The organism is Pseudomonas sp. TREG-RG-20F-10-E-6-01 (assembly GCF_022662455.1).
Classification (GTDB): Bacteria; Pseudomonadota; Gammaproteobacteria; order Pseudomonadales; family Pseudomonadaceae; genus Aquipseudomonas.
The window spans coordinates 396,146-510,805 of record NZ_JAKNQP010000002.1 but is presented as its reverse complement, the minus strand read 5'-3'; the positions used below and the strand labels follow the sequence as shown (position 1 = coordinate 510,805).

Sequence of the window (114,660 nt, the reverse complement as noted above, 5' to 3'; positions counted from 1 at the left end):
TTGGGTTTCGGTTTTGTCGAAATCGGCACCGTGACGCCACGCCCGCAACCGGGCAACCCAAAACCACGGATCTTTCGCCTGCCGGAAGCCGAGGCGATCATCAATCGCATGGGCTTTAACAACCAGGGCGTTGATCATCTGCTTTCACGGGTTCAAGCCGCGAAATACAAGGGCATCCTCGGCATCAATATCGGCAAGAACTTCGACACGCCCGTAGAGCGCGCCGTCGATGATTACCTGATTTGCCTGGACAAGGTCTACGCCCACGCCAGCTACGTCACCGTCAACGTCAGCTCGCCGAATACGCCGGGTCTGCGTAGCCTGCAGTTCGGTGATTCGCTCAAGCAACTGCTCGAAGCCTTGCGTCAGCGCCAGGAAGACCTGGCCATACGTCATGGCAAACGTGTGCCGTTGGCCATCAAGATTGCGCCGGACATGAGCGATGAAGAAACCGTGCTGGTCGCTCAGGCGCTGGTGGATTCGGGCATGGATGCGGTGATCGCCACCAACACCACCCTCAGCCGTGTGGGTGTCGAAGGGCTGGCGCATGGTGATGAAGCGGGTGGGCTGTCGGGCGCGCCGGTGCGCGACAAGAGCACTCACATCGTCAAGGTGCTGGCGGCTGAGTTGGCCGGGCGCTTGCCGATCATCGCCGTGGGCGGCATCACCGAAGGCAAGCACGCGGCCGAGAAGATCGCCGCCGGTGCAAGCCTGGTGCAGCTGTACTCAGGTTTTATCTATAAAGGACCGTCGCTGATTCGCGAGTCGGTGGATGCGATAGCGGCCTTGCCAAAAAGGTAGGCGCCCGGCTTGTTGGCGATGGCAGGCTAAAAAAATACACCTGTGAGTGTGTAGTCCGCATCGCCACCGACCCAATAAAAAGGGCTCCCTAAAGGAGCCCCTGGGCCGAAGCCCGCCGCCCTGATGGGGCGTGCGTGGTTAAGTCGTTACATATTCAAGGTGGTGTGTCGGATTAAGTGCCCTGTGTTAGCCGACGGCGTGAAGTTCGTTGAGTCTGTGGATTCCCGCAGTGCCAGTCATACCGTCCCAGTTGTCGCCGCGTCCTTCTCGCCAGCCGTTGATCCAGGCTTGGCGTACCGACGGTAGAGTAAATGGGCAAAGCTCACGGGATTTGCCATGAACGCCATATTGATATCCGCGTAAAAATGCTCTTTCCAACGGATCACGCTTAAGTCTTCTCATAGGGTGTTTCCCTCACTTGTTGACTGTCTTGATATCCTTCGGCCTCGTCTGAGGCCGGGCAGAGTTTTTCTGCCGTTGGTGGGCTCGCTGCCGGCGTGGCGAGCCAATGTGTCGGCGTCGTTACGGCGCCAACCTGTGTTGAGTTCTAACCAATAGGTCACATGGATTCAATGATCGTTTTGTCATAAGCACGTAACGATAACGATGCTATAGCCATAAGCTGGGATGGCTTTTCGCCCCTTTTGTTGGGCAAAGCCAGCTATGATGTGCCCTGCATAGAGGATGGGTTTAATCCTTTAGTGAGAATGTCCGCCCGCCGCAGTCGGTTATTATTCGACGAAGGGTCGGAATATTTCTTTTTGTTGCAATCAATTATTTCTCTGCCCCGGAAATTCTGGCCCAAAGGCCCGGCAGCCGGGGTGGGACGGCACATTCGTGCCACGCGAGCACTCTTCAAGAAAAGTGCTTGATTAAAAACCGAGCCGGCGATGCGTCGCCTGTTCATTTATTGCTGAAAAGCCTGGAATGCCCCATGTCGGACCGTTTTGAACTCTTCCTCACTTGCCCCAAGGGCCTCGAAGGCCTGCTGATCGAGGAAGCCGTCGGGCTTGGCCTTGAGGACGCACGCGAGCACACCTCGGCCGTGCGCGGCATGGCCGACATGGAAACCGCCTACCGCCTGTGCCTCTGGTCGCGCCTGGCCAACCGCGTATTGCTGGTGCTCAAGCGCTTCCCGATGAAGGACGCTGAAGACCTTTACCATGGCGTGCTGGACATCGAGTGGGCCGACCACATGGTCCCGGATGGCACCCTGGCGGTGGAATTCAGCGGTCACGGCTCGGGCATCGACAACACCCACTTCGGCGCGCTGAAGGTCAAGGATGCGATCGTCGACAAGCTGCGCACCCCGACCGGCGAACGCCCCTCCATCGACAAGATCAACCCGGACCTGCGTATTCACCTGCGCCTGGACCGCGGCGAAGCGATCCTGTCGCTCGACCTATCCGGCCACAGCCTGCACCAGCGCGGTTACCGCCTGCAGCAGGGCGCGGCACCGTTGAAGGAAAACCTGGCGGCGGCGATTTTGATTCGCGCCGGCTGGCCGCGCATTGCGGCCGAAGGCGGCGCGCTGACCGACCCGATGTGTGGCGTGGGTACTTTTCTGGTCGAAGGCGCGATGATCGCCGCCGACATGGCCCCCAACCTCAATCGCGAGCTGTGGGGCTTCACCACGTGGCTCGGCCACGTTCCGGCGCTGTGGAAAAAGCTGCACACCGAAGCGACCGAGCGGGCTGCCATCGGCATGAACAAGCCGCCGTTGTGGGTGCGAGGCTACGAAGCCGACCCACGCTTGATTCAACCCGCGCGCAATAACATCGAGCGCGCCGGCTTGAGCCACTGGATCAAGGTGTACCAGGGCGAAGTCGGCACCTTCGAGCCTCGTCCCGACCAGAATCAAAAAGGTTTGGTCATCTGCAACCCGCCGTACGGCGAGCGTCTGGGTGACGAAGCCAGCCTTTTGTACCTCTACCAGAACCTTGGCGAGCGTCTGCGTCAGGCGTGCATGGGTTGGGAAGCGGCGGTGTTCACCGGCGCGCCGGACCTGGGCAAGCGCATGGGCATTCGCAGCCACAAACAGTATTCGTTCTGGAACGGCGCCTTGCCGTGCAAACTGCTGCTGATCAAGGTCAACCCGGACCAGTTCGTCACCGGCGAGCGCCGCACCCCGGAGCAGCGTCAGGCCGAACGTGAGCAGGCCGCTTACGATCAGGCCCCGACCGAGCCGCAAGAGCGCCAGTACAACAAGAACGGGAACCCGATCAAGCCAGCCCCGGCCCCGGTGGTTGAACAGGCGCGCCTGAGCGAAGGCGGGCAGATGTTCGCCAACCGCCTGCAGAAGAACCTCAAGCAGCTGGGCAAGTGGGCCAAGCGCGAAGGCGTGGATTGCTACCGTGTGTACGACGCCGACATGCCGGAATATTCCATGGCCATCGACCTCTACCACGACTGGGTGCACGTGCAGGAATACGCCGCGCCGAAATCCATCGACCCGGAAAAAGCTTCCGCACGCATGTTCGATGCGCTGGCCGCGATTCCCCAGGCGCTGAACGTCGACAAGAGCCGCGTGGTGGTCAAGCGTCGCGAGCGCCAAAGCGGCACCAAGCAGTACGAGCGCCAGAGCGCCCAGGGCAAGTTCACCGAGGTCAGCGAAGGCGGCGTGAAGCTGCTGGTCAACCTCACCGATTACCTGGACACTGGCCTGTTCCTCGACCACCGCCCGATGCGCATGCGCATCCAGAAGGAAGCGGCCGGCAAGCGCTTCCTCAACCTGTATTGCTATACCGCTACCGCCAGTGTGCACGCGGCCAAGGGCGGCGCGCGCAGCACCACCAGCGTCGACTTGTCCAAGACCTACCTGGACTGGGCACGTCGTAACTTCTCGCTCAACGGTTTTTCCGACAAAAACCGTCTGGAGCAGGGCGACGTGATGGCGTGGCTGGAAGCCAGCCGCGATGAGTTCGACTTGATCTTCATTGATCCGCCGACCTTCTCCAACTCCAAGCGCATGGAAGGCATCTTCGACGTGCAGCGTGACCACGTGCAGTTGCTCGACCTGGCCATGGCGCGCCTGGCACCGGGCGGCGTGTTGTACTTCTCGAACAACTTCCGCAAGTTCGTGCTCGAGGACAACCTCAGCGAACGCTATGCGGTCGAGGAAATCAGCGACAAGACCCTCGACCCGGATTTCGCGCGTAACGCGAAGATCCACCGGGCGTGGAAAATCACCGCGCGCTGATTGCTGCACCAAGTTGGAACAAAAAGCCGCAAGCCTGGCGTATTCCGGGTTTGCGGCTTTTTTGCGCTGGTCAAACAGTGGCCTCATGGCTATAACTGAAGCCCTAGCCAAAGTGACAGCCCCGCACGCTGGCGTTGTGAGTGTTGCCTATGCCGATGCATGCCGTACGCCCCAAAATCCTAGGCTTTATCAGTGAGCAGGCGTCGGCTTGGCTGGTGGCATTGGTGGTGTTATTGGCAGGTTGCGCGCTGACGGTAATTATTGCCTGGGCCGCCGCCGATCTGTATCAGCAACAGGTTCGCCAGCGTTTCCAGTTGCTGGTCAATGAACGCTACACCCGCCTGCAGGAGCGCCTCGAAGACCAGGAGCAACGCCTGGCCAGCCTGCAGCGCTTCTTCGTCAATTCCAGTGATGTGTCCCGCGCCGAGTTCGATGGGTTTGCCCAGCCCTTGCTGTTGCGCGCCCGCGCCTATGCCTGGGCACCGCGGATTTTTCGCGATCAGCGCAAGCCGTTTGAACAGGAGATCTCGCGCCAGCGCGGCGCGCCCTTTGCCATCCGTGAACTGAATTCATCGGGGGAGTTGGCGCCTGCCGCCGAGCGCGATGAATACGTGCCGGTGTTGTATAGCCAAACCCAAAGCCTGCTGGGCTCGCCGCTCGGTTTCGACCTGTTGGCACAGCCGCTTCGGCGCTCGGTCCTTGAACGTGCGCAAGAAAGCGGTACGCCCGCGGTATCCCAGCCGATGCAATTGGTGGGTGTGGAACCGGCCTATGCGGCCGGGGTTTTGCTGGTGGCGCCCGTGCGCAAGCCGGCTGAGGCCGAGCCCAGCGGCTTTGTGATGGCGGTGATCAGCATGCGACAGCTGGTGGCCGACGGTTTGCCCAAGCCGAACCGCGACAACCTGGTGATGCAGATCGTCGATACCTCCGACGCCCAGCAGCGCGTGCTGTATGCCTCGAGCAATGCGGTGGGCGCCAGCGACCTCAGCGCCGCGCGCCGTTTGACCCTCGGCGACCATGTGTATGCCCTCACGTTGCGTGGCAGCCAGGTCTTCGATCAGGCCAACCATTCCTCGATGAGCACCATCCTGACCATGGGCGGGTTGCTCAGCCTGCTGCTCAGTGCCTTGTTGTATGTGGTGGTCAGCCAACGCCAGCGCGCGCTGAAACTGGTGGAACAGCGCACCGAGCAGTTGCGCCTGCGTGAACAGGAATTGCGCGGTGCGCACGGGCAGTTGCGCAGCGTGCTAAATGCGGCCACACAGGTCGCGATCATCGCCACTGATCTGCGCGGGGTGATCAACACGTTTAATGCCGGGGCCGAGCAAATGCTGGGGTACACGTCCGACCAGGTACTGGGGCGCATGACCCTGGAAAGCCTGCACCTGGCCGCTGAGCTCGAAGCGCGCGCCACCCGTTTGAGCGCGGCCATGGGCAAGCGCATCCCGCCAAGCCAGGCGATGCTGGTGGAGAGCCCGGACCACCTGCACCAGGCGCGCGAGTGGACCCTGTTACGCGAAAATGGCAGCCCCTTGACGGTGAACATGCTCGGCACCGTATTGCTGGATGACCATGGCTTGTGGATCGGGCATCTGGCGATTTACCTGGATGTCACCGAGCAGAAACGCGCCTACGAGGCGTTGGCGGCGCGCGATCGTTTGTTGAAAAAACTCAGTGCCCATGTGCCCGGCGGGATCTTCCAGTTCACCCTCGAGCCTCAGGGCAACGGGCGTTTTATCTATGCCAGCGATGGCATGCGCGATATCTATGAAATCGAAACCGGCGTGTTGCAACAGGACGCGGCCAAGGTCTTCGAGCGCATTCATCCCCAGGACGTCGAGCGGGTCCGCCTGTCGATACGCTTGTCGGCGTTGCAGCTGAGCCACTGGCGCGAAGAATACCGCGTGCTGTTGCCACAACGCGGCCTGCGCTGGATTCGCGGCGAAGCCACGCCTGAAGAACTGCCAGGCGGCGGTACGCTGTGGCATGGTTACGTGTCGGATATTTCCGACCTCAAACGGGTGGAGGAAGAGCTGCGGGCACTCTCCATCACCGATTCGCTGACGGGCATTCATAACCGGCGTTATTTCCAGGATCGTCTCAAGGTCGAGATGCTCAGGCTCAACCGCACCAGTGGGGCGCTGTCGTTGATCATGCTGGATATCGACCACTTCAAGCGCATCAACGACCAGTACGGTCACGCGGTAGGCGATGGGGTGTTGCAGGAGGTGTGCAAGCGCATCAGTCAGCGCCTGCGGCGCACGGATGTGTTTTGCCGACTGGGCGGCGAAGAGTTCGTGGTGCTGTGCCCGCACACTGATTGCGAGCAGGCGTACAGCCTGGCGATGGAGTTGTGGCAGTCGTTGCGCAGTGCGCCAATGGAAACGGTGGGCATCGTGACCGCCAGCTTCGGTGTGGCCAGTTGGCGGATCGATGACGGCATTGACGGGCTGCTGCTGCGGGCGGACTCGGCGGTGTATAGGGCCAAGCAGGCGGGCAGGGACCGCGTGGAGGCTGAGCGAATCAGGGCTTGATTGACAGAGTTTTTCAGACGTCGCGCATTCATGTGGGGGCTGGCTTGCCTGCGATTGCAGCGTGTCAGTCAGCGAATCTGATACTGATACACCGCTATCGCAGGCAAGCCCGCTCGCACATTTGATCTGTGTTGCCTTTAGAGCACCGGCGCAGCCGCCGCCAGCTTCGGCTGGCGATACAGGTCCAGCAGCACTTGGTCCAGTACTGATGAGGCGCCCCACGGTTTCGAATCGTTGAGGATCGCCACCACCACCCAGGTGTTGCCGTTGTTGTCACGGCTGAACCCGGCGATGGCACGCACGGTGTTCAGGGTGCCAGTCTTGACGTGGGCTTCGCCGCGCATGGCGGTGGTCTTCAGGCGTTTACGCATAGTGCCGTCGGTGCCGGCAATCGGCAGCGAGCTGATGTATTCCGCCGCGTACGGGCTTTTCCAGGCGGCTTGCAGCATGGCCGCCATCTCGCGGGCGCTGACACGTTCGGCGCGCGACAGGCCGGAGCCGTTTTCCATGACGAGGTGCGGCGCGGTGATGCCTTTCTTCGCCAGCCACTGACGGACCACACGTTGCGCAGCCTTGGCGTCGTCGCCGTCGGCATCGTTGCGAAATTGCGCGCCCAGGCTCAGGAACAGCTGCTGAGCCATGGTGTTGTTACTGTATTTGTTGATGTCGCGGATGATTTCCGCCAGGTCCGGCGAAAAGGCACGGGCGAGTACTTTGGCGTCCTTGGGCACGGGCGCCTGGATGTCGCGGCCCTGGATGGTGCCACCCAATTCCTGCCAGATCGCACGCACAGCGCCGGCGGTGTAGGTGGCGTGGTCGAGCAGCGACAGGTAAGTCTGCGAACTGCAGCCATCGCCCAGTTGGCCGCTGACTGTCACGGTGACACTGCCGTCGGCGGCGGTGACCGGGCTGTAGCGCACGTCGCCGGTGCATTGCTTGGCGTTGGAGACTTTCACCTGGTTGTCGATGCGAATGCTGGCAATCGGCGGCTCGACCGATACGATCACGCGGCCCGAATCATTGCGGGTTACGAAGCGCAGGGCCTTGAGGTTGACCAGCAGGGCGTCGGGCTTGACCAGGAACGGCTTGTTCTCGTCATTGCCGTCGTCATTGAATTCGGGCAATTGCGGCTGGTTGAAGAAGCTGCGGTCGAGCACCAGGTCGCCGGTGACTTGCTGCACGCCATTGGCACGCAGGTCGCGCATCAGCAGCCAGAGTTTTTCCATGTTCAGCTTCGGGTCGCCGCCGCCCTTTAGGTAAAGGTTGCCGTGCAAGACGCCACCGCTGAGCGTGCCGTCGGTGTAGAACTCGGTCTTCCACTGATGGTTGGGGCCGAGCATTTCCAGGGCGGCGTAAGTGGTGACCAGCTTCATGGTGGAGGCCGGGTTCACCGACACGTCGGCGTTGAACACGGTGGGGGTACCGGGGCCGGTGAGGGGCAGCATCACCAGCGACAGCGCGGTATTTTGTAGCTTGGCTTTCTGCAGGGCCTGCGCAACGTTGGGTGGCAGGGTGTTATTGATTGGGGCGGCAGCGGCGGAAAAGGCCAGTGGAAGAAGAACGCTGGCCAATAACACGGAACGAAAAGATTTGATCATAAGGAATAAAACCCTACTGCTGAGAAGGGTGAAAAAGGCGAGGGGTATGGAAGAAAATCCCTCATTGGTCACGAAAGTGTCGGCATTATGCCCCAAGGTGGATCCAGTTGTAGCTGAACGATAGCTGGTATTGCGCGTTTTTTTGCAGACAGATAGCCGCCTGTCCCAGAGAGTCGGGCAATCCTTGCCTTAAACTGCTAAAGTGCCGCCCGTTATTACTTATGAGGATTGTTCCAATGGCGACTAACCGTTCCCAGCGTCTGCGCAAAAAACTGTGCGTTGATGAATTTCAAGAGCTGGGTTTCGAACTGAACCTGGACTTCAACGAAGGCCTGAGTGAAGAAGCTATCGACGCTTTCCTCGAAGCATTCATCAAAGAAGCCATGGAAGCCAACGGTCTGGGCTATGTCGGCGGCGATGACTACGGTCTGGTTTGCCTGCAGAAGCGTGGCTCGGTCTCCGAAGAGCAGCGTGCTGCTGTTGAAGCCTGGCTGAAAACCCGTTCCGAGCTGACCAAGGCTGAAGTCAGCCCGTTGCTGGACGTGTGGTATCCAGAAAAGCCGATCAACGCGGCTAAGTGATACTGAAAAAAACGGCGACCTTCGGGTCGCCGTTTTTTTATGCCTTGCGCCCGTTCAGAATCAGCAGCGTCAACACCCCCGCCACAATCCCCCAGAACGCCGAACCGATGGAAAACAACGTCAAGCCTGACGCGGTGACCATAAAAGTGATCAGCGCCGCTTCGCGTTCCTTCGGCTCATTCATGGCGATGCTCAAGCCATTGATGATCGAGCCAAACAACGCCAGCGCTGCAATCGACAGCACCAGTTCCTTTGGCAATGCGGCGAACAATGCCGCCAAGGTCGCGCCAAATACCCCGGCAATCCCGTAGAACACACCGCACCACACCGCGGCGGTGTAGCGCTTGTTGCGGTCTTCATGGGCATGCGGCCCGGTGCAGATGGCCGCGCTGATTGCCGCCAGGTTGATGCCGTGGGAGCCGAAGGGCGCGAGCACCAGCGAGGCCAGGCCGGTGGCGGTGATCAAAGGCGAGGCGGGCACGGTGTAGCCATCGGCGCGCAGCACGGCGACGCCGGGCATGTTCTGCGAGGTCATTGCCACCACGAACAGCGGAATGCCGATACTGATGGTCGCCGCCAGCGAGAAATGCGGCGTGGTCCACACCGGTATCGCCACTTCGAGGTGAAAACCACTGAAATCCAGCAACCCCATCAGCCCCGACAGCACAGTGCCGAGCACCAGCGCGGCGAGCACCGCATAGCGTGGCGACAGGCGCTTGATGATCAGGTACGTGAAAAACATCCCCAGCACCAGGCCGGTGCGATGCTGCGCGGCGACGAAAATCTCGCTGCCGATCTTGAACAGGATTCCCGCCAGCAAGGCCGCCGCCAGCGACGACGGGATGCGCTTGACCAGTTTTTCGAAACTGCCGGTCAGCCCGCACAGCGTCACCAGCACGGCGCAGGTAATGTAGGCACCAATGGCCTCGCCGTAACTCACGCCGCCCAGGCTGGTAATCAACAGCGCCGCGCCGGGTGTGGACCAGGCAATGGTGATGGGCGTGCGATAGCGCAGGGACAAGCCGATGCTGCACACCGCCATGCCGATGGAGATGGCCCAGATCCACGAAGAAATCTGCGCCGTGGTCAACCCGGCGGCCTGGCCGGCCTGAAACATCAGGACCAGCGAGCTGGTGTAGCCGGTCATCATGGCAATGAAGCCGGCGACGATGGCCGACGCAGAAGTGTCGGCCAACGGGCGCAAAGGCGCTTGGGTGGCGTCGTTCATGGAGAGGTGTTCCTTTTACCTGGGTATTTGTCAGTGAAGGCGCAGATTCAAGCCTAAACTCAAACGTAACTACTCGTTGCGATACAGCCGACGCTGCAAACAGCCGTACAGTGTGTTGGCGCATTGGGTTGTGTACAATGTGCCCTGTTTTTAGGTGATACTTGCCAGCAACCCGCGCTTGCCGTATTACCGTTAATTCGCCGCCGTTCTCCAAACCCGAGTGCCCATGAACGAACAGTTGCAACCTCTCAAGAAACAACCGCGAGCCGGCAAGGCCGGTCGCAGCGGAACCCAGGACGATATCGTTTACGCGCATATCTTCGAGGCCATCCTTGAACAACGCCTGGCGCCCGGAACCAAGTTGAGTGAAGAGGCACTGGGCGAAATCTTCGGCGTCAGCCGCACCATCATTCGCCGCGCGCTCTCGCGTCTGGCCCATGAAGGCGTGGTACTGCTGCGGCCCAATCGTGGTGCGGTGGTGGCGAGCCCGAGTGTAGAAGAAGCGCGTCAGGTATTTTTGGCCCGGCGTCTGGTCGAACGGGCGATCACGGAATTGGCAGTGCAGCACGCCACGGCCGAACAGCTGGCCGAGCTGCGCCAGATGGTCAACGACGAGCGCGACAGCTTTTCCCGCGGCGACCGCGGTGCCGGTATCCGCCTCTCCGGCGAATTCCACCTCAAGCTGGCCGAGGCGGCGAAGAACGCGCCGCTGATCAGCTTCCAGCGCAGCCTGGTGTCGCAAACCTCGTTGATCATCGCCCAGTACGAAAGCGGCAACCGCTCGCACTGTTCCTACGATGAGCACACGCAGCTGATCGATGCGATCGAAGCACGCGATGCAACGTTGGCGGTGAATTTGATGATGCACCACATGGATCACATCGACAGCAAGCTCAACCTCGATGAGGAAAGCGCGTCGGATGATTTGCACGCGGTGTTTTCGCATTTGCTGCAGACGAAAAAGCCGGGACGCTCGTCCGTAAAACTGTAATTTCCCTGACTCACCAGGGCCAGAAATGTGGGAGCGGGCTTGCTCGCGAATGCGGTAGATCAGTCAATGCATCTGGTGACTGACACTCCGTATTCGCGAGCAAGCCCGCTCCCACATTTGTTTCTCGGTGTGCTTTAGATCAGCGTTGATGCACGAGATTGCCGGCCGCATACGTCTGCAACACCGCCCGGTCATCCCCCAGCGTCATCAACACAAACAACGTCTCGGCAATGTTATTGGCCTGCTTCAAGCGATAGCTGAGCAGCGGCGTGGCGTTGTAATCCAGCACCAAAAAGTCCGCGTCAGTGCCTGGCTGCAAGGTGCCGATCTTGTCTTCCAAACGCAGCGCTCGCGCGCCGCCCAAAGTGGCCAGGTACAGCGACTTGAACGGGCTCAACCGCGCGCCCTGCAACTGCATGACCTTGTAGGCTTCGTTCAAGGTTTGCAGCAGCGAGAAGCTGGTGCCGCCGCCCACGTCGGTGCCCAGGCCGACATTCAGCTTGTGCTTCTCGGCCATCGGCAGGTTGAACAAGCCACTGCCGAGGAAGAAGTTCGAGGTCGGGCAGAACGCTACCGCCGAACCCGTTTCGGCGAGGCGCGCGCACTCGTCATCGCACAGGTGCACGCCGTGGGCAAACACCGAGCGCTCACCCAGCAATTTGTAGTGGTCATACACGTCCAGGTAGCCCTTGCGCTCCGGGAACAGCTCTTTCACCCATGCCACTTCCTGCAGGTTTTCACTGATGTGCGTCTGCATGTACAGGTCCGGGTATTCGCCCAGCAATTGCCCGGCCAGCGTCAGTTGCGCCGGGGTGCTGGTCGGGGCAAAACGTGGCGTGACCGCATAGTGCAAACGGCCCTTGCCGTGCCAGCGTTCGATCAGCGCCTTGCTTTCCTGGTAGCCGGATTCGGCGGTGTCGGTCAGATAGTCCGGCGCGTTGCGGTCCATCATCACCTTGCCGGCGATCATGCGCAGGTCGAGTTTCTCGGCCGCTTCAAAAAATGAATTGACTGATTGCGGGTGCACGCTGCCGAACACCAGCGCCGTGGTGGTGCCGTTGCGCAGCAGTTCCTTGATGAAGATATCCGCGACTTCTTCGGCGTGGGCCTTGTCGGCGAACTGGCTTTCGCACGGGAAGGTGTAGGTGTTGAGCCAATCCAGCAACTGCTCGCCATAGGCGCCGACCATGCCGGTTTGCGGCAGGTGGATATGGGTGTCGATCAGGCCCGGCGTGATCAGCGCATCCTGGTAATGGGTGACGTCGATATCGGCGGGCAGCGTCGGCAGCAAATCGCTGGCGTGGCCCAGGGCGCTGATCTGGCCGTTATCGATCACCAGCAGGCCGTCTTCGAAATACTCATAGGACGCTTCGATCCCCACTTCAGCAGGGTCGGCGATGCTGTGCAGGATGGCGGCACGGTAGGCTTTGCGAGTCAAAGGCATGGTGTTCTCAATTTAGAGTGCTTGGCTGCGGCGCGAGGCCGGCAGCAGTTTGGCAATGGGTTCGGCGCTCGCGGTGTGCTGGCCGAAATTGGCGTTATAGGTGGCGATGATTTCGCCGGCGATGGAGATGGCGATCTCCACCGGCAGTTTGCCCTTCACCTCGGTGAGGCCCATCGGGCAGCGCATGCGTTGCAGTTGCGCGGTGTCGAAGCCGCGATCACGCAGGCGGTGTTCGAACTTGACCCGTTTGGTTTTCGAGCCGATCAGGCCGAAGTAGGCAAAGTCATTGCGCTTGAGCAGCGCGGCGGTCAGTTCCAGGTCCAGCGCGTGATTGTGGGTCATGACGATGCAGTAACTGCCCACTGGCAGGTCGGCAATTTCGTCGACCGGCTCCTCGCTGACGATTTTACGCACGCCCTGGGGAATGTCTTCCGGAAACTCCTGGTCGCGGGAATCGATCCAGCGCACCCGGCACGGCAGGCTCGCCAATAGCGGCACCAACGCGCGGCCGACGTGGCCGGCGCCAAACACTGCAATGTGCGCCTGCACCTGGCCCATGGGTTCGAACAGCAGCACAGTCGCACCGCCGCAGCACTGGCCCAGGCTTGCACCAAGGCTGAAGCGCTCCAGATGCGTGTTTTGCTGGCCGCGCACGAGCATGTCGCGGGCGATCTGCATCGCCTTGTATTCCAGGTGCCCGCCACCGATGGTGTCGAAGGTCTGCGCGGCGCTGATCACCATCTTCGAGCCGGCATTGCGCGGCGTGGAGCCGAGCTCTTCGATGATGGTCACCAGCACGCAGGGTTCGCCGCGGTTCTGCAGGTCGGCGAGGGCGCTGATCCAGTTGTTCATAGTCACCTCTTGTGGCGTCTGTCAGGCCGCTATCGGGGGCAAGCCCCCTCCCACATTTTGATTTGTGAACACCATCAAATGTGGGAGCTGGCTTGCCTGCGATGGCAGCGCCTCGGTCTTAGAGCGAAGCCATCTCGGTTTCAGCCTCGACAGCCTTTGCCGCCTGCAACTGCCGCATCTGCTCACACCCCCACAACACCCGCTCGGGTGTGGCCGGTGCATCGATCTTGGGCTGATGGCGATACTCACCCACACTCGCCACGGCATCCTTGATCGCGCACCACGAGGCGATCCCGAGCATGAACGGCGGCTCACCCACAGCCTTGGAATGGAACACCGTGTCCTCCGGGTTCTTGCGGTTTTCCACCAGCTTCACGCGTAAATCCAGGGGCATGTCAGCCACGGCCGGGATCTTGTAGCTGGCCGGGCCGTTGGTCATCAGCTTGCCTTTGTTGTTCCACACCAGCTCTTCCATGGTCAGCCAGCCCATGCCCTGAATAAAGCCGCCTTCCACCTGGCCGATGTCGATGGCCGGGTTCAGCGAGGCGCCCACGTCGTGCAGGATGTCGGTGCGCAACATCTTGTATTCGCCTGTGAGTGTGTCGACGATCACTTCGCAGCAGGCCGCGCCGAACGCGAAGTAATAGAACGGCCGCCCACGCGCCTGGCTGCGGTCGTAGAAGATTTTCGGGGTTTTATAGAAGCCAGTGCTCGACAGCGAGACCTGGGCGAAATACGCCTGCTGGATCAGGCTTTCAAAGGTCAGGATCTGGTCGCGTACCCGCACATGACCATTGTGAAACTCCACATCCGCTTCACTCACGTCGTACTTGCGTGCGGCAAACTCCACCAGGCGCTGCTTGATGGTTTCGGCGGCGTTCTGCGCAGCCTTGCCGTTCAGGTCGGCACCGCTGGAAGCCGCGGTGGGCGAGGTGTTGGGCACCTTGTCGGTGTTGGTGGCGGTGATCTGCACGCGGTCGATGTCGACCTGGAACACTTCGGCCACCACTTGCGCGACCTTGGTGTTCAAGCCCTGGCCCATCTCGGTGCCGCCGTGGTTCAAATGGATGCTGCCGTCGGTGTAGATGTGGATCAGCGCACCGGCCTGGTTCAGGAAGCTGGCGGTAAACGAAATACCGAACTTCACCGGCGTCAGCGCCAGGCCTTTTTTCAGGATCGGGCTGTGGGCGTTGTACAGGCGGATCGCTTCGCGGCGCTCGGCGTATTGGCTGCTGGCTTCAAGCTCGGCGGTCATCTCTTCGAGCATGTTGTGCTCGACGGTCTGGTAGTAGTGGGTGACGTTGCGCTCGGTCTTGCCGTAGTAATTGGCCTTGCGCACCGCCAATGGGTCCAGACCCAGGTGCCGAGCGATGGCGTCCATCACTTCCTCGATGGCGACCATGCCTTGTGGCCCGCCGAAGCCGCGATACGCGGTGTTGGAGGCCGTGTTGGTCTTGCAACGATGGCCATTAACGGTGGCGTCGCCCAGGTAATACGAATTGTCGGCGTGGAACATCGCGCGGTCGACAATCGAGTTTGACAAGTCCGGCGAGCAGCCGCAGTTACCCGCCAGTTCGAGGTTGATCCCGTGCAGGCGACCCGTGTCGTCAAAGCCCACGTCGTATTCGATATAGAAGGGGTGACGCTTGCCGGTCATCAGCATGTCTTCGACGCGCGGCAGGCGCATTTTGGTCGGCTGGCCGGTGAGGCGCGCCACCACCGCGCACAGGCAGGCGGGGCTGGCGGCCTGGGTTTCCTTGCCGCCGAAACCGCCGCCCATGCGGCGCATGTCGACGACGATTTTGTTCATCGACACGTCGAGCACTTCGGCCACTAGCTTCTGCACTTCGGTGGGGTTTTGCGTGGAGCAATAGACGATCATGCCGCCGTCTTCGGTGGGCATCACCGACGAGATCTGGGTTTCCAGGTAGAAGTGTTCCTGGCCGCCGATGTGCAGCGTGCCCTGGATACGGTTTTTCGCCGTGGCCAGTGCACCCGCCGAATCACCGCGTTGGTGAGTGTGGCTGTCGAGCACGAAATGCTTGTTGCGAAAGGCCTCGACCACGTCCAGCACCGGCTCCAGGTCTTCGTATTCGATCACCGCTGCCATGGCCGCTTTGCGTGCGGTTTCCAGGTCGCGCGCGGCCACGGCCAGCACCACCTGGCCAACAAACTGCACCGTGTCGATGGCCAGCAACGGGTCGCCGGGCATCAGCGGGCCGATGTCTTTCAGGCCCGGCACGTCTTCGTGGGTGATCGCGATGCGCACGCCGTCAAAGGCGTAGCAGGGCGCGGTGTCGATGCTGAGGATGCGGGCGTGGGCGCGGTCAGACATGCGCGCATACAGGTGCAGTTGGTTGGGAAATTCCAGGCGGTCATCGATGTACTGCGCCTCGCCGGACACATGCTTGGCGGCGCTGTCATGCTTGACGCTGCGGCCGACTCCGGAGGTCAGGTCCTGGGCGAACAGCTCGGCGAGTTCGGCCTGGGTTTTAACGACGGCGTGATGGTTAGACATAAGCGGTCACCCGAGTCTCGATGTGCGGCGTTTGCAGTTCGATGAAGTATTTGCGCAGCAGGTTCTGCGCGCTGAGCAGACGGTATTCCTTACTGGCGCGGAAGTCCGACAGCGGGGTGAAATCCTCGGCCAGGGCGGCGCAGGCTTTTTCCACCGTGGCGGCGTTCCAGGTGGCGCCCACCAGCACGGCTTCGCAGCTTTTTGCGCGTTTGGGCGTAGCGGCCATGCCCCCGAAGGCGACGCGTGCCTGGTTGATCACGCCGTTCTCGATCTTCAGGTTGAAGGCGGCGCACACCGCAGAAATATCATCGTCCAGGCGCTTGGACACCTTGTAGGCACGGAACAGTGTGTGGCCCTTGGGCACGATGATTTTCTCGATGAACTCGCTGTCCTGACGCGCGGTGACGCGGTAGTCGATGAAGTAGTCTTCCAGCGCCAGGGTGCGGCGCACGTTGCCTTTGCACAGCACGATCTGTGCACCCAGGGCGATCAGCAGCGGCGGCGAATCACCAATCGGCGAGGCGTTGCCGATGTTGCCGCCCAAGGTGCCCTGGTTGCGGATTTGCAGGGAGGCGAAGCGGTGCAGCAGGTCGCCGAAGTCCGGGTATTCGTGGTGCAGCGCGGTGTAACAGTCGGAGAGGGCGGTGGCGGCGCCGATTTCCAGGCGGTCGTCGAAGCGTTCGATGCGCTTCATTTCTTCGATATTGCCGACGTAGATCATCACCGGCAGCGTGCGATGAAACTGCGTGACTTCCAGCGCCAGGTCGGTGCCGCCGGCCAGCAGCCGGGCTTGCGGGTAGGCGTCGTAGAGATCGGCCAGGTCGGCGACGGTCAGCGGCACCAGGCAGCGTTTGTCGCCACTGTTGAGTTCGCCGGTCTGCGTTGGCGCAATGGCTTTGAGGCGCGCGATGGTCTCGGCCTGGCGGCTGTCAAACTGGTCGACGGGTTTGTTGCAGCAGGCCTGTTCGGCGGCGGCCAGGATCGGGCGGTAGCCGGTGCAACGGCACAGGTTGCCGGCCAGCGCTTCGTGGGCTTTTTGGCTGTCGGGGGCGTCGCTGTTCTTTTGCAGGGCAAACAACGACATCACAAAGCCCGGCGTGCAAAAGCCACATTGCGAGCCGTGGCACTCGACCATGGCTTTTTGCACGCTGTGCAGTTGGCCCTGGTGCTTGAGGTCTTCAACGCTGATCAGCTGTTTGCCGTGCAGCGACGACACAAAGGTCAGGCATGAGTTGAGGCTGCGATAACGAATCTGCTCCGCGCCTTGTTCGTCGCGGTGCAACTCGCCGACCACGACGGTGCACGCCCCGCAGTCGCCGCTGGCGCAGCCTTCCTTGGTACCGGGTTTGCCCACGTGCTCACGCAAATAGTTGAGCACGGTCAGGTTGGGGTCCAGGGCGTGCTCACTACGGAGTTCCTGGTTGAGTAAAAACTGGATCACGGAAGGCCTCGCAGACTCATTATTGTTGTTAACCGCTTTGCGCCGAATCTAGTCATGTCTGACTTTTCGGTCAATGATTTTCTGACCAGGAGGTCAAGAAATTGCGGTCACAACACTTTCAATTATGGTCCAGTCTTCTGGAACCGTTGTTTTTGGCGGCTTGTGGGTTTTCATCGCTGCTTATTTCATGCCAAATTCGCCACCGTGGGCGTAGCGCCATCAGCGGGCCAATGCGCTACACTGCCGCGCTTGTACTGATAGAAGATTCTGAAGGGAAAACATGACGTTCAAGGCGCCGGACAGTCTCGCCGAGCAAATTGCTCACCACCTCGCCGAACGTATCATTCGCGGCGATCTCAAGCCTGGGGAGCGGATCCAGGAACAGAAAGTTACGCTGGCGCTCAATGTCAGCCGTGGTTCCGTGCGTGAAGCCTTATTGATCCTCGAGCGCCGCCACCTGATCGCGATCCTGCCGCGCCGTGGCGCCCATGTCACCGAGCTCACCGCGCACAAGGTGCAGAGCCTGTGCACGCTGATGGGCGAGTTGTACATCCTGCTCGGCAACGCGGTGGCCGAGGGCTGGAAGGTGCAGGCCGACATGACGCCGTTCCTGCAGATCCAGCAGCGTCTGGTGAACAGTTTTGAGCGTCAGGACATCCGCGCCTTCGTCGAAGAAAGCTTCAACGTGATGCGCGCCGCGTATCCTTTTGCCAACAACCCGTATTTGCAGGAAACCGTCGAGAACCTGCAGCCGGCGATGAACCGCGCCTATTACCTGGCGCTGGATCAGCGCAAGGCGTCCATGAGCGAGTACCTGGCGCTGTTCGAGCAACTGCTCGCCGCCGTGCTGGCGCGTGACCTGGCGCAGATTCGCCTGGTGCTGTCCGCCTACGGCCAGCGCAGTTGTTCATTGGTCATCGCTGCGTTGGCGGACGCCTAAACGTGCGGCTCAAGTGCATCAAACTGGCGGGGTTCAAATCCTTCGTCGACCCGACCACGGTGAACTTCCCCAGTAACATGGCGGCGGTGGTGGGGCCCAATGGCTGCGGCAAGTCGAACATCATCGACGCCGTTCGCTGGGTGATGGGCGAGAGTTCGGCGAAAAACCTGCGCGGCGAGTCGATGACCGACGTCATCTTCAATGGCTCCACCAGCCGTAAACCGGTGAGCCAGGCCAGCATCGAGCTGGTGTTCGACAACTCCGACGGCACCCTGATCGGCGAATACGCGGCGTACGCGGAAATTTCCATTCGCCGCAAAGTGACGCGCGACAGCCAGAACAGCTACTTCCTCAACGGCACCAAGTGCCGGCGCCGGGACATCACCGACATCTTCCTCGGCACCGGCTTGGGCCCGCGCAGCTACTCGATCATCGAGCAGGGCATGATCTCCAAGCTGATCGAAGCCAAGCCCGAAGACCTGCGTAATTTCATTGAAGAAGCAGCCGGCATCTCCAAGTACAAGGAGCGCCGCCGCGAGACCGAAAACCGTATCCGCCGCACCCACGAAAACCTCGCCCGCCTGACCGACCTGCGCGAAGAGCTGGAGCGCCAGTTGGAGCGCCTGCACCGCCAGGCCCAGGCCGCCGAGAAGTATCAGGAATACAAGGGCGAAGAACGCCAGCTCAAGGCGCAACTCTCGGCCCTGCGCTGGCAGGCGCTGAACGATCAGGTCGGCCAGCGCGAAGCGATCATCGGCACCCAGGAAATCAGCTTTGAAGCGCTGGTGGCCGAACAGCGCAATGCCGACGCCAGCATCGAGCGCTTGCGTGACGGTCACCATGACCTGTCCGAGCGCTTCAATCTGGTGCAGGGCCGCTTCTATTCGGTGGGTGGCGACATCGCCCGGGTCGAGCAGAGCATTCAGCATGGCCAGCAGCGTCTGCGCCAACTGCAAGATGATTTGAAGGAAGCCGAGCGCGCGCGCCTGGAGACCGAATCGCACCTGGGCCATGACCGCACCTTGCTGCTGACCCTCGGCGAAGAGCTGGACATGCTCACCCCCGAGCAGGAAATCACCAGCGCCGCCGCCGAAGAAGCCGCCGCCGCCCTGGAAGAAGCCGAAACCACCATGCACGGCTGGCAGGAGCAGTGGGACGCTTTCAACCTGCAATCCGCCGAGCCGCGCCGCCAGGCTGAGGTGCAGCAGTCGCGCATCCAGCAGCTGGAAACCAGCATGGAGCGTCTGGCCGAGCGCCAACGGCGTCTGCAGGAAGAGCGCGTGTTGCTCGCCGCCGACCCGGAAGACGCGGCGATCATGGAACTGAGCGAGCAACTGGCCGAAAGCGAGATGACGCTGGAAGAGCTGGAAGCCAGCGAAGAACAACAAGTGGAGCGCCTGGAGCAATTGCGTCAGCAACTGCAACAGGCGACCCAGTCGCAGCAGCAGGCCCAGGGCGATTTGCAGCGGCTGAACGGCCGATTGGCGTCGCTGGAGGCTTTGCAGCAAGCCGCGCTGGACCCCGGCACCGGCACTGCCGAGTGGCTGCGCGACCAGCATTTGGCCGAGCGCCCGCGCCTGGCGGAAGGGTTAACAGTTGAAGCGGGTTGGGAGCTGGCGGTAGAGACCGTGCTCGGCGCCGACCTGCAGGCAGTGCTGGTCGACGATTTTGGTGGCTTCGACCTGGCCGGCTTTACTCAGGGCGATCTGCGTTTGCTCAGCCCGGCGGTCGATGGCACGCGCGTGCCGGGCAGTCTGCTGGACAAGGTCGAGGCGGCGATTGACCTGTCGCCCTGGCTGGGGCAGGTCAAACCGGTGGATTCCCTGGAGCAAGCCCTGGCGCAGCGCGGCCAATTGGGCGCGGGCGAAAGCCTGATCAGCCGCGATGGTTATTGGGTGGGTCGCCACTTCCTGCGTGTGCGCCGTGCCAGCGAAGCGGAAAGCGGCGTATTGGCCCGTGGCCAGGAAATCGTCAACCTGAGCGCCGAGCGCGAAGAACGCGAAGCCACTCTCGAGCGCCTGGAAACCGAACTGCAAACCCTGCGCGCCACCCAGCGCCAGCAAGAGACTGGCCGCGAACACCTGCGCCGCCTGTTGCAGGACGAAGCGCGCCAGCAAGGTGAACTCAAGGCCCAACTGTCGGCGAGCAAGGCCAAGGTCGAGCAGCTGACCCTGCGCCGCACCCGTCTTGACGAAGAAGTGGCGGAGATGGGCGAGCAACGCGCCCTTGAGCACGAACAAATCGGTGAGGCGCGCCTGCAACTGCAGGAAGCCCTCGACAGCATGGCGCTGGACACCGAGCAGCGCGAACTGCTGCTGGCCCAGCGCGACAGCCTGCGCGAACGCCTTGACCGCGTGCGTCAGGAAGCGCGCCAGCACAAGGATGACGCTCACCAATTGGCGGTGCGCCTCGGTTCGTTGCAGGCTCAGCACGCGTCCACGCGTCAGGCTCTTGAGCGACTGGAGATGCAATCCGAACGCCTCACCGAAAAGCGCGAGCAACTGAGCCTCAACCTGGAGGAGGGCGAAGCGCCGCTGGAAGAGTTGCGGCTCAAGCTCGAAGAATTGCTCGACAAGCGCATGACCGTCGACGAAGAACTCAAGACTGCGCAAATCGCCCTGGAAGACGCCGACCGCGAACTGCGCGATGCGGAAAAACGCCGCACCCAGGCCGAGCAGCAATCGCAGTTGATTCGCGGCCAGCTCGAACAGCAGCGCATGGAATGGCAGGCCCTGACGGTTCGCCGCAAGACCCTGCAGGACCAGTTGCTGGAAGACGGCTATGACCTGCACGGCGTGCTTAATACGTTGACCGCCCAGGCCAACGAGAAAGATGCCGAAGAAGAACTTGAACGGATTGCTGCGCGTATTCAGCGACTCGGCGCGATCAACCTCGCAGCCATCGACGAGTATCAGCAGCAGTCCGAGCGCAAACGTTATCTGGATGCCCAGGACGCCGATCTGGTGGAAGCCCTGGACACTTTGGAAAATGTGATCCGCAAGATCGACAAGGAAACCCGTAATCGCTTCAAAGATACCTTTGATCAGATTAATGGCGGTTTACAGGCGTTATTCCCGAAAGTTTTCGGTGGTGGCAGCGCTTACTTGGAACTGACGGGCGAAGATCTACTCGATACAGGGGTGACGATCATGGCGCGGCCTCCGGGCAAGAAGAACAGCACCATCCATTTGTTGTCCGGTGGCGAAAAGGCACTGACGGCATTGGCGCTGGTATTTGCGATCTTCAAGTTGAACCCGGCGCCGTTTTGCATGCTCGACGAAGTTGACGCCCCGCTGGATGACGCTAACGTTGGACGCTACGCTCGGTTGGTTAAAGAGATGTCCCAGACCGTGCAGTTCATCTATATCACCCACAACAAGATCGCCATGGAAATGGCCGATCAATTGATGGGTGTAACGATGCACGAACCCGGTTGTTCGCGTTTGGTTGCGGTGGATGTCGAAGAAGCGATGGCGCTGGTGGATGCTTAGCGGCGAGTTGCTGGTTACACGTGTTTGAGGCTTAGAGCTTGCAGCTTGAAGCTCACAGTTGGCGGCTGGCGCAAGCGATCTTTCATGTGGCCCAAACATGGCAAATCGACACATTTCGCGCCAACTGTGTAAAGTTATCGAAGGTCGTGCTAGTTTATTGTCAATTCCTCGTATGCGTGGGCAAAACGTCAGTCAGAACATAGAGTTGGCGCCACGTTTTAAAGCGGTTTGGATGTTGCTAAACCCCTTATTTTTCAGCATTTTTTATTAGAGGCACGGGATTACATGGAAATCGGTCTGCGCGAGTGGCTGATCGTCATCGGCATTATTGTCATTGCCGGTATTCTTTTTGATGGCTGGCGCCGCATGCGCGGTGGCAAGGGCAAGCTCAAGTTCCGTCTGGACCGCAACCTGTCCAACTTGCCTGACGATGATGGCAGCGCCGAACTGCTGGGGCCGCCTCGCGTGCTGGATACCCATAAAGAGCCGCAACTGGACGAACACGACTTGCCGTCGATGAGCGCGCCGGTGCGTGAAGCCCGCGAACCGTCTTCCAAACGTGGCAAACGCGGCAGCGCCGCGGTTGCCGAGCCGCATCAGGGCGACCTGAACCTTGACGTCGATGATGGCCCGAGCTTCAGCAGCCGTGATGACGATTTCCCCGACGAGACCCCGACCAAAAGCGCGCCACGCCAGTCGGTCAATGACCAGCCGGCCGCTGAAGAAGTCTTGGTGATCAGCGTGATCTGCCGCGACGCCGCCGGTTTCAAAGGCCCGGCACTGTTGCAGAACATCCTGGAAAGCGGCTTGCGGTTTGGCGAGATGGATATTTTTCACCGTCACGAAAGCATGGCCGGTAACGGCGAAGTGCTGTTCTCCATGGCCAACGCGGTCAAGCCGGGCACCTTCGATCTGGACGATATCGACCTGTTCAGCACCCCGGCGGTGAGCTTCTTCCTTGGCCTGCCAGGCCCGCGTCACCCCAAACAAGCGTTCGACGTGATGGTGGCCGCGGCCCGCAAGCTGTCTCAGGAACTCAACGGCGAGCTCAAGGACGACCAACGCAGCGTCCTGACCGCCCAGACCATCGAACACTACCGTCAGCGCATCGTCGAGTTCGAACGTCGCGCCCTGACACAGAAACGCTGAGGATTGGTCTTCAGCGTTGTCAGTAGAATAAGCGCACTAACATATTGAGCAGCTTCGGCTGCTCTTTTGCTTTCTGAGAGAACACCCATGACCGCCGCCCATACCCGCATCCTCCAATTGCGCGCTGAGCTGGATCAGCACAATTACCGTTACCACGTGCTCGACGAGCCGAGCATTCCGGACGCCGAGTACGACCGGCTGTTCCACGAGCTCAAAGCCCTGGAAGCCGAGCATCCGGATTTGGTCACGCGTGATTCACCGACGCAGCGGGTCGGCAGTGCGGCGTTGTCGGCGTTCACTCAGGTGAAGCACGAAATACCGATGCTCAGCCTCGGTAACGCCTTTGACGAAACCACCATGCTCGAATTTGATCGCCGAGTCACCGAAGGCCTCGACCTGCCGGTGGGCGATCTGTTTGGCGGTGGCGCGGCGGTGGAGTACAGCTGTGAGCCCAAACTGGATGGCCTGGCGGTCAGCCTGCTGTATCAAGACGGTGAACTGGTACGCGGCGCCACCCGTGGCGACGGCACCACGGGCGAAGACATCAGCGTCAACGTGCGCACTGTGCGCAATATCCCGCTGAAGCTGCACGGCAGCGGCTGGCCGGCGACCCTGGAAGTGCGCGGCGAAGTGTTCATGTCCAAGGCCGGTTTCGAGCGCCTGAACGCCTCGCAGCTGGAAGTCGGCGGCAAGACCTTCGCCAACCCGCGCAACGCGGCGGCTGGCAGCCTGCGCCAGTTGGACTCGAAGATTACCGCCAGCCGCCCACTGGAGTTCTGCTGCTATGGCATCGGCCAGGTCACCGCAGACATCAGCGACACCCACATCGGCAACTTGAAGCAGTTGCAGAAGTGGGGCATGCCGATCAGCCACGAACTGAAGCTGGCCAAGGGGATTCAGGAATGCCTGGACTACTACCGCGATATCGGCGAGCGGCGTAACAGCCTGGGTTATGAAATCGACGGCGTGGTGTTCAAGGTCAACAGCATTGCTGCCCAACGTGAACTGGGTTTTCGCGCGCGTGAACCGCGCTGGGCCATCGCGCATAAATTCCCGGCGATGGAAGAGCTGACTGAATTGCTCGACGTCGAATTTCAGGTCGGTCGTACCGGCGCCGTCACCCCCGTTGCGCGCCTCAAGCCGGTCAAGGTCGCGGGTGTGACCGTGTCCAACGCCACCTTGCACAACATGGATGAAGTCGCGCGCCTGGGCCTGATGATCGGCGATACGGTGATCATCCGCCGTGCCGGTGACGTGATCCCGCAAGTCGTCTCGGTGGTCACCGAACGCCGCCCGGAAAACGCCCGCGCGGTGCAGATCCCCGAAAGCTGCCCGGTGTGTGGTTCCCACGTGGAGCGCACGCAACTGGTCAAGCGCAGCAAGGGCAAGGAAACCGTCAGCGAAGGCGCGGTGTACCGCTGCGTCGGGCGCCTGGCCTGTGGCGCGCAGCTCAAGCAGGCGATTATCCATTTTGTCTCGCGCCGGGCCATGGACATCGACGGCCTGGGCGACAAGACCATCGAGCAGTTGGTGGATGAAAAACTCATCGGTTCGCCGGCCGACCTTTACAAGCTCAAGTACGAGCAGATCATCGACCTGGAAGGCTTTGCCGATATTTCCAGCAAGAAGCTGATCACCGCCATCGAAAACAGCAAGACCCCAACCCTGGCGCGCTTTATCTACGCCTTGGGCATCCCTGATGTGGGCGAGGAGACCGCCAAGGTGCTGGCGCGCTCCCTGGCGTCTCTGGAGCGTGTGCAGAAGGCCCTACCGGAAGTGCTGACGTACCTGCCCGACGTGGGCCTGGAAGTGGCGCACGAGATTCACAGCTTCTTTGAAGACAGCCATAACCAGGAGGTGATTGGCGCGCTGTTGTCGCCGGAGCAATGCGGCCTGCAACTGCAGGATCAGGGCGACCTGAGTGCCGAGTTCGCCGCCAGTACTACATTCGGTGGCTTTCTGGACAAACTACATATTCCTTCGGTTGGACCGGGCGCTGCGCAAAAGTTGGCCGACAAATTCGAGTCTCTTGAAAAGTTGATCGAGGCTCCCTGGTTCGATATCCGCCAAGTACTGCCCGAGAAACAAACCAAGACCGTTCGGGAGTTTTTCGATATCCAGGAAAACGCCAACCACGCCCTGGCCATCGAGCAGCAGCTCAAGGACTTCGGCATGCACTGGCAGAGCGAGAAGAAGGTCGTCGAAGGCTTGCCCGAAGCAGGGCACACCTGGGTGCTCACCGGTTCACTGGAGCTGATGAGCCGCGATGTGGCCAAGGACAAGCTTGAAAGCCTCGGCGCCAAGGTCGCCGGCTCCGTCTCGGCGAAAACCCACTGCGTGGTGGCCGGGCCGGGCGCTGGCTCGAAATTGGCCAAGGCCAGCGAACTGGGCTTGAAGGTGTTGGACGAAGAAGCGTTCGTGGCATTCCTGGCCAAGCACAACATCACGGTCTGACGGCGCGAGCGGGGAATGAGCTGCTGCTTATTGTGGCGAGCGGGCTTGCCCCGCGTCGGCCTGCGCAGCAGCCCCCTCACCAGTGGAACGATCTCTCACGGGAAATGATCTAGTCTTGGTCACCCAGAGAGAGATCGCCATGTTCCGCTACTTCGAGCAACTCAGTTCACGCATCGCAGCACCGTTCACGGCGGGCGCATCTCGTAACAGCAAGGTGTGGCAGTGCCGCTGTGGCCAATCGCTGTTCTTTCGCAACAGCCAGTGCCTCGCTTGCCAGGCGCTGCTCGGTTATCAGCCGCAGCAAAGCCGCGTATCGTCCTTACAGCCGGGCCCGGTTGTCGGGACCTGGCTGCAGGACGACAACCTTGACGCCGGCGCCTTCCGTCGCTGTGCCAACCTCGACACTCCCGCCGCCTGCAACTGGCTGATCCCGGCGCACAGTACGGCGCCGCTGTGCGTGGCGTGCAGTCTGAACCGCACCATTCCCGACCTGTCGATCGCGGAAAACGCCGAGCGCTGGCGCAAGGTCGAAACTGCCAAGCACCGTTTGGTGGCGCAACTGATCAGCCTCGGCCTGAACGTGGTGCCCAAGAGCGTCGATGAAGACAACGGCCTGGCCTTCGACTTCGTCGGCGTCGATCTGGAAGGCAATGCTCCAATGACGGGCCACGCCAACGGTCTGATTACCCTCGACATCAAGGAAGCCGACGACGCCCATCGTGAGAAAGTTCGCGTACAAATGCGCGAGCCTTACCGCACGCTGCTTGGGCACTTTCGCCATGAGGTCGGCCATTACTACTGGGACCGCCTGATCGCCGATACCCACTGGCTCGAACCTTTTCGCGCCTTGTTCGGCGACGAACGCGCCAGCTACGCCGATGCACTCGACCATCATTACCAGAACGGCCCGCGCCCTGACTGGCAGCAGACTTGCGTCAGCGCCTACGCCACCATGCACCCTTGGGAAGACTGGGCCGAAACCTGGGCCCACTACCTGCACATGATGGACGCCGTCGACACCGCACTGGGCTTTGGCATGAGTGCCCGCGAGATGGACCTGGATTACCAGCCGTTTCCCCTCAGCACCCTTTACGACCCCGAACACCCAGGCGGTACGGCGTTCCTGTCGTTCGTCAACGCCTGGATTGAACTGGCCGGCATGCTCAACGAACTGTCGCGCAGCATGGGCCAGCCGGATTTTTATCCCTTTGTGCTGCCGCCGGCGGTGATCGCCAAGCTGCACTTTATTCACCTGGTCATCCAGGAAGAGGGCGGCAGGGCAGATGAAGCCGTGATTCTGTAGCGGCACAAGTGCTTGAGCCCCTTGATTTTTTAATCCTGAACCAACGGTTGTAACTTCCGATGAGATCGGTACAATAGCGCGGCTTGCCGAGAGGCGAGCGTCGTTATGGTGACCCCATCGGTCCCCCCGCAACGATTACCCGTGAACCTGGTCAGAGCCGGAAGGCAGCAGCCACAGCGGGAACATTGTGTGCCGGGGTGTGGCTGGTGGGGTTGCCTCCATAACGCTCTCCCGCAACCCCCTCTGTTTCAAATCAAAAAACGTTTCTTCAGTCATCTGCCCATTTGTAGTGCGCAGCCATGACGGCTTTTTGCTGGACAACCTTCGACCGTCTGCTAGCGTCAATCATGGGTTTTTTTCAAAAAATGACCGTGGTGCTGGAGTAGTAAAGAAGTGATGGCACTCCTTCAATCAGAAAGGATGATTGCCATGCACAGCCTCCAAGGTATACCCAGCCGTATCAGCGGTTCCGTCGGCACCGCCGGCAAGGCCCGCAATGATTCCGATGATGTTCGATCCATTCAGAATCTATTCAACCTGATCACCGCCAAACCCGCTTCGCCTTTGCTGGTGGATGGCAAGTGCGGCCCGCTGCTGGTCCAGCGCATCAAGGACTATCAATCCAATCGTCTCAAGGTCGCCACACCCGACGGCGTGATTGACCCGGCAGGCCGAACGTTTAGCGCCCTGCTTGAAGATGCACGCAAGGCAACTCCCGTGACCCCGGCCAACGACTCGGCCGGTGCCGCTGTCGCCCCAACCCCGCCACGCCCTCCGGCGCCTGCCCCGGCCCAACCAGACACACTGCATTGGGTTACAAAAGCCACCTGTGATGGACGTGTGACGCTGACCGATGCTGACTTTCAAAGCGCCGCGACAGCGCTGGGCAGCGGTATCTCGGTGAACATCATCAAGGCGTTCGCCACTGTGGAATCTGGTGGGCGATCCGGCTTCGGCCCCGCCCAGATGCCGGTGATCGCGTATGAAGGTCACATCTTTCGCAAATACACCCAGCAGAAGTACGACAAGGCCTATCCCCTCCTGTCATACCCCTACCGGGAAAAAGCCGGTCCGCAATGGAAAGCCAATAACAAAACCCAGGCGGTGGCGTGGCAGACCCTGGCCGATGCGTTCAAGTTAAATCAGGAAGCGGCGTTGATGTCGGCGTCGTACGGCATGTTTCAGATCATGGGCTTCAACTTCGCCGCCTGCGGTTACAAGAGCGTCTTCGATTTCGTCAGCGCGATGAAACTCAACGCCGGCCAGCAGTTGATGGCGTTCGTCGGTTTTTGCCGCAAGAACCCGGCCTTGTTCAAGGCCATGAAGAACAAGGACTTCGCGGGCATGGCTGCCCAATACAACGGGGCGGATTATGGTGATTACGACAAGCGAATCCAGAAAGCCTTTGAGGCGCTGGAGAGGAAAAAGTAGCCGTGCATGACGGTTGTTTCACAACGTGCAAAGCGCCCACTGGACAACCCAAAACCATCTTGTTAGTTTCCGCCAGCCACTTGTTTCGAGGTGTAACAAGAGCGCTGCATTGATATTGAAGTGCCAGCACTTCTTTAACTTACAAGGATGTCAGTGATGAAAAGCCTGCAAGGGTTGCCCCGTCTTATCAGTGCTTCGGTGGGCGCGCCCGGTAAAGCGCGCAACTTGCCTGCCGATGTTCAGTGCATCCAGTATTTATTCAATTTGATCATTCCCAAGATGGGGTTTCCGCTGGCCGAAAACGGCAAGTGCGACGGCCAGTTGGTGCAGTGCATCAGCCAGTATCAGTTTCGCCACCTTAAATACGCGCACCCCGATGGGGTGATCGACCCCACCGGTCGTACGTTCAACAGCCTGATCGAAGAAGCGGTGAAAGTGCCGGTGAAGGCGTTTCCGACGATGCGCATTCCAAGCTTTCTCAACGCGTTCGGCAGTAACAACGGCGATGCGGTGCAGGCCACGGTCAATGTGTACCTAGACCGCATGCGTGCGATGATCGAGGCCGAGCGACGCAACCGGCAATTGATGCTCCAGCCCACGTGCGACGGCGGCATGACGCTCACCGAAACCGACTTCCAGAACGCCGCCACGCAGTTGGGCAGCGGTATTTCGGTGAATATCATCAAGGCCTTCGCTACCGTGGAGTCCGGCGGGCGTTCCGGTTTCGGGCCGGCCCAGCTGCCGGTGATCGCTTTTGAAGGGCACCTGTTTCGCAAGTACACCAAGCACATCTACGACCAGGCACATCCACTGCTGTCGTATGTCTACGTGAGGAAGGCCGGGCCGCAGTGGCAAGTCAACAACAAGGACCAGGCCAAGGCCTGGGAAACCATGGCCACCGCCTTTGCGCTGGATCAGGAAGCGGCCTTGATGTCGGCGTCCTGGGGTATGTTCCAGATCATGGGGTTCAACTACGCCTCCTGTGGTTACAAGACCGTGTTCGAATTTGCCGCGGCATTGAAGATCAATGCCGGCAACCAATTAAAGGCGTTCCTCGGTTTTTGCAGCAAAAGCCCGGCGTTGATCAAAGCCATGAAAGACAAAGACTACGTGGCCATGGCGCGCAACTATAACGGCGAGGATTACGGCGACTATGACCGCCGTATCAAGAAGGCCTACGAAGCACTGGAAGGGAAAAAATAAGATGATGCGTTTTCTGGCAGTGGGTGTTTTGTCGTTGTGCGCTATCGCGCCTGCATGTGCAGACGAAACAGCCTTGCACTCAGGCAAGTACGAAGGGCTGATGCTGGCGGTCACCCCTGAGCATCAAGTCGAAGGTTTCTACTCGGAAGCGTTGGGTGAGGGCGTAACCCGCACCTGTACGTTTTACCTGCAAGGCGCGCCCGAAGCGCTGACGACCTGGGTCGACGACGCCTACCCTGGCAGCGTGACGGCCTCGTCCGACGGCGTGACGCTGACCGTGGAACAAGGTCGCCAGCACCCCGGTTGCCTCAGCGTGCTGATGCCGGAAATCGCCACCGGGCTGGACCTGACCCAAACCGCCAGCAAACAGTGGATCGGCCTGGTGACGGTCACTGCCGACAAGGCTTACCTGCTCAAAACCCCTGGCGAAAGTGCGGGCAAGCGTCCGTATATCGTCAAGGACGATGTGGTCGGCGTACTGGCTTTCAAGGACGGCTGGGCCCAGGTTGAATTCACCAATGCCAAGGACCGCTCGTTCACCGGCTGGATCCGCCAGGATCAATACAGCCGCCTAACTGCGCCCAAAAGCTGAACCGCGCCCCTCTACCAGGACAAGTCTTACCTGCCGGTCGGGACGCTGCGTGTCGATGAGGTGATGTGCGCAAAAGTGACGGATGGGCGCGGCAAACCCGAAACCTTCTACGTGTTTACCCACGATGATGCCTTCATGCTTGCCCCGATCACGCCGCGTGGCGCAATCAACGTGCCGATGAAGGACAAGATCTTCGATTACCTGTTGAGCCATCAGCAGAAGGTGTTCACCGGTATCGAGGGCTCATTTGTGAAGCTCACCGGCAATCGGGTGCTGCGCTATGTAACGGTGCCGGGCTACAAACCAGGGATGGCGGCTGTGGATGAGTTTGCGATCGTCAACCCGTGCCCCGGCGCGCAGCAGCCAGAGCCTGCTGCGCAGCACTGAGCCGACCCCTGCGCCGCAACGTGTCATGCACGTTGCGGCATTTTTATGCCCGGGGTTCAGGCCTTGTTGCGGTTGAACAGCTTGCGGATCACGGCGAACAGCGCCACAACGCCGACCACCAGGAACTTCTTCGCCGCCAGCAGGAAGATGCCGATCTTGGCAAACAACCCGGCCTTGGCCGCTATCCCGCCGGCCACCAGGGCCGCCAGGCCATAAGTGGCCAGCTTGTCGGTCTTGGGGTTGAAGTCGGTGTACAGGTTGCCGTCGGTGAAGTTGGTAAAGGCCAAAACCTTGGGCATTTCCTGCTTGATGGTGGGCAGGTCGGCCATGGCGGCGACGGCGTTGAGTTCCAGCACGCCTTCACGGCCCAGCACGCGGATGCTGTAGTTGAGGGTGGTTTGCTGGGCGTCGTCGGCTTTCAGCTCGCGCGCCCAGTACATTTTGTGGGTGGCATCGTCGTAGCGCGGCGGTTCGGCCCAGCCCAGCAGGTGCAGGCCGGCGTAGCCTTGTTTCTGGCGTTGCTTGTTATCTTCCTCGTCTTCTTCCTGCATTTGCTTGAGCAGTTCGGCGTAGTCGATTTTTGCCGCGTCCTCGTCGGAAACGTGCCCGTCAGCCTTGTAGCTGACGATCACGCCCCAGCCGCGTTCCGACAAGGGGCTAACTGCTTTTGGCACGATCATGCCCAGGGTTTTGAAGCCGGGTGGGTTGCCCCAGCCATCGGTCAACAGGCGCTCGGTGTCGGCGGGGTCGAGGTAGTAGAACTCGTCGTTGAGCTTGAGCGTGGCAATGCCACTGGGCAGCGTGACCGTGCCGGTCTTCTGCTTGAGTGAGGCGAGGAAGTGTTCAGCCGTTTCAGCCGGCGCGCTGGCGTCGGCGGGCGCAGGTGCAGCAAAGACGGGTAGGGCAGACAGGCTCAGCGCAGCCGCCGCTATCAACACGCGGAAGTAATTCATGGTAGTCCCTTACATTTTGAATTAATTTCGCGGAAGAATACTGAAATTTGCTGCCCGGGTCAGCCAAAAGTCTCCCGCAGCAGCCCGGCAAACGCGTCCCGTGCCAAATGCCGCTGGGTGTCCTTGTGCCAGAACAGCAGGTTGTCCACGGCCTGCAGCTCTTCAAACCGGTAGGAGGCCAACTGATTGGCCTGCTCATAGCGGGCCAGGATGCCTTCCGGCGCCAATGCCACGCCAATCCCCGCACTGACACAACCGATGATCGTGCCCCAGCTGGCATAGCTGGCGATGCTCGGTTTGAAAGCATGCGGTTTGACCCAGTTCTCCAGCGCCGCGCGATACGGACAGCCCGCAGGCCATACCAGCAGCGTACGACCGGCCAGGTCTTGGGCACTGTTGATCGGGGCGCTGGACGCGCTGGCGATCAGCACCAGACGTTCGCTGTAGACCACGCTGTGTTCAAGCTTGGCGCGTTTGCCGCCACAGGCCACCAGCGCCACATCGAGGCGATGGTGTTGCAGGTCGTCCAGCAACTGCGCCCAGGCGCCAGTGACCAGCTCGAGCGAGACGTCCGGGTAGCGCCGATGGTATTCCGCCAGCAAGGGCGGCAGGCGGCCGCTGGCGCTGGATTCCACCGCGCCGATGCGCAAGGTGCCGCGGGGGATGGCGTCGGCATCCACTGCGCGTTTGGATTCGTCTACCAGCGCCAGAATGCGCTCGCAGTAGTCCAGGAAGATTTCCCCGGCGGCACTGATTGCCAGCCCGCGCCCGGCACGGATAAACAAGGGCGTGCCCAACTCGCTTTCCAACTGCTTGATCCGCGTGGTGATGTTGGACGGCACGCAATGCAATTGCAGGGCGGCCTGGGCCACGCTGCCGGTTTGCGCCACGGCTCGCACCATTTTCAGTTGGGCCAGTTCCATTGCTCAGTTCCAGTGATTTCAGAAGTCAGAAACGCTTAATTGTCCTGCGCCTTGCCGGGGCCAAGACTGACGGCATCCTACTCAGTTGCCGGACGCCGCCGATGAATACCCCGTCACCCGCAAAGCTTACGCTAGTCATCTCTGGCGTCATCCTCTGTTGGGCCTATTCGCCGATTGGCGTGCACATGGGGTTGCACAGCTACAGCCCCGGCCAATTGGCGTTGCTGCGATTTCTGATTGCGTCGGTGTTCATGGGCGGTGTGGCATTGGCGGTAGGCATTGGCCGGCCGCGTGTGCGCGACCTGCCGTGGTTACTGGTGCTGGGGTTCTTCGGCGTATTTTTGCACCACACCAGCCTCAATTATGGGCAGCAATGGGTGACGGCGGCGGCGTCGAGCGTGCTGGCGCAGTCGGCGCCACTGTTCAGTGTGCTGATCGCGTGTTTGTGTTTGAAAGAGCGCGTCAGTGCCTGGCGCTGGGGCTGTGTGTTGCTGGGCTTGCTTGGCGTGCTGGTGGTGATCTGGGGCGATCATGGCCTGGGCGATATTGACCCGCGCGGTTTGCTGATTGTGCTGGCGGCGGTGTCATGGAGCGTGTATTTCGCCATCCAGAAACACTATGCCCATCGCTACAGCCCGCTGACCATGGCGTGTTACATGGTGTGGGCGGGCACCCTGATGCTGTGCGTGAACCTGCCAGGCCTGGCCAATGCCGTGGAGCAGGCACCGCTGGCGGAAAACCTCGCGGTGCTGATCCTCGGCATTTTCCCCAGCGCCCTGGCGTACCTCGCCTGGGCCTATGTGTTGAAGCATGTCGAGGTCAGCCGAGCGTCGGTGGCGATGTACCTGATCCCGCCGGTCGCGATGGTGATGGCCGCGACGCTGCTGGGCGAGCACATTGCCGTGCAGGTGATGCTGGGCGGTGTGATGGTGCTGGCCAGCGTGGCGGCCATCAGCCTGGAGGGCCGCTGGCGGTCAGTCGCTCATGCAGAACGCGCGCAGCCGGTGGCCATCAAGGTCCTGGGCGACAAAGGTGTAGCCGAAATCCAAACGGGTCGGTGACTGGATGATGGTTGCGCCGCGCGCCACCCACTGAGCGTGCAGGGCGTCTACGGCGGCCTGGTCTGGCAGGGAAAAGCCCACCTCACCGCCGCCGCCGGTCATCCGGGCCGCAGGCTCCACCGTGTGGCGCGACCACAGCCCCAACTTTACGCCGTTGTCGAGGATGAACAGGGCAAAGGTGGGGTTCAGTTCAACCGGCGGCTTATCCAGCAGGCGGCTATAAAAGTTGGCACTGGTGGCCGGGCTGTCGACGTAGAGCAGGAAGTAATGGGCGACGGTGTGCATTGCAGGCTCCTTGGGAATGGGCGTTCAAGTGCGCCCAGTCTAGAGGGATGCCCTGTCAGTTCTTGTCAGGAGTGAGCGGTGATCGCTCACCTTCGCCGGTGTACAGGTTAATGATGTCGTCGATTTCCCCCGACATCTTCATCCGCAGCAGCGTACGCAAGATCCGCTGTACCGGCACGTTCGGGTCGTTGCGCACGATGCAACCCAGGCTTTGCTCGTCGATGATCGCGACCTTTTGCAGCCGCTGGTTCGGCGGCAGGTTCAAATTGAAGCGTTCGAGTATCCATTCGTTAATCACGGCGTATTCAAAACGCCCGGCGACCAGCTTTTGCAGCACCAAGGCTTCGCTGCGCGAATCGTCGCGGGTGAGCTGGCCAGTGGCAAACAGCGGGTCGAGGACGGCGTAGCGGTAGTTGAGCACCGTGCCGATCGGCTGAGGCGTCAGCGTGCCGACTTCTGCAGGCTGCGGCGTCGCGTGGCGGCTTACCAGCACATTGCGTTGCACCATCAGCGGCACGCTCCAGGTGTAGTCGCCGGACAGGCTGTCGACCCAGTCCTGGGCGACATAACAGCGCACATCGATGTCGCCATGCGCCATGGCGTTGGCGATGCGTGCCCGCGCCAGCACGTGAAACTCGGCCGGGCGCCCGATCTGGGTGGCCAGGCTTAACATCAAGTCATACAAAATGCCTTGGGTGGGCTGGCTGTCCTCCACCTGGGCCATCGGCATCGCCCAGCTGTCGGAAACCGAGAAACGCAACGGCGCAGGCGCCGCGAGGCTGGTAAGGGAAATCATCCATAAGGCGCCCAGGACTACGCGCATACACTCTCCGGGTTCAGGCCTTTGCGGGGCCATTGAGCAGAGCTTAGTCAGATTAGACGAGCGTGCCGGATGCAATTTCCCCCTTGCTCCGCTAGCATTACCGGCTTCCGCTTCCCAGTTGCGACGGTTTTCGATGAGTTATCAGGTTCTTGCACGTAAATGGCGTCCGCGCTCGTTCCGCGAAATGGTCGGCCAGACCCATGTGCTCAAGGCTCTGATCAATGCCTTGGACAGCCAACGGCTGCACCACGCCTACCTGTTCACCGGCACGCGAGGGGTGGGCAAGACCACCATCGCGCGCATCATCGCCAAATGCCTGAACTGTGAAACCGGTATCACTTCGACGCCTTGCGGCACGTGTTCGGTGTGCCGCGAGATCGATGAAGGGCGTTTCGTCGACCTGATCGAGATCGACGCCGCGAGCCGCACCAAGGTCGAAGACACCCGCGAGTTGCTCGATAACGTGCAGTACGCACCGAGCCGTGGCCGCTTCAAGGTCTACCTGATCGACGAAGTGCACATGCTTTCCAGCCATTCCTTCAACGCGTTGTTGAAAACCCTGGAAGAGCCGCCGCCGTACGTCAAATTCATCCTGGCCACCACCGACCCGCAGAAACTCCCTGCAACGATTTTGTCGCGGTGCCTGCAGTTTTCCCTGAAAAACATGACCCCTGAGCGTGTGGTCGAGCATTTGACCCACGTGCTGGGTGTCGAGAACGTGCCGTTCGAAGACGACGCGCTGTGGCTGCTTGGCCGCGCGGCCGATGGTTCGATGCGCGATGCCATGAGCCTCACCGACCAAGCCATCGCCTTTGGCGAAGGCAAGGTGATGGCCGCCGACGTGCGCGCCATGCTCGGTACCCTCGACCATGGCCAGGTGTTCGACGTGCTGCACGCGCTGATCGAGGGCGACGCCAAGGCGTTGCTTGAAGCGGTGCGCCACTTGTCGGAACAAGGCCCGGACTGGAACGGCGTGCTGTCGGAAATCCTCAACGTCTTGCACCGCGTTGCGATTGCCCAGGCGTTGCCTGAAGGTGTCGACAACGGCCATGGCGACCGTGACCGCGTATTGGCGCTGGCCCAGGCATTGCCGGCCGAAGATGTGCAGTTCTACTACCAGATGGGCCTGATCGGGCGCCGCGACCTGCCGCTGGCACCGGACCCGCGCGGTGGCTTTGAAATGGTCCTGCTGCGGATGCTGGCGTTCCGACCGGCGGATGCGGCCGACGCGCCGAGACAGCCGCTAAAGCCAGTGGGGATCAGCCAGGCCACAGTTGATTCCGCCAAACCAGTGGCTGGTGCGGCAGTGGTCGCGCCAGTAGTTGCTGCGCCTGCGCCCGTGGCGCCCGCGCCTGAGCCGGTAGTGGCTGCGCCAGAGCCGGTGACGCCAGCCATCGCGCCGGCGCCGGTGACTGAGCCCGAGCCCGAAGCCGTGGTCGACCTGCCGTGGAATGACCCGGTAGACGCCGAGCCCGACGTCGAACTGCAGCCTGCCGTGGAGCCTGTGCTGGAAACCAGCGGTGAGCAGCCCGAACTCACGCCGATGCCGACGCCGACGCCCGACAGCGTGGTGCCGGACGCACCCGAATGGGTGTCTGCCCCGGTTCCAGAGCCGACCGTCGCCCAGGTTGAAGCCGCAACACCCGGCATCGACCTCGATGATGAACCGCCGCTGGACGAAGATTACATCGAGCCGGACATGGATTCGGCCTACAGCTACCTCGATGACCTGGCCAGCGAACACACCGCTGAGCCTGCACCCGAGCCCGAGGCGGAACCGGCTGCGGCCCCGGCCACCGGCCTGGCGCTGCAATGGCTGGAATTGTTTCCGAAGTTGCCGATCTCCGGCATGACCGGCAGCATCGCCGCCAACTGCACCTTGATTGCCATCGATGGCGATCACTGGCTGTTGCACCTGGACCCGGCGCACAGCGCGCTGTTCAACGCGACCCAGCAACGCCGGCTCAACGATGCATTGAACCAGTACCATGAGCGCACGCTGACCATCACCATCGAGTTGATCAAGCCCGAGCAGGAAACCCCGGCCCAGGCCGCGACACGCCGACGCATCAACCGTCAGCGCGATGCCGAGAACTCGATCCAGGCTGATCCGCTCATCCAGCAAATGATGCAACAGTTCGGTGCTGTCGTGCGTCACGATACTATTGAACCTGTCGAAGCCCCGGTGCCCCAAGCGTCATGACACCGGGCTATTAATTGATCCACGTACTTTTGAGGTGATTCCCATGATGAAAGGTGGCATGGCCGGCCTGATGAAGCAGGCACAGCAGATGCAGGAAAAGATGGCCAAGATGCAGGAAGAACTGGCCAACGCCGAAGTCACCGGTAAAGCCGGTGGCGATATGGTTAGCGTGGTGATGACCGGTCGTCACGACATCAAGCGCGTGAGCATCGACCCAAGCGTATTGCCAGGCACCAGCGAAGATGACCTGGAAATGCTTGAAGCGCTGTTCGCCGCGGCCGTCAACGACGCCGTGCGCAAGATCGAAGCCAACAGCCAGGACAAAATGTCCGGCGTGACCGCTGGCATGCAACTGCCACCGGGCATGAAGATGCCGTTCTGATGGTCTAGCCTTGGCTAGAATCAAATGCCAGGCCCAGTGCCTGGCATTTTTGTTTGTGCCGATCCAATCGAACCCTGGCGTGGCAAGCATGGTCTGCACCCTATACCGACGCATTCGATAAAGGAGCCCCCTCATGCCTCAAGAATCCATTCTCAACCAGCGCATCGTGCTGGTCTCGCGCCCGCAAGGTGCGCCAACTCCTGAAAACTTTCGCCTGGAGCGCGTGAATTTGCCGGAGCTGGCGGACGGCCAGGTGCTCTTGAAAACGCTGTACCTGTCGCTCGACCCGTACATGCGCGGCCGCATGAGCGACGCACCGTCCTACGCCGCACCGGTGGAAATCGACGAGGTAATGACCGGTGGCGCTGTCAGCCGTATCGAGCAGTCGCGTAATCCGAAATTTGAAGTTGGCGACTTGGTCGTCGGTTCCACGGGCTGGCAGAGCCACAGCATCAGCGACGGCCGTAACCTGATGCCGGTGCCCGGTGGCCTGGCCAGCCCGTCGATGGCGCTGGGTGTGCTGGGGATGCCGGGCATGACGGCGTACATGGGGTTGATGGATATTGGTCAGCCTCAGGCCGGCGAGACCCTGGTCGTCGCGGCGGCGTCCGGCGCAGTCGGCTCGGTGGTGGGCCAGGTGGCCAAGCTCAAGGGCTTGCGCGTGGTGGGCATCGCCGGTGGCGCGGACAAGTGCCGTTACGTGGAGGACGAGCTGGGTTTTGACGCGTGCATCGATCACAAGAGCGCCAACTTTGCCCAAGAGCTGGCCCTGGCGTGCTCCAACGGCGTGGACATCTATTATGAAAACGTCGGTGGCAAGGTCTTCGACGCGGTGTTGCCGCTGCTCAATCCCAAGGCACGCATTCCCTTGTGCGGCCTGATTGCCGGCTACAACGCCCATGAAGCCCCAAGCGGGCCGGACCGGCTGCCCGCGTTGCAACGCACTTTGCTGACCAAACGCGTGCGCATCCAGGGTTTTATCGTGTTTGACGACTATGGCGATCGCCAGCCCGAATTCCTCAGCGCCATGGCGCCGTGGGTGCGGGATGGCAAGATCAAGTTCCGCGAAGACGTGGTGGAGGGCCTGGAGCAGGCGCCCGAAGCCTTTATCGGTTTGCTCGAGGGACGCAACTTCGGCAAGTTGGTGGTACGCGTCGCGCAGGATTGACCATTTGACGCTAATCCGGGGCGCGGGTATAAACCGCGTCTCGTTGTTTTGTCGGACCATTCGCTCATGAGCTTCAGCCCCCTGATTCGCCAACTGATCGACGCCTTGCGCACCTTGCCGGGTGTCGGTCAGAAAACCGCCCAGCGTATGGCGCTGCAACTGCTGGAGCGTGATCGCAGCGGTGGCACCCGGTTGGCCCAGGCCTTGAGCCAGGCCATGACCGGTGTGGGCCACTGTCGCCAGTGCCGCACCCTCACCGAAGAAGACCTTTGCCCGCAATGCGCCGACCTGCGTCGCGACGACACGCTGCTGTGCGTGGTGGAAGGGCCGATGGATGTGTACGCGGTGGAACAGACCGGCTATCGCGGGCGCTACTTCGTGCTCAAGGGCCATTTGTCGCCGCTCGATGGCCTGGGGCCGGAAGCCATCGGCATTCCGCAGTTGGTGGCGCGCATTGAAGAGCAGGGCACGTTTACCGAGGTGATCCTGGCGACCAACCCGACGGTGGAAGGCGAAGCCACCGCGCATTACATCGCCCAGCTGCTGACCAATAAAGGCTTGATTACCTCGCGCATCGCCCATGGCGTGCCGTTGGGCGGCGAGCTGGAATTGGTGGACGGCGGGACACTGGCGCATTCGTTTGCAGGCCGCAAGCCGATCGCCCTCTAAGCCACACCGCTGTTCAAATGTGGGAGCTGGCTTGCCTGCGATGGCGGAGTGTCAGGCGACATCGACGTCTCTGCTCCAACGCCATCGCAGGCAAGCCAGCTCCCACAGTGGTTTTGTGGTGTAAGGGGGATCTTGAAAACCAAGCAAGCGCTTGGTAATTTCGCTCCACCCCACCGTGGAGCTTGCCGATGTCTGCCTATCAGGACTACTTCGACCCCAGCCACCAATTGGTTCGCGACAGCGTGCGCCGTTTTGTCGAGCGCGAGATGTTGCCGGGCATTGAGCAGTGGGAGGAAGCGCAAAGCTTTCCCCGTGAGTTGTACCTCAAGGCCGGCGCGGCGGGAATCCTCGGCATTGGTTACCCCGAAAGCCTGGGCGGCAGTCACGAAGGTGACCTGTTCGCCAAGGTCGCCGCCAGCGAAGAGCTGATGCGCTGCGGCTCCGGTGGTGTGGTGGCTGGCCTGGGTTCGCTGGATATCGGCCTGCCACCGGTCGTCAAATGGGCGCGGCCCGAGGTGCGCGAGCGCGTTGCGCCTCCGGTATTGGCCGGCGAGAAGATCAGCGCGCTGGCGGTTACCGAGCCGGGTGGCGGCTCCGATGTCGCCAACCTGCAAACCCGCGCCATCCGCGATGGCGAGCATTACCGCGTGAGCGGCAGCAAAACCTTTATCACCAGCGGCGTGCGTGCCGACTTCTACACGGTCGCGGTGCGCACCGGCGGGCCCGGCTTTGGCGGCATCAGCTTATTGCTCATCGAGAAAGACACGCCCGGTTTCACGGTCGGCCAGCCGCTGAAGAAAATGGGTTGGTGGGCATCGGACACGGCTGAGTTGTTTTTCGACGATTGCCGCGTGCCGGTGGGCAACCTGATCGGCGTCGAGAACATGGGCTTTGCCTGCATCATGGGCAACTTCCAGAGTGAGCGCCTGGCCCTGGCGCTGATGGCCAATATGACCGCGCAGCTTGCATTGGAGGAGAGTCTCAAATGGGCCGCCCAGCGCGAAGCGTTCGGCAAACCCATCGGCAAATTCCAGGTGCTCAAGCACCGGCTGGCGGAAATGGCCACGGCGGTGGAGGTTTCGCGGGAATTCACCTACCGCCAGGCGGCGAAGATGGCGGCCGGCAAAAGTGTGATCAAGGAGATTTCCATGGCCAAGAACCTGGCCACCGACACCGCCGACCGCTTGACTTATGACGCGGTGCAGATCCTTGGCGGCCAGGGTTACATGCGTGGCAATTTGGTGGAGCGGCTGTACCGCGACAATCGCATCCTGTCCATCGGCGGCGGCACGCGCGAAGTGATGAATGAAATCATCAGCAAGCAGATGGGGCTTTGATCGGTGGTGGTCTTTGGGACGCTATCGCAGGCAAGCCAGCTCCCACATTGGAACGCGGTCACTTGTGGGAGCCGGGCTTGCCCGCGATGAGGCCCTGACAGACGCCTCTTAACGCTCGGTCAACGCAAACTGCGTCAGGCAAAACGTCGGAATGCCCATGTCTTGCAGGCGTTGCGAGCCGCCCAGTTCCGGCAGGTCGATAATCGCCGCCGCCTCGAAAATCCTCGCGCCCATGCGCCGCACCAGATTGGCCGCCGCGATCAGGGTGCCGCCGGTGGCGATCAGGTCATCGAACATCAGCACCGAGTCGCCTTCGCACAGGCTGTCTGCGTGCACTTCAAGAAACGCTTCGCCGTACTCGGTCTGATAACCCTCGGCCAGCACGTCAGCCGGCAGCTTGCCCTGTTTGCGGAACAGAATCAGCGGTTTGTTCAGTTGGTAGGCGATGATCGAGCCGATCAGAAAGCCGCGTGCATCCATCGCGCCGATGTGGGTGAAGTCGGCTTCGACATAACGCTGGGCAAAGCTGTCGGCGACCAGGCGCAGGGCGCGGGGCGATTGGAACAGTGGGGTGATGTCACGAAAGATAACCCCAGGCTTGGGGAAGTCGATGACAGGGCGGATCAGGGATTTGATGTCGAACGAATCGAAGGTCATCGTCGAAGAGTCCTGGGAGCGGAAAACGGACTCGAAGTATACCTGCGGCCTCGCCGATTGGCGCGGCCGCAAGCGGCTGGATCAACCTTCCAGGGAACCGCCGGCCAGCGCGCACAGTTGGATCGGATCGAGGATATGCACTTCCTTGCCTTCAGCGGCAATCAGCTCGTTTTGCTGGAAGCGCGTGAACACGCGGGACACGGTTTCCACCGCCAGGCCCAGGTAGTTGCCGATTTCATTGCGCGACATGCTCAGGCGGAACTGATTGGCCGAGAACCCACGGGCACGGAAACGCGCCGACAGGTTGACCAGAAACGTGGCGATCCGCTCGTCGGCGGTTTTCTTCGACAACAACAGCATCATCTGCTGGTCGTCGCGAATCTCGCGGCTCATCACACGCATCAACTGGCGACGCAACTGCGGCAATTGCAGGGCCAGTTCATCCAGGCGTTCGAAGGGGATTTCGCACACCGATGTCGTCTCCAGCGCCTGGGCCGACACCGGGTGAATCTCGGTGTCCATGCCGGACAGCCCGACCAGTTCGCTGGGCAGGTGGAAGCCGGTGATCTGCTCTTCGCCACTGTCGCTGAGGCTGAACGTCTTCAACGCGCCTGAACGTACTGCATAAACGGAATCGAATTTGTCGCCCTGGCGAAATAAAAACTCGCCCTTTTTCAGCGGGCGCCCGCGTTTAACGATTTCGTCCAGCGCTTCCATGTCTTCCAGATTCAACGAAAGTGGCAGGCAGAGGGGGGCCAGGCTGCAATCCTTGCAGTGAGCCTGGCTGTGAGCGCGCAGTTTGACTGGCTCGGACATTTCTTAAATCCTTGTGGGAAAACACACATAAGACGTAAGGGTAACGCACCGAGGGGGGATCAGACCAGCGTGTACAAAAAAGCGGCACGTGCATAAAGGTTTTTGTATCGATACCGATACATAGGTAAATCCCTATGAGCTGGAGCTCAGGTCATGTCGGTAATCCCTTTCAATAACCCTGTCATTACTACCAAGGCCCCGCAGGTTTTGACGGCCGCTGATGCGCTTGCGGGCAAAAAGGTCGATGACAAAACTGCGCCTCCACCCACGCCCGGCGAAGGTGTGGTGGTGAAGATATCCGGGGCAGGGCTCAAGGCTTCTCAAGCCGGTAGCAACCCTAACCAGGACATCGACGACAGCAATCTGAAAGACAACATCAAACAGCTGCTGAAAATGATCCGCGAACTCAGGAAACAGCTTGCCGAGAAGATGGCTCAGCTTTCAGCAGCCATGAATGACACGGCCCTGAGCCCGGAGGCACGCCAGGCGAAGGTCGCCGGTTTGCAGGGGGATATTGCTTCGATTCAGTCCGGGTTGATGACCGCTCAGGGGCAGTTGTCCAAGTCGCTGAAAGATGAGTCGCCTGAAGCTCAAATGGAAGCAATGACGCTGCTGTCCAAATAATTCAGGCCTAGATCACCCGCGAGAATCGTTGCCTGTTCTGGTGCTCCAGGTAGGCATCGAACACCATGCACACCGAGCGCACCAGCAAGCGCCCGGCAGGCAATACGCGAATGCCCTGAGCATCAAGCTCGATCAGGCCATCGGCGGCCATCGTCTGCAGCTGCGGCCATAGCTCGTCGAAATAGCCGCGAAAATCGATGTTGAAGGCCTGTTCGATCTGCTCGAATTTCAGGCTGAAGGTGCAGATCAACTGCTGAATCACTTCGCGCCGCAACCGATCATCCGTGGTGCACACCAAGCCACGGCTGATAGCCAGTTGCGCACCGGCCAGGGCGTTCTGGTAGTGGTTGAGGTCACTGCTGTTCTGGCAGTACAGGTCGCCGATCTGGCTGATCGCCGACACGCCCAGCCCGATCAGGTCGCAATGCCCGTGGGTGGTGTAGCCCTGAAAGTTACGCTGCAACGTGCCTTCTTCCTGGGCGACGGCCAGTTCGTCATCCGGCAGCGCGAAGTGGTCCATGCCGATGTAGCGATAGCCCGCGCGGGTCAACTGCTCGATGGTGGTTTGCAGCATCAGCAGTTTTTCGGCCGGGGAGGGCAGGTCGTCGGTGTTGATCCGCCGTTGCGGCATGAAACGCTCCGGCAAATGCGCGTAGTTGAACACCGACAGGCGATCCGGTTGCAGGCTGATCACTTCCTCCACCGTGCGTGCGAAGTTGATCGGCGTTTGTTTGGGCAGCCCGTAGATCAGGTCGATATTGATCGAGCGAAACTGCAAGGTGCGCGCTGCATCGATCACGGCGCGGGTTTCTTCCAGGCTCTGCAGGCGGTTGACCGCACGCTGCACCTCGGGGTCGAGGTCTTGCAGGCCGATGCTCACACGGTTGAAACCCAATTCACGCAGCAGGCCCATGGTCGCCCAGTCGGCTTCACGCGGGTCGATTTCAATGCCGTAGTCGCCAGAATCATCGTCGAGCAAGTTGAAGTGCTGGCGCAGGCGTGCCATGACCTGGCGCAGTTCGTCGTGGCTCAGAAAGGTCGGTGTGCCGCCGCCAAAGTGCAACTGCTCGACCGGCTGCTTCGGGTCGAGGTGGCAGGCCACCAGTTGGATTTCCTGCTCCAGGCGTTGCAGGTAAGCCTGGGCGCGGCCACGGTCCTTGGTGATTACCTTGTTGCAGGCGCAGTAGTAGCAAATGTTCGCGCAGAACGGCACATGCACATACAGCGACAAGGGGCGCACGGCCTTGCGGCTGTCGCGCAGGGCGTGGAGCAGGTCGAAAGTGCCGACCTGGCTGTCGAATTGCACGGCGGTGGGGTAGGACGTGTAGCGCGGCCCCGCCAAGTCGTAGCGGTGAATCAGATCTGTGTCCCAACGAATGGCGTCGAGCATGCGGGCGGTCCCCCGGATTGGCTAGTGGGCCGAGTCTAGGGGCGCGCCGGGCAGGGCATGTTGATTTGCATCAACGGGGAGCGGCGCTATGCCACATGGCGATTAATGGCCCATTAGCCAGTGTTGGTGCGGACCGGGCAATGTCCACAGGCCAAATAGAATTACCAGCAAGCCTCCCGCCACACGCACGCTGCGTTTGCGCAGCACGGCTGTGACGCGTTCAGCGGCCAGCCCGGTCGCCAGCAACACCGGCCAGGTGCCGAGCCCGAACGCCAGCATCAGCAACGCACTGTCCGCCGCATTGCCTTGGCTCGCCGCCCACAGCAACGTGCTGTAGACCAGGCCGCACGGCAGCCAGCCCCACAGCGCGCCCAACAGCAACGCGCGCGGCAGGCTGGATACCGGCAGCAAACGGTTGGCGACGGGCTGTATATAGCGCCACAAGCCGCGACCTAGGCTTTCGATGCGCGTAAGGCCGCTCCACCAACCGGCCAGGTACAGGCCCATGCTGATCAGCAATAAACCGGCAAGCACACGCATGAACATCGCCGCCGGGCTGTTGGCTACCGCCCAGCCGGCCAGGCCGATCAGTAAGCCCGCGGCGGCATAGCTGAGGATGCGCCCCAGGTTGTACGCCAGCAGCAGGCGAAAGCGCCGACTGCGTTGCTCTTTGGGGATCGCCAACGTCAGTGCGCCCATCAACCCGCCGCACATGCCCAGGCAATGGCCGCCGCCCAGCAGGCCAAGGATCAGCGCGGAGACCAGCAGCGGCGCCAGTTCAAGCATGGGGCGGATCTTTGGGCGGTTGCTCGGGCCCGTTGGCTTCGTCGACAGCCGCCAGGTGGTTCGGGTCCTGGTCATCAAACAGCACGCTGTGGGCCGGGCCGTCGAGGTCGTCGTACTGGCCGCTGTCCACCGCCCAGAAGAAGATGTAGATGGCGACGCCGACTAACAGCAGCGCCGCTGGAATCATCACGTATAGAGCTGGCATCTGCACTCCATGCCCACGCGGCTCAGGCCGGCAGTGGGCGGGTTACTAAGGGGGCGCTTGCAGTCGGCGCGCTCGGCAGGCGAGTCAGGCGCAAGGCGTTGAGCACCACAGTCAACGAGCTGAGGGACATGCCGATCGCCGCCCAGATCGGCGTGATCCAGCCGAGCGCGGCAAACGGCAGCATAAGGCCATTGTACAGTCCGGCCCACAGCAGGTTTTCGAGGATTACCCGACGGCTGCGCCGCGCCAGGGTAAAGGCCTGCACCAATGCGTCGAGTCGATTGGACAACAGCACGGCATCGGCGCTGGTTTTCGCCAGGTCCGTGGCCGAGCCCATTGCCACACTGATATCGGCAGCGGCGAGCACCGGCACATCGTTGACGCCATCGCCAAGCATCAGCACTTTGCGGCCTTCCTTGTGCAACTGTTGCAGCACCTGCAGTTTGTCGTCGGGGCGCAGGCCGCCGTGGGCTTCGTCAATGCCCAGTTCGCAGGCAACGCTGGCCACCATCGGCGAGCTGTCACCGGACAGCAGCAACGTGCGCCAACCGCGCGCTTTGCATGCCGCCAACAGGGCCGGCGCGTCGCTGCGCAGACGGTCATCCAGCACGAACCAGGCGAGCGCGCCGTCACGATCACCCAGCAGCAGCCACTGGCCCGCGTCGTCTGGCGAGGCGGGAGTTGGGCAACCGCTCAATTGGCAGACAAACCCCGGTTGGCCGATACGCAGTTGGCGCTCACCCACACGGCCTTCCAGGCCCAGGCCGGGGAAACTCAGGACTTCTTCGGCGGCCAGCGGCGCACGGCCAAAAGCCCGCGCAATCGGGTGTTCGGAGCGGTTTTCCAGGGCGGCGGCGAGGCTCAGGCAATCATCGCTGTTCAGCGCGCCCAAGGGATGGGTCGCACGTAACGCCAGGCGGCCTTCGGTGAGGGTGCCGGTCTTGTCGAAAATCACCGTGTCGATCTGGTTCAGGCCTTCCAGCACATGCCCGCGAGTCAGTAACAGCCCGAGTTTATGCAGCGTACCCGTGGCGGCGGTGAGGGCGGTTGGCGTGGCCAAAGAGAGCGCGCACGGGCAGGTCGCCACCAGCATCGCCAACACAATCCAGAACGCCCGCGAGGCGTCCAGTTCCCACCACAGCAGGCCGATCACCGCCGCGGCGATCAGCGAGCACAGCAGAAACCATTGCGCGGCACGGTCGGCGATTTGCGCCAGGCGCGGTTTTTCGGCCTGGGCACGCTCCAGCAGGCGCACGATGGCGGACAGCCGCGTGTCATGGCCCAGGGCGCGGACCTCAACCGTCAGCGCACCTTCGACGTTGAGTGTGCCGGCCGTCACCACATCGCCCACGTGGCGTGGCTGCGGCAGGTATTCGCCGGTGAGCAGGGCTTCATCGATGCTTGACTGGCCGTCGAGGATGACGCCGTCTGCCGGCAGCACCGCGCCGGGGTGTACCAGCACGCGGTCACCCACGGCCAATTCGCTGAGCAGAATGCGTTCGCTCTGGCCGTCAGCTTTCAGGCGCAGGCACGAGGCGGGCAACAGGTTGACCAGTTGAGCGGCGGCGGCGGCCGTGCGTTCCCGCGCTCGGCGCTCCAGGTAACGGCCGGCCAGCAGGAACAGCGCGAACATGCCCACCGCATCGAAATACAGCTCGCCGACGCCGGTGATGGCGGTCCAGATGCCGGCCAGATACGCGCCGCCAATCGCCAGGGACACCGACACGTCCATCGTCAGGTGGCGCGTGCGCAGGTCGCGCAGCGCACCTTTGAAGAAGGGCGCGCAGCTGTAGAACACGATGGGCGTGGTCAGAAACATCGCCACCCAGCGCAGGATCGCGTGCAGCTCCGGGCTCAGGTCGATATTGAATTCGGGCCAAGTGGCCATGGTCGCCATCATCGCCTGGAACCACAGCAACCCCGCGACCCCCAATTGGCGCAAGGCCAGACGGTTTTCGCCGGCCAACTGCTCGGCGGCGCGGTCAGCCTGATAAGGGTGGGCGGCGTAGCCGATATGGCGCAGCTCGCTGAGCAACTGGCTCAGCGGCAATTGCCCGTCGGCCCAGCGCACGTGCAGGCGGTGGTTGGACAGGTTCAGCCGCGCCTCGGCCACCGCAGGCAGGCTGCGCAGGTGTTTTTCGATCAGCCAGCCACAGGCCGCGCAGCTGATGCCTTCCATCAACAGGGTGGTTTCGGCGAGGTCACCGTCATGGCGCACAAAGGGTTTTTGCACGTCGGCGCGGTCGTACAGGGCCAACTCGTCCACCAGTTGCACCGGCAGCGCCTCGGGGTTGGCCGAGGCATCGCTGCGGTGCTGGTAATAGCTTTCCAGCCCGCCGGCCACAATGGCTTCGGCCACCGCCTGACAGCCCGGGCAGCACAGTTCGCGGCGCTCGCCGAGGATCACGGCGGTGAACCGGCTGCCGGACGGGACGGGCAGGGCGCAGTGGTAGCAGGGGGTTGGGGTGCTCATGGGTTTAGATCTTAGTCGGCTGGGAGGGCCTCATCGCGGGCAAGCCCGGCTCCCACAGCAATGGGGAGCCGGCTTGCCCGCGATGCGCGAAGCGCAGGCTTATTACTTCTTCAGGTCTTCAGCGCCCTGCAACGGCTCATCACCCAGCAGCAAGTCCTTGTCGTGGCTGACCTGTTCTTCTTCGAACAGGCGCCAGGTCCTGTCGCCCTCGACGCCGAGCAATTCCACAAAGCGTCGGCCTTCGACCTTGTCGGTGACCTGGCCAATGTAGCGGCCCGGTTCACTGTCGCTGCGCGCCAGATTGATCTTGCGATCCTTCTCCGGCTGGGTCGGAGAAATCAGGTTCAGTTCCAGGGTGGTCGGGTTGCTGTTGCCGGTCAGGTGCAGGTCGACTTCACCGGTCAGTTCGTCCAGGTGCACCGCGGCGCGCAGTTGCAGGGTCTGGGCCAGCAACTCGCGGTCCAGGGAACGGTTGATGCCTTTGCCGGCCTCGTAGTAGTTGTCGTTGACCAGGTTGTCCGGGTTCTTCACCGCAATGGTCACCATGGACAAGGTCAAGGTCACCGAACAGGTCAGGATCCCAATGATGATCCACGGCCAGAGGTGCTTGTACCAAGGGCTTGCGGCAGTAGCTGCGGGCATTGTCGTGCTCTCTTGTTAACGAACTTGTGGGCCGATGAAACGGCTCTTGGCTTCAATGTGGACGCTGTCGTCATCGGCATCCCTGAGGATGAATGTCACCTCGTTGGTGCTCGACGGCAGTTGCTCGGGTGCGCTCGACAACTCGACCGGCAGGCTGAGGATTTCCCCGGCCGCCACTTTGATCTCGCGTCGACCCTGCAGCTTGAGGTCCGGCAGGCCCGAGGCGTCGAGCACGTAGGTGTGGTCGCGCTGGTCCTTGTTCATGATCTTCAGGCTGTAGACGTTTTCGATGCGGCCTTCGGCGTTTTCACGGAACAGCACACGGTCTTTGCTGACGTCGAAACCGACCAGCGAGCGCATGAAAAATGCACCGACCAACAGGCTGATCATTGCCAGCAATACCAGCGCGTAACCGATCAGGCGCGGGCGCAATTTATGGGTTTTCTGCCCCGACAGGTTGTGCTCGGTGGTGTAGCTGATCAGGCCGCGCGGATATTCCATTTTGTCCATGATGTTGTCGCACGCGTCGATACACGCAGCGCAGCCGATGCACTCGATCTGCAGGCCGTCGCGGATGTCGATACCGGTGGGGCACACCTGCACGCACATCGTGCAATCGATGCAGTCGCCCAGGCCCTGGGCCTTGTAGTCGGTGCCTTTTTTACGCGGGCCACGCACTTCGCCACGGCGTGGGTCGTAGGAAACGATCAGGGTGTCCTTGTCGAACATCACGCTTTGAAAACGCGCGTACGGGCACATGTAGATGCACACCTGTTCGCGCAGCCAGCCGGCATTGCCATAGGTGGCCAGGGTGAAAAAGCCGACCCAGAAGTACGACCAGCCGTCGGCCTGGCCGGTGAAGAAGTCGAACACCAGCTCGCGGATCGGCGAGAAGTAGCCAACGAACGTCATGCCGGTGACAAAGCCGATCAACAGCCACAGCGTGTGCTTGCTGAATTTGCGCAGGAACTTATTGGCGCCCATCGGCGCCTTGTCGAGCTTGATGCGCTGGTTGCGGTCGCCTTCGGTGACCTTTTCACACCACATGAAGATCCAGGTCCACACGCTTTGCGGGCAGGTATAGCCACACCACACGCGACCGGCGTACACGGTGATAAAGAACAGGCCAAAGGCGGCCACGATCAGAATGCCCGACAGCAGAATGAAATCCTGGGGCCAGAAGGTCGCGCCAAAAATGAAGAATTTACGCTCCGGCAAGTTCCACCAAACCGCCTGATGCCCGCCCCAGTTCAGCCACACCGTGCCGAAGTACAGCAGGAACAAAACGGCGCCGCCCAGCATCCGCAAGTTGCGGAACAAGCCGGTAAAGGCGCGGGTGTAGATTTTCTCTCGCGACGCATACAGGTCGACGGACTGACTGGCGTTTTTGGCAGGCGGGGTAACGTCATGTACCGGTATTTGGTTGCTCATCATTGCATCCCACGGCGGTGGAGATTTGCCTCGGCCAGTACGTGCCAACCGGGGTCAAAAATAGGCTCTTGCAGTGGCGTAATGATACGCCTGCGGCAGTGCTGCACGGGTGCGACCTTTGGTCGCGTTGGGGGAAATCAATTGATGGTGTAAGTGATCTGGATCAATTGACTTGTGAAGTATGGTCGGTTTTGGCTGTGTTGCAGATTTGCAGGCAGTCGAATGCGCTCCAAATGTGCGAGGGGGCTTGCCCCCGATTGCGGCATGTCAGTTGATCAACTGTCACTGAGGCACCGCTATCGGGGCCAAGCCCCCTCCCACCGTTTGCTTTTGTGTCTTACTGCTCTTCAGCCGGCTTGTCGCCATGGGACAGGCTGTAAACATAGGCCGCCAGCAAGTGCACCTTGTCATTGCCTTGCAGCAACTCCTGCGCTGGCATCTGGCCCTGACGGCCATAACGAATGGTCTGCTGCAGTTGCGCAAAACTCGAACCGTAGATGAATGCACCCGGGTGGGTCAGGTCCGGCGCGCCCATCGCGGGCGTGCCTTTACCGGCAGGGCCGTGGCAGGCCACGCAGTTGGCGGCGAAGAGTTTCGCGCCGTTGGCCACATCGGCTTTGGCGCCTTCCGGCAGTTTGCGACCGTCGAGGTTGGTCACCACAAAGCCCGCCACGTCAGCCACGCCTTGCTCGCCAATGACTTCGGCCCAGGCCGGCATCACCGCGTGGCGGCCTTTCATGATGGTTTCCTTGATGGTCGCCGGCTCGCCGCCCCAGCGCCAATCGGCGTCGGTCAGGTTGGGAAAGCCATAGGCGCCCTTGGCGTCGGAACCGTGGCACACCGAGCAGTTGGAGGCGAACAGTCGGCCGCCCATCTTCAAGGCTTGCGGGTCCTTGGCAACCTCTTCAATCGGCATCGCAGCGAATTTGGCGAAGATCGGGCCGAACTTGGCCTCCGACCTGGCCATTTCCTTTTCCCATTCGTGCACGCCGGTCCAGCCGGTCTGGCCGTTGGCGAAGGGGGTTTGCTTGTCGTTGTCGAGGTAGTTGTAGCCCGGCAGCAGGCCTTTCCAATTGCCAAGCCCTGGGTACAACGCCAGGTAGCCGAGGGCGAAGATGATGGTGCCGACGAACAGCATGAACCACCACTTGGGCAGCGGGTTGTCGTATTCCTCGATGCCATCGAACGAGTGGCCGACGGTCTCGTCCGTCTGCTCGGTGCGCTGGCCCTTGCGGGTCGACAGCAGCAGCCAGGTCAGGGCGAAGATGGTACCCAGACTGAGGACTGTGACGTACAGACTCCAGAACGTAGTCATTCTTTGTTACTCCTAGACGCTTGCTCGACGTGCTTGATGGCTTCGGGGTCATCCGCAAAAGGCAACATGGTTGCGTCGTCAAACTCCGACTTGCGCCTGGGGCTGAACACCCACAGCGCCAGGCCGATAAAGGCCACCATCACCACAACGGTGCCCAGGCCACGAATCATCCCGATATCCATGCAGATCACCGTTTGCTTTTGATGATGGTGCCAAGGCCTTGCAGGTAGGCCACCAGTGCGTCCATTTCGGTCTTGCCCTTGACGGCTGCGGCTGCACCGGCGATGTCTTCATCGGAGTAGGGCACGCCCAGGGTGCGCAAGACTTCCATCTTCTTCGCGGTGTCCTTGCCGTCGAGCTTGTTTTCCACGAGGAACGGGTAGGCCGGCATTTTCGACTCCGGCACCACGTTGCGCGGGTTATACAAGTGCGCGCGGTGCCAGTCGTCCGAGTAACGTGCGCCGACGCGGGCCAGGTCCGGGCCGGTGCGCTTGGAGCCCCACAGGAACGGGTGGTCCCACACGCTTTCGCCGGCCACCGAGTAGTGACCGTAGCGTTCGGTTTCGGCGCGGAACGGGCGGATCATCTGCGAGTGGCAGCCCACGCAACCGTTGGCGATGTAGACGTCGCGGCCTTCCAGTTCAAGCGCGGTGCGCGGCTTCATGCCTTCGACCGGCTTGTTGGTCACGTCCTGGAAAAACAGCGGAACGATCTGGGTCAGGCCGCCGATACTCACGGCGATGACCATGAAGAAGGCCAGCAGGCCGATATTCTTCTCGACTACTTCATGCTTCATCAGTGAGCTCCCACAACGGCGATCTTGGCGGCGGCTTCAGCCTCTACAGGGTCGGAGGCACGCACGGTGCGCCAGACGTTGTAGGCCATCAACAGCATGCCGCTGGCAAAGAACGCACCGCCCAGGGCGCGGACGATGTAGCCCGGATGGCTGGCTTGCAGCGCTTCGACGAAGGAGTAGGTGAGCGTGCCGTCATCGTTGATCGCACGCCACATCAGGCCCTGGGTGATGCCGTTGACCCACATCGAGGCGATGTAGAGCACGGTGCCGATGGTGGCCAGCCAGAAGTGCGCATTGATCAGCCCGACGCTGTGCATCTGCGCACGGCCGAACAGTTTGGGGATCATGTGATACAGCGCGCCGATGGAGATCATCGCCACCCAGCCCAACGCGCCGGCGTGGACGTGGCCGATGGTCCAGTCGGTGTAGTGGGACAGCGAGTTGACGGTCTTGATCGCCATCATCGGCCCTTCGAAGGTCGACATGCCGTAGAACGCCAGCGACACCACGAGGAAGCGCAGGATCGGGTCGGTGCGCAATTTATGCCAGGCGCCCGACAGGGTCATCATGCCGTTGATCATGCCGCCCCAGCTGGGGGCCAGCAGGATGATCGACATCGCCATGCCCAGCGACTGCGCCCAATCCGGCAGCGCGGTGTAGTGCAGGTGGTGCGGGCCGGCCCAGATGTACAGGGTGATCAGCGCCCAGAAGTGCACGATGGACAGGCGATAGGAGTAGATCGGACGCTCGGCCTGTTTGGGCACGAAGTAATACATCATCCCCAGGAAGCCGGTGGTGAGGAAGAACCCCACCGCGTTGTGGCCGTACCACCACTGGATCATCGCGTCCGTCGCCCCGGCGTAGGCCGAGTAGGACTTGAACCAGCTCACCGGCAAGGACGCGTGGTTGACGATGTGCAGCATCGCCGTGACCAGGATGAAGGCACCGTAGAACCAGTTACCCACATAAATGTGCTTGGTCTTGCGCTTGACGATGGTGCCGAAGAACACCACGGCGTAGGTCACCCAGACGATGGCCAGCAAAATGGCGATCGGCCATTCCAGCTCGGCGTATTCCTTGGTGGTGGTGTAGCCCAGCGGCAGGGTGATGATGGCGCCGAGGATCACGGCTTGCCAGCCCCAGAAGGTGAAGGCGGCGAGGCCGTCGGAGATCAGTCGCGTCTGGCAGGTTCGCTGCACGACATAGTAGGAGGTGGCAAACAATGCACATCCGCCGAAGGCGAAAATCACCAGGTTGGTGTGCAGCGGGCGCAGGCGGCCGAAGGTCGTCCATGGCAAACCGAAATTCAATTCCGGCCAAACCAGTTGCGAGGCGATGAACACCCCGAGCCCCATGCCAAGGATCCCCCAGACCACCGTCATGATGGCGAACTGGCGGACTACCTTATAGTTATAAGCAGTCGGACTGATTGCTGTGCTCATTCTAAGGTTCCACGGTTTAGGTTTTTTTATAGTTGAAATCGGCCGCAAGTATGGACAAACCGAGGGGCCATTGCAACGCAATGGCTGACCTGTATCAATGCGTTCCGGGCCAGATTCTGCGACCTTTCCATGTTTGGCGTAAGGACAAAATCAGAAATCGAAAGCTGATCGAGTGGACAGGAATTTTTTCAGGTCGCAACGGCAGTCGCCTGATACGCCAAAACCGGTCACTGTTGGGCAAGCGTAGACCCGAATGGCAGCAGGGGAAAGTTGGGGTGGGCAGGGGTGTGACACTTGGTCGCTGAGGGAAGGCAGGACTGCCGCCCCAGGTTGGGGCGGCAGTCTACGGTTACTCGGTTGGGCTTTCTGGCGTTGCGCCATCAGCGTTATGGGACAAGCTGTACACATAGGCCGCGAGCAGGTGCACTTTGTCATTGCCTTGCAGCACGTCCTGCGCTGGCATCTGGCCTTGGCGGCCGTGGCGAATGGTCTGCTGCAGTTGCGCCAGGCTGGTGCCGTAGATGAAACCGGCAGGCTCGGTCAGGTTCGGCGCGCCCATGGCTTCCATGCCGTGGCCTTGTGGGCTGTGGCAGGCGACGCAGGTGGTATTGAAGGCGGCTTGACCGGCCGCCAGATCGGCGGTGCTGTCGGCGGGTAATGGCAGCTTGGCCAGGTCGTGACGCACAAAGGCGGCGACGTTCTTCACACCCTCTTCGCCCAATATTTCACCCCAGGCCGGCATTGCCGCGTGGCGACCATTCAGGATGGTCGTCTTGATCGCTTCCGCCGAACCGCCCCAGCGCCAGAGGTTGTCCGCCAGGTTCGGGAAGCCATACGCGCCCTTGGCATCCGAGCCGTGGCACACCGCGCAGTTGGAGGCAAACAGGCGGCCGCCCATCTTCAGTGCTTGTGGGTCCTTGGCGACTTCTTCCACCGGCATCGCCGCGAATTTGGCGAAGATCGGCCCGAACCTGGCGTCGGCCTTGGCCATTTCCTTGTCCCATTCCTTGGTCTGGGTCCAGCCGCCTTCATAGCCCGGCAACACGCCTTTCCAGTTACCCAGGCCCGGGTAGAGGATCAGGTAGCCGACCGCAAACACCAGGGTGCCGGCGAACAGCATGAACCACCACTGCGGCAGCGGGTTGTCGTATTCCTCGATGCCATCGAAGGCGTGGCCCATGGTCTGGTCGACGCTGCCCTTGGTTTCGCCCTTGCGGGTGCCGATCAATAGCCAGGTCAGGCCGATCAGGCTGCCGAGGGTCAATACGCAGATCCATGTACTCCAGAAGGTCGTCATGGGCGAGTGCTCCTTGTTGCAGGCTCTTCTTGAGCGTCGGATGGAGTAGGTTCATCGGCAAACGGCAGCAGGCGGGCCTGCTCGAATTCCGCGTTGCGCCGGTTGTTGAACACCCACAGCGACAGGCCGATAAAAGCGATGGCGACCACCAGCGTGCCAAGGCCGCGGATGGTGCCCGCGTCAAATTCAAATCCCATGGCTCACCTCTTGCTCTTGATGGCAGTGCCGAGCACTTGCAGGTACGCAACCAGCGCGTCCATCTCGGTCTTGCCCTTGAGGCTGGCGACGGCGCCACTGATGTCGTCGTCGGTGTAGGGCACGCCGAGGGTGCGCATCACTTTCAACTTGGTTTCGGTGTGGCTGCTGTCGACCGGCGCGGTGACCAGCCATGGGTAGGCCGGCATTTTTGACTCCGGCACCACGTTGCGCGGGTTGTACAGGTGCGCGCGGTGCCAGTCGTCCGAGTAGCGCGCGCCAACGCGGGCCAGGTCTGGCCCGGTGCGCTTGGAGCCCCACAGGAACGGATGGTCCCACACGCTTTCGCCCGCCACCGAGTAGTGGCCGTAGCGCTCGGTTTCGGCACGGAACGGGCGGATCATCTGCGAGTGGCACTGCACGCAGCCTTCGCGGATGTAAATGTCGCGGCCTTCCAGTTGCAGCGCGGTATAGGGCTTCATGCCTTCGACCGGCTTGTTGGTCACGTCCTGAAAGAACAGCGGGACGATCTGGGTCAGGCCGCCGATGCTCACGGCCAGCACCATCAGCAGCATCAGCAGGCCGACGTTCTTTTCAATCGTTTCGTGTTTCATCACTGACTCCTCAGGCCATTTGCGCGACAGGGGCGGCTTCGGCAGGTTGCGCCGAGCGCACGGTGCGCCACGTGTTGTAAGCCATCAGGAACATGCCGCTGAGGAACACGGCACCGCCCACCAGCCGCACGATGTAGCCAGGGTGACTGGCCACCAGGGTTTCGACGAAGGAGTAGGTCAAGGTGCCGTCTTCGTTGACCGCACGCCACATCAGGCCCTGGGCGATGCCGTTAACCCACATCGAGGCGATGTAGAGCACGGTGCCGATGGTGGCCAGCCAGAAGTGCGCGTTGATCAGGCCGAGGCTGTACATCTGCTCGCGGCCGAACACTTTGGGGATCATGTGGTACAGCGCGCCGATGGAAATCATCGCCACCCAGCCCAGCGCGCCGGCGTGTACGTGGCCGATGGTCCAGTCGGTGTAGTGGGAGAGGGCGTTGACCGTCTTGATGGCCATCATCGGCCCTTCGAAGGTCGACATGCCGTAGAACGCCAGCGACACCACCAAAAAGCGCAGGATCGGGTCGCTGCGCAACTTATGCCAGGCGCCCGACAGCGTCATCATGCCGTTGATCATGCCGCCCCAGCTTGGGGCCAGCAGTACCAGCGACATCACCATGCCCAGTGACTGCGCCCAATCCGGCAGCGCGGTGTAGTGCAAGTGGTGAGGACCGGCCCAGATGTACAGGGTGATCAGTGCCCAGAAGTGCACGATGGACAGGCGATACGAATACACCGGGCGCTCGGCTTGCTTGGGCACGAAGTAATACATCATCCCGAGGAAACCGGCGGTGAGGAAAAAGCCTACCGCGTTGTGCCCATACCACCACTGCACCATGGCATCCGTCGCACCGCCGTAGAGGGAGTAGGACTTGGTCAGGCTAACCGGGATTTCCAGGTTGTTGACGATGTGCAGGATGGCCACGGTGATGATGAACGCGCCGAAGAACCAGTTGCCGACGTAGATGTGCTTGGTGTTGCGCTTCATGATCGTGCCGAAGAACACGATGGCGTAGGCCACCCAGACGATGGTGATCAGAATGTCGATCGGCCATTCCAGCTCGGCGTATTCCTTGGAACTGGTGTAGCCCAGCGGCAAGCTGATCGCGGCCAATAGAATCACGAGCTGCCAGCCCCAGAAGCAGAACGCGGCGATTTTCGGCGCGAACAGCTGCGTCTGGCAGGTGCGTTGTACCGAGTAGAAGGAGCTGGCGAACAGCGCGCAACCGCCGAAGGCAAAGATCACCGCGTTGGTGTGCAGCGGGCGCAAGCGGCCGAAGCTGGTCCAGGGCAAATCGAAGTTGAGTGCAGGCCAAACCAATTGGGCGGCGAGAAAAACCCCGAGCCCCATGCCGACGATGCCCCACACCACCGTCATAATGGTGAATTGGCGGACCACCTTGTAGTTATAGGCGGTACTTAAAGTAGTGTTCATGATTCCCCATCCACGGTTCAACCCAAGCCAATGCGGCACTTGGGCTGGAGTTATAGGCAGACTAAAAAGCGAGGCAAGCATGGGCAAAGAGCACAAGGCCAGTATTGACGGGGATCAATGGGCGCAGTGTGCGCGCGAGCGCGGCTGGTTGTGGGATGCGGCGACAGGCAACAGCGCGCGTGCGCCGGTGACGCTGATCCTCGCCCACGGTGCCGGTGCGCCCATGGACTCGGGGTTTATGAACGACATGGCTGCGCGCCTTGCCGGGCACGGCGTGAACGTGTTGCGCTTTGAATTCCCCTACATGGCCCAGCGCCGCTTGGACGGCGGCAAACGTCCGCCGAATCCGGCGCCGAAACTATTGCAAGCCTGGCGCGAGGTGTATGCCGAGGTGCGACGCCATGTCGCTGGCCAGTTGGCCGTTGGCGGCAAGTCCATGGGCGGCCGGATGGCCAGTTTGCTGGCGGATGAGTTGGGGGCAGGCGGGTTGGTGTGCCTGGGTTATCCATTTTATGCGGTGGGCAAGCCGGAGAAACCACGCACTGAGCATCTGGCCGGTCTGAAGACGCCGACGTTGATTGTGCAGGGTGAGCGCGATGCGCTGGGCAATCGGACGGCGGTGCAGGGGTATGCGTTGTCGCCGAGCATCGAGGTGATGTGGCTGGTGGCGGGGGATCATGATTTGAAGCCGTTGAAGGCCTCGGGGTTTAGCCATGAGCAGCATTTGGAGGCTGCGGCGGTGAAGGTCTCCGAGTTTCTCGCCGGCCTTTAGGGCCTCATCGCAGGCAAGCCAGCTCCCACATTTGACTGTATTCACAAATAGAAATGTGTGAACCCAATCCAATGTGGGAGCGGGCTTGCCCGCGATAGCGGTTTACCGGTTAAAACGCTCCACCAGCGAATACTGGGTATTCGCCGTATGCGTCAGCTCTTCACTCAACTGCGCCGAGTTCATCGCCTGCTCCGAGGTCTGATCCGCCAACAGCGCAATCGTGCTGATATTGCGGCTGATCTCTTCGGCCACGGCGCTTTGTTCTTCGGTGGCAGCGGCAATCTGCGTGGTCATGTCGGTGATGTTGGCCACCGCTTCACTGATGCCCACCAGCGCCTGATCCGCCTCCATCACGCGCGCCACACCTTCTTCGGCCTGGCGATGCCCGGCGTCCATGGTTTGCACGGCGGCAGCGGCGGTCTGCTGCAGTTTGGCGATCAGGGCGTGGATCTGCCCGGTGGACTCGGCGGTACGCTGCGCCAGTTGACGCACTTCGTCAGCCACCACTGCAAAGCCACGGCCCATTTCGCCGGCACGGGCCGCTTCGATGGCGGCGTTCAATGCCAGCAGGTTGGTCTGGTCGGCGATGCCTTTGATCACGTCCACCACGCCGCCGATTTCATCACTGTCCTTGGCCAGCTGGGTGACGGTTACACCGGTTTCACCCACGGCGACCGACAGGCGCTGGATCGCTTCGCGGGTTTCCCCGGCGATGTCGCGACCGCGACCGGTCAGGCGATTAGCTTCCTGGGTAGCGTCCGCCGTGCGCTGCACGTGGCTGGCCACTTCCTGGGTCGTTGCTGCCATCTGGTTGACGGCGGTGGCGACCTGCTCGGTTTCCACACGCTGGCGTTCCAGGCCGCTGGAGCTGTTGTGCGCCAGGGTGTTGGACTGCGCCGCCTGATCGTTGAGGTGCTCGGCCGTATCCTGCAAGCGAGTAAGGCACGTCTTCAGACGCGCTTCCTGGCTGAGAATCGACATCTCCAGCCGCGCTTGTGCGCCACGGCTGTCGGTGTACATCTGCGCGATCAGCGGGTCGGACGTGGTCTGCTCCGCCAGGCGCAGCAAACGCTTGAGGCCGCGCTGTTGCCAGCTCAGGCCCAGCAGGCCCAGCGGCACCGACAGCCCCGCCGCCAGGGCAAAGCCCCAGTGGGAGTTGAGCGACGCACCGATCATGAAGCTGAGCTGGCTGATCAGGATAAATGGCAGCCAGTCTTGCAGCACCGGCAGCCATTTGTCGCGCTGAGGCACGGCCGACTTGCCCTGGTTGATGCGTTGATAGAGCGCTTCGGCGCGGCGAATCTGCTCGGCGGTGGGCTTGATGCGCACCGATTCGTAGCCGATCACCTGGTTGCCATCGAAAACCGGCGTTACATAGGCGTTAACCCAGTAGTGATCGCCGGTCTTGCAGCGGTTCTTGACGATGCCCATCCATGGCAAGCCTTGTTTGAGCGTGGACCACATGTGCGCGAACACGGCCGACGGCACATCCGGGTGACGCACCAGGTTGTGCGGGGCACGGATCAACTCGTCACGGGTGAACCCACTGATTTCGACGAAGGCGTCGTTGCAGTAGGTGATCACACCTTTGGCGTCTGTGGTGGAGATCAACCGTTGCTGAGCGGGGAAGGTACGTTCGCGCTGGGTAACGGGTTGGTTATTACGCATGATTGTTCAATCCGCAAGGCTTTGATGGGTTGTCGGCCGTTGCAGGCATTTATTTAACTTATTTTTTGCAACAATCAGCCGGCCAGCATCGGATAGGTAAACAACCCGAAGTGAAGCAGATTCAAGCCAAAGTGCGTGGCAATCGCGGCGCCCAACCCGCCGAATCGATACGCCAGGCCATAACCGATGCCTGCAATGCTCGCCAGCAGCACCCAATGCCAGCCCGCGCCGAGGTGCACCAGGCCGAATAATAGCGAGGCCAGCAGCAGTGCCAGGTTTTCACCGTAGGGCAGGTGTTTGAAGCGTTGGCTCAGGCCGCCCTGGATATAGCCACGAAACAACGCCTCCTCCACCAGCGTCACCAGCAGCAGGTTGTTCAGGACCCACAGCCACGCCTGTTCCGGCCATTTGGGTGCCCAGTCGATCATCCCCAGCAATGTGGCGCCGCCCAGCGCAGCGACCGCCGTCAGGGTCAGTGCCAGGGCCGCGACGCAGATCGACAGGCGCAGCGTGCGACGCGCCACGATCCATGGGCAGGCCAGCAACAGCCAGAAGCCAATCAGCGGTTTGTCCTGGTTCAGGTACATTGAAAACGGTACCGAGTCAGGGGTAAAACGCTGCGGCGCGATACCGCGGCCGTTGTAGAAGCCCGGCAGCCAGTGCATCGCCAGACCCAGGGCCAGGACAATGAACAGGCCGTGGCCGAGGTAGCGCGCCCAAGGGCTGCGTTGCTGGCGCACGGCGTACCCGGCGATCAGCAGCATGGCCACCGACACGGCCGCCAGCGCGCCCAGTTGCCCGTAGGTCAGGGCCAGTCCGTAGCCAATCGAAAGAAGCACCAGGTACAGCCAGGGCAAAGCGATCATGTGAAATCCTTGGAAAAAACTGGCCGGCATTATAGCGACCGGCTTTCTGCGTCGGCATGAAAACTCTTCCACGCACGGCGCCTGGGTTAAGTGATTGCAAAACAGGAAGGCGGCTGGTTATAGTCGGCGCGTCGTTATCCCTTCAAAAAAGATCAGCACATGCCAGCTTCCCAGCGCATAGCGGTAGTCGATTCAGCGGTCAGCGCTGTGGTCGTGCCGTGCGGGAAGAAACAGCCTGCGCAGATCAGTCACTACCCCCCACCTGTCAGTAGCACGCCGGTGTACGCAGTCGTATCACCGCCGGGTGTCGGCATTTCGGGCTGATCAGCGAATCGCTGTTCCCCTTTGCCTGCCTGAAAAAAACCTATTGAGTTTCAGCTTTGGCTGAATCGGCTTTTTTGCCTGATTACAGGTGGTATCCATGTCTGTTCTTTCGAAACAATCCGTGGCCGCGGCGGCCTCGACGAGCCTGTTTGTTCTGTTGTGGAGCAGCGGGGCGATTTTCTCCAAGTTGGGCCTGGCCCATGCTTCGCCTTTTGCCTTTCTGCTGATTCGCTTCGCCATCGCCCTGGTGGGGCTGGTGGTTCTGGTGCCGATCCTCAGGTTGAAACTGCCACGCCCCGGCAAGCCCATGCTGTATGCGGCGGCGACGGGGCTGGTGTTGTTGGGCGCGTATCAGATTTTCTATCTGCTGGCGCTGGACCTTAAAGTCACTCCCGGCGTGATGGCCACCATCATGGGGGTGCAGCCGATACTCACGGTGGTACTCATGGAGCGCCAGCGTTCCTGGCGCCGGCTGTTTGGCCTGGGCCTGGGATTGGCGGGGTTGATCATGGTGGTCTACCAGGGCATCGGTCTGTCCGGCATGTCGATGGCGGGCATGCTCTATGGCCTGTTGGCACTGGCGAGCATGACGCTTGGCTCGATCATGCAGAAGCGCATCACCGATAACCCGTTGGGTACGCTGCCGGTGCAATACCTCGCCGGGTTGCTGCTGTGCTCGGTATTCGTGCCGTTCCAGCCGTTCCATTTTGAGCACAGCGCCAGCTTTTACCTGCCGGTGGTGTGGATGGGGTTGGTGGTGTCGTTGCTGGCGACCCTGTTGCTGTACCGGCTTATCGCGCGGGGCAACCTGGTGAATGTCACCAGTCTGTTTTACCTGGTGCCGGCGGTGACAGCGGTGATGGATTACCTGATCTTTGGTAACCGGCTCGCGCTGTTAAGTCTGCTGGGGATGGCGTTGATCATTGTTGGCTTGGGGTTTGTGTTTCGTAAAAGCTGAGTGCGTGGCGAGCCGTTGAGTCAATGCTGACTGGAGCACGCGCAAGAAGGTGCTCCAGTCAAAGCATTGTTTATTGTGTTACGCGCAAGATTCAGAGTCTGCGCCATACTCGCGCTATTAAGGGCAAACGCTCAGATAGTGGCCCGATGCCGCATTGCAGAGCGCTCAGAACACTCATGTTAGCCGACCGCTGGCATTCAGTACGATTGTGCTTACAGAGTAATGCTGTAATAATTCCGACCTTATTGTGGCCTATATCCTACGTATTTATAGGGTATGCAGTTTGCTCGCAAAGGGATGTTGTGTCTATTTTCGCATCGCGCAGTCTATCCAATGTCCAACCGCACGACGTTTGCTTAGCAAAGGTTGCGGTTTTGATGTGCTCGTACAATGGTGAGGCGTTCCTTAGGGATCAACTCGACTCCATTGAGCGACAGAGCCATCGCAACTGGTCATTAGTCGTTTCCGATGACGGCTCTCGAGATGGTACGCCAGCGATCCTCCAAGACTATGCTCAGCGTTGGGGACGCGACCGTCTGAAGGTTGTGGCCGGCCCCGGAAGAGGGTTTGTTGCCAATTTTCTCTCGTTAACCTGCCGTCCTGACGTCGTTGCGGATTATTTCGCCTGGTGTGATCAGGACGATATCTGGAACGACGATAAGCTGGCGGTGGCGCAGTCCTGGTTGCAGACCATTCCTGAGCACATCCCTGCTCTATACTGTGGCCGTACTCAGTTAGTCAGTGAGTCTGGTGCAAAGCTTGGCTTTTCTCCGCTTTTCCCACGCCCTCCGCACTTCTCAAACGCGCTCGTTCAAAGTATTGCGGGTGGCAACACGATGGTTTTTAATCGCGCTGCACGTGAGTTGATCATCGAGGCGGGTTTGAACGTCAAGGTTCCCTCTCACGACTGGTGGATTTACCAGCTTGTGACTGGGGCGGGCGGCGCCGTGCACTATGATCACGAGCCGAGAATGTTGTACCGCCAGCACGATGAAAACCTCATTGGCAGCAACTCCAGTTGGGCCGCTCGCGTCGTACGGCTGAAAATGATTTTCCAGGGACGCTTCTTCGAATGGAACGAACAGAACATCTGTGCCCTCGAAGCGATGTCCCACCGTCTTTGCGAAGAGCAACGACTGACTCTTATGCGTTTCAAGCATGCGCGCAGGCAAACGTTACTTAGACGAGTGTTGGGGTTCCGGTCGGCCGGTTTGTATCGGCAGACTTTAATGGGGAACCTCGGGCTAATTCTTGCAACACTACTGAAAAAGATCTGACTCAATGACTATCTTAGTAACCGGCGGTGCTGGCTTTATCGGTGCAAACTTTGTATTGGACTGGGTAGCCCAGGCGGATGAGCCGGTCATTAATCTGGATAAGCTGACGTATGCCGGCAACCTGGAGAACCTCAGCTCGCTGGAAGGCAACAAGCGCCACGTATTCGTACAGGGCGACATCGCAGATACCCAGCTGGTCCAGCGTTTGCTCGCTGAACATCAGCCGCGCGCTATCCTGAACTTCGCCGCTGAGTCGCACGTAGACCGTTCTATCCATGGCCCGGAAGACTTCATCGAGACTAACGTCGTCGGTACCTTCCGCCTGCTGGAGGCGGTGCGTGCCTACTGGAAAGGGCTGGACGCCGATGCTCAGCAATCCTTCCGTTTCCTGCATGTGTCGACTGACGAAGTCTACGGCTCCTTGGCCAAGGACGATCCTGCGTTCACCGAACACCATCAGTACGAGCCTAACAGCCCGTACTCGGCCAGTAAGGCGGCCAGCGACCATTTGGTGCGTGCCTACCATCACACCTACGGCTTGCCGGTACTGACCACCAACTGCTCGAACAACTACGGGCCGTACCATTTCCCGGAAAAACTGATCCCGTTGATGATCGTCAACGCGTTGGCAGGCAAGGCACTGCCGGTGTATGGCGACGGTCAGCAAATTCGTGACTGGCTGTACGTAAAAGACCACTGCAGTGCGATTCGTCGTGTGCTGGAAGCCGGCACCGTGGGCGAGGTCTATAACGTCGGCGGCTGGAACGAGAAGCCAAACCTGGACATCGTCCACACCGTGTGCGCCCTGCTCGATGAGCTGCGCCCTCAGGCGAATGGCACGCCGTACAGCGACCAGATTGCATACGTCACCGATCGCCCTGGCCATGACCGCCGTTACGCCATCGACGCGCGCAAACTGGAGCGCGAGTTGGGCTGGAAGCCGGCCGAAACCTTCGAGACCGGCATCCGCAAGACCGTGGAGTGGCACTTGGATAACCAGGATTGGGTCAGCAATATCCAATCGGGCGCTTACCGCGAGTGGGTAGAAAAGAACTACGCCGAGCGTTCCGCATGAAGATCCTTCTACTTGGCAAAAATGGCCAAGTGGGGTGGGAGTTGCAACGCAGTTTGGCCCCGCTGGGCCAATTGCTTGCGCTCGACTCGAAAAGCCAGGACTACTGCGGTGATCTGAACGACCTGCAAGGGTTGGCGGCCACCGTGCAGCGCTTTGCGCCTGACGTCATCGTCAATGCGGCGGCCTATACGGCCGTCGACAAAGCCGAAAGCGAGCCGGACCAGGCCCTGCGTGTGAATGCGCAGGCCCCGGCAGTGCTGGCGGCAGAGGCGCAGAAGCTCAATGCCCTGTTGGTTCACTACTCCACTGACTACGTGTTCGCCGGTGATGGCCAGACGCCTTGGCAGGAAAGCGACCCGGTTGGGCCGCTGAGCGTTTACGGCGCGACCAAACTCCAGGGTGAGCAAGCGATCCAGGCCAGCGGCTGCGCGCATCTGATCCTGCGCACCAGCTGGGTCTATGCAGCGCGAGGTAATAACTTCGCCAAGACCATGCTGCGTCTGGCGCAAGAGCGCGACAGCCTTAACGTGATCGACGACCAGTTTGGTACGCCCACCGGGGCGGATCTGTTGGCCGACGTTACTGCACATGCCATCCGCACAATGCATTCGAACCCCCAACTGAGTGGGGTTTATCACCTTGCGGCAGCTGGCGAGACCACATGGTATCGCTATGCCCGCTTCGTGCTTGAACACGCTCAGACTGCCGGTGTGCAACTCAAGGTTGCCCCGGACGCCGTGGGTGCGCTGACTACCGCCGCTTACCCAACACCGGCCAAGCGCCCCGGCAACTCCCGACTCAACACCCAAAAACTGCAGAATGCCTTCTCATTGCGCTTGCCTGAATGGCAAGACGGTGTGGCACGGATGCTCATAGAAACACTAGAGAAATGAACATGCTCAAACGTAAAGGAATCATCCTGGCTGGCGGCTCAGGCACGCGTCTGCACCCTGCAACCTTGGCTATCTCCAAGCAATTGCTGCCGGTTTACGATAAGCCAATGATCTACTATCCGCTGACCACGCTGATGCTGGCGGGTATTCGCGACATCCTGATCATTTCAACGCCGCAGGACACCCCGCGTTTCGAGCAGCTGTTGGGCGATGGCAGTAGCTGGGGTTTGAATATTTCGTATGCCGTGCAGGCGTCCCCGGATGGCCTGGCGCAGGCATTCATCATCGGCGAAGAGTTCATCGGCAACGACCTGTCGGCCTTGGTGCTGGGCGATAACATTTATCACGGCCATCATTTCAATGAACTGCTGGCAAGCGCGATGCTGCGTCAGGATGGCGCGAGTGTTTTCGCCTATCACGTGAACGATCCTGAGCGTTACGGCGTTGTAGAGTTCGATACACAGGGCAAGGCGATCAGCCTCGAAGAAAAGCCTCTTGAGCCCAAGTCGAACTACGCGGTGACCGGTCTTTACTTCTATGACCAAGACGTAGTGGACATCGCCAAAAGCATCAAGCCATCGCCACGAGGCGAGCTTGAGATTACCGACCTTAACCGTATCTACATGGAGCGGGGCAAGCTGTCGGTAGAGATCATGGGCCGAGGCTATGCGTGGTTGGATACCGGCACCCACGACTCGCTGCTGGAAGCCAGTAGTTTCATCGCTACGCTTGAGCACCGTCAGGGGCTTAAAGTGGCCTGCCCTGAAGAGATCGCGTTTCGACAAAAGTGGATTGATGCGCAGCAACTGGAGAAACTCGCCGCGCCGCTTTCCAAGAATGGCTACGGTCAGTATCTCAAGCGTTTGCTGCACGAAAAGATTTTTTGATAGTGCGATGCCCGGCGCGGTATTCGGAGCTGTTGCCTGAAGAATAATTTGATCTGTAGCGCCGCGAAGCCGGCCCTGATAACACTTTGGAGATATTGTAATAATGCGATCCAGCTCACTTGCCATCCCGGACGTAATTCTGTTTGAGCCGAAGGTGTTCGGGGATGAACGCGGTTTTTTCTACGAAAGCTTCAATCAGAAAGTTTTCGAGGAGGCCGTTGGAAGACCTGTTCATTTCGTGCAAGACAACCACTCCAAATCAGTCAAGGGCGTGCTTCGCGGGCTGCATTATCAGATCAAACAGGCCCAGGGCAAGCTGGTGCGTGTCACACACGGTGAGGTCTTTGACGTCGCCGTGGACCTGCGTGAAAGCTCGTCGACATTCGGCAAATGGGTCGGCGTGCATCTTAGTGCCAGCAACCGAGCGCAGCTCTGGATTCCGCCAGGATTTGCCCACGGTTTCGTGGTGCTCTCGGAAAGTGCCGAGTTCCTCTACAAGACCACCGATTATTGGGCACCTGAGCATGAGCGCAGTCTTGCGTGGGATGACGCTGACGTGGCAATCGAATGGCCGATTACCGAGCCGCCTACGCTGTCTGCCAAAGATGCGAATGCCGTAAGTCTGGTCAACGCTGAGAAGTTCGCCTAGTGGATCCTCATAGCAGACCTTCAGCAGGTCCAATCAGTCTCGTCGTCAGCCTTTGGAAATACCGCTCACTGATTTCGCAAATGACCAAACGTGAAGTCATTGGGCGTTACCGTGGATCGGTGATGGGCCTGGCATGGTCTTTCTTCAATCCGATCTTGATGCTCGCGGTGTACACTTTCGTGTTTTCAGAGATTTTCAAGTCCCGATGGGTCGGTGTCGACACAGGCAAAGGCGGGTTCGCGATCCTGCTGTTTGTCGGCATGATCGTCCATGGGCTATTTGCCGAGTGCGCCAATCGTGCACCGACGCTTGTCATGGCCAACAGCAACTATGTCAAAAAGGTTGTGTTCCCGCTTGAGATCCTGCCGGTAATTACCTTGGGTTCTGCCCTGTTCCACAGTTGCATTAGCCTGGTCGTATTGTTGGGCGCCCAGTTTCTTATCCTGGGAGAACTGCATTGGACGGCGCTGCTGTTCCCCTTGATTCTCGTGCCATTGATTCTGGCCACGCTGGGGGTCAGTTGGTTTTTGGCGTCGCTTGGGGTTTACCTGCGGGACGTGGGGCATGTAATCACGGTGCTTACCACTGTGTTGCTATTTCTCTCGCCTGTGCTTTATCCGGTCGCGGCGCTACCCGATGTCTATAAGCCATGGTTAAAGCTCAACCCGCTGACCTACATCATTGAGGAGAGCCGAAGCGTCCTGCTTTTCGGCCATCTGCCGAATTGGGAAAGCCTGGGTATCGCTTTGATCGTTGGCGCGATTGTTGCGTGCGTTGGCTATTGGTTCTTCCAAAAAACACGTAAAGGGTTCGCTGATGTCATCTGATCAAGCCGTAATCAGCGTTCGGAATGTCTCCAAATGTTTTTACACCTACGACAAGCCTAGAGACCGTTTAAAGCAGGCAATCGTGCCGCGTTTCCAGCGTTGGGCGGGTGACAACGTCACCACCTACGGCAAGGAATTCTGGGCGCTGCGCGACATCAGCTTTGAGGTCAAAAAAGGCGAAACCGTGGGGATCGTCGGTCGCAACGGATCGGGAAAGTCCACGCTGCTCCAGATTATCTGTGGCACGCTCACGCCGACCATCGGCGAGATCGAGACGCGCGGCCGCATCGCCGCGTTGCTTGAGCTGGGCTCCGGATTCAATCCGGAATTTACCGGTCGGGAAAACGTCTATCTGAACGCCGCGGTCTTGGGGCTGACGCACGACGAGGTGAACGAGCGCTTCGATGCTATCGCAGGCTTCGCCGACATTGGCGAGTTCCTCGATCATCCGGTCAAGACCTACTCCAGTGGCATGGCGGTCAGGCTTGCATTTGCGGTGCAGGCACAGGTCGATCCTGAAATCCTTGTGGTGGACGAAGCGCTTTCGGTAGGAGATGTACGTTTTCAAGCCAAGTGCTTTGAGCGCCTTCGCCAGCTGAAGGAGAACGGCACAAGCATTCTGTTGGTGACCCACTCCAGTGAGCAGGTGGTGACGCATTGCTCGCGAGCGATTCTGCTGGAACAAAGTCGGATAGAAATGATCGGAGAGTCACGTCCGGTTATAAATCGCTACACCGACATCCTATTTGGCCGCACCACAGATGCCGGCGCCAGCTCTGAAGAGCAAGATATTCCGGCGCCGGCGGATGAGTCGGTCACACCCGCTGTAAATACCGTGCAACTGTCGCTGGAAAGCGACGTGTACGCGTCACGTGTTGGCTACAACCCACACGAGTATCGCTGGGGTGACGGTGCGGCAACGCTGATGGATTTTCATCTGAGCGCAAGCGGTCGAGAGTATCCAACCAGCATGGAATCAGGTGAGGAAATAGTACTAGGCCTTTCGTTTAGATTTAACCGTTCGATCATCAACCCCATTCTTGGATTCACCATTAAAACCAAGGAAGGTGTAACGGTATACGGCACAAACTCCTATTTGCTCGATTGTGTTGAGACTCGTTCGATGGGTGAGTCCGGGACTGTAGCCACTGCCAGTGTGAAATTCACTAACCGATTGGCCACTGGCGATTACTTTATATCCCTAGGGATCGCGTCCAGAGAGGGCGAGCACATCATTCCCCATGACAGGCGTTATGACTCCATTCATCTTGTTGTCGAACCCACGCCTAAGCTGTTGGGGTTGATTGACCTCGCCGCGACTATGAGCATCGATCCGGTAAGCCTTAATGTTTAAACTTGATCAATATGGTTATTCCAAGGATAGCGACACAAACTTTTGGGTGCGCGCTGACTTCGAGGGCATCGCGTACAGCGATGGTGATACTGCGGAAATCGAACTCGCCCAGATCATCAGCAATGCCAGCGACGTCTCTGTGTTATCAGACGAGCTCCCGCAACACTGCACCGACTGGGCCAAGCTCTACCATTTGAGCGCGACGCGCGCGAACCTTCTGCGTCCCTTCGAGCACCTGTTAAAATCCCGTGTACTGGAAATTGGCGCCGGCTGTGGCGCCATCAGCCGCTACCTCGGCGAATGTGGTGCCGATCTATTGTGCCTGGAAGGCAGTCCGCGTCGAGCCGCTATGGCGGCAAGCCGCACTCGGGGCCTGGACAACGTCACGGTATTGGCCGAGCGCTTCGATGACTTCAAAATCGAGGAGCAGTTCGACGTTGTCACGCTGATTGGCGTCCTCGAATACGCCAGTATGTTTAGCAGCGCACCCGATCCCGCCTTAGCGATGCTCATGCGCGTTCGCCAATTGTTGAAGCCCGATGGTCATCTTTTTATCGCCATCGAAAACCAGCTGGGTCTGAAGTATTTCGCCGGCGCGCCGGAAGATCACGTCGGCGTCACCATGTACGGTATCGAAGGCCGGTACGAGCGCGGACAGCCCAAGACCTACGGCAAGAAAGAGCTCGAAGACCTTATAGCGCGCGCAGGTTTCACCTCGTCCAGCTTTCTGGCGCCGAGCCCGGATTACAAACTTCCCAATTCGATCATTACCGAGAGCGGCTTTGCGTGCGACGATTTTGACGCCGCCGCGCTGGCTTGGCAGAACGTCAAGAAAGACCCGCAACTTCCTGAGCAGACAACCTTCAATCTGGAGAAGGCCTGGTCGGTGGTTATCAACAACAGCCTGGGTATGGAACTGGCCAACTCGTTTTTGATCGTGGCTTCTTGCGCCGATGATCAACCGCTGGACAGTGATGTATTGGCGTATCACTACAGCACAGGCAGAAAGACTCGGTACTGCAAGGAATCGTTGTTCGTCAACACCGCGCAAGGGATTCAGGTTCAGTACAGAAAGCTGGGCAATGTGGCTGTCGATGAGTCGAGTGCCATTGCTGACGACGGTTTCAAATACGTGCTTCCGCGTGTGGACGCTTACGCGAAAGGTAGCGTGCTGAGCCTTGAGTTCCTCGATGTTGCGGCCCGCCGCGATTGGAGTATTGAGGGCTTTACGCCGTTTTTGCAGAAATACCTGGCGTGTTTGCAGAGCCTGTTGGACGAGGAGGGGGCTGGCACCAAGCTTCTTTCAGCCAAAACACTGCTCCCCGGCCGTTACATTGACGCGGTTCCGCAAAATATCGTCGTCGACGCCAGCAATATCCCCAAGTTTATCGATGTCGAGTGGGAGATGAATGAGGGTGTGGAGCTCGGTTATCTGATGATGCGAGCCCTGCTGCTGCTTATGGCGGCTGCGAACCCCTTCTATCCAAGCAGCTCATCGGTGAGCCGCCAAGAGTTCGTGACTCAGCTGTTGGCTAGCGCAGGCATGGATATCAGCGCAGATGACCTGACGCGCTACATTGCGACTGAAGCGGCCTTTCAAGAGCGGGTAACCGGTGCCGATGCCGGCCAGTTTCTCAACTGGTCTCCTGAAGCCATGATTCACAAGATAGGCGCGGTGCACCTGCCTTCCACGCACGCCAAACTCTATATGAGTGACGCGGCGGGAAATTTTTCTGAAGAATCAACGTTGCTCCAGGTGGTCAATGACGGGCATCAGGTAATCAAGTTCCGCCTGCCCGATGGGTTGCCCGATGGCGTGGTGTTGCGTTTCGACCCCATCAATCGTCGCCAGAGCTTCTCGATTGACACTATCAAGGTGTACTCTAGCGCCGAAACGATTTGGGAGTGGCAGGATGACATCAGTGACCCGCTGGTCATCGCCTCCGCCATGCGGATTTCCCAGATCGGTCGCAACACGCTTTATCTAGCGCTGAGTGACGACCCAAGCGTAACGATTCCTTTAAAAGACGACATGCTTAGTGGCGCCGACCTGCTTGAGCTGGAAGTAAGCCTTACTTTATTCACGGAAGAGCAACTCGCTCAAGAGATTAATGTGTTGAACCAATCTGGACTTATACGCCCCAACTCCGAACTGCAAGACAAGCTGGATCAGATTCTTGATTCGAACGGCAAGCTGGATCAGATTCTCGATTCAAGCAGCAAACTGGACCAGATTCTGGATTCGAGCAGCAAGCTGGATCAGCTCGTTGATTCGAACAGAGAAATTACTGATGTGTTGGAGCTGTTGAAGGCATCGATCACGTCCACGTATGCTCAGATGATCGATCAGGCTGTTAGCCAGAAGGATAAGGAGATTCAGGTCGTTCTTGAGCAGTTGCGACTGTCGACTGAAGAGCATCAACTTGCTATTCAGCTACTGAGAGAACAGCATCAGTCTTCCATTCAATTTCTGACGGAACAGCATCAGTCCGCCATTCAGCTTCTGACGGAACAGAAAAATCTCGAGTTGGATGCGAAAGACGTCCAGATCAGTGAGTTTATTGCCTCAGCGGCGCTGGATAATGCGAATTCTGAAGCCGAGCGAGTGCAGATCATCGAGACACTGAATCAGCAGATCACGCTTAAAGATGAAGCGTTGCAAACGACGCTGGCCACTTGGCAGGAATCTTTGAAGGATAAAGATGTTCACATCGCCAACCTCGAAGAGCAACTGCGTATCCAGCAGGTTCAGAAAGATACCCATATCCATAACTTGAACCTGCATATTATTGAGATGCAGTCCTCTTCAAGCTGGAAAGTCACTTCGCCCATTCGCACGCTTGCGCGGCGTGTTGGGCAAGTGAAGAAGGGTGTGCGTCTATTGCCGGCGGTGGTTCGTCGGGGCGGTGGCTTGAGCAAGACCGTTGGCAAAGCTATCACCGTGGCACGCAATCAAGGGCTGGCGGGTTTGAAAGCCCGGGTCGTGTATGTGGCTACGTCGAGTACGCTGGCTTTCGCCGGTCAGGAAACCCGAGAAGTGCCCGATCGCTATGATTATTCCAGGTGGGTCGAATATTACGACACGCTGGATGACAATGGCCGGTGGGTGCTCAGCGAAGAGATTCGCAAATGGAAAACCAAGCCGCTCATTTCGATCATTATGCCCGTCTACAACCCACCGCTCGATCTGCTGCGTGAAGCGATTGAAAGTATCAAATCCCAGCTCTACAAGAACTGGGAGCTGTGCATTGCTGACGACGCGTCCACGGATCCAAAGGTCATTGCGTACCTCAAGACGCTATCGAGTCAGGACAAGCGCTTCAAAGTGATGTTTCGCAAAGAAAACGGTCATATTTCCAAGGCCAGTAATTCGGCGCTGGACCTGGCTTCGGGGCAGTACATTGCGCTGATGGATAATGACGACCTCCTTCCGGAAAACGCACTGTATTGGGTGGCTCGCGCCATTCATGATAACCCGGACGTCGGCATGATCTATTCCGACGAAGACAAGATTGATTCCTCAGGGAAACGCAGCTCGCCTTACTTTAAGTCGGATTGGAACGAGTTCCTGTTCCGTTCCCAGAACATGGTCTGCCACCTGGGTGTGTACCGTCTTGACTTGGTAAAAGCAGTGGGTGGTTTCCGCGTAGGGTTTGAAGGTGCGCAGGATTACGATCTCGCGCTGCGCTGCGCCGAAAAACTCGAACGCGCACAAATCGTGCACATTCCGCGTGTGTTGTACCACTGGCGGATTCACTCCGGCAGCACTGCAATGGCCGGGCAGGAAAAGCCTTATGCAGCCCTGGCTGGCGTGAGGGCGTTGGACGAGCATTTGCAACGTAAAGGCAACATTGGCAGCACAGAACTGTTGCCTCTGGGCATGTATCGCGTGCACTACGCCCGGCCTGTCGCCGCACCGCTGGTGACGCTGATTATTCCGACGCGAAATGCTTACGCGCTGGTCAAGCAATGCATCGACAGCATTCAGCGTCTGACGACCTACAGCAACTACGAAATCATCTTGATCGACAACGGGTCGGACGACCCTGTTTCGCTCGAGTATTTTGCCGCGCTTGATCAGCAGGACAACATTCGGATCTTGCGTGACGACGGTCCGTTCAATTATTCGGCGCTGAATAACGGCGCTGTAAGAATGGCTCGCGGCGAACTGATCGGCCTGATCAACAATGATATCGAAGTCATCACGCCGGAATGGCTGGATGAGATGGTCTCCATTGCGTTGCAGCCCAATGTCGGCGCCGTCGGTGCTCGTCTGTGGTATCCGGACGGCCGCTTGCAGCACGGCGGTGTGGTTGTGGGTTTGGGGGGCGTTGCGGGCCACTCACATAAATACCTGCCCAAGGGTGACTTCGGTTACTTCTGCAGGGCGGCGCTGATCCAAGAGTTTTCCGCAGTCACTGCGGCATGCCTGATCATTAAGAAGTCTATTTTCGAGCAAGTGGGTGGGCTGGACGAAGAAAACCTCAAAATCGCGTTCAATGATGTCGACTTCTGCCTGAGGGTTCAGGAAGCGGGCTACCTCAACATTTGGACGCCTTTTGCCGAGCTGTACCACCACGAGTCGGCTACACGCGGCCTCGAGGACACACCTGAGAAAAAGGAGCGGTTTTCCAAAGAGGTTCTGTATGTTCAGGCGCGTTGGCCGAAGATCCAGGAAGACTATGCGTATAACCCGAACCTTACGCTGGATTATGAAGATTTCGGTTTGGCGTGGCCACCTCGCGTAAACGCGTAAAACTGTAATCAGTTTTGCATGCGGATGATTCATTCTTGATTAAGCACAGAGGCCTGATAGTGGGTAATGAAATTCGAACCTGTAACCCTACAGGCCTATCTGACTTTAGCTGGCAGTGGTTATTGTCCGCGTGTTACTTCCTTGTAGTTGCTAGTTGGTCGTTGGGCATTGCCTTTAATGGTGCGCCCGACGAGTCGACCCATTTTTACTTGTTGGAGTTTTTGAGAGGCTCTCATGCCCTGCCGCTCGCTACTGAGCCGCATGAGGTTTTCGTGGGAACCATCTCTGGGCACACTTGGCAAAAAGGCGAGTTCTGGTACCACGGGCTTCCTTTTCCTCACATATTGGGCGCTTTGGTAACCACCTATGTGAGCAGTTGGATCGTGTCGCCTGACTTCCTTTATCTGGGGGCTCGCAGCTTCGATTGGATATTGGGAGGCGTGTTCATCTGCGCGCTTTTCCGTACTTCCCGCCTTATTGGGTTGTCGCCAGTATCGTCTGCGCTCATTGCCGGCATTATTGCCCTGATTCCGCAAGTTACGTTTGTGTTCTCATATTTCAACAGCGACGCTTATGGGCTGACCAGTATTGCGTTATTGATAAGCACGCTGATGAGTTTCATACAGTCGCCCACTCGAAAGCGAGCCTTGTATTTCGGATTGGCAGTCGGTCTTATGTTGATGGCCAAGCTGTATTTTATTCCAGCGCTGGTGTTTGCCTTCGTGATGTTGTTGTCGACGCGTATGTTCAGAAACAAGCGTTTATTTGAGCACCTGCCAACAATGATCGTGGCCGCCGCTGTATTGGCTGCCCCCATGCTGATACTGGTCTACCACAAATATGGCGAAATATCGGGGATATCGGGTCAAATCGAGTTCGTGAATCTGCACAGGTTGAATCCGGCCGCGGGTTTTGGCACTTGCTACTTTCGGTGCGGGCACGATTTCTTGAACACAGCTAATCTCTGGCCGTGGCTGGGGTTGACCTATAAAAGCTATTTCTCTGTGACGGGCTGGATGAATTTATTCATACCCACTGTCTATTACCAATTAGCTGCACTTGCGTTGATCGGTATCATTTGCGTAGCCATTGCCCAGGTCAAACCTCTGAGCGTCAGAGAGCCTAAGCGTGAAATTGTGCTGGACTACATTTTGCCACTTGTCATGATCGTTGGTTTGTTTCCCTCCATGACGTTATTCAGTCTGATCGCCTCTCAAAATTCACTTCCTCAGCCGCAGGGCAGGTATTTGTTTGTGACCATTCCCTTTCTGGGGCTTCTTCTCTCCTTGATCGCAAAGCGGCTGGTAGAAAGGACGGCTAAATGAGCGCGTACGAGCCAAAAAACAGCAGTGCTGCGAGCAAGCTCAGCCTAGCCCTGGGCATATTGCTAGTCTTCATGGTGCTGAGCAATGTGCTGAGTTGGAAAGCAAATATTACGGCTGCTGGGAATTTGAAGGGCTCAGCTATCGGCGCTGCGATTCAGGGCGTTGTTGATCAAAATCGCGGCAAAGAAACGTCGAGCAAGTTCTCGTTGGCTCAAAATGAGTTATCCAGCCGCCTGTTTGTCCCCGAAAAAGCACAGGCGTATCTCACCCTGCCTCGCGCTGCTGACTCGATAGCGGCAGGGAATATAGATGAAGGTTACACGTCCGATAACACCTGGAAACTCAGGGGGTGGACTTATGTTCCTGAGAGCGCCGGCACTCCGGAATTCGTGATTGTCGTCGAAAATGAGAAGGTCGTTGGTGTATTGCCGGTGGACTTGGAGCGGCCTGATGTCGCAAAAGCACTCAATACCCCAAAGGCCTTGCGCACAGGCTATTCAGGCCAGATCACCCTCCAGCCTAACGCAGGGGGGTGCAAGCTAATTCTTTACACCCTTACTTCATCTTTTAAGCTTTTCGCAATGCCAAGCCTTTGTGACAAGGCCAACCAATCTGCTCAGTGACTTTTGGACTTTTATGGAAAATATCGTTCTTTTCTCGGCCGTAAAGGCAAATGCTGGCCTGGATTTCGTCACACCTCTGAAAGCTGTATTGGACAGCCACTGGTACGTTCTTGGGAACGAAGTGAAGTTGTTCGAAGAGGAATTCGCAGGTTATGTCGGCATCAAGCACTGCGTCAGCGTTGCCAATGGCTCAGATGCTCTTGAGCTGGCTCTGAAGGGGCTGGGCGTTAACCCCGGCGACCATGTTGTTGCGGTTGCGAACGCTGGCTTCTACGGCAGCACGGCGATTCATGCAGTCGGCGCAGAGCCTCTGTACGTTGATGTGGATCCGGCCAGCCTGACCATCTGCCCGAAATCGCTCGCGCAGGTACTGGACAGCAAGCCCGCGGCGGTGATCGTAACGCACCTTTACGGTCAACTGGCCAACATCGAGGAAATCGTGCGTATCGCTTCGGCGGCGGGCGTCCCGGTGCTGGAGGATTGCGCCCAATCCCACGGTGCGCGACGCAATGGCAAGCAGGCCGGCAGTTTTGGCACGATTGCGTGCTTCAGCTTTTACCCCACCAAAAATCTCGGTGCTCTGGGTGATGGCGGCGCAGTGGTCACCGATGATGACGAACTCGCGACTCGCATCCGTCAGTTGCGCCAATACGGCTGGACTCAAAAGTACCAAGTGTCTGTCCCGGGCGGCCGTAACAGCCGCCTTGACGAAATGCAGGCCGCGATCCTCCGTGTAAAACTCCCGCACCTGGACACCTGGAACGAGCAGCGTCGTGCGATCGCCAAGCGCTACAACGCGGCGTTCGCGGCACTGGACATGCAATTGCCATGCTCCACCGGCGAAGATTACGTAGGCCACCTCTACGTCGTGCGCGTGAAGGCGAGGGCGCAGTTTGCTGCTGCATTGAAAGAAAAGAGCGTCAGCACCGATATCCATTACCCAATCGCTGACCACAAGCAACCGGCCTACGCTGCCAAGCCAGCAGCGTTGAGCGTGACCGAGCATGCATGTGAAACAGTTATTTCGCTGCCTTGCTACCCTGGCCTGACCGACGAAGAAGTCGATCGTGTGATCGAGGCCGTCACTGCTTACTTCTCTGAGGGGAAATAACCTTGCTGACGTTGGTCATCCCCGTATATCGCAACGAGGGCAATCTTCCTGATCTGCTCGTCGCCATAGCTGGCCTGAATACGCAGCTTGATAACAACCTTGAGGTTGTCTTCGTTGTGGACGGCAGTCCGGACCGCTGCTATGAGATTTTGCGAGAGAAGCTGCCTTCGCAGCCTTTCCGCTCCAAGCTCATTTTGCTGTCGAAGAACTTTGGCTCGTTCATGGCTATTCGTACGGGGCTGCAAAATGGCAGTGGCGACCGATTTGCGGTAATGGCCGCGGACTTGCAGGAGCCGCCTGAACTGGTTCTTGAAATGAACCGCGTGCTGTTGGGCCAGGACACCGATGTTGTCGTCGGTGTTCGAGAGGGGCGGCAGGACCCGTGGGGCAGTCGCATGGCATCCAACCTCTTCTGGGGGCTTTACCGCCGATACGTCATCCCGGAGATTCCGCCGGGTGGCGTCGATATGTTTGCCTGCAATCGCGCGTTCAGGGACACACTGTTGACGCTGGATGAGCGGCACAGCTCGCTGATCGCCCAGATTTTCTGGCTGGGTTATCGCAGGAAAGTCGTGACCTACACCCGTCAGGAAAGAGTCCACGGCACCTCGGCCTGGACCCTGCGCAAGAAAGTCAATTACCTGATGGACAGTGTGTTTTCCTTTACGGACCTGCCCATTAGGCTGCTCACGCGTGTCGGCGCGTTCGGTTCGTTTCTGGCGGCACTATTCGGCGTTTTCACATTGGCGGCGAAGTTGCACGGCATGATTGAAGTGCCGGGCTACGCAATGATCATGCTGACGATCACCTTCCTTGGCTGCCTGAATCTTCTGGGGCTGGGAATCGTGGGCTCCTATGCATGGCGTACCTACGAAAATACAAAGAATCGACCCTTGGCAATCCCAATGCGTGTTGAGGATTTTGGAGACAAGAATGAGCAGCACTAAGCAATTCTTCGTTCACAGTCATGCACTGTGCGAATCCGAGAATATTGGCAAAGACACGCGAGTCTGGGCGTTCGCGCACATTCTGCCTGGGGCGACCTTGGGCAGTGAGTGCAACGTATGCGATAACGTTTTCATTGAAAACGATGTGATCATCGGCGACCGCGTCACACTCAAATGCGGCGTGCAGGTCTGGGACGGCATCACCATTGAAGACGACGTCTTCATTGGTCCGAATGCAACCTTCACGAATGATCTGTTTCCGCGCAGCAAGGTTTACCCGCAAGCCTTCGATCGCACCATCATCCGCAAGGGCGCCTCACTGGGTGCTAACTGCACCATCCTTCCGGGTCTGACCATTGGCATCAACGCAATGATCGGCGCAGGTGCGGTGGTTACGCGTTCCATTCCGCCCAATGCCATTGTTGTCGGCAACCCCGCCAAAATTATCGGCTACGTTGATGCCAAGCCTGCCAGCACATCCCAGGATGTGGCTGAAAAGGTCGACAGCAAGCCCGGCGTGGTCCAAACCACGGTCAGTGGTGTGACATTGCACACCATGACTGAAGTCGCTGACATTCGCGGCAGCCTGTCGGCGGGTGAATTCGAGCGCACCATCCCGTTCAAGTCGGAACGTTACTTCCTGGTGTATGACGTGCCTACCGCAGAAACGCGCGGCGAACATGCGCACAAGGTCTGCCATCAGTTCCTGGTTGCCGTTAAGGGCTCGGTTCACGTGGTCGCGGATGACGGCAGGAACCGAGAAGAGTTCGTGCTGGATAAACCGAACAAGGGCATTTACCTGCCGCCTATGACATGGGGCATCCAGTATCGCTATTCCCATGATGCAGTGCTGATGGTGTTTGCGTCGCATTACTACGATTCGGCCGATTACATCCGCAATTACGACGAATTCAAATCGCTGATTGCCAACGCTCAATGATGCGGGGGATTAAGCGCGTAGCGGCTAAAATCCTGCAGGTGGACTTTGCCAGGTTCCTGGTGTCGGGCGGTTTTAATACCCTCGTCACCTACGGACTTTATTTGCTGCTGCTGAATGTTTTGTCTTACCGGACAAGTTATACGATCGCCTACGTGGCCGGGATTGTGCTTGCGTACAGCCTCAACCGATTCTTTGTTTTCAAGAGTCATCAGGGCATCAAGTCGGTCGCGTTGTTCCCGTTGGTCTATCTGGCGCAATACCTCACCAGCCTTTTGATTCTATGGGTCTGGGTCGATAAACTTGGATTTGACGAGCGAGTAGGCCCGCTGTTGGCGATACTTATCACCGTGCCGCTGACCTTCATCTTTTCCAAGTTCTTATTTTTGAGTCGGCCGAAGCCGGAGCATCCTCAAGAGTGAGTTTCTAGCCTGATACTGCTTGAGCGCTTGCTGACGCGAAACGACTGTCTGGCGCTTGTACTGAAAAACCTAAAAACCGCATTAGCGGTTTTTTTTTTGCATTCATTGCGGCGCCTGGTGCCGCTTGACCGGTTCGCCAGCCTGGTGTTGCGCTTGCGCAATCTGCGAGCGGGACCATGCTTGTGGCGTTCATGAAACGTCAAGAAATCTTGCGCTGCCATCGTTGGACGTAACTCATGCCCATTGCAGACATGGCCTATAGCGCAGTGTGAAAAATGCGCAACGACGTCACTCGAACATGCAAACACTCACATAAAATCCAAGAAATCTACTCGTCCGCTCCCTTGCTTTCATTCTGCTACCTGCCTTGAATTTTAGTGGCGCGATATCACTATCAGATCAAATGACTATTGATCATGAAGGCTGAATCGTCGCCACATTTGCGCTAATTCCTGGTGCTCGGTGCTTTATAAATTTGGAACGCCGGGTTGGCGGCAGTCTGGATCAGGTCAAAATGAGAGCGAATGTAGTCGTCGATCAAACGATGAGAGTTCGAGAATCTCAATTCCTCTCGCCCATCCATTGCCATGTTGAAGACCAATGCAAAGCCGGGATCAGCCTTTTTTATCCGTTCGATTTCGGCCCGTTGGAATTCCTCAGAGCGTGGCGACAAGGCGTAGATTTCCCAAAGCGGCGCATGCCGATCTAATAAAGGATAGGCACCAGGCCAGAAGGGCAGAACCAGGACGGGTCTGCCGGCTGGCGCATATTTCTCGGTGAGATCTCTCAAGAGGTTCACTGCTTCAGCAGTCCCAGCGTCCATAGACAACACCGAGCCAGAAACCTCGATCCGTTGCCAGCCATCCTGCGTGCGAGCAAGCACGCCCGGTTGCCATGCGGCGAGTATGAATAGGCTGACCGACGCTGTAAGTACACCCAGTGTTAACTTTGAAGCCCACGATTGAAGATAGGCGAACAGGATGAAACACCCCATCAGTAGCGGGTAGATACCCTGTGCGAGATGGCCTACGTCTGCACGAGCGAAGGCAAAGTGTGCATAAGGGAGCGCAGCGCAGGACACGGCTACCAGTTCAGGACGCACAAAACGGCCTTTGAACCGCTCTCTAAATACCCACCCTAGTGCTCCCGCGCCGAAAGCTATCAATGCAATGAAGCAAATTCCGACGAGAAACCACCGGGTCTCGATGATCAGGCCGATGGTGCCGAAGCCGACTTTCCAAGGCCAGGGAATAGGCAGAGGTAAATTCGTGTTCCCTTGCTGCAGCATGAAGACAATAGTGTCTAAGAACGCTGTGAAGTACCCAGGAATGAAAAGGCACATGCCGATCACGGGCAGATAGCCTATGACGACGCCTGCAACCCAGGCCGCGATATCCGTCCATCCCGTACTTGATTGCGGTGCTTTGATCCTTAGCCAGCCGATAGCTATCAAACTGGCCACTGCGCCATAAAAACCATGATTGCGACCAAAGACCGCCGCGAGCCCGACTAAGGCACCCAGAAAAAAATACCGAATAGTCGATGGATTCAGCAGCAGATAAGTCAGGCCTGCGACAAGAATCATTGAGATGGATATGTCGAAAATTTTATGCCGCGGGTACATCCAGGTCATCAGCGTGACCGCGACGATGCACAAATAGGCGATGTTTTTTGCTGTGGTGTGTCTTAGGGCAATGGACACAGTCCAAAGTCCTGCATACAGACCTATCACCTGGAATAAAGCCACGGCTGCGCGCAGCGCTATGATCCCGTTGTCGCCAATAATAGAAAAATAGGCTGCAGCCCAGTAATAACGGCCTGGGTCATACGCCATGAAGTCTCGAATCGGAATCTCACCGGCAACTATTTGCCTGGCGCCGTACCAGAGATAGCCTTCATCCCAGAGATTAAAGCCGTCATGGCCTTGCCATAGGAAGTTGCCTGCAACGAAGACGGCCGATATAGCTAAGAGAATGAGGTAGCCTACCGGCCGCTCTTTTGTAGCAAGGTACATGGTTCATTCCGCGTCATTTCATTTTGGCATGCACTATGCCTTTTCCAAGAGGCTCAGGGTAGGTGCGGCACTTATAAATGCTTGGATTAGCCTAAGGCGACTTACTCAACTTCCCCACCCGCAACACCAACCACAACGCCCCCCCAATCAACACCCCGCCATACACATGCGCCATCGACAACGGCTCATCCAGCAGCAACGCGCCCCACAGCACCCCAAACGGCGGAATCATGAAGGTCACCGTCATCGACTTGACCGGCCCAATGGACGACAGCAAGCGGAAGTACAGGATGTAGGCAAACGCCGTGCACACCAGTCCCAACCCCAGCAGTGACGCCCACACCTGCCAGCCGCCCCAGCTTGCAGGAGGATGGCTGATGGCGCTGTAGGCAAAGAACGGCAGCAAAAACAGGCTAGCGCCCAGCATGCTGCCCAGCGCCGCGAGTCGGCTGTCCAGGCCGCCGCGTTGGTCCAGCCAACGCCGTGCGAGGAACCCGGCGAAGCCGTAGCAGGTAGTGGCCAACAGACAGGCCAGCGCGCCCATCAATAATTCCAGGTCAAACGCCACCGGCCCGGCGCGCGTCAGCACGGCGACGCCGAGCAGGCCCAGGCTGACGCCGGCGATTTTCGACGGTGTCAGGCGTTCACTGAAGAACAACCCGCCAATCAACACGCCCATCAACGGCGTGGTGGCGTTGAAGATCGCCGAGTAGCCGGCCGGCAGCACCTGCGCGGCCACCGAGTACATGGTCGCGGGGATGCCGGAGTTGATCACGCCCAGCAGCAGCACGGTCTTGAACTTGCCCTGGAAGTCCCAGTTGACGCGCATCGCTGTGAGTATCACCAGCAAGCCGGCGGCGGCAATCGACACGCGAAAAAATGCGGTCGGCACGGTGCCGATTTCCGGCGCGATGATGCGCATGAACAGGAAGCTCGCGCCCCAGATGGCAGCCAGCCCCAGCAAGTACAGGGTGTCGACAGGTCTCACGGAACACTCCTACCTGAATAAGGCGGCGAGTGTTGCCTAGAGGCCTGGCCGACACAATCGCTAATTACAGGACAAACCGCGTCACCATGCCGTTGAGGTCCACGGCCAGGCGCGACAGCTCCTGGCTGGCGGCTGAGGTCTGGGTGGCGCCGGCAGCGGTTTGGGTGGACAGGTCGCGAATGTTCACCAGGCTGCGGTCGACGTCGCGGGCCACCAGTGCCTGCTGCTCAGCGGCGCTGGCGATCACCAGGTTGCGCTCGTTGATCTGCGAGATGGCCGCGGTGATTTTTTCCAGCGCGCTGCAGGGTCTGGCCAGCGTGTTCGGCGCTGCTGTTGAGGGCGTCGACGGTGCCCTGGGTGCCTTGCTGGATACCGGTGATCATCTGTTCGATTTCTTCGGTGGAATCCTGGGTGCGTTGCGCCAGCGAGCGCACCTCATCGGCCACTACCGCAAAGCCTCGGCCGGCTTCGCCTGCGCGCGCCGCTTCGATGGCGGCATTGAGCGCCAGCAGGTTGGTTTGCCCGGCGATGCCGCGGATCACTTCAAGCACTTTGCTGATGTCCTGAGCCTGCACGGCCAGGCCTTCGGCTTTGTTCGAGGCGCCAATCACTTCGTCCACCAGGTTCTGGATCGAGCTGATGGTTTCGCTGATCTGGTAGTGGCCGTGCTTGCTGTCTTCATCGGAGGCCTTGGACGCTTCGGCGCTGGACACCGCGTTGCCCGCCACTTCGTCCACGGCCGCGCTCATCTCGTTGACGGCGGTCGCAGCCTGTTCGATTTCATCGTTTTGCGCCTGCAGGCCACGGGTGCTCTGTTCCATCACCGAGCTCATTTCCTCGGCGGCGGAGGCCAGTTGCTGCGCCGATTCGCTGATGCCGTGGATAGTGGTTCGCAGCTGGCCCTGCATGGTGGCCAGGGCCGTCAGCAATTGCGCCGGTTCGTCGGTGCCTTGGACCACCACAGGCTGGCTCAAATCGCCGTCGGCGATGGTGCGTGCCACGGCCAGGGCCTGGCCGAGGGGGGCGGTGATACTGCGGGTCAGCAGCCAGGCGAGTAATAAGGTGGCGATCAACGCGCAAACGATGATCAGGCCGACCACCCACCGCGCGCTGGAATACATCTGCGCGGCAGCGTCGGCCGCGTCTTCGACGCCTTTCTGATTGAAGACGATCATGTCCTCCAGGCTCGTGTTGAGGACCGCACCTTGGGGTGCCAGGCGGCTGTTCAGCAGGTCAATGGCGTCTTGCTGTTGATCCTTGTCCACCAGGGCAATCATCTGCCCGACGATGCTGAGATAGGTCGCCACATCGCCTTTGAGTTTTTTCAGCAAAGCGGTTTCGTCGCCGCCGCTGGTCAGGGTTTCGTGATGGGTCAGCAGCGTTTGCAGCTCATTGCTCTGGCGGGTGATCAGGCTTTTGCTGTTGTCGCGAATCCGCGATTCGTCGGTGGTTGCCAGGCGCAAGGCCTCAAGGCGAATACTGGCCACATAGGCGGCACTGTCGTGGATATTCTCGATGCTCGGCATCCAGGACGCTTCGATGACCAGCGCGCTTTCCCGCAGCTTGGCCATCTGGCCCAGGCCAAACAGGCCGACAATCACCAGCATGGCGGCCAAAACCCCGAAACTCAGACTGGCGCGCAGACCGATTCGCATATTCCTCAATGACATCTTGGTGCTCCTTAGGCGATTAGCTTCTGTTCCCGGACCGGTCTTTGGACCTTATTTGGGTGGGAAAGGGCGCGCTATATATATCAAAGTGCCATCAAGGTGGTGATCAGGGTTTCCCTTACGGTGCATCGAGGCGGTGACCTGTGCTGAGAATCGGCGACAGCACTGGTTTTCTCTCGCGCCAGCGCCAAGCCATGCGGTTGTGGGGCTACAGGCGTGCGCGGTGAGACTTTTCGGTGCGTTAATTGACCGCTTGGTCGAGTTGGGAAAATTGAAAGCAAATGTACAAACTGCACGAAGGGGTACAGATAAGCCCGGAAAATCATCCTTCTCCTGCTTCGTTTCACTGGCTAAGCTCAGGGCTTCCAGATGCCCGTTCGAGGTTTCCCGCATGTCGCAATCCGCCCTCGCCATCGCCCGCATGATCCTCGAGGGCTTCGACGATTACCGTGAGCACTTTCGCCAGATTACTGACGGCGCCCGTGAACGTTTCGAGAAGGCCCAGTGGCAGCAGGGGCAGGCGGCTTCGGCGGCGCGGATCAACTTGTATGAAGAAAAAGTCGCTGAAGTAACGGCGCGCCTGCGCGCCCAGTTCGACGAGGCCACGCTGCTGGAAGTGGACGCGTGGCCGCAGGTGAAGCGCGCCTACATCGCCCTGATCGACCTGCGCTTTGACGATGAGCTGTCCGAGACCTGGTACAACTCGATCTTCTGCGGCCTGTTCAGTCATGACCTGATCAGCGACGCCTGCATGTTCATCCACACCACGCGGCCGAGTCTGCGCCGTGCGCGTGCGGCGCAAACCCGCGTTTATCAGCCGGCGGGCGACCTGACGGCGATGCTGGCGCAGGTCTTCGCCGATTACGCGTTCAGCGAACCCTACGCAGACCTTGCGACCGACCTGCGCCGGCTCGAAGCGCAATTGCGCGAGAACCTGCCGGACTGGGTGTGCAAAGATCCGGACCTCAATGTCGAGCTGTTTTCCTCGGTGCTCTACCGCAATAAAGGCGCCTACCTTGTAGGACGCATATACACCCGTGACGAACAATGGCCCTTGGTGATTCCGCTGCTGCACCGCGAAGGGCGCGGCATTCAGATCGACGCGCTGATCACTGACGAAGCCGACGTGTCGATCATCTTCTCGTTCACGCGCTCGTATTTCATGGTCGACGTGCCGGTGCCAGCGGAATTCATCGGGTTTCTCAAACGCATCCTGCCCGGCAAGCACATCGCCGAGCTGTACACCTCAATCGGTTTTTACAAACACGGCAAGTCGGAGTTCTACCGCGCGCTGATCAACCACCTGGCCACCACCGATGACCGCTTCATCATGGCGCCCGGCGTGCGCGGCATGGTCATGAGCGTGTTCACGCTGCCGGGCTTCAACACCGTGTTCAAGATCATCAAGGACCGCTTTTCACCGTCGAAAAACGTCAATCGCGCCACCGTCATCGAGAAGTACCGTCTGGTAAAAAGCGTCGACCGCGTGGGGCGCATGGCCGACACCCAGGAGTTCGCCGATTTCCGCTTCCCCTTGAGCAAGTTCGAGCCTGAATGCCTGGCCGAGCTGTTGGAAGTCGCTGCGGGAACCGTGGAAGTGGAAGGCGACACCGTGCTGATCCGCCACTGCTGGACCGAACGGCGCATGACCCCACTCAACCTCTACCTCGACAACGCCAACGACGCCCAGGTGCGTGAAGCCCTGGAGGACTACGGCCTGGCCATCAAGCAACTGGCGGCGGCGAACATCTTTCCCGGCGACATGCTGCTGAAAAACTTCGGCGTCACCCGCCACGGTCGCGTGGTGTTCTATGACTACGACGAAATCTGCTTTCTCACCGAAGCCAACTTTCGCCACATCCCGGCACCGCGCACGCCCGAGGACGAAATGGCCTCGGAGCCCTGGTACTCCATCGGTCCGCTGGATGTGTTCCCCGAAGAATTCCCGCCGTTCCTGTTTGCCGACGCCGGCCAGCGCAAGCTGTTCGATGAGCTGCATGGTGAGCTGTACAACGCCGACTACTGGAAAGGCCTGCAGGACGCGATTCGCGCCGGCAAGGTCATCGACGTGTTCCCGTACCGGCGCAAAGACCGTGATAACGAATGAGGGGCGCGCGCGTTGGCGGTTTTCTGCGACAATCCGGCCCCTGCATAAATAGACGACCCAAACGCATCTGATGACTGACCAAGCGCCCGCTATCGACCAACTGCTGAAAAACCTCGATCACGCCATGCTCGCCGACCGCCACCGCTTGCGGCGCCAGTTGCTCGAGCTGCGCAAGAAGCCCGACGAGGACAAGCTGGCGCAGTGGGTCACGCGCATGCAGGCGTCCTGCGCACAGGTCACGGCGCGGCGCGCCAGCCTGCCGGTGATTCGCTACGACGATAGCCTGCCGATTGCCGCCAAGCGCGACGAGATCAAAGACGCGCTGCAAAAGCATCAGGTGCTGATCATCGCCGGTGAAACCGGCTCGGGTAAAACCACCCAACTGCCGAAAATCTGCCTGGAAATCGGCCGTGGCCAATACGGCCTGATCGGCCACACCCAGCCGCGCCGAATCGCCGCGCGCAGCGTCGCCAGCCGCGTCGCCGAAGAACTGGCCACGCCGTTGGGCGCGCTGGTCGGCTATCAGGTGCGTTTCGAAGACCAGAGTGACGCCAACACCCTGATCAAGTTGATGACCGACGGCATCCTGCTGGCGGAAACCCAGAACGACCGCTACCTGGAACGCTACGACACGATCATCGTCGACGAAGCCCACGAACGCAGCCTGAACATCGACTTCCTGCTCGGCTACCTGAAAACCCTGTTGCCGCGTCGCCCCGACCTGAAAGTCATCATCACCTCGGCGACCATCGACCTGGAGCGTTTTTCCAAGCACTTTGACGATGCGCCGATTGTTGAGGTCTCGGGCCGTACCTTCCCGGTGGACACCTGGTATCGCCCGCTGACCCTGGAGCAGGACGAGGAGGGCAACCGCGTCGAGGACGACTTGACCGTCGACCAGGCGATCCTCGCCACCCTGGATGAAATTGCCGCCTATGAGCGCAGCGAACGGCGCAGCCCCGGTGATGTGTTGGTGTTCTTGCCGGGCGAGCGCGAGATTCGTGACGCCGCCGAGATGCTGCGCAAGGCCCAGCTCAAGCACACCGAAATTCTGCCGCTGTATGCGCGCCTGTCACCGGCTGAACAACAGCGCATTTTCCAGTCCCACCCGGGCCGTCGTGTGGTGCTGGCGACCAACGTCGCGGAAACCTCGCTGACCGTGCCGGGCATCCGTTATGTGATCGACAGCGGCACCGCGCGCATCAGCCGTTACAGCTACCGCGCCAAGGTGCAGCGCCTGCCGATCGAGGCGATTTCCCAGGCCAGCGCCAACCAGCGTAAAGGCCGTTGCGGGCGGGTCGAGCCGGGTATTTGCATCCGCTTGTACAGCGAAGAGGATTTTATTGGCCGCCCGGAATTCACCGACCCGGAAATTCTGCGCACCAACCTTGCCGCCGTAATCCTGCAGATGCTGCACCTGCGCCTCGGCGAAATCACCGATTTCCCGTTCATCGAGCCGCCGGACGGCAAGGCCATCAGCGACGGTTTCAACCTGCTGCAAGAGCTTTCGGCGGTCGACCGTAACAGCCAGCTCACGCCGCTGGGCCGCCAACTGGCGCGCCTGCCAGTGGACCCGCGCATGGGCCGCATGCTGCTCGAAGCCGCCAAGCTGGGCAGTTTGCAGGAAGTGCTGATCGTCGCCAGTGCCATGTCGATTCAGGACCCGCGCGAGCGTCCGCCGGAACGCCAGCAAGCGGCCGACCAGGCTCACGCCCAGTGGAAGGACCCGGATTCGGACTTCGCCGGGTTGGTGAACCTGTGGCGCGGTTTTGAGGAACAGCGCCAGGAACTGACCGCCAGCCCGTTGCGCAACTGGTGCCGCAAGAACTTCCTGAATTACCTGCGCCTGCGCGAGTGGCGCGACTCCCATCGCCAGCTCAGCCTGATTTGCCGCGACATGCAGCTGACCGTCAATAAGGAGCCGGCGGACTTTGCCAAGCTGCACAAGGCCGTGTTGTCTGGCCTGTTGAGCCAGATCGGCCAGAAGACCGAAGACGGCGATTACCTCGGCGCGCGTCAGCGGCGCTTCTGGATTCACCCGTCCTCGGGCATCGGCAAGAAGCGCCCGCAATGGCTGATGACCGCCGAACTGGTGGAAACCACCAAGCTGTATGCGCGCATGGTGGCGAAGATCGATGCCGACTGGATCGAGCCGCTGGCCGGGCACCTGATCAAGATAAACCACTTCGAGCCGCATTGGGAGAAGAAGCGCGGCCAAGTGGTGGCCTTTGAGCAGATCACCCTGTTCGGGCTGATTGTGGTTGGGCGCCGGCCGGTGCATTACGGGCCGATCGACCCGGTGGTGTCGCGCGAGCTGTTTATCCGCGAAGGTCTGGTGCGCGGCGAGATTCAGTCGCGGGCCAAGTGCCTGACGGCCAACCAGCAACTGCTGGAGCAGCTCGACGAACTGGAGGCCAAGGCGCGCCGCCGCGACATCCTGGCGGACGAAGAAACCCTGTACGCCTTCTACGATGCGCGCTTGCCGGCGGAGATCCACCAGACCGCGACGTTCGACAGCTGGTACAAGGTCAACAGCCAGAAAGACCCGCAACTGCTGATCATGCGCGAGGAAGACGTGCTGGCCCGCGAGGCCAGTGAAGTCACGGCCCTGCATTATCCCGACACCTTGCACCTGGGCGATCTGGAGTTGGCCTTGAGTTACCACTTCGAGCCCAATCACCCACGCGACGGCGTGACCCTGCGCGTGCCGGCGCCGCTGCTGCCGGCGTTGCCGCCGGAGCGCCTGGAATGGCTGGTGCCGGGTGTGATCGAAGCCAAGTGCATTGCCCTGGTGCGCAACCTGCCCAAGGCGCTGCGCAAAAACTTTGTACCGGTGCCGGATTTCGTCAAGGCGGCGCTGCAACGCATCGAATTCGGCCAGGGCTCGCTGCCCCAGGCGCTGGGGCGCGAACTGCTGCGCATGACCGGCGCACGGGTCAGCGATGAAGCCTGGGCCGAGGCGGCGCAGCAGGTGGAAAACCACCTGAAGATGAACCTGGAAGTGGTCGACGGCCAAGGCAAGTTCCTCGGCGAAGGGCGCGACCTGGCCGAGCTGACCGCGCGTTTTGCCGAGGCCAGCCAGGCCGCGTTGGCCGTGCCGCAAACCGCGAAAAGCCAGGAGCCGGTGCAAGCCAAGGTGTTTGCGGCGGTGGCCGAGAAGACCCAGCAAAAGATCGCCGGCCTGTCGATGACGGTCTACCCGGCGCTGGTTGAAGAGAATGGCACGGTCAAGGAAGGGCGGTTCTCGACGGCCGCCGAGGCGGAGTTCCAGCATCGTCGCGCGTTGCAGCGTCTGCTGCTGCAGCAATTGGCCGAGCCGGCCAAATTCCTGCGCGGCAAATTGCCCGGCCTGACCGAATTGGGCCTGATGTACCGCGAACTGGGGCGCATCGACGCACTGGTGGAAGACATTCTGTTGGCCAGCCTCGACACCTGCGTACTGGAAGGCGAAGCCAGCTTGCCGCGTGACGGTGCAGGTTTGGCGGCCCTGGCCGAACGCAAGCGCGGCAGCTGGACCGAGCACGCCGAGCGCCTGGCCCGCCTGACGCTGGAAGTGCTGAAGCTGTGGCATGGCTTGCAAAAGCGCTTCAAGGGCAAGATCGACCTGGCCCAGGCGGTGGCCTTGAATGACATCAAGCAGCAGCTGAGCCATCTGGTGTACCCAGGTTTTGTGCGGGAAACCCCGGCGCAGTGGTTCAAGGAACTGCCGCGTTTCCTCAAGGCCATTGAGCTGCGCCTGGAGAAACTGCCCAGCCAGGTGCAAAAAGACCGGGTGTGGAGCACCGAGCTGAGCGGCCTGTGGGCCCAATACCAGAACCGCCAGAACAAACACGCCCAGGAAGGCAAGCGCGACCCTCAGCTGGAGCTGTATCGCTGGTGGTTGGAGGAATATCGCGTGTCGTTGTTTGCCCAGCAGTTGGGCACCAAAGTGCCGATTTCCGATAAGCGTTTGAGCAAGCAGTGGAGCCAGGTGGAAGCCTGAGGCTTTCTTGGCTTCCAGAGCAAAACCGATCTCATGTGGGAGCTGGCTTGCCTGCGATGCAGACACCGCGGTGTATCAGTCAAAACACTGGGATGCCATCCCAGGCAAGCCAGCGCCCACAGTCAGCACCGGGTTTATCCGGGAAATGGCGCCAAATCCCCGAGGTTGTGGCAAACTTCGCGGTCATAAATGCCGGGATCGTCGTGAAGGGCTGGTGTTCAGCCGCGGCGTACTGGAATAAAGCGTTGCCAGTTTGATGCCCGCTGGACGGAATCGAACGACTTAAAGTTTGGTACGACGGTACCAATATCTTCTGCCTGACAGATTTAGAGGAACGACCGTGCATAACGTCGTCATCAGCGGCACTGGCCTGTACACCCCGGCCAACAGCATCTCCAACGAAGAGCTGGTGCAGTCTTTCAATGCCTATGTTCAGCAGTTCATCACTGACAACGCCGCCGCCATCGAGCGCGGTGAGGTTCAGGCACTGACTGAGTCCAGCGCGGCCTTTATCGAGAAAGCATCGGGCATCAAGAGCCGTTTTGTCATGGACAAGGACGGTATTCTCGACCCGCAGCGCATGGCCCCGCGTTTGCCTGAGCGCAGCAATGACGAGTGGTCGGTGCTTTGCCAGATGGCGGTTGGCGCGGCCGAACAGGCCCTGCAGCGCGCTGGCAAGACTGCCGCCGACATCGACGGCGTGATCGTCGCCTGCTCCAACCTGCAGCGCGCCTACCCGGCCATCGCCATCGAAGTCCAGGAAGCGCTGGGTATCGAAGGCTTCGGTTTCGACATGAACGTGGCGTGCTCGTCGGCGACCTTTGGTATCCAGAACGCCGCCAACAGCATCCAGCTGGGCCAGGCGCGGGCGATCCTGATGGTCAATCCGGAAGTCTGCACCGGCCACCTGAATTTCCGTGACCGCGACAGCCACTTCATCTTCGGTGATGCGGCTACGGCCGTGATTCTCGAGCGCGCCGACCTGGCGACTTCCGAGCACCAGTTCGACGTGGTGAGCACCAAACTGCTGACCAAGTTTTCCAACAACATCCGCAACAACTTCGGCTTCCTCAACCGCACGGCGGAAGAGGGCATCGGCGCGCCGGACAAGCTGTTCGTACAGGAAGGTCGCAAGGTCTTCCGTGACGTCTGCCCGATGGTTGCCGAACTGATCGGTGTGCATCTGGACGAAAACCAGCTGAATGTGACCGATGTGAAGCGTTTCTGGCTGCACCAGGCCAACCTGAGCATGAACCACCTGATCGTGAAAAAGCTGCTGGGCCGCGAAGCCTCGGTGGAAGAAGCGCCGGTGATTCTCGACACCTACGCCAATACCAGTTCGGCAGGTTCGGTGATTGCGTTTCACACCTACCAGGACGACTTGCCAAAAGGAGCCGTGGCGGTGCTCAGTTCGTTCGGTGCGGGTTACTCGATCGGCAGCGTGATCCTGCGTAAACGCTAATCGTTGGATTTGGCCAGATTTAATGTGGGAGCTGGCTTGCCTGCGATGACGATAGTGGAGTCACCGCCGCTATCGCAGGCAAGCCAGCTCCCACAGGTATCGGATTTCCACAGCAGGATTTAGGTAAACGATGGCAGCCGCCGACGACGCGCACCTGCTGGAACGGCTGCTCAAGGGCGAGCAGCGCGCCTATAAGGAATTGGTCACCACCTACCAGAGCGCCATGCGCGCAGTGGCCTATGCCATTGTCGGCCAGCGCCACGCCGACGAAGTGGTGCAGGACGCGTGGTTGTCGGTGGTGCGCAACCTGGCCAAGTTCGAAGGGCGTTCCAGCCTCAAGACCTGGCTGCTGACCATCACCGCCAACTCCGCCAAGGGCCGCTATAAACAAAATCGCCGGGAAGTGTTGCTTGACGATTTGCCCTCACCTCACGGCACCATCGGTGACGATCGCTTCGTCCCCGACGATGGCCACTGGGCCGTCGCCCCATACGCCTGGCACCAGGACACCCCGGAAGCGTTGTTGACCGAGGATGAATTGCGCAAGTGCCTGGAGCATACGTTGCTGAGTTTGTCGGAGCTGCAAAGCAGCGTGCTGGTGCTGCGTGAGCGCCAAGGCCTGGAGTTGGAAGAGATTTGTAATCTTCTGACGCTCTCGCTCTCCAATGTTCGTGTGCTGTTGCATCGGGCACGGCTTAAAGTCTTCGCCACGGTGGAGCATTTTGAGGAAACGGGCGAATGTTGACCTGCAAAGAACAAGTGGCACGTTCCAGTGACTACCTCGATGGGCAATTGACCTTCCGCGAGCGTCTGCTGGTGCGTCATCACTTGATGTTTTGCCCTAACTGCCGGCGATTTATCCGTCAGATGCGCCTGATGCAGGCGACTTTGAAAATCATGCCGGAAGAACCGGTAAAGGATGTGGACGCATTGGCTGACCGGCTGGTGGCCGAGCGGCTGAAGGACCAATAAACACGGGCAAAGGCAGGCTCGCGTGGGTGAGTCGAACGGATGATGAGGGGCGATCCACCCACGCAAGGCTGTTGAAACCACCTCGGGCCGTCCTGGCCCAAGGTTTATTGCACACTCATTAGAACTTGGCTTCAGCATCCAGCTGCAGGGTGTTGGTGTTGGCATCCCGCTGCGTGCGGCTGGCATAGTCAGCCTTGGTCAGGAAGTACGTGGCGCCGAGGGCGAAGTTCTTGTCGATGTCGTAGCTGACCTTCATCTTGTGACCGCGCGAGCCGGTGGTGCCGTTGGCGAAGTCCGAGTCGGTGAAGGCACCCACCACGGCGTTACGCTGGATATCGCGGTAGTTGTAGTCCAGGTTCAAGCCGAACACTTTGGACTTGGCACCGATCAACCAGGCAGTGTCCTGATCGGTCACGGCGTCGTTGTTTTTCACGTACTGGCCATAGAACGCCAATGGCACTGCCAGGCCGCCGATGTCGGCTTGGGCGAAGCCTTCGTACAGGCGGAACTGGTTGTCGGCCGAGTTGCCGTTGACCGCCAATGCGCAAGGCGTGGTGGTGGTCGTGCAGCGGCTGTCCTTGTCGTTCTGGTAGGCGTAGACGCTGCCGCCCAGGGTCATTTTCAAGTTGTCAGTCACCGAGAACCGCGTGCCCAGCTGGCCGGACGTCAGGCGCAGGTCGTGACGAAATTGCACGCCGTCGCCGTCGACGTTGTCCTTGAGGTTGTAGTTGCCGATGCTGCCGAACAACTCGGCGCTGCTGCCCAATGGGTATTTGTAGGTCAGGGCCAGGCCTTCCGGGTTGATGTCGCTGTCCCAGATCACGTCGCCCATGTTGACCCACGGCTGCAGCATCTTGCCGCCGATCACGTGCAGGTTTTTGATCTGGTCCGGGTGGTAGTCGATGTAGCCCAGGTCCAGCCAGATCGACTTCTTGTCGAAGTAGTTGTCCTGGTCCTGGTTGGTGGAGCGCGCGTCGTCGCTGCTGCCGGTGGCAATGCGAATGCCGGTGTCGACCTGCGAGTTGACCTCGGTGTAGGCGCCCAGGCGGGCACGGATGCGCTGACGGTCCTTGTCACGCCCGCCGTTGTTGGATTCGCCCTGGATCTTCACGGTTTCCTGACGGAAGCGCACGTCACCCTTGAGTTGAGTGCGCGCGGCCCAGGCCAGTTTCTGGTCGAACACGCTCAGGTCATTGGTTTTTTTCGCGGTGGCCGCGATCTGCTCGTTGGTCTCTTGTTGAGCTTGCTGTGCGATCTGCTTTTCTTTCTGGTCCTTGGCCAATTCCGCTTGCAGTTCGGTGTACTGCGCAGCGGTGATCTGGCCGTTGGCCTTGAGCATGTCGAGCAATTTAGCGTCGACTGCAGCGCTGGCCGGAACGCTCAGGACCAGCAACAGGCCGCCACACAGGGCCGCCGCAGTTTTAGTGGAAGCAAGACGCATATCAATCTCCGAAAGTGAGGAGGGATGGCAAACCACCCAGGACACAACCGACCGATGACGGACGGAAAATAGCCGCCTGCTAGAACCAGGCGCTCTAAAAACAGGCGTCAGTATCACGATCACTTATGACGGGGCAGTGGCTAAGTGATGTCATGTAGATGACAAAATATTTAAGAAGGAACTATTTGATTCGGCCTTTGTCGTGCCATTTGAGCGTGTGCGAAGGCCAGCGATAAGCGATACTCGCCAGGCTTTCACGCCCTGAAGTAGTGAGGATGCCGATGCCGTTGCAACGCCTGGACGCCCTGTCCGAAATCGCCCCGCAGGTGTGGGATGCCCTCGTGCCGCAGGCCCAACCCTTTGTGCGGCATGCATTCCTGAGTGCGCTGGAAGACAGCGCCAGCCTGGGCCCGCAATCGGGCTGGCAACCTGAGCATTTGCTGCACTGGGAAGGCGATCGCCTGGTGGCAGCAATGCCCAGCTACCGCAAATGGCATTCCTACGGTGAGTACGTGTTCGATCACGGTTGGGCCGATGCGTGTGAGCGGGCAGGCATTGATTACTACCCAAAGTTGCTGACCGCAGTGCCGTTCAGCCCGGTCAGCGGGCCGCGCTTGCTGGCCAGGAGCGCCGAAGATGGCTTCGAGCTGCTGAACAGCCTGCCGGGCTACCTGGAAATCGAAGGGCTCTCCAGCGCCCACATCAATTTCACTGATCCTCTGGCCGACCAAGCCTTGGCGCAGCATCCAGGTTGGTTACAGCGCTTGGGCTGCCAGTTTCATTGGCAAAACCGCGGTTATCGCGACTTCCAGGATTTCCTCGACGCCTTGAGTTCGCGCAAGCGCAAACAAATGCGCAAAGAGCGCGAGCAAGTGGCGGGGCAGGGCATCGAGTTCGAATGGCTGCAAGGCCATGAGTTGAGCGAAGCGCAGTGGGATTTTGTCTACGCCTGCTACGCCAACACCTACGCCGTGCGCCGCCAGTCGCCGTACCTGACGCGGGCGTTTTTCAGCCTGCTGGCCGAGCGCATGCCCGAAGCGATTCGCGTGGTGCTGGCTAAACAGGGCGCGCGCCCGGTTGCGATGGCCTTCAGTCTGATCGGTGGCGACAGCTTCTACGGGCGTTATTGGGGCTGCCTGGCGGAATTCGATCGTCTGCATTTCGAAACCTGCTTCTACCAGGGCATGGATTACGCCATTGCTCACGGCTTGCAGCGCTTCGACGCCGGCGCCCAAGGCGAGCACAAATTGATTCGCGGGTTTGAACCAGTGATCACCCGGTCGTGGCACTACCTGCGCCATCCGGGCCTGAAGAATGCCGTGGAAGATTTCCTCGAGCGCGAGCGCGTGGGGATTCTGGCGTATGCCGAAGAAGCGAGGACAGCCCTGCCTTATCGGCAGGGCTGAACCCCTTGACCTCAGGCTGGGTCCTCCTCGCCCAGCCATCGATAGGTCGCGCCGCCGATCACCGCACCCAAAATGGGCGCCAGCCAGAACATCCACAACTGCTGAAGCGCCCACCCGCCGACAATCAGCGCCGGGCCGGTACTGCGGGCCGGGTTGACCGAGGTATTGGTCACGGGGATGGAGATCAAGTGGATCAGGGTCAAGGCCAGGCCGATGGCGATGGGCGCGAGGCCCGCTGGGGCACGACGGTCAGTGGCGCCAAGGATGATCAGCACGAACATCGCCGTCATCACCAGCTCACAGACAAACCCCGTTGCCATTGAGTAACTGCCCGGCGAATGCTCGCCATAGCCATTGGCAGCCAGGCCCGATGCCAGTTCGAACCCGGGTTTGCCGCTGGCAATGAAGTACAACAGCGCGGCGGCGACCGTGCCGCCGATAACCTGCGAGAGGATATAAGCCGGTAACTCCTTGGCCGGGAACCTCCCGCCCACTACCAAGCCTACTGATACGGCCGGGTTGAGATGGCAGCCGCTGATGTGCCCGATGGCAAACGCCATGGTCAACACCGTGAGCCCGAACGCCAGGGCCACACCCAACAGCCCAATCCCGACGGCGGGAAACGCTGCGGCCAACACCGCACTCCCGCAACCGCCCAACACCAGCCAAAACGTACCCAACCCCTCTGTGATTGAACGTTTGAACAAAGACATGCAACACGTCCTTGATAGATCGCTCTACCCAATCAGTAAATCAATGATGCTCCCTGCAGATTTACTTCAGCGCCCGTCTGGGCACTGCTTTGATTGAAGCAGGGTTTGTGGGCAAGTCCAGGCCATAAAAAAGCGCCAGGGCCTGAAGAATAGGCTGCCTGACGCTGTTAAGTGTGGGAGCTGGCTTGCCTGCGATTGCAGTGTGCCAGGCAGCCAATTTGGTACTGACACTGCGCTATCGCAGGCAAGCCAGCTCCCACAGGGGCCAGGGTTGTCAGCCTCAGTCGATGCCGACAAACCCGCCGGTCTGGTGCTGCCACAACCGCGCATACAACCCGCCATGGGCGAGCAGCTCGGCATGGCTACCGGTCTCGGCAATCTGCCCTTTCTCCAGCACCACCAATCGGTCCATTCGCGCGATAGTCGACAACCGGTGCGCAATCGCTATCACCGTCTTGCCTTGCATCAAGGTTTCCAGGCTTTCCTGGATCGCCGCTTCCACTTCCGAGTCCAGCGCCGAGGTGGCCTCGTCCATGATCAGAATCGGCGCGTCCTTGAGCAGCACCCGCGCAATGGCAATGCGCTGGCGTTGCCCACCGGAGAGTTTGACCCCGCGCTCACCCACATGGGCGTCCAGCCCGGTACGCCCTTCGGCGTCCGACAGCAGCGGAATGAATTCATCGGCGCGGGCCTTGTGGATGGCGGCCGTCAGTTCTTCATCGGTCGCATCCGGCTTGCCGTACAGCAGGTTGTCACGGATCGAGCGGTGCAGCAGCGAAGTGTCCTGGGTGATCATGCCGATCTGTGCGCGCAGGCTTTCCTGAGCGACCTCGGCGATGTTCTGCCCGTCGATCAGGATGCGCCCGCCTTGCAGGTCGTACAGGCGCAGCAGCAGGTTGACCAGGGTCGACTTGCCCGCGCCGGACGGGCCGATCAGGCCGATCTTTTCCCCGGCCTTGATCGTCAGGTTCAAGCCGCCAATGATCCCGCTCTTTTTGCCGTAGTGGAAATCCACCTGCTCAAAGCGTACTTCGCCATGGGGAACGTTCAGGCGTGGGGCATTCTCGCGGTCGGTGACCGCCAGCGGCGCTGCGATGGTTTTCAGCCCGTCCTGCACCATGCCGATGTTTTCGAAAATGCCGTTGACCACCCACATGATCCAGCCGGACATGTTGACGATACGAATCACCAGTCCGGTGGCCAGGGCAATCGCGCCCACGGAAATCAGCGACTGGGTCCACAGCCACAGAGCCAGGCCGGTGGTAGTGACGATCAGCAGGCCGTTCAAGATGGCAATCGTCACGTCCATGCTGGTCAGCACGCGGGCGGCCAACTGAGTTTTTTCGGTCTGCTCGATGATCGCTTCCTTGGCGTATTCCTGCTCATTCTGCGTATGGGCGAACAGCTTCAAGGTGGTGATGTTGGTGTAGCCGTCGACGATGCGGCCCATCAGTTTGGAGCGCGCTTCAGAGGAAATCACCGAGCGCTCTTTTACGCGCGGCACAAAGTAACGCAAGGCCAGGCTGTAGCAGATGATCCAGGTGATCAGCGGGATCATCAGCCGCCAGTCGGCCTCGGCAAACAGCACCAGGGCGCTGACCGCATAGATCGACACGTGCCAGATGGCTTCCGCCGTCGCCACCGCCGAGTCACGCAAGGAGTTGCCGGTTTGCATGATGCGCTGGGCAATACGCCCGGCGAAATCGTTTTGAAAGAAATTCAGGCTCTGCTTGAGCACGTAGCTGTGGTTTTGCCAGCGAATCAGGCTGGTCATGCCGGGGTTGATGGTCTGGTGCACCAGCAAGTCATGCAAGCCGTTGAAGATCGGGCGCAATAGCAGGGCGACCACGGCCATCCAGATCAGCTCGGCGCTGTGAACCTGGAAGAAGTTGGCGGGCGGTGTGCCTTGGGCCAGATCGATGATACGGCTCAGGTAGCTGAACAACGCCACTTCGATCAACGCACCGATCAGGCCTACCACCAGCAACGCGGCAAAGCTTGGCCACACCTGGCGCAGGTAGTAGAGGTAGAAGGGCAGGACTTTGTCGGGCGGGGCGTCGCTGGGGGCAGCGCGGAAAATATCGATCAGTTGTTCAAAACGACGATAGAGCATTAGGTTGACGCCCGCCTGGCGGGCTCTCCTGTTCAAATGCGCGCGTGGCCTTGTGGGCCATGCGCGGAGCTACCTGCAGACCTCAGTCGATGCGCTTGGCCGACTTGATCAGAACAGGATCGATAGGCACGTTCTGCATGCCTTGCTTGGTGGTGGTCTGCGAGTTGACGATGATATCGACCACGTCCATGCCCTTGACCACTTTGGCGAATACGGCGTAACCGGCGTCACGGCCCGGATCGAGGAAAGCATTGTCGGCCACGTTGATGAAGAACTGGCTGGTGGCCGAGTTCGGGTCATTGGTGCGGGCCATCGACAGGGTGCCGCGTACGTTGTGCAGGCCGTTGCTGGCTTCGTTCTTGATCGGTGCTTCGGTTGGCTTTTGCGACATCTGCGCGGTGAATCCGCCGCCCTGGACCATGAAGCCCGGGATCACGCGGTGGAAAATCGTGTTGGTGTAGAAGCCTTTGTCGACATAGGCCAGGAAGTTCTTGGTGCTGATCGGCGCCTTGACCGGGTCCAGTTCGATTTCAATGTCGCCATTGGTGGTGGTGATCAGGACGTGAGGCGCCTTGGCGGGCTCGGCGGCCATCAGGTTGGCGGCGAACAAAACAGAACCGGCAAAGAAGGCGATTTTTTTCAACATGGGTCAGTGATCCTGGGTAGTGGTTTCGACTGTCTTTAGAAAATCGAGCAGGGTAGCGTTAAAGACTTCGGGTTGATCCAGAGGCGTGGCATGGCGGGAATCTTCAATCACCATCAGTCGCGCATCGGGCAGCAGTTTTACATAGATTTCTTTTTGCGCCACGGGTGTGTAGTCGTGGTCGGCGCTGATGACCAGGGTTGGACAGGTGATCCTGGAAAGTTGTTCCTGTACGCCCCAGCCCACAATCGCGTCGAAACTGGCGAGATAAGCACGTTTGTCGTTTTTTGCCCAGCGTTCGGCCATCTTGCGCCGCAGGTCGCCCTGGTGCGGTTTGGGGAACAGCCGATCACCCAGGGCCTTGCCGATGGTGGCCAGGCTGAGCACTCGCGCCAGGCTCCAGCGCTTGGCCCACTGCCAATAATCATCGGCGCTGCGCACTTTGACCTCGGGCGCACTGTTGACGATACACAGGCTCTTGATCCGGGCAGGCTCGTCCACCGCCAGCTGGAAGGCAATCATGCCGCCCATGGACAGGCCCACGACATGAGCGGGCGGCAGGTTCAGGTGTTCGATCAAGGCGAGCAGGTCGACGGTGAAACCCTTGATGCTGTAGCGCTCGCGAGGTTTGTCGGAGCGCCCGTGACCGCGCACATCCACCACGATCAGGCGGTAATGCCGGGCCAGCACCGGAATCTGCAGTTCCCAATCCTGGCTGCTGGAGCCCAGGCCGTGGATCAGGATCAACGGGCTGCCGTGACCGTATTCCTCGTAATGCAGGCTGCAGCCTTCATGGTCGAACCAGGCCATGCATGAACTCCGTTTCAGGCTTGCTGGGGAGCGGCGTAAGGCGCGTCCAGGGGGGCGGTGTCAAAGGTGCGCAGCAATTCCACGAGGATCTGTGTGGCTGGGCCCAGGGGTTTGTCCTTGTTCGCGTACAGATAAAACGTCGGGTTGCGGCTGCCGCCTTTCTCCAAGGGTAGCTGCTTGAGCAGGCCATCGTTGAGTTCGCGCTCGATCATGTGCCGGGGCAGCCAGGCAAAGCCCAGGCCGCTGCTGACGAATGTCGCGGCGGTGGGCAGGCTGCCGACGGTCCAGCGCTGTTCGGCGCCAAGCCAGCCCACATCTCGCGGTTGCTGGCGGCCGGAGTCGCGGATCACCACCTGCATCTGGCTTTCCAGGTCCTGGAAGCTCAGCTCACGGTTCAAGCGATGCAGCGAATGGTCCGGGTGGGCCACGGCGATAAATTCCACATCGCTCATTTCCGTGCCCAGGTAGCCGGGGATAATGAACCCGCTGATCGCCAGGTCGGCCATGCCATCCATCAGCAACTCTTCGACGCCCGACAGCACTTCTTCACGCAGGCGCACGCGGCAGCCACGGCTTTGCGGCATAAAGGCGGTAAGGGCGCGAACCAGGCGTGCATTGGGGTAAGCGGCATCCACGACCAACCGCACCTCAGCTTCCCATCCCTGTTCCATGTGGTGGGCAAGGTCTTCCAGTTGGCTGGCGTTTTTCACCAGTTGCCGCGAGCGGCGCAACAACACTTCACCGGCGTCGGTGAGCACCGCCTTGCGTCCGTCGATGCGCAGCAGCGGCACGCCGAGTTGGTCTTGCATGCGAGCAACGGTGTAACTCACCGAAGACTGCGAACGGTGCAACGCTTCAGCCGCCTGGGCGAAGCCGCCGTGGTCGACCACGGCTTGCAGCGTGCGCCATTGATCGAGGGTAACGCGGGGCGCTTTCAAGATGAGCTCCTCTTGTCCTAAGCTGGCGGTCCTTATTGGAGACTGCCGAATGAGAAAATTCTGTTGTGTGTTGCTGGCGCTGCTGCCGATGAGCGCATTCGCCTACCCCATCGACGTCACGAAAAAGATCGACGGCGTGCAAGTGGACTACACCGCGACCGACGTGGACGGCGACATCAGTTCGATCCGGCTAAACAACTACGGCACCAATGACGCGGTGTGTTCGGTAACCTTCACCAACGGCCCGGAATCGCCGCGTAATCGCAAGGTCACGGTGGCGGCGGGCAAAAGCACCAACACCACGGTCAAGTTCAGTCGCGCCATTATCAAGATGCGTATCGCGCTGGCATGTGCCCCAAAATAAAGCAGCAGCGGAGCATGCTCACAGCAATACTCCGCTTATAAACAAATTTCTAGATGGGTTGTAGCAGTTTTTTGCGCTTTTTTATCGAATGAGCCCTGGTTAATCTTTTCTCCATCGCCTTACAGCATTTACAGATGGAGCCTACCCAGCCATGTCCAATGTTCTGATCATCGAAAGCAGCGCACGCCAACAGAATTCGATCTCCCGTCAGCTGACCCAGCAATTCATCAGCCAATGGAAGGTCGCTCATCCGACGGATCAGATCACCCTGCGTGACGTGGCGCTTAACCCGGTTCCGCACCTGGACGCCAACCTGCTCGGCGGCTGGATGAAACCCGCCGAACAGCGCAGCGGCATCGAACAAGCCTCCCTGGACCGCTCCAACGAATTGACCGACGAACTGCTCGCCGCCGATGTGCTGGTGATGGCGGCGCCGATGTACAACTTCGCGATCCCCAGCACCCTCAAAGCCTGGCTGGACCACGTGTTGCGCGCCGGTGTGACCTTCAAGTACACCGCCACCGGCCCTCAGGGTTTGCTCATTGGCAAGCGCGCGATTGTGTTGACCGCGCGCGGCGGCATCCACACCGGCGCCAGCTCCGATCATCAGGAACCGTACCTGCGTCAGGTCATGGCCTTTATCGGTATTCACGACGTGACCTTCATTCATGCTGAAGGGGTGAACCTGAGCGGGGACTTCCAGGAAAAAGGCATTAACCACGCCAAGGCGCTGCTGGCACAGGTCGCTTGATCGTTTAATCGTCACATAATCGCGCGGTGTTTATATCGCCCCACGCAAACCCTTCAAGTACGCGTATCGAACCTCCCTTTGCACTTGTTGCTCCTGAGTGCTCCTGCCCGACTGCCGCTTTAGCGAGGTCGGGTTTTTTTTGCCTCGAGTTTCTTCAAACACCGAAAACCCTTAAAGTCGCGCCCATTCGAAACGAGGCGCGCATGGGCTATTTACTGGTTGTCACCCTGATTCAGGCTTTTTCCTTCAGCTTGATCGGCGAATACCTCGCCGGTCACGTCGACAGCTATTTCGCCGTGCTGGTGCGCGTGGTGCTGGCCGGGCTGGTGTTCATCCCGCTGACCCGCTGGCGCTCGGTAGAGCCAAGGTTCATGCGCGGCATGCTGGTGATCGGCGCGCTGCAGTTTGGTGTGACCTACGTGTGCCTGTACCTGAGCTTTCGGGTGCTCACGGTGCCGGAAGTGTTGCTGTTCACCATCCTCACGCCGTTGCACGTGACGCTGATCGAAGACGCGCTTAACCGTCGCTTCAATCCTTGGGCGCTGATCGCGGCGCTGGTGGCGGTGGGCGGCGCGGCAGTGATTCGCTTTGACCAGATCACGCCGCACTTCCTCGGCGGCTTTTTGCTGTTGCAACTGGCCAACTTCACCTACGCCGCCGGGCAGGTGATGTACAAACATCTGGTGGCGCGCTATCCAAGCGACCTGCCGCATTACCGACGTTTCGGCTACTTCTACCTGGGCGCCTTGATCGTGGTGTTGCCGGCATTCCTGCTGTTCGGCAAGGCCGACTTCCTGCCGCAGGCGCCCCTGCAATGGGGCGTGCTGGTGTTCCTCGGGTTGGTCAGCACCGCGTTGGGCATGTACTGGTGGAACAAGGGCGCTTGCCTGGTCAACGGCGGCACCCTGGCGGTGATGAACAATCTGCATATGCCGGTGGGGTTGCTGCTGAACTTGCTGATCTGGAACCAGCATGAACCGCTGGGGCGGCTGGCGTTGGGCGGGTTGGTGATTTTGGCGGCGGTGTGGATCAGCCGGTTGGGCGTACGTAAAGGGTTAGCCCAATCTTGAACCCCTTTGTGGGAGCGGGCTTGCTCGCGAAGGCGGTGGGTCAGTCAGTGATCGGTTGACTGATTCTCCGCGTTCGCGAGCAAGCCCGCTCCCACAGAAGGTCGTTGGTGTTATACCGCGCTGTGTTCCAAGGTCGGCAGATGACTGGCCCCCAGCACCGCCGGCAACATGCCCGCGCGCAAGTCATTGCCACTTGGCTGCTGATACAGGCTCAAACCGAACTCCGGCAGCACCGCCAGCAGGTAATCAAAAATATCCCCCTGGATGCGCTCGTAATCCGCCCACGCCGTGGTGCGCGTGAAGCAGTAGATTTCCAGCGGCACGCCCTGAGCGGTGGTTTGCATCTGGCGCACCATGCAGGTCATGTTCGGCTGAATGTCCGGGTGGCTTTTAAGGTAGGCCAGGGCATAGGCGCGGAAGGTGCCCAAGTTGGTCATGCGGCGGCGGTTCGCAGAGAGTTGCGCGCTATTGCCCTGGGCCTCGTTCCACGCCTTGAGCTCAGCCTGCTTGCGGCTGATGTAGTCGGTGAGCAAGTGCACCTGGGTCATGCGCACTTCTTCATCGTCACGCAAAAAACGCACGCCGCTGGCGTCGATGTACAGGCTGCGCTTGATGCGGCGACCGCCGGACGCCTGCATGCCGCGCCAGTTCTTGAACGACTCTGACATCAAGCGCCAGGTAGGAATGGAGACGATGGTCTTGTCGAAATTCTGCACCTTGACCGTGTGCAGCGTGATGTCCACTACATCACCGTCGGCGCCGACCTGAGGCATCTCGATCCAGTCGCCGACCCGCAGCATGTCGTTGCTGGTCAATTGCACACTGGCGACGAACGAGAGCAGCGTGTCCTTGTACACCAACAGAATCACCGCCGACATCGCACCCAACCCCGACAGCAGCAACAGCGGCGAACGGTCGATCAACGTGGCGACGATAATGATTGCAGCGAACACGAACAGCACCATTTTCGCCAATTGCACATAGCCCTTGATCGAGCGAGTGCGGGCATGTTCGGTACGTGCGTAGATATCCAGCAGCGCATTGAGCAGGGCGCTCACGGCCAGCGTCATGAACAGGATGGTGAATGCCAGGGCGACGTTGCCGATAAACAGCGTGGCGGTTTTGCTCAGGTCCGGCACCAGATACAGGCCGAACTGAATCACCAGGGACGGCGTCATCTGTGCCAGGCGGTGGAAGACTTTGTTGTGCCGCAGATCATTAAGCCAGTGCAGCGCCGGTTGCCGGCCGAGCAATTTGACGGCGTGGAGGATGAGGTAGCGCGCGACCCGGCCGAGCAGCAGGGCGACTACCAGCAACACCAGCAAACCCAGGCTTGCATGCAGTAGCGGGTGTTGATCGAGGGCGCCCCAAAGGTCTTGGACGTTGAGCCAGAACTGTTTGATATCCATGGGTGAAACCGATTCTTCTGTAAGACAACACGGGCCGATTAGAGCATTTAAGTGCGACAAAGTTGACGTTGTAGACAAATGAGCTGACAAAAAAGCAGCTGATTAGCCCCGTTCGCGTAAAGAAACTCGGTTTGGACGCCCGAAACCGTTACCCTATGCAGCTGATATTTTGTATTTCTTCGAGGTAGCACCCGTGTTTTCCCAATTCGCCCTGCACGAACGCCTGCTCAAAGCCGTGGCCGAGCTTAAATTTGTCGAGCCTACGCCTGTGCAAGCAGCGGCCATCCCGCTCGCGCTCCAAGGGCGTGACCTGCGGGTGACGGCTCAAACCGGGAGTGGCAAAACCGCCGCTTTCGTCCTGCCGATTCTGCACCGCTTGATTGGCCCGGCCAAAGTCCGCGTCAGCATCAAGACCCTGATCCTGCTGCCGACCCGCGAGCTGGCCCAGCAGACCTTGAAGGAAGTCGAGCGCTTTTCGCAGTTCACCTTCATCAAATCCGGCCTGATCACCGGTGGCGAAGACTTCAAGGTTCAGGCCGCCATGCTGCGCAAGGTCCCGGACATTCTGATCGGCACCCCAGGCCGCATGATCGAGCAACTCAACGCCGGCAACCTCGACCTCAAGGAAGTCGAAGTGCTGGTGCTCGACGAAGCCGACCGCATGCTCGACATGGGCTTTGCCGATGACGTGCAGCGCCTGGTGGCCGAATGCGTCAATCGCCAGCAGACCATGCTGTTCTCCGCCACCACCGGCGGCTCGACCCTGCGTGACATGGTCGCCAAGGTCTTGAACAACCCTGAGCACTTGCAGGTCAACAACGTCAGCGACCTGAACGCCACCACGCGTCAGCAGATCGTCACCGCCGACCACAACGTGCACAAAGAACAGATCCTCAACTGGCTGTTGGCCAACGAGACCTACCAGAAGGCCATCGTGTTCACCAACACCCGCGCTGCAGCGGACCGTATCTACGGTCGCCTGGTGGCACAGGATTACAAAGCGTTTGTGCTGCACGGTGAGAAAGACCAGAAGGACCGCAAGCTGGCCATCGACCGCCTGAAGGCTGGCGGCGTGAAGATCCTGGTGGCCACTGACGTGGCTGCGCGCGGTCTGGACGTGGACGGCCTGGACATGGTCATCAACTTCGACATGCCGCGCAGCGGCGACGAATACGTGCACCGTATCGGTCGTACCGGGCGTGCCGGTAATGATGGCCTGGCAATCTCGCTGATCTGCCATGGCGACTGGAACCTGATGTCGAGCATCGAGCGCTACCTCAAGCAGTCGTTCGAGCGCCGCACCATCAAGGAAGTCAAAGGCACCTACACCGGGCCGAAGAAGGTCAAGGCGTCGGGCAAGGCGGTTGGCGTGAAGAAGAAAAAAGTCGACGCCAAGGGCGACAAGAAGAAAGCCGGTGCCAAGTCGCCGACCAAGCGCAAGATTGCCAACCGGCCGAAGACCGACAACCTGTCGCTCGTCAGCAAGGACGGCATGGCGCCGCTCAAGCGCCGCAAGCCAGAAGCGCCGGCTGCCGAGTAAGGCTGCACCGATATAAAAAAACCGGACGATGTCCGGTTTTTTTTGGGCTTCAGTTTTTTGTCTCGGCGGCTGCTTTATCCAGGTCTTTAAGGCGCTGATCGATCAATTGGCATTTGTCTGGCAGGGCGGCAGAGGTCGTGTCCATATCCATCTTCTGCAGCTCTGCATTCATTTCCTTGGCTTTGGCGGGGTTTTGCTGGGTGAGCCTGGTCACCTCCTGCGCCAGTTGCTCACGTTTTGCCGTGGCTTCTTCAGGCGTACAGGCCCAAGCGGGCAGGGCAGTCAGCAGCGTGGCGGCGATGGCCAGGTTCATCAGGGTTTTCATGGTCGGACTTCCTTGGCAGTGTGTTCAGTTGAGGTGGTGAACGTCTGGAAAGTTCAGAGAAATGACGGCGGTCTATCCAGCTGAACGGCCAGTGACGGGGCATGTCACACCTGTAGACGGGCTACTTTCCTACCGGCCTGCAGGAGGAATCAGGATGACGACTTACAATTGGGATTTGATCGAACGTCTGCTGCATGAAGTGCAGAACGGCGAAGGCAGCTTTGCCCCGCGCAAGTATGCCGAGCAGGAAGCTGCCGAGAAGGCCACGGCGGGTGAAGCCACCGGTAACCTGGACACGCTGAAAAAGACCGCCGCGGATTATGAGGCGCTGCTGTTCAAGCGCGGGTTTATTGAGTCACGGCCAGAAGAAGAGGGCGGAAACGGTGAGAACTTCATCCTGACCGCGCGCGGTGCGCAACTGCTGGCGCTGATTGACAGCTCTATCCCTGGCAATGACCACCCGCGTCAGGTGCTCGATGACCAGTCGGATGCGCTGGAGCCGGCGACGTTTGATGAAGTGGCGTCGAAGGCGCAGATTGCCTGACAGGTAATCCGTCGATCAATTGAGCGAGGGGGACTTGTCCCCCTTGCCAACCTCAGTTGGCGGTAGCCTTCAGGCATTTGAGGGCCTTGAAATCGCTGCGTACGCCGTCAATTTTTTGCGTCAGTTTCATGCGCTGCTGCGGCGTACTTTCCGCCATCAGGTCGACAATCAGACTGCGTGCCGCCGCTTCCGTCCGCGCATAGGCAGCCTTGTATTCCGGGGTCCACAGACTTTCGCGATCCACCAATAATTGCTGCATCTTCTGCGGGAAGTCCGCGCTGTGGCGCTGCTGCACCGCGGCGATGAATTGCGCCTGCCAGCGGGCGCGGTTGCCGATCCATTCCTGATTCTGTTCGCCCAAAGCGATAGACCAGGCCGTCACACGGTTCTGCTGGCTGTCACTGAGCGGGCCGATCCAGGCGTCCAGGCGTTTGCTCATGCGTTGCGCGCGCTCCTTGATCTGCTGCGCCAAGGGCGGCTTGAGGTATTCGTCCTGGCGCTTGCGCAGGTCCTTGGCCAGGGCGTCACTCATTTCCTTGACCTGCTGGTCATCCAACCCTTGCAGCAGTTGGATGGCTGACGGCGTGATTTCCCGCGCCACCTCGGCTATCGCCTGTTTGGCCTCGACGGTACGGGTTTGCAGTGCGGCGTCGGTAACCTGATTGTTGTCGACCATCTGTTGCAGGCGATCAAGCCAGTCCAGGTAGCCCGGCAATTGAGTGGTGCAATGCCAGGCCAGGTGTTCCTTGAGTGTGTCGTTGAGCCAGCTCTTCTGCCCGGCGTTCATGTCCAGGTAGTCGTTGAGGGTCCAGGGGATAATGACATCCAGATTGCGGTAGGCCAGGCCTACGCGATTGCAGCCGGCGAGCACCAGGCTCAGGGTCAGCAATACCACCAGTAATTTAAGCCGACGCAGCATGGGCGAGTCCTTGCGCAGAGAGGGTTAATGCATGTGAACCTGAGCGAGGTGCGACAGTTCAGCCCGTCAATAAAACGACCGCGCCGCCTTCAAGGTCAACAGGCCGTCGCATTGCGAATTGTGTCCGGAGTAGGCCGAGCAATCGCCACCGCTGAGGCTCGAATCGCTGTAGATCAGGTTCAGGTCGATGCCTTTCCACGCGCGGGAGAACTGCACCGACCAATCGCTGAAGCTGCTGATCGAGCCGCCTTCCACCGAAGCCGGGGTGCCCAACTGATGGGTGGTGTACTTCACGCTGACGCCGATGCCGAAAGGCTGCGTGCCGCCGAGGTCGGCAAACAACGTGCTGTCCTGGCGATCAGGGTCGTTGCTGAAGGAGACGCCGAAGCGATTGCCCAGCAGGTTCAGGCCGCCGTAAAACTCCTGGCTGTCCAGAGGGCTGAGCTTGGGATAGCTGTAGTGAATCAAGCCGACTTCGTAGCCCAGCGTTTTGTCGAAGGGACGTTTGAAACCCAGGTAGGAATCGACTTCAAGGTTATTGGCCGACGACAGCCCCATATTCGGTGAGAACTGGCCGATATACAGGCCGCTGTCATGGCTCAGGTCCAGCCCGCCGTGAAATGAGTCGCTGCCGGGGGCAGTCGGCTTTACCAGGCCTTGGGCCATGCTGCGGCTTGGCGTCGTGCCCAGTTTCAGGTCGAAATCGCCCAGTTCACGCTGGAAAACCTGCGCTTGCGCTAAAGGGGTCGCCGCAAGGGCAGTTATCAGAAAAAAGCAGGGCTTGAGCATGCTTCACTCCATGAAAAGCGAGGAGCAGTGACAGAGGAAATCGGGCAGATGCCCGTACTAGACGTGTGCAAGCATACCGGCGAACGCCTGAAGGTGAGGCCCGTTCGTCGATTAGCGCACTGCAGGGTGATGCACAGAGGGTATTTCGAGCTCTAGTCCTGGCGCCTTGAGGGCAAGACGCTTAGGGACTAGGTGCAACGCGGGCGGATGTTGCGCGGGTTTTACTTTTTGCCCAGGCTGATTTGCTTGGACGGGCCGAAAGTCTGGCCGCTGACGCCCTTGGCAATTTGCTGGATTTCGCCGCCGGACTTGAGGAACGCAGCAATCTGGCTGTTGATCGATTCGCTGGTTTCAACGGCTGGAGCTGGCTTTGCTTTGCTGTTGGATGCTTTTACGCGCATGGCGGCCACTAACCTGTAGAAAATTAACTTGGCCAGGCATCGTACAGGAAATACTTGACAATTGCTTGGCAAATATCCCCTGGGAATTGTTGGGTCAGGCGGTAATTATCGAAGTTTGTCGGTGAAATAGTCGCCTAACTTACTGTTTTAATTCGAAACCACTTGAGGGATCAGTGCCTGGCTGGCGGCAAAATTCAAGGATCTGATCTGACGAGTGGGGCGGTGCCACTGGAACGCCACGCCAGCCCGCGATTTTTCAGGTGCGCGCGCGTGTCGGGCGCAACTCGGGTAGAATGCCGCCCACGTAACGAGGGTATTTGGAAATGGCTTTAGTCGGGCGCTACAACAGCTTGCAAGTGGTAAAACACACTAACTTTGGTTTGTACCTGGACGGTGCGCAAGATGGCGAAATCCTCTTGCCCAATCGGTATATCCCGAAAGATATTCCCAGTGAAGATGAAGACTGGCTTAACGTTTTCATTTACTTGGACAGCGACGACAAACTTATCGCAACGACTGAAAAGCCGAAAGTTCAAGTCGGCGAATTCGCCAGTTTGAAAGTCGTCGAAGTCAACAGCATTGGTGTATTCCTCGATTGGGGTTTGCCCAAGGATCTGTTGTTGCCGTATTCAGAAGAAAAACGTCAGCTGACCGCCGGCGAATACTGCGTGGTGCACGTCTACCTCGACAAGCACACCAAGCGCATCACCGCCACCGCGCGGCTGGATCGCTACCTGGACAAGACACCGGCCAACTACCATGTGGGCCAGGAAGTCGACTTGCTGGTGGCCGAAGCCACCGACATGGGCTTCAAGGCAATCATCAACAACAAGCACTGGGGCCTGATCCACAAAAACGAAGTGTTCAAGTTCCTGCGCCCGGGCAAGGAAGAGAAAGGCTTTATCAAAGAGATTCGCGCCGATGGCAACATCAGCCTGAGCCTGCAGCCGGTTGGGCAGGAAGCGGCCTCCAGCCTGAACTCGAAGATTCTTGCCAAGTTGCGTGAAAACAACGGCACTCTGCCGGTCAGCGATAAAAGCGACCCGGCGGTGATCAGCAACTTGTTCGGTGTCAGCAAAGGCAACTTCAAAAAGGCCATTGGTGCGCTCTACAAGCAAGGTCAGATTGTGATTCACGCGGATCGCATTGAACTAAGCTGAGTGCGCTTTGTTCTTCTGTAGGAGCCGGCTCGCCGGCGACGAGGCCAGTGGTTTTCGTGGTGTCCTGAGGGAGGCCAGCGCTGGCAAGCCAGCTCCAGCAGAGGTCGCTTCAATGTCCAAGAAAACCCTGTTCGCTTACCTCGGCACCTTGCTTGCGTTTCTGGTGCTCGACGGCCTCTGGCTCGGCGTCCTCATGGGCCCGACCTACAAATCCCTGCTTGGCTCGCTGATGCTCGATCAGCCGCGCCTGTTCCCCGCCGTGGTGTTCTACCTGCTGTATGCCATCGGGTGTGTGGTGTTTGTGGTCCTGCCGAGCGGCAGTTGGCAGCGCGCAGCGCGGTTGGGAGCCCTGCTTGGTCTGGTGGCCTACGGCACGTATGACCTGAGCAATTGGGCGACGCTGCAGGGCTGGTCCGCTGAATTGGCGCTCATGGATATGGCTTGGGGTACCGTCCTGACTGCCATTTGCTGCACGGTCGGGTACCTGTGTGCACATCGGGTGCAACGCTGATTGTGTACAGGATCCATGTGCACCGTTGCTGAGCGCAGCCCCATCCTTTAGCGCTTCCTGAATCCCTTTGGAGCACCGTTCCAGAGGGATTGTGTGCCATTGGCACGCATTCTGCTGAACACCTCGTATACAAACCAGGTCGCCTCCCGTATGCACACCGTTACGGCAGCGCAGGCCGGTATTTCGAGGAGCCAAGCGATGACCGAACAATTGCCCAAAGGCTACAGCCCGCGCCTGTACAACCAGGACCTGGGCCCGCTGCCGCAAAAGTGGACCTGGTACAACATCTTCGCCTTCTGGATGAGTGACGTGCACAGCGTCGGCGGCTACGTGTTTGCCGCCAGCTTGTTCGCGCTTGGGCTGGCCAGTTGGCAGGTGCTGATCGCCTTGCTGGCGGGTATTTGTATCGTGCAGTTGATTGCCAACCTTGTCGCCAAGCCGAGCCAGCAAGCGGCGGTGCCGTATCCGGTCATCTGCCGGCTGGCCTTTGGCGTGTTCGGAGCAAATATTCCGGCGGTGATTCGCGGCCTGATCGCGGTGGCCTGGTACGGGATTCAAACGTATCTGGCCTCAAGTGCCCTGATCATCGTGGTGCTGCGTTTTTTCCCGCAGATGGCGGTATATGCAGAGCCGCATTTTGCAGGCCTGTCCTACTTGGGCTGGTTCAGTTTCCTCACCTTATGGGTATTGCAAGCCGCCGTATTCTGGGCTGGGATGGAATCCATCCGGCGCTTTATCGACTGGGCGGGGCCGGTGGTCTACGCGGTGATGTTTGCCCTGGCCGGCTGGATTGTGTGGAAGGCCGGCTGGGCGAATATCAGCTTTACCCTGGCGGAAAAATCCCTCTCGGGCTGGCAGACTTTTGGGCAGGTGATCGTGGCGACGGCGCTGGTGGTGTCCTATTTCTCCGGGCCAACGCTGAATTTCGGCGATTTCAGCCGCTACTGCCGCAGCATGCACGACGTGCGTCGCGGTAATTTCTGGGGGCTGCCGGTGAATTTCCTGGCGTTCTCACTGGTCACCGTCGTTATCGTTTCGGGCACCTTGCCGGTGTTTGGTGAAATGCTGCATGACCCGATTGCCACCGTTTCGCGTATCGACAACAGCATGGCCGTGCTGCTCGGCGCGTTTGCCTTCGTGACCGCCACCATCGGCATCAATATCGTCGCCAACTTCGTCTCGCCGGCGTTTGATTTTGCCAACGTCGCGCCGAGCAAAATCAGCTGGCGCGCCGGTGGAATGATTGCGGCGGTGGCGTCGATCTTCATCACCCCGTGGAACCTGTTCAACAACCCGCTGATGATTCACTACACGCTGGACATCCTCGCGGCGTGTATCGGGCCGTTGTTCGGCATCCTGTTGGTGGACTTCTACCTGATCAAAAAACAGAAGATCGATGTGGCCGCGTTGTTCGATGACAGCCCCAGCGGGCGCTATTACTTCGACGGCGGCGTGAACTGGACCGCGGTCAAAGCCTTGGTGCCCGCGACGCTGGCGGGCGTTGCGATCACCTTCACCCCGGCGTTGCAGGGCATGGCCAACTTCGCCTGGTTTACCGGGTGCTTGCTGGGTGGGCTGTTTTTCCTGGTGCTGGCGCGCCGAGAACAGGTTCGCGTACCGGCGCCACTGGTGGCTGGCTGAGTGAGACGGTAGGGCGCAGCAGCAGCGCACCGGCCACCAGCAGGCCTGCGCCGGCAATCACCAGGGCCGGTTGCAGGCCGCCACTCAGGTGGCTGCTCACCGAGGCCAGCAGCGGGCCGCTCAATTGACCGATGGCGAAGCTGGCGGTCAGCAGCCCGGTGCTGCGCTGATAGCCGTGGGGCGCGACCTCACGCAGGCGTTGCATCACCAGCATCATGCACGCCAGGAACGGCGTACCACACAGCAAAACGCCCAGCGCCAGGCCCCAGCCGTTGCCCAGCAAGCAGGCAAACACGCCGGTCGCTTGCAGCCACAAGGTGGTCATCAGCCAGCGGCGGGTGGTGTGCGTGTTATTGCGGCGCAAGCTCACCCCGACCACGCCAACGGCAGCCGCCAGACCAAAGCATGGCCAGAACAGATCCGCCTGCCAGGCGCCGTTGAATTGCGCGCTGGCCATCTGCGACAGAAAGGTCGCCGGGATGATGTAGCCCAGACCGTACAGAAAGTAGATCCAGCACAGGTGCGCATTGCTTTGATTGCTGCCTGCACTGGCAGTGTGTGCGACGGCGGGCATCGGCTGAGGCAAGAACGGCAGGATAGCCAGCAGCATGACCAACGCCACCACGCCATACACCAGCCACAGTGAGGCCGAACTTTGTCCAAGCAGGTTCGAGCCCAAAGCCAGTAGACCGGTGAGCAAAATCCCCAGCCCTGGCCCGGCGAATACCAGGGCTCCCAAGCGTGGACGGCCGGCGGCAATTGCCAGCGGTTGGCTCAAACTGGTGATCATCACCAACGCCCAGGCACTCGCGACACCCGTGCCGAAGCGCAGCAGCAGGTGCGGCCAAAACCCTTGCGCCCAATACGACGCCAGCGTCAGCAGTACGCACAGCCACAACCCGCCGTACATCCGCCCCCGCACGTGGTGGTGACTGCGGGCGAAGATCGAATCCACCGCGCCAACAAAGTAGCCCAGGTAATTGGCGGCAGCGATCAGGCCTGCGCCGGTCAGGTCGATCTGCCCTTCGCTCAGCAGATGCGGCATTTGTGGTGTGAGGGCGAAGCGTCCAATGCCCATGGCCATCATCAGGGCGACAAAGCTGGCGAGTAAGCGAATCAGCGGCGACATATTCTGGTTTCCTGCAAGCACGCGAAGACCTTCAGGCTAAAGCGAATTGACTTTCTGTAAAAATGAATAATAGTGAGTAACTTGTTCAGTTTTGGAGAAAGGTATGGAGTTCAGTCAATTGCGGATTTTCCAGGCCGTGGCAGAAGAGGGCTCCATCACCCGCGCGGCTGAGCGCCTGCACCGTGTGCCGTCGAACCTGTCGACACGGCTCAAGCAAATGGAAGAGCAACTGGGCGTGGAACTGTTTGTGCGCGAGCGTCAACGCTTGCAGCTTTCTCCCGCCGGCAAAGTGCTGCTGGACTACAGCACCCGTCTGATCGCGCTGCACGATGAAGCCCACGGCGCCGTCCAGGGCGGGCAACCGGCCGGCGATTTTGTGTTGGGCAGCATGTACAGCACTGCCGCGATTCATTTGCCGAGGTTGTTGGCGCGCTATCACAAGGCTTATCCGATGGTAAACCTGCAGGTGCAGTCGGCGCCCAGCGGTGAACTGTTGGAAGGCTTGATCACTGGGCGTCTGGATGCGGCATTGGTCGATGGCCCGCTGACCATCGCCACCTTGGACGGTGTGCCACTGTGCGAAGAGCGCCTGGTGTTGATCTGCGAGGCTGATCACCCGCCCGTGCGTGGGCCGCAGGATGTAGCGGGGCGCTCGGTGTTCACCTTTCGCCGCAGTTGCGCGTACCGCACGCGGCTGGAGACCTGGTTTTCCCACGAGCGCGTGGCCATGGGCCGGGCGATCGAGATTGAGTCCTATCAGGGTATGCTCGCCTGCGTGATTGCCGGTTCCGGTGTGGCATTGATGTCTGAATCCATGCTGGAAAGCCTGCCAGGCAAGGACAGCGTGTCCGTTCATCCCCTGACGGGGCCTTTTGCTACTGCAACGACCTGGCTGATGTGGCGAAAGGGTATGCTCGGCGCTAACCTCAATGCATGGATTGACCTGCAGCAGGAAGGCAAAGCCGAGTTATTGCAGGACACGCGCGCGATTGCTTGAACGATCCGTCAGGATTTGAATCAATTCAGTAATAGTTCGTTGTGGTTTCGTTCAAGCATTACGTAGGACTTAGTACTACTATCACTGTAGGAAAAGGCGACAAAACTCGCGCCGACCCGCATTACCCGCAAAGGGGGCAACCATGAAAGAGAAAATCCAAAACTGGCTCCATGACGTTGGCGTCGCGCTCGGACTGATCGAGCCTCCGCTGCAACCGGTGCCGATTCGAACGGATGACGAGCAGCGCCGGCCCCGTCGCAGATAAGCCCGGGTTCCAACAGGATTCAACAGGTGGGAGCGAGCTTGCTCGCGAAGGCGGTCTGTCAGTCAACGCAAATGTTGGCTGATACACCACCTTCGTAAGCAAGCTCGCTCCCACAGTTGTGTGTGGCAGGCAAAAAAAAACGGGTGCGACATCCGACGTCGCACCCGCTGAAGAAACCGCTCTGATGCCTGTGCTGCCTTAAATTGCCCTGGCCGCCGCAGCCTGCGGGCGCCGCGACAACAGACTCACGCCTACAAAACTCACCAATCCAACCGCCAGGCTGTAGTAGATCGGCGTGTTCGCGTCCAAGCCATCCTTGAACATGAACACCAGTGCCGTCACAAAGCCCAGGGCCATGGACGCGATCGCCCCCGAGGTCGTCGCCCGCTTCCAGAAAATCGCCCCCATCAGCGGGATCAGCATGCCACCCACCAACAAGTTGTAGGCGAGGGTCAGGGCGCTGATCACGTCGTTGACCACCAGGGCGATACCCAGCACGGCAATGCCCGTCAGCATCGTGAACAAGCGGTTGATGTTCAGGCTCGATTGCTTGCCACCGCGCAAACGCGGCAGCAGGTCTTCGGTCAATACGGTGGAGGCGGCGAGCAAACCGGCGCTGGCGGTGGACATCATCGCGGCCAGTGCGGCGGCGATCACCAGCCCGCGAATGCCGTCCGGCAACGACGCTTTGACGATCGCGGCGAAGGCATTGTTGACGTTATCCAGATTCGGCAGCAGTACATGAGCGGCCATGCCGATCAGCGCGCAGGCCAGGCCGTAGAGGATGCAGTAGAAGCCGGCGAAGGTGCCTGCGTACTGCGCGACCTTTTCGTCGCGGGCAGTGAACACCCGTTGCCAGATGTCTTGACCGATGAGGATGCCGAAAAAGTAGATCATGAAGTAGGTAATGATCGTGTCCCAGCCGATTTCGGTGAAGCTGAAGTTCGACGCCGGCAGCTTGGCCACCAGTTGGTCCCAGCCGCCGACGCGGTACAGGCAGATCGGCAGCAGGATGAACATCAGGCCGACGGTCTTGATCACAAATTGCACAATATCGGTAAGCGTCAGCGACCACATGCCGCCGATGGTCGAATACACCACCACCACGCCACCGCCCAGCAGCACCGAGACCCAGAACGGCAGGCCGAACAGCACTTGCAGCACGGTGCCGATGGCCAGAATCGAGGTCACGCCGATCATTAACGCGTAGGCCAGCATGATCACCGCGCTCGCTTGGCGGGCCATCGGGTTGTAGCGTTTTTCCAGGACCTGGGTGACGGTGAAGATCTTAAGCTTGAGCAGCGGTTTGGCCAGGAACAGGTTCAACGCGATGATCCCGGCCCCCAGCGCAGCACACAGCCAGAAGCCCGAGATGCCGTGCACATAACCCAGGCGCACGGTGCCGACGGTGGATGCACCGCCCAATACCGTGGCGGCCATGGTGCCCATGTACAGCGACGGGCCCAGATTGCGGCCGGCCACCAGGTAGTCTTCGTGGGTCTTGGCGCGGCGCATGCCGTAATAGCCGAGCACGAGCATGCCGGCGGCGTAGATGAGTACGACGAATAAATCCAAAGCCATGACGGCGGGTCTCCGATTATTTTTTTAGGCTATTGAGGCGCTTTTTGTGGCGAGGGAACTTGCTCCCGTTGGGCTGCGAAGCGGCCCCTGGGGGCCATAAACAGCCGCTGGTTCCGGGAACAGGCGAAGCAAACTCAGGTACACCACCGAGGCCAGCCCCAGCGTCACCGGCAGGCTGATATCGATGCCGTCGGCCAGGTTGCCCAGCGGCCCGACAAACTGCCCCGGCAAATTGACGAAGCACAAACCCACCAGCGCACTCGGGATCCAGGCCC

The 114,660-nt window shown here is 59.8% G+C and carries 98 protein-coding genes, 1 other RNA gene and 1 pseudogene (2 of these 100 only partly in view); 54 read left to right on the top strand and 46 right to left on the bottom strand.

Going from position 1 to position 114,660, the window contains the following annotated elements; genetic code table 11:
- On the top strand, window positions 1-801 hold the 3' portion of the coding sequence (locus L8K08_RS08715) for a quinone-dependent dihydroorotate dehydrogenase (protein ID WP_242195880.1). The gene continues 225 nt to the left of window position 1, outside the view; 801 of the gene's 1,026 nt are visible here — the last part of the coding sequence; its start codon lies off the left edge, out of view; its stop codon occupies window positions 799-801.
- Between the two features lie 186 nt (window positions 802-987).
- Here L8K08_RS08715 and L8K08_RS08710 read toward each other — a convergent pair whose 3' ends face one another.
- Window positions 988-1,203: a ribosome modulation factor gene (locus tag L8K08_RS08710; protein ID WP_002553055.1), complete on the bottom strand. Its 216-nt coding sequence runs from the start codon at window positions 1,201-1,203 to the stop codon at window positions 988-990.
- A gap of 532 nt (window positions 1,204-1,735) precedes the next feature.
- Here L8K08_RS08710 and rlmKL point away from each other — a divergent pair.
- The gene (rlmKL, locus tag L8K08_RS08705; protein ID WP_145159108.1) at window positions 1,736-4,000 is read left to right on the top strand and encodes a bifunctional 23S rRNA (guanine(2069)-N(7))-methyltransferase RlmK/23S rRNA (guanine(2445)-N(2))-methyltransferase RlmL; all 2,265 of its coding nucleotides are present in this window, start codon (window positions 1,736-1,738) and stop codon (window positions 3,998-4,000) included.
- A 149-nt stretch (window positions 4,001-4,149) separates the two neighbouring features.
- Window positions 4,150-6,534 (top strand): diguanylate cyclase, encoded by a 2,385-nt coding sequence (locus tag L8K08_RS08700; RefSeq protein ID WP_242195877.1) that lies wholly within the window; start codon window positions 4,150-4,152, stop codon window positions 6,532-6,534.
- 137 nt (window positions 6,535-6,671) lie between these two features.
- Here L8K08_RS08700 and dacB read toward each other — a convergent pair whose 3' ends face one another.
- Window positions 6,672-8,132 (bottom strand): D-alanyl-D-alanine carboxypeptidase/D-alanyl-D-alanine-endopeptidase, encoded by a 1,461-nt coding sequence (dacB, locus tag L8K08_RS08695; protein ID WP_145159104.1) that lies wholly within the window; start codon window positions 8,130-8,132, stop codon window positions 6,672-6,674.
- A 236-nt stretch (window positions 8,133-8,368) separates the two neighbouring features.
- Between dacB and L8K08_RS08690 the strand changes: the two genes are divergently transcribed.
- The gene (locus tag L8K08_RS08690; RefSeq protein WP_003193255.1) at window positions 8,369-8,713 is read left to right on the top strand and encodes a YggL family protein; all 345 of its coding nucleotides are present in this window, start codon (window positions 8,369-8,371) and stop codon (window positions 8,711-8,713) included.
- 37 nt (window positions 8,714-8,750) lie between these two features.
- On the opposite strand, the gene L8K08_RS08685 is transcribed toward L8K08_RS08690, so the two are convergent.
- A complete protein-coding gene (locus L8K08_RS08685; protein ID WP_242195874.1) occupies window positions 8,751-9,941 on the bottom strand; it encodes a benzoate/H(+) symporter BenE family transporter in 1,191 nt (396 codons plus the stop codon).
- 226 nt (window positions 9,942-10,167) lie between these two features.
- Between L8K08_RS08685 and L8K08_RS08680 the strand changes: the two genes are divergently transcribed.
- Entirely contained in the window at window positions 10,168-10,932 is a 765-nt protein-coding gene (locus L8K08_RS08680; protein ID WP_017134778.1) for a GntR family transcriptional regulator, read from the top strand.
- Between the two features lie 139 nt (window positions 10,933-11,071).
- Here the strand turns inward: L8K08_RS08680 and guaD are convergent, their stop codons facing one another.
- The 4 genes from guaD to xdhA all read right to left on the bottom strand — a co-directional run bounded on the left by guaD (window position 11,072) and on the right by xdhA (window position 17,187).
- Complete coding sequence (gene guaD, locus L8K08_RS08675; protein ID WP_242195871.1) at window positions 11,072-12,376, bottom strand: guanine deaminase; 1,305 nt, start codon at window positions 12,374-12,376, stop codon at window positions 11,072-11,074.
- 12 nt (window positions 12,377-12,388) lie between these two features.
- Window positions 12,389-13,228 carry a xanthine dehydrogenase accessory protein XdhC gene (gene xdhC / locus L8K08_RS08670; RefSeq protein ID WP_242195868.1) on the bottom strand — a complete coding sequence of 280 codons (840 nt, stop codon included), beginning with the start codon at window positions 13,226-13,228 and terminating at the stop codon, window positions 12,389-12,391.
- Window positions 13,229-13,346: 118 nt separating this feature from the next.
- Window positions 13,347-15,746 carry a xanthine dehydrogenase molybdopterin binding subunit gene (gene xdhB, locus L8K08_RS08665; RefSeq protein WP_145159096.1) on the bottom strand — a complete coding sequence of 800 codons (2,400 nt, stop codon included), beginning with the start codon at window positions 15,744-15,746 and terminating at the stop codon, window positions 13,347-13,349.
- Complete coding sequence (gene xdhA, locus L8K08_RS08660; protein WP_145159094.1) at window positions 15,739-17,187, bottom strand: xanthine dehydrogenase small subunit; 1,449 nt, start codon at window positions 17,185-17,187, stop codon at window positions 15,739-15,741. The genes xdhB and xdhA overlap by 8 nt, the downstream gene beginning before the upstream one ends.
- Window positions 17,188-17,467: 280 nt before the next feature.
- Here xdhA and L8K08_RS08655 point away from each other — a divergent pair, with 280 nt between their 5' ends.
- The 10 genes from L8K08_RS08655 to L8K08_RS08610 all read left to right on the top strand — a co-directional run bounded on the left by L8K08_RS08655 (window position 17,468) and on the right by L8K08_RS08610 (window position 30,137).
- Window positions 17,468-18,127 (top strand): GntR family transcriptional regulator, encoded by a 660-nt coding sequence (locus tag L8K08_RS08655; protein WP_145159092.1) that lies wholly within the window; start codon window positions 17,468-17,470, stop codon window positions 18,125-18,127.
- A gap of 2 nt (window positions 18,128-18,129) precedes the next feature.
- Window positions 18,130-21,618: a chromosome segregation protein SMC gene (gene smc / locus L8K08_RS08650; protein ID WP_242195865.1), complete on the top strand. Its 3,489-nt coding sequence runs from the start codon at window positions 18,130-18,132 to the stop codon at window positions 21,616-21,618.
- A gap of 285 nt (window positions 21,619-21,903) precedes the next feature.
- On the top strand, window positions 21,904-22,767 hold the full coding sequence (gene zipA / locus L8K08_RS08645) for a cell division protein ZipA (RefSeq protein WP_034119293.1): 864 nt from the start codon (window positions 21,904-21,906) through the stop codon (window positions 22,765-22,767).
- Window positions 22,768-22,854: 87 nt separating this feature from the next.
- Window positions 22,855-25,221, top strand: coding sequence for an NAD-dependent DNA ligase LigA (ligA, locus tag L8K08_RS08640; protein WP_242195862.1), 2,367 nt, complete (start codon window positions 22,855-22,857; stop codon window positions 25,219-25,221).
- 139 nt (window positions 25,222-25,360) lie between these two features.
- A complete protein-coding gene (locus L8K08_RS08635) occupies window positions 25,361-26,524 on the top strand; it encodes a putative zinc-binding metallopeptidase (RefSeq protein ID WP_242195860.1) in 1,164 nt (387 codons plus the stop codon).
- A gap of 115 nt (window positions 26,525-26,639) precedes the next feature.
- An RNA gene (ffs, locus tag L8K08_RS08630) (signal recognition particle sRNA small type) lies at window positions 26,640-26,736 on the top strand.
- Window positions 26,737-26,953: 217 nt separating this feature from the next.
- The gene (locus L8K08_RS08625; protein WP_242195857.1) at window positions 26,954-27,955 is read left to right on the top strand and encodes an N-acetylmuramidase family protein; all 1,002 of its coding nucleotides are present in this window, start codon (window positions 26,954-26,956) and stop codon (window positions 27,953-27,955) included.
- A 156-nt stretch (window positions 27,956-28,111) separates the two neighbouring features.
- Window positions 28,112-29,158 (top strand): N-acetylmuramidase family protein, encoded by a 1,047-nt coding sequence (locus L8K08_RS08620; RefSeq protein ID WP_242195854.1) that lies wholly within the window; start codon window positions 28,112-28,114, stop codon window positions 29,156-29,158.
- A gap of 1 nt (window position 29,159) precedes the next feature.
- On the top strand, window positions 29,160-29,750 hold the full coding sequence (locus L8K08_RS08615) for a hypothetical protein (protein ID WP_145159080.1): 591 nt from the start codon (window positions 29,160-29,162) through the stop codon (window positions 29,748-29,750).
- Window positions 29,751-29,813: 63 nt separating this feature from the next.
- Complete coding sequence (locus L8K08_RS08610) at window positions 29,814-30,137, top strand: hypothetical protein (RefSeq protein WP_242195851.1); 324 nt, start codon at window positions 29,814-29,816, stop codon at window positions 30,135-30,137.
- A 56-nt stretch (window positions 30,138-30,193) separates the two neighbouring features.
- Here L8K08_RS08610 and L8K08_RS08605 read toward each other — a convergent pair whose 3' ends face one another.
- Both L8K08_RS08605 and L8K08_RS08600 read right to left on the bottom strand, forming a co-directional pair.
- Window positions 30,194-31,090, bottom strand: a complete 897-nt coding sequence (locus L8K08_RS08605; protein ID WP_242195847.1) for a DUF2167 domain-containing protein — start codon at window positions 31,088-31,090, stop codon at window positions 30,194-30,196.
- A gap of 59 nt (window positions 31,091-31,149) precedes the next feature.
- The gene (locus tag L8K08_RS08600) at window positions 31,150-32,013 is read right to left on the bottom strand and encodes a LysR substrate-binding domain-containing protein (RefSeq protein ID WP_145159074.1); all 864 of its coding nucleotides are present in this window, start codon (window positions 32,011-32,013) and stop codon (window positions 31,150-31,152) included.
- Between the two features lie 101 nt (window positions 32,014-32,114).
- Between L8K08_RS08600 and L8K08_RS08595 the strand changes: the two genes are divergently transcribed.
- The gene (locus L8K08_RS08595; RefSeq protein ID WP_242195844.1) at window positions 32,115-33,074 is read left to right on the top strand and encodes a DMT family transporter; all 960 of its coding nucleotides are present in this window, start codon (window positions 32,115-32,117) and stop codon (window positions 33,072-33,074) included.
- On the opposite strand, the gene L8K08_RS08590 is transcribed toward L8K08_RS08595, so the two are convergent.
- Entirely contained in the window at window positions 32,988-33,359 is a 372-nt protein-coding gene (locus tag L8K08_RS08590) for a VOC family protein (protein WP_145159070.1), read from the bottom strand. The two genes, L8K08_RS08595 and L8K08_RS08590, sit on opposite strands and share 87 nt — an antisense overlap.
- 55 nt (window positions 33,360-33,414) lie before the next feature.
- Window positions 33,415-34,182: a transporter substrate-binding domain-containing protein gene (locus L8K08_RS08585; protein ID WP_242195843.1), complete on the bottom strand. Its 768-nt coding sequence runs from the start codon at window positions 34,180-34,182 to the stop codon at window positions 33,415-33,417.
- 133 nt (window positions 34,183-34,315) lie between these two features.
- Here L8K08_RS08585 and dnaX point away from each other — a divergent pair, with 133 nt between their 5' ends.
- The 5 genes from dnaX (at window position 34,316) to L8K08_RS08560 (ending at window position 39,941) form a co-directional block, all read left to right on the top strand.
- A complete protein-coding gene (dnaX, locus tag L8K08_RS08580) occupies window positions 34,316-36,385 on the top strand; it encodes a DNA polymerase III subunit gamma/tau (protein ID WP_145159066.1) in 2,070 nt (689 codons plus the stop codon).
- 43 nt (window positions 36,386-36,428) lie between these two features.
- Window positions 36,429-36,767 (top strand): YbaB/EbfC family nucleoid-associated protein, encoded by a 339-nt coding sequence (locus L8K08_RS08575; RefSeq protein ID WP_083357362.1) that lies wholly within the window; start codon window positions 36,429-36,431, stop codon window positions 36,765-36,767.
- A 133-nt stretch (window positions 36,768-36,900) separates the two neighbouring features.
- Window positions 36,901-37,935, top strand: a complete 1,035-nt coding sequence (locus L8K08_RS08570; protein ID WP_242195840.1) for an NADP-dependent oxidoreductase — start codon at window positions 36,901-36,903, stop codon at window positions 37,933-37,935.
- 66 nt (window positions 37,936-38,001) lie between these two features.
- Window positions 38,002-38,604 carry a recombination mediator RecR gene (gene recR, locus L8K08_RS08565; RefSeq protein ID WP_106576337.1) on the top strand — a complete coding sequence of 201 codons (603 nt, stop codon included), beginning with the start codon at window positions 38,002-38,004 and terminating at the stop codon, window positions 38,602-38,604.
- Window positions 38,605-38,792: 188 nt separating this feature from the next.
- Entirely contained in the window at window positions 38,793-39,941 is a 1,149-nt protein-coding gene (locus tag L8K08_RS08560; RefSeq protein ID WP_242195837.1) for an acyl-CoA dehydrogenase family protein, read from the top strand.
- 108 nt (window positions 39,942-40,049) lie between these two features.
- Here the strand turns inward: L8K08_RS08560 and L8K08_RS08555 are convergent, their stop codons facing one another.
- Both L8K08_RS08555 and fnr read right to left on the bottom strand, forming a co-directional pair.
- Window positions 40,050-40,598, bottom strand: coding sequence for an adenine phosphoribosyltransferase (locus L8K08_RS08555; protein WP_145159059.1), 549 nt, complete (start codon window positions 40,596-40,598; stop codon window positions 40,050-40,052).
- Window positions 40,599-40,679: 81 nt separating this feature from the next.
- A complete protein-coding gene (gene fnr / locus L8K08_RS08550; protein WP_106576340.1) occupies window positions 40,680-41,414 on the bottom strand; it encodes a fumarate/nitrate reduction transcriptional regulator Fnr in 735 nt (244 codons plus the stop codon).
- Window positions 41,415-41,567: 153 nt separating this feature from the next.
- Between fnr and L8K08_RS08545 the strand changes: the two genes are divergently transcribed.
- Complete coding sequence (locus L8K08_RS08545; protein WP_242195834.1) at window positions 41,568-42,038, top strand: hypothetical protein; 471 nt, start codon at window positions 41,568-41,570, stop codon at window positions 42,036-42,038.
- A 7-nt stretch (window positions 42,039-42,045) separates the two neighbouring features.
- On the opposite strand, the gene hemN is transcribed toward L8K08_RS08545, so the two are convergent.
- From hemN to ccoN (L8K08_RS08475), 14 genes are all read right to left on the bottom strand, one after another.
- Complete coding sequence (gene hemN, locus L8K08_RS08540; protein ID WP_242195832.1) at window positions 42,046-43,428, bottom strand: oxygen-independent coproporphyrinogen III oxidase; 1,383 nt, start codon at window positions 43,426-43,428, stop codon at window positions 42,046-42,048.
- Between the two features lie 102 nt (window positions 43,429-43,530).
- The gene (locus L8K08_RS08535) at window positions 43,531-44,214 is read right to left on the bottom strand and encodes a sulfite exporter TauE/SafE family protein (RefSeq protein ID WP_242195829.1); all 684 of its coding nucleotides are present in this window, start codon (window positions 44,212-44,214) and stop codon (window positions 43,531-43,533) included.
- A complete protein-coding gene (gene ccoS / locus L8K08_RS08530) occupies window positions 44,207-44,419 on the bottom strand; it encodes a cbb3-type cytochrome oxidase assembly protein CcoS (protein WP_017735332.1) in 213 nt (70 codons plus the stop codon). The genes L8K08_RS08535 and ccoS overlap by 8 nt, the downstream gene beginning before the upstream one ends.
- A gap of 22 nt (window positions 44,420-44,441) precedes the next feature.
- Entirely contained in the window at window positions 44,442-46,892 is a 2,451-nt protein-coding gene (locus tag L8K08_RS08525) for a heavy metal translocating P-type ATPase (protein ID WP_242195826.1), read from the bottom strand.
- A 102-nt stretch (window positions 46,893-46,994) separates the two neighbouring features.
- Window positions 46,995-47,534 carry a FixH family protein gene (locus tag L8K08_RS08520; protein ID WP_106576345.1) on the bottom strand — a complete coding sequence of 180 codons (540 nt, stop codon included), beginning with the start codon at window positions 47,532-47,534 and terminating at the stop codon, window positions 46,995-46,997.
- Between the two features lie 15 nt (window positions 47,535-47,549).
- Window positions 47,550-48,965: a cytochrome c oxidase accessory protein CcoG gene (ccoG, locus tag L8K08_RS08515; RefSeq protein WP_145159047.1), complete on the bottom strand. Its 1,416-nt coding sequence runs from the start codon at window positions 48,963-48,965 to the stop codon at window positions 47,550-47,552.
- A gap of 337 nt (window positions 48,966-49,302) precedes the next feature.
- Window positions 49,303-50,280: a cytochrome-c oxidase, cbb3-type subunit III gene (gene ccoP, locus L8K08_RS08510; protein WP_242195823.1), complete on the bottom strand. Its 978-nt coding sequence runs from the start codon at window positions 50,278-50,280 to the stop codon at window positions 49,303-49,305.
- Window positions 50,277-50,462, bottom strand: a complete 186-nt coding sequence (locus tag L8K08_RS08505) for a CcoQ/FixQ family Cbb3-type cytochrome c oxidase assembly chaperone (RefSeq protein ID WP_003193169.1) — start codon at window positions 50,460-50,462, stop codon at window positions 50,277-50,279. The genes ccoP (L8K08_RS08510) and L8K08_RS08505 overlap by 4 nt, the downstream gene beginning before the upstream one ends.
- A gap of 5 nt (window positions 50,463-50,467) precedes the next feature.
- Entirely contained in the window at window positions 50,468-51,076 is a 609-nt protein-coding gene (gene ccoO, locus L8K08_RS08500) for a cytochrome-c oxidase, cbb3-type subunit II (protein ID WP_242195820.1), read from the bottom strand.
- A complete protein-coding gene (gene ccoN, locus L8K08_RS08495; protein WP_106576348.1) occupies window positions 51,076-52,518 on the bottom strand; it encodes a cytochrome-c oxidase, cbb3-type subunit I in 1,443 nt (480 codons plus the stop codon). The genes ccoO (L8K08_RS08500) and ccoN (L8K08_RS08495) overlap by 1 nt, the downstream gene beginning before the upstream one ends.
- A gap of 349 nt (window positions 52,519-52,867) precedes the next feature.
- A complete protein-coding gene (gene ccoP / locus L8K08_RS08490) occupies window positions 52,868-53,815 on the bottom strand; it encodes a cytochrome-c oxidase, cbb3-type subunit III (RefSeq protein ID WP_242195816.1) in 948 nt (315 codons plus the stop codon).
- A complete protein-coding gene (locus L8K08_RS08485) occupies window positions 53,812-54,012 on the bottom strand; it encodes a cbb3-type cytochrome c oxidase subunit 3 (protein WP_106576350.1) in 201 nt (66 codons plus the stop codon). Before L8K08_RS08485 ends, ccoP (L8K08_RS08490) begins: the two co-directional genes overlap by 4 nt.
- A 3-nt stretch (window positions 54,013-54,015) precedes the next feature.
- The gene (gene ccoO, locus L8K08_RS08480) at window positions 54,016-54,624 is read right to left on the bottom strand and encodes a cytochrome-c oxidase, cbb3-type subunit II (protein WP_065909614.1); all 609 of its coding nucleotides are present in this window, start codon (window positions 54,622-54,624) and stop codon (window positions 54,016-54,018) included.
- 10 nt (window positions 54,625-54,634) lie between these two features.
- Window positions 54,635-56,059, bottom strand: coding sequence for a cytochrome-c oxidase, cbb3-type subunit I (gene ccoN / locus L8K08_RS08475; protein ID WP_242195813.1), 1,425 nt, complete (start codon window positions 56,057-56,059; stop codon window positions 54,635-54,637).
- A 79-nt stretch (window positions 56,060-56,138) separates the two neighbouring features.
- On the opposite strand from ccoN (L8K08_RS08475), the gene L8K08_RS08470 reads away from it, so the two are divergent.
- On the top strand, window positions 56,139-56,831 hold the full coding sequence (locus tag L8K08_RS08470) for an alpha/beta family hydrolase (protein WP_242195810.1): 693 nt from the start codon (window positions 56,139-56,141) through the stop codon (window positions 56,829-56,831).
- Window positions 56,832-56,933: 102 nt separating this feature from the next.
- On the opposite strand, the gene L8K08_RS08465 is transcribed toward L8K08_RS08470, so the two are convergent.
- Complete coding sequence (locus L8K08_RS08465; protein WP_145159037.1) at window positions 56,934-58,499, bottom strand: PAS domain-containing methyl-accepting chemotaxis protein; 1,566 nt, start codon at window positions 58,497-58,499, stop codon at window positions 56,934-56,936.
- Between the two features lie 74 nt (window positions 58,500-58,573).
- Window positions 58,574-59,365 (bottom strand): CPBP family intramembrane glutamic endopeptidase, encoded by a 792-nt coding sequence (locus L8K08_RS08460; protein ID WP_242195807.1) that lies wholly within the window; start codon window positions 59,363-59,365, stop codon window positions 58,574-58,576.
- Between the two features lie 421 nt (window positions 59,366-59,786).
- Here L8K08_RS08460 and L8K08_RS08455 point away from each other — a divergent pair, with 421 nt between their 5' ends.
- The 15 genes from L8K08_RS08455 (at window position 59,787) to L8K08_RS08385 (ending at window position 77,730) form a co-directional block, all read left to right on the top strand.
- Complete coding sequence (locus L8K08_RS08455; protein ID WP_242195804.1) at window positions 59,787-60,647, top strand: DMT family transporter; 861 nt, start codon at window positions 59,787-59,789, stop codon at window positions 60,645-60,647.
- A gap of 377 nt (window positions 60,648-61,024) precedes the next feature.
- On the top strand, window positions 61,025-61,924 hold the full coding sequence (locus L8K08_RS08450) for a glycosyltransferase family 2 protein (protein ID WP_242195801.1): 900 nt from the start codon (window positions 61,025-61,027) through the stop codon (window positions 61,922-61,924).
- A 4-nt stretch (window positions 61,925-61,928) separates the two neighbouring features.
- Entirely contained in the window at window positions 61,929-62,999 is a 1,071-nt protein-coding gene (gene rfbB, locus L8K08_RS08445) for a dTDP-glucose 4,6-dehydratase (protein WP_242195798.1), read from the top strand.
- Entirely contained in the window at window positions 62,996-63,892 is an 897-nt protein-coding gene (rfbD, locus tag L8K08_RS08440) for a dTDP-4-dehydrorhamnose reductase (protein ID WP_242195795.1), read from the top strand. The genes rfbB and rfbD overlap by 4 nt, the downstream gene beginning before the upstream one ends.
- 2 nt (window positions 63,893-63,894) lie before the next feature.
- Entirely contained in the window at window positions 63,895-64,779 is an 885-nt protein-coding gene (gene rfbA, locus L8K08_RS08435) for a glucose-1-phosphate thymidylyltransferase RfbA (protein ID WP_242195792.1), read from the top strand.
- 103 nt (window positions 64,780-64,882) lie between these two features.
- Window positions 64,883-65,428 (top strand): dTDP-4-dehydrorhamnose 3,5-epimerase, encoded by a 546-nt coding sequence (gene rfbC / locus L8K08_RS08430; protein WP_242195789.1) that lies wholly within the window; start codon window positions 64,883-64,885, stop codon window positions 65,426-65,428.
- Complete coding sequence (locus tag L8K08_RS08425; RefSeq protein WP_242195787.1) at window positions 65,428-66,255, top strand: ABC transporter permease; 828 nt, start codon at window positions 65,428-65,430, stop codon at window positions 66,253-66,255. Before rfbC ends, L8K08_RS08425 begins: the two co-directional genes overlap by 1 nt.
- Window positions 66,245-67,609, top strand: coding sequence for an ABC transporter ATP-binding protein (locus L8K08_RS08420; protein ID WP_242195784.1), 1,365 nt, complete (start codon window positions 66,245-66,247; stop codon window positions 67,607-67,609). The genes L8K08_RS08425 and L8K08_RS08420 overlap by 11 nt, the downstream gene beginning before the upstream one ends.
- A complete protein-coding gene (locus L8K08_RS08415; protein WP_242195781.1) occupies window positions 67,602-72,365 on the top strand; it encodes a glycosyltransferase in 4,764 nt (1,587 codons plus the stop codon). Before L8K08_RS08420 ends, L8K08_RS08415 begins: the two co-directional genes overlap by 8 nt.
- A gap of 59 nt (window positions 72,366-72,424) precedes the next feature.
- On the top strand, window positions 72,425-73,690 hold the full coding sequence (locus L8K08_RS08410; protein WP_242195778.1) for a hypothetical protein: 1,266 nt from the start codon (window positions 72,425-72,427) through the stop codon (window positions 73,688-73,690).
- A complete protein-coding gene (locus tag L8K08_RS08405; protein WP_242195775.1) occupies window positions 73,687-74,313 on the top strand; it encodes a hypothetical protein in 627 nt (208 codons plus the stop codon). Before L8K08_RS08410 ends, L8K08_RS08405 begins: the two co-directional genes overlap by 4 nt.
- A gap of 13 nt (window positions 74,314-74,326) precedes the next feature.
- Window positions 74,327-75,424, top strand: a complete 1,098-nt coding sequence (locus tag L8K08_RS08400; protein WP_242195771.1) for a DegT/DnrJ/EryC1/StrS family aminotransferase — start codon at window positions 74,327-74,329, stop codon at window positions 75,422-75,424.
- A complete protein-coding gene (locus L8K08_RS08395) occupies window positions 75,421-76,371 on the top strand; it encodes a glycosyltransferase family 2 protein (protein ID WP_242196395.1) in 951 nt (316 codons plus the stop codon). Before L8K08_RS08400 ends, L8K08_RS08395 begins: the two co-directional genes overlap by 4 nt.
- The gene (locus tag L8K08_RS08390) at window positions 76,358-77,311 is read left to right on the top strand and encodes a WxcM-like domain-containing protein (RefSeq protein ID WP_242195768.1); all 954 of its coding nucleotides are present in this window, start codon (window positions 76,358-76,360) and stop codon (window positions 77,309-77,311) included. The genes L8K08_RS08395 and L8K08_RS08390 overlap by 14 nt, the downstream gene beginning before the upstream one ends.
- A complete protein-coding gene (locus L8K08_RS08385) occupies window positions 77,311-77,730 on the top strand; it encodes a GtrA family protein (protein ID WP_242196394.1) in 420 nt (139 codons plus the stop codon). The genes L8K08_RS08390 and L8K08_RS08385 overlap by 1 nt, the downstream gene beginning before the upstream one ends.
- A 445-nt stretch (window positions 77,731-78,175) precedes the next feature.
- Here the strand turns inward: L8K08_RS08385 and L8K08_RS08380 are convergent, their stop codons facing one another.
- The 3 genes and pseudogenes from L8K08_RS08380 to L8K08_RS08370 form a co-directional block, all read right to left on the bottom strand.
- Window positions 78,176-79,744: a hypothetical protein gene (locus L8K08_RS08380; RefSeq protein ID WP_242195765.1), complete on the bottom strand. Its 1,569-nt coding sequence runs from the start codon at window positions 79,742-79,744 to the stop codon at window positions 78,176-78,178.
- Between the two features lie 91 nt (window positions 79,745-79,835).
- Window positions 79,836-80,732, bottom strand: a complete 897-nt coding sequence (locus L8K08_RS08375; RefSeq protein ID WP_242195762.1) for a DMT family transporter — start codon at window positions 80,730-80,732, stop codon at window positions 79,836-79,838.
- A gap of 64 nt (window positions 80,733-80,796) precedes the next feature.
- Window positions 80,797-82,402: pseudogene (locus tag L8K08_RS08370) on the bottom strand (methyl-accepting chemotaxis protein).
- Window positions 82,403-82,793: 391 nt separating this feature from the next.
- On the opposite strand from L8K08_RS08370, the gene aceK reads away from it, so the two are divergent.
- The 5 genes from aceK to L8K08_RS08345 all read left to right on the top strand — a co-directional run bounded on the left by aceK (window position 82,794) and on the right by L8K08_RS08345 (window position 90,925).
- Complete coding sequence (aceK, locus tag L8K08_RS08365; protein WP_242195759.1) at window positions 82,794-84,509, top strand: bifunctional isocitrate dehydrogenase kinase/phosphatase; 1,716 nt, start codon at window positions 82,794-82,796, stop codon at window positions 84,507-84,509.
- Between the two features lie 70 nt (window positions 84,510-84,579).
- On the top strand, window positions 84,580-88,491 hold the full coding sequence (hrpA, locus tag L8K08_RS08360; protein ID WP_242195756.1) for an ATP-dependent RNA helicase HrpA: 3,912 nt from the start codon (window positions 84,580-84,582) through the stop codon (window positions 88,489-88,491).
- 340 nt (window positions 88,492-88,831) lie between these two features.
- Complete coding sequence (locus tag L8K08_RS08355) at window positions 88,832-89,953, top strand: beta-ketoacyl-ACP synthase III (RefSeq protein ID WP_242195752.1); 1,122 nt, start codon at window positions 88,832-88,834, stop codon at window positions 89,951-89,953.
- Between the two features lie 130 nt (window positions 89,954-90,083).
- Window positions 90,084-90,698, top strand: a complete 615-nt coding sequence (locus L8K08_RS08350) for a sigma-70 family RNA polymerase sigma factor (RefSeq protein ID WP_064453547.1) — start codon at window positions 90,084-90,086, stop codon at window positions 90,696-90,698.
- Entirely contained in the window at window positions 90,692-90,925 is a 234-nt protein-coding gene (locus tag L8K08_RS08345; RefSeq protein ID WP_106576374.1) for a zf-HC2 domain-containing protein, read from the top strand. The genes L8K08_RS08350 and L8K08_RS08345 overlap by 7 nt, the downstream gene beginning before the upstream one ends.
- 118 nt (window positions 90,926-91,043) lie before the next feature.
- Here the strand turns inward: L8K08_RS08345 and L8K08_RS08340 are convergent, their stop codons facing one another.
- Window positions 91,044-92,366: a putative porin gene (locus L8K08_RS08340; protein WP_242195749.1), complete on the bottom strand. Its 1,323-nt coding sequence runs from the start codon at window positions 92,364-92,366 to the stop codon at window positions 91,044-91,046.
- A 281-nt stretch (window positions 92,367-92,647) separates the two neighbouring features.
- Here L8K08_RS08340 and L8K08_RS08335 point away from each other — a divergent pair, with 281 nt between their 5' ends.
- Window positions 92,648-93,772 (top strand): GNAT family N-acetyltransferase, encoded by a 1,125-nt coding sequence (locus L8K08_RS08335; protein WP_242195746.1) that lies wholly within the window; start codon window positions 92,648-92,650, stop codon window positions 93,770-93,772.
- Between the two features lie 11 nt (window positions 93,773-93,783).
- Here L8K08_RS08335 and aqpZ read toward each other — a convergent pair whose 3' ends face one another.
- The 5 genes from aqpZ to L8K08_RS08310 form a co-directional block, all read right to left on the bottom strand.
- The gene (aqpZ, locus tag L8K08_RS08330; RefSeq protein ID WP_242195743.1) at window positions 93,784-94,485 is read right to left on the bottom strand and encodes an aquaporin Z; all 702 of its coding nucleotides are present in this window, start codon (window positions 94,483-94,485) and stop codon (window positions 93,784-93,786) included.
- Window positions 94,486-94,765: 280 nt separating this feature from the next.
- Complete coding sequence (locus L8K08_RS08325; RefSeq protein WP_242195740.1) at window positions 94,766-96,598, bottom strand: ABC transporter ATP-binding protein; 1,833 nt, start codon at window positions 96,596-96,598, stop codon at window positions 94,766-94,768.
- A gap of 82 nt (window positions 96,599-96,680) precedes the next feature.
- A complete protein-coding gene (locus tag L8K08_RS08320) occupies window positions 96,681-97,244 on the bottom strand; it encodes a peptidylprolyl isomerase (RefSeq protein ID WP_106576379.1) in 564 nt (187 codons plus the stop codon).
- A gap of 3 nt (window positions 97,245-97,247) precedes the next feature.
- Complete coding sequence (locus L8K08_RS08315; protein WP_242195737.1) at window positions 97,248-98,051, bottom strand: alpha/beta hydrolase; 804 nt, start codon at window positions 98,049-98,051, stop codon at window positions 97,248-97,250.
- 14 nt (window positions 98,052-98,065) lie between these two features.
- Window positions 98,066-98,989 (bottom strand): LysR family transcriptional regulator, encoded by a 924-nt coding sequence (locus tag L8K08_RS08310; protein ID WP_145159004.1) that lies wholly within the window; start codon window positions 98,987-98,989, stop codon window positions 98,066-98,068.
- Between the two features lie 49 nt (window positions 98,990-99,038).
- On the opposite strand from L8K08_RS08310, the gene L8K08_RS08305 reads away from it, so the two are divergent.
- From L8K08_RS08305 to L8K08_RS08295, 3 genes are all read left to right on the top strand, one after another.
- Window positions 99,039-99,353 carry a 3-phosphoglycerate kinase gene (locus L8K08_RS08305; protein WP_145159001.1) on the top strand — a complete coding sequence of 105 codons (315 nt, stop codon included), beginning with the start codon at window positions 99,039-99,041 and terminating at the stop codon, window positions 99,351-99,353.
- 151 nt (window positions 99,354-99,504) lie between these two features.
- Window positions 99,505-100,104: an FMN-dependent NADH-azoreductase gene (locus L8K08_RS08300; RefSeq protein WP_242195734.1), complete on the top strand. Its 600-nt coding sequence runs from the start codon at window positions 99,505-99,507 to the stop codon at window positions 100,102-100,104.
- Window positions 100,105-100,307: 203 nt separating this feature from the next.
- The gene (locus L8K08_RS08295) at window positions 100,308-101,174 is read left to right on the top strand and encodes a carboxylate/amino acid/amine transporter (RefSeq protein WP_242195730.1); all 867 of its coding nucleotides are present in this window, start codon (window positions 100,308-100,310) and stop codon (window positions 101,172-101,174) included.
- A gap of 110 nt (window positions 101,175-101,284) precedes the next feature.
- On the opposite strand, the gene L8K08_RS08290 is transcribed toward L8K08_RS08295, so the two are convergent.
- Window positions 101,285-102,583, bottom strand: a complete 1,299-nt coding sequence (locus L8K08_RS08290; RefSeq protein WP_119742212.1) for a mechanosensitive ion channel family protein — start codon at window positions 102,581-102,583, stop codon at window positions 101,285-101,287.
- A 193-nt stretch (window positions 102,584-102,776) separates the two neighbouring features.
- On the opposite strand from L8K08_RS08290, the gene L8K08_RS08285 reads away from it, so the two are divergent.
- Window positions 102,777-104,123, top strand: a complete 1,347-nt coding sequence (locus L8K08_RS08285) for a DEAD/DEAH box helicase (RefSeq protein WP_106576386.1) — start codon at window positions 102,777-102,779, stop codon at window positions 104,121-104,123.
- A 49-nt stretch (window positions 104,124-104,172) separates the two neighbouring features.
- Here L8K08_RS08285 and L8K08_RS08280 read toward each other — a convergent pair whose 3' ends face one another.
- Window positions 104,173-104,448, bottom strand: a complete 276-nt coding sequence (locus L8K08_RS08280) for a hypothetical protein (protein ID WP_242195727.1) — start codon at window positions 104,446-104,448, stop codon at window positions 104,173-104,175.
- 154 nt (window positions 104,449-104,602) lie between these two features.
- Between L8K08_RS08280 and L8K08_RS08275 the strand changes: the two genes are divergently transcribed.
- Window positions 104,603-104,992 (top strand): transcriptional regulator, encoded by a 390-nt coding sequence (locus L8K08_RS08275; protein WP_145158993.1) that lies wholly within the window; start codon window positions 104,603-104,605, stop codon window positions 104,990-104,992.
- 52 nt (window positions 104,993-105,044) lie between these two features.
- Here the strand turns inward: L8K08_RS08275 and L8K08_RS08270 are convergent, their stop codons facing one another.
- The 3 genes from L8K08_RS08270 to L8K08_RS08260 all read right to left on the bottom strand — a co-directional run bounded on the left by L8K08_RS08270 (window position 105,045) and on the right by L8K08_RS08260 (window position 107,101).
- Entirely contained in the window at window positions 105,045-105,911 is an 867-nt protein-coding gene (locus L8K08_RS08270) for a DUF6279 family lipoprotein (RefSeq protein WP_242195725.1), read from the bottom strand.
- A 66-nt stretch (window positions 105,912-105,977) separates the two neighbouring features.
- Window positions 105,978-106,700 (bottom strand): TorF family putative porin, encoded by a 723-nt coding sequence (locus L8K08_RS08265; protein ID WP_242195722.1) that lies wholly within the window; start codon window positions 106,698-106,700, stop codon window positions 105,978-105,980.
- Between the two features lie 221 nt (window positions 106,701-106,921).
- A complete protein-coding gene (locus L8K08_RS08260; RefSeq protein WP_003193095.1) occupies window positions 106,922-107,101 on the bottom strand; it encodes a hypothetical protein in 180 nt (59 codons plus the stop codon).
- Between the two features lie 323 nt (window positions 107,102-107,424).
- Between L8K08_RS08260 and L8K08_RS08255 the strand changes: the two genes are divergently transcribed.
- The 3 genes from L8K08_RS08255 to L8K08_RS08245 all read left to right on the top strand — a co-directional run bounded on the left by L8K08_RS08255 (window position 107,425) and on the right by L8K08_RS08245 (window position 110,413).
- Window positions 107,425-108,261 (top strand): S1-like domain-containing RNA-binding protein, encoded by an 837-nt coding sequence (locus tag L8K08_RS08255; protein WP_242195719.1) that lies wholly within the window; start codon window positions 107,425-107,427, stop codon window positions 108,259-108,261.
- A gap of 112 nt (window positions 108,262-108,373) precedes the next feature.
- Window positions 108,374-108,772 carry a DUF2177 family protein gene (locus L8K08_RS08250; RefSeq protein ID WP_242195716.1) on the top strand — a complete coding sequence of 133 codons (399 nt, stop codon included), beginning with the start codon at window positions 108,374-108,376 and terminating at the stop codon, window positions 108,770-108,772.
- A gap of 198 nt (window positions 108,773-108,970) precedes the next feature.
- Window positions 108,971-110,413, top strand: a complete 1,443-nt coding sequence (locus tag L8K08_RS08245; protein WP_242195713.1) for an NCS1 family nucleobase:cation symporter-1 — start codon at window positions 108,971-108,973, stop codon at window positions 110,411-110,413.
- On the opposite strand, the gene L8K08_RS08240 is transcribed toward L8K08_RS08245, so the two are convergent.
- A complete protein-coding gene (locus L8K08_RS08240; protein WP_242195709.1) occupies window positions 110,325-111,542 on the bottom strand; it encodes an MFS transporter in 1,218 nt (405 codons plus the stop codon). The genes L8K08_RS08245 and L8K08_RS08240 overlap by 89 nt on opposite strands.
- Before the next feature lie 103 nt (window positions 111,543-111,645).
- Between L8K08_RS08240 and L8K08_RS08235 the strand changes: the two genes are divergently transcribed.
- Together L8K08_RS08235 and L8K08_RS30260 are read left to right on the top strand one after the other, a co-directional pair.
- Window positions 111,646-112,539: a LysR family transcriptional regulator gene (locus tag L8K08_RS08235; protein WP_119742222.1), complete on the top strand. Its 894-nt coding sequence runs from the start codon at window positions 111,646-111,648 to the stop codon at window positions 112,537-112,539.
- A 142-nt stretch (window positions 112,540-112,681) separates the two neighbouring features.
- The gene (locus L8K08_RS30260) at window positions 112,682-112,804 is read left to right on the top strand and encodes a PA1414 family protein (protein WP_256347311.1); all 123 of its coding nucleotides are present in this window, start codon (window positions 112,682-112,684) and stop codon (window positions 112,802-112,804) included.
- 198 nt (window positions 112,805-113,002) lie between these two features.
- Here the strand turns inward: L8K08_RS30260 and L8K08_RS08230 are convergent, their stop codons facing one another.
- Together L8K08_RS08230 and L8K08_RS08225 are read right to left on the bottom strand one after the other, a co-directional pair.
- Window positions 113,003-114,385, bottom strand: coding sequence for a sodium:solute symporter (locus tag L8K08_RS08230; protein ID WP_106576395.1), 1,383 nt, complete (start codon window positions 114,383-114,385; stop codon window positions 113,003-113,005).
- A 24-nt stretch (window positions 114,386-114,409) separates the two neighbouring features.
- Window positions 114,410-114,660, bottom strand: partial view of a cytosine permease gene (locus L8K08_RS08225; protein ID WP_242195706.1) — the 3' end only. Its footprint extends 1,264 nt past the window's final position; 251 of the gene's 1,515 nt are visible here — the last part of the coding sequence; its start codon lies off the right edge, out of view; it ends in the stop codon at window positions 114,410-114,412.

What these genes read in the sequence shown, in the direction of transcription:
- L8K08_RS08710 (WP_002553055.1), bottom strand. Translation starts at nt 1,203, where the DNA reads ATGAGAAGACTTAAGCGTGATCCGTTGGAAAGAGCATTTTTACGCGGA.
- rlmKL (WP_145159108.1), top strand. Translation starts at nt 1,736, where the DNA reads ATGTCGGACCGTTTTGAACTCTTCCTCACTTGCCCCAAGGGCCTCGAA.
- L8K08_RS08700 (WP_242195877.1), top strand. Translation starts at nt 4,150, where the DNA reads ATGCCGATGCATGCCGTACGCCCCAAAATCCTAGGCTTTATCAGTGAG.
- dacB (WP_145159104.1), bottom strand. Translation starts at nt 8,132, where the DNA reads ATGATCAAATCTTTTCGTTCCGTGTTATTGGCCAGCGTTCTTCTTCCA.
- L8K08_RS08690 (WP_003193255.1), top strand. Translation starts at nt 8,369, where the DNA reads ATGGCGACTAACCGTTCCCAGCGTCTGCGCAAAAAACTGTGCGTTGAT.
- L8K08_RS08685 (WP_242195874.1), bottom strand. Translation starts at nt 9,941, where the DNA reads ATGAACGACGCCACCCAAGCGCCTTTGCGCCCGTTGGCCGACACTTCT.
- L8K08_RS08680 (WP_017134778.1), top strand. Translation starts at nt 10,168, where the DNA reads ATGAACGAACAGTTGCAACCTCTCAAGAAACAACCGCGAGCCGGCAAG.
- guaD (WP_242195871.1), bottom strand. Translation starts at nt 12,376, where the DNA reads ATGCCTTTGACTCGCAAAGCCTACCGTGCCGCCATCCTGCACAGCATC.
- xdhC (WP_242195868.1), bottom strand. Translation starts at nt 13,228, where the DNA reads ATGAACAACTGGATCAGCGCCCTCGCCGACCTGCAGAACCGCGGCGAA.
- xdhB (WP_145159096.1), bottom strand. Translation starts at nt 15,746, where the DNA reads ATGTCTAACCATCACGCCGTCGTTAAAACCCAGGCCGAACTCGCCGAG.
- L8K08_RS08655 (WP_145159092.1), top strand. Translation starts at nt 17,468, where the DNA reads ATGACGTTCAAGGCGCCGGACAGTCTCGCCGAGCAAATTGCTCACCAC.
- zipA (WP_034119293.1), top strand. Translation starts at nt 21,904, where the DNA reads ATGGAAATCGGTCTGCGCGAGTGGCTGATCGTCATCGGCATTATTGTC.
- ligA (WP_242195862.1), top strand. Translation starts at nt 22,855, where the DNA reads ATGACCGCCGCCCATACCCGCATCCTCCAATTGCGCGCTGAGCTGGAT.
- L8K08_RS08635 (WP_242195860.1), top strand. Translation starts at nt 25,361, where the DNA reads ATGTTCCGCTACTTCGAGCAACTCAGTTCACGCATCGCAGCACCGTTC.
- L8K08_RS08625 (WP_242195857.1), top strand. Translation starts at nt 26,954, where the DNA reads ATGCACAGCCTCCAAGGTATACCCAGCCGTATCAGCGGTTCCGTCGGC.
- L8K08_RS08620 (WP_242195854.1), top strand. Translation starts at nt 28,112, where the DNA reads ATGAAAAGCCTGCAAGGGTTGCCCCGTCTTATCAGTGCTTCGGTGGGC.
- L8K08_RS08615 (WP_145159080.1), top strand. Translation starts at nt 29,160, where the DNA reads ATGATGCGTTTTCTGGCAGTGGGTGTTTTGTCGTTGTGCGCTATCGCG.
- L8K08_RS08610 (WP_242195851.1), top strand. Translation starts at nt 29,814, where the DNA reads ATGTGCGCAAAAGTGACGGATGGGCGCGGCAAACCCGAAACCTTCTAC.
- L8K08_RS08605 (WP_242195847.1), bottom strand. Translation starts at nt 31,090, where the DNA reads ATGAATTACTTCCGCGTGTTGATAGCGGCGGCTGCGCTGAGCCTGTCT.
- L8K08_RS08600 (WP_145159074.1), bottom strand. Translation starts at nt 32,013, where the DNA reads ATGGAACTGGCCCAACTGAAAATGGTGCGAGCCGTGGCGCAAACCGGC.
- L8K08_RS08595 (WP_242195844.1), top strand. Translation starts at nt 32,115, where the DNA reads ATGAATACCCCGTCACCCGCAAAGCTTACGCTAGTCATCTCTGGCGTC.
- L8K08_RS08590 (WP_145159070.1), bottom strand. Translation starts at nt 33,359, where the DNA reads ATGCACACCGTCGCCCATTACTTCCTGCTCTACGTCGACAGCCCGGCC.
- L8K08_RS08585 (WP_242195843.1), bottom strand. Translation starts at nt 34,182, where the DNA reads ATGCGCGTAGTCCTGGGCGCCTTATGGATGATTTCCCTTACCAGCCTC.
- dnaX (WP_145159066.1), top strand. Translation starts at nt 34,316, where the DNA reads ATGAGTTATCAGGTTCTTGCACGTAAATGGCGTCCGCGCTCGTTCCGC.
- L8K08_RS08575 (WP_083357362.1), top strand. Translation starts at nt 36,429, where the DNA reads ATGATGAAAGGTGGCATGGCCGGCCTGATGAAGCAGGCACAGCAGATG.
- L8K08_RS08570 (WP_242195840.1), top strand. Translation starts at nt 36,901, where the DNA reads ATGCCTCAAGAATCCATTCTCAACCAGCGCATCGTGCTGGTCTCGCGC.
- recR (WP_106576337.1), top strand. Translation starts at nt 38,002, where the DNA reads ATGAGCTTCAGCCCCCTGATTCGCCAACTGATCGACGCCTTGCGCACC.
- L8K08_RS08560 (WP_242195837.1), top strand. Translation starts at nt 38,793, where the DNA reads ATGTCTGCCTATCAGGACTACTTCGACCCCAGCCACCAATTGGTTCGC.
- L8K08_RS08555 (WP_145159059.1), bottom strand. Translation starts at nt 40,598, where the DNA reads ATGACCTTCGATTCGTTCGACATCAAATCCCTGATCCGCCCTGTCATC.
- fnr (WP_106576340.1), bottom strand. Translation starts at nt 41,414, where the DNA reads ATGTCCGAGCCAGTCAAACTGCGCGCTCACAGCCAGGCTCACTGCAAG.
- L8K08_RS08545 (WP_242195834.1), top strand. Translation starts at nt 41,568, where the DNA reads ATGTCGGTAATCCCTTTCAATAACCCTGTCATTACTACCAAGGCCCCG.
- hemN (WP_242195832.1), bottom strand. Translation starts at nt 43,428, where the DNA reads ATGCTCGACGCCATTCGTTGGGACACAGATCTGATTCACCGCTACGAC.
- L8K08_RS08535 (WP_242195829.1), bottom strand. Translation starts at nt 44,214, where the DNA reads ATGCTTGAACTGGCGCCGCTGCTGGTCTCCGCGCTGATCCTTGGCCTG.
- ccoS (WP_017735332.1), bottom strand. Translation starts at nt 44,419, where the DNA reads ATGCCAGCTCTATACGTGATGATTCCAGCGGCGCTGCTGTTAGTCGGC.
- L8K08_RS08525 (WP_242195826.1), bottom strand. Translation starts at nt 46,892, where the DNA reads ATGAGCACCCCAACCCCCTGCTACCACTGCGCCCTGCCCGTCCCGTCC.
- L8K08_RS08520 (WP_106576345.1), bottom strand. Translation starts at nt 47,534, where the DNA reads ATGCCCGCAGCTACTGCCGCAAGCCCTTGGTACAAGCACCTCTGGCCG.
- ccoG (WP_145159047.1), bottom strand. Translation starts at nt 48,965, where the DNA reads ATGAGCAACCAAATACCGGTACATGACGTTACCCCGCCTGCCAAAAAC.
- ccoP (WP_242195823.1), bottom strand. Translation starts at nt 50,280, where the DNA reads ATGACTACGTTCTGGAGTCTGTACGTCACAGTCCTCAGTCTGGGTACC.
- L8K08_RS08505 (WP_003193169.1), bottom strand. Translation starts at nt 50,462, where the DNA reads ATGGATATCGGGATGATTCGTGGCCTGGGCACCGTTGTGGTGATGGTG.
- ccoO (WP_242195820.1), bottom strand. Translation starts at nt 51,076, where the DNA reads ATGAAGCATGAAGTAGTCGAGAAGAATATCGGCCTGCTGGCCTTCTTC.
- ccoN (WP_106576348.1), bottom strand. Translation starts at nt 52,518, where the DNA reads ATGAGCACAGCAATCAGTCCGACTGCTTATAACTATAAGGTAGTCCGC.
- ccoP (WP_242195816.1), bottom strand. Translation starts at nt 53,815, where the DNA reads ATGACGACCTTCTGGAGTACATGGATCTGCGTATTGACCCTCGGCAGC.
- L8K08_RS08485 (WP_106576350.1), bottom strand. Translation starts at nt 54,012, where the DNA reads ATGGGATTTGAATTTGACGCGGGCACCATCCGCGGCCTTGGCACGCTG.
- ccoO (WP_065909614.1), bottom strand. Translation starts at nt 54,624, where the DNA reads ATGAAACACGAAACGATTGAAAAGAACGTCGGCCTGCTGATGCTGCTG.
- ccoN (WP_242195813.1), bottom strand. Translation starts at nt 56,059, where the DNA reads ATGAACACTACTTTAAGTACCGCCTATAACTACAAGGTGGTCCGCCAA.
- L8K08_RS08470 (WP_242195810.1), top strand. Translation starts at nt 56,139, where the DNA reads ATGGGCAAAGAGCACAAGGCCAGTATTGACGGGGATCAATGGGCGCAG.
- L8K08_RS08465 (WP_145159037.1), bottom strand. Translation starts at nt 58,499, where the DNA reads ATGCGTAATAACCAACCCGTTACCCAGCGCGAACGTACCTTCCCCGCT.
- L8K08_RS08460 (WP_242195807.1), bottom strand. Translation starts at nt 59,365, where the DNA reads ATGATCGCTTTGCCCTGGCTGTACCTGGTGCTTCTTTCGATTGGCTAC.
- L8K08_RS08455 (WP_242195804.1), top strand. Translation starts at nt 59,787, where the DNA reads ATGTCTGTTCTTTCGAAACAATCCGTGGCCGCGGCGGCCTCGACGAGC.
- L8K08_RS08450 (WP_242195801.1), top strand. Translation starts at nt 61,025, where the DNA reads ATGTGCTCGTACAATGGTGAGGCGTTCCTTAGGGATCAACTCGACTCC.
- rfbB (WP_242195798.1), top strand. Translation starts at nt 61,929, where the DNA reads ATGACTATCTTAGTAACCGGCGGTGCTGGCTTTATCGGTGCAAACTTT.
- rfbD (WP_242195795.1), top strand. Translation starts at nt 62,996, where the DNA reads ATGAAGATCCTTCTACTTGGCAAAAATGGCCAAGTGGGGTGGGAGTTG.
- rfbA (WP_242195792.1), top strand. Translation starts at nt 63,895, where the DNA reads ATGCTCAAACGTAAAGGAATCATCCTGGCTGGCGGCTCAGGCACGCGT.
- rfbC (WP_242195789.1), top strand. Translation starts at nt 64,883, where the DNA reads ATGCGATCCAGCTCACTTGCCATCCCGGACGTAATTCTGTTTGAGCCG.
- L8K08_RS08420 (WP_242195784.1), top strand. Translation starts at nt 66,245, where the DNA reads ATGTCATCTGATCAAGCCGTAATCAGCGTTCGGAATGTCTCCAAATGT.
- L8K08_RS08415 (WP_242195781.1), top strand. Translation starts at nt 67,602, where the DNA reads ATGTTTAAACTTGATCAATATGGTTATTCCAAGGATAGCGACACAAAC.
- L8K08_RS08405 (WP_242195775.1), top strand. Translation starts at nt 73,687, where the DNA reads ATGAGCGCGTACGAGCCAAAAAACAGCAGTGCTGCGAGCAAGCTCAGC.
- L8K08_RS08400 (WP_242195771.1), top strand. Translation starts at nt 74,327, where the DNA reads ATGGAAAATATCGTTCTTTTCTCGGCCGTAAAGGCAAATGCTGGCCTG.
- L8K08_RS08390 (WP_242195768.1), top strand. Translation starts at nt 76,358, where the DNA reads ATGAGCAGCACTAAGCAATTCTTCGTTCACAGTCATGCACTGTGCGAA.
- L8K08_RS08385 (WP_242196394.1), top strand. Translation starts at nt 77,311, where the DNA reads ATGCGGGGGATTAAGCGCGTAGCGGCTAAAATCCTGCAGGTGGACTTT.
- L8K08_RS08380 (WP_242195765.1), bottom strand. Translation starts at nt 79,744, where the DNA reads ATGTACCTTGCTACAAAAGAGCGGCCGGTAGGCTACCTCATTCTCTTA.
- aceK (WP_242195759.1), top strand. Translation starts at nt 82,794, where the DNA reads ATGTCGCAATCCGCCCTCGCCATCGCCCGCATGATCCTCGAGGGCTTC.
- hrpA (WP_242195756.1), top strand. Translation starts at nt 84,580, where the DNA reads ATGACTGACCAAGCGCCCGCTATCGACCAACTGCTGAAAAACCTCGAT.
- L8K08_RS08350 (WP_064453547.1), top strand. Translation starts at nt 90,084, where the DNA reads ATGGCAGCCGCCGACGACGCGCACCTGCTGGAACGGCTGCTCAAGGGC.
- L8K08_RS08345 (WP_106576374.1), top strand. Translation starts at nt 90,692, where the DNA reads ATGTTGACCTGCAAAGAACAAGTGGCACGTTCCAGTGACTACCTCGAT.
- L8K08_RS08340 (WP_242195749.1), bottom strand. Translation starts at nt 92,366, where the DNA reads ATGCGTCTTGCTTCCACTAAAACTGCGGCGGCCCTGTGTGGCGGCCTG.
- L8K08_RS08335 (WP_242195746.1), top strand. Translation starts at nt 92,648, where the DNA reads ATGCCGTTGCAACGCCTGGACGCCCTGTCCGAAATCGCCCCGCAGGTG.
- aqpZ (WP_242195743.1), bottom strand. Translation starts at nt 94,485, where the DNA reads ATGTCTTTGTTCAAACGTTCAATCACAGAGGGGTTGGGTACGTTTTGG.
- L8K08_RS08325 (WP_242195740.1), bottom strand. Translation starts at nt 96,598, where the DNA reads ATGCTCTATCGTCGTTTTGAACAACTGATCGATATTTTCCGCGCTGCC.
- L8K08_RS08320 (WP_106576379.1), bottom strand. Translation starts at nt 97,244, where the DNA reads ATGTTGAAAAAAATCGCCTTCTTTGCCGGTTCTGTTTTGTTCGCCGCC.
- L8K08_RS08315 (WP_242195737.1), bottom strand. Translation starts at nt 98,051, where the DNA reads ATGGCCTGGTTCGACCATGAAGGCTGCAGCCTGCATTACGAGGAATAC.
- L8K08_RS08305 (WP_145159001.1), top strand. Translation starts at nt 99,039, where the DNA reads ATGAGAAAATTCTGTTGTGTGTTGCTGGCGCTGCTGCCGATGAGCGCA.
- L8K08_RS08300 (WP_242195734.1), top strand. Translation starts at nt 99,505, where the DNA reads ATGTCCAATGTTCTGATCATCGAAAGCAGCGCACGCCAACAGAATTCG.
- L8K08_RS08295 (WP_242195730.1), top strand. Translation starts at nt 100,308, where the DNA reads ATGGGCTATTTACTGGTTGTCACCCTGATTCAGGCTTTTTCCTTCAGC.
- L8K08_RS08290 (WP_119742212.1), bottom strand. Translation starts at nt 102,583, where the DNA reads ATGGATATCAAACAGTTCTGGCTCAACGTCCAAGACCTTTGGGGCGCC.
- L8K08_RS08280 (WP_242195727.1), bottom strand. Translation starts at nt 104,448, where the DNA reads ATGAAAACCCTGATGAACCTGGCCATCGCCGCCACGCTGCTGACTGCC.
- L8K08_RS08275 (WP_145158993.1), top strand. Translation starts at nt 104,603, where the DNA reads ATGACGACTTACAATTGGGATTTGATCGAACGTCTGCTGCATGAAGTG.
- L8K08_RS08270 (WP_242195725.1), bottom strand. Translation starts at nt 105,911, where the DNA reads ATGCTGCGTCGGCTTAAATTACTGGTGGTATTGCTGACCCTGAGCCTG.
- L8K08_RS08265 (WP_242195722.1), bottom strand. Translation starts at nt 106,700, where the DNA reads ATGCTCAAGCCCTGCTTTTTTCTGATAACTGCCCTTGCGGCGACCCCT.
- L8K08_RS08260 (WP_003193095.1), bottom strand. Translation starts at nt 107,101, where the DNA reads ATGCGCGTAAAAGCATCCAACAGCAAAGCAAAGCCAGCTCCAGCCGTT.
- L8K08_RS08255 (WP_242195719.1), top strand. Translation starts at nt 107,425, where the DNA reads ATGGCTTTAGTCGGGCGCTACAACAGCTTGCAAGTGGTAAAACACACT.
- L8K08_RS08250 (WP_242195716.1), top strand. Translation starts at nt 108,374, where the DNA reads ATGTCCAAGAAAACCCTGTTCGCTTACCTCGGCACCTTGCTTGCGTTT.
- L8K08_RS08245 (WP_242195713.1), top strand. Translation starts at nt 108,971, where the DNA reads ATGACCGAACAATTGCCCAAAGGCTACAGCCCGCGCCTGTACAACCAG.
- L8K08_RS08240 (WP_242195709.1), bottom strand. Translation starts at nt 111,542, where the DNA reads ATGTCGCCGCTGATTCGCTTACTCGCCAGCTTTGTCGCCCTGATGATG.
- L8K08_RS08235 (WP_119742222.1), top strand. Translation starts at nt 111,646, where the DNA reads ATGGAGTTCAGTCAATTGCGGATTTTCCAGGCCGTGGCAGAAGAGGGC.
- L8K08_RS30260 (WP_256347311.1), top strand. Translation starts at nt 112,682, where the DNA reads ATGAAAGAGAAAATCCAAAACTGGCTCCATGACGTTGGCGTCGCGCTC.
- L8K08_RS08230 (WP_106576395.1), bottom strand. Translation starts at nt 114,385, where the DNA reads ATGGCTTTGGATTTATTCGTCGTACTCATCTACGCCGCCGGCATGCTC.